90 protein-coding genes and 2 pseudogenes (1 of these 92 only partly in view) are annotated in these 115343 nt (G+C 33.3%); 64 read left to right on the top strand and 28 right to left on the bottom strand.

Annotated features, from left to right (window positions below; translation table 11 throughout):
• The first annotated feature begins 54 nt into the window (after window positions 1-54).
• Both KMW28_RS10140 and KMW28_RS10145 read left to right on the top strand, forming a co-directional pair.
• Window positions 55-813 (top strand): DUF4272 domain-containing protein, encoded by a 759-nt coding sequence (locus tag KMW28_RS10140; RefSeq protein WP_215585831.1) that lies wholly within the window; start codon window positions 55-57, stop codon window positions 811-813.
• A 90-nt stretch (window positions 814-903) separates the two neighbouring features.
• Entirely contained in the window at window positions 904-1545 is a 642-nt protein-coding gene (locus tag KMW28_RS10145; RefSeq protein WP_169667314.1) for a DUF4253 domain-containing protein, read from the top strand.
• 293 nt (window positions 1546-1838) lie between these two features.
• On the opposite strand, the pseudogene KMW28_RS28500 reads toward KMW28_RS10145, so the two are convergent.
• Window positions 1839-2987: pseudogene (locus KMW28_RS28500) on the bottom strand (IS91 family transposase).
• Window positions 2971-3804: a tyrosine-type recombinase/integrase gene (locus tag KMW28_RS10160; RefSeq protein WP_183363882.1), complete on the bottom strand. Its 834-nt coding sequence runs from the start codon at window positions 3802-3804 to the stop codon at window positions 2971-2973. Before KMW28_RS10160 ends, KMW28_RS28500 begins: the two are co-directional and overlap by 17 nt.
• Window positions 3805-4026: 222 nt before the next feature.
• Here KMW28_RS10160 and KMW28_RS10165 point away from each other — a divergent pair, with 222 nt between their 5' ends.
• From KMW28_RS10165 to KMW28_RS10285, 24 genes and pseudogenes are all read left to right on the top strand, one after another.
• Window positions 4027-4278 carry a hypothetical protein gene (locus KMW28_RS10165; RefSeq protein WP_169663508.1) on the top strand — a complete coding sequence of 84 codons (252 nt, stop codon included), beginning with the start codon at window positions 4027-4029 and terminating at the stop codon, window positions 4276-4278.
• Window positions 4279-4359: 81 nt separating this feature from the next.
• Entirely contained in the window at window positions 4360-4968 is a 609-nt protein-coding gene (locus KMW28_RS10170) for a hypothetical protein (protein WP_169663507.1), read from the top strand.
• 79 nt (window positions 4969-5047) lie between these two features.
• Window positions 5048-5830, top strand: coding sequence for a hypothetical protein (locus tag KMW28_RS10175; RefSeq protein ID WP_169663506.1), 783 nt, complete (start codon window positions 5048-5050; stop codon window positions 5828-5830).
• 216 nt (window positions 5831-6046) lie between these two features.
• Window positions 6047-6499 carry a hypothetical protein gene (locus KMW28_RS10180; RefSeq protein ID WP_169663505.1) on the top strand — a complete coding sequence of 151 codons (453 nt, stop codon included), beginning with the start codon at window positions 6047-6049 and terminating at the stop codon, window positions 6497-6499.
• Between the two features lie 28 nt (window positions 6500-6527).
• Entirely contained in the window at window positions 6528-7019 is a 492-nt protein-coding gene (locus tag KMW28_RS10185) for an RNA polymerase sigma factor (RefSeq protein ID WP_169663504.1), read from the top strand.
• Complete coding sequence (locus KMW28_RS10190; RefSeq protein WP_169663503.1) at window positions 7003-7635, top strand: hypothetical protein; 633 nt, start codon at window positions 7003-7005, stop codon at window positions 7633-7635. The genes KMW28_RS10185 and KMW28_RS10190 overlap by 17 nt, the downstream gene beginning before the upstream one ends.
• Before the next feature lie 137 nt (window positions 7636-7772).
• Window positions 7773-8213 carry a hypothetical protein gene (locus KMW28_RS10195; protein WP_169663502.1) on the top strand — a complete coding sequence of 147 codons (441 nt, stop codon included), beginning with the start codon at window positions 7773-7775 and terminating at the stop codon, window positions 8211-8213.
• Between the two features lie 36 nt (window positions 8214-8249).
• Window positions 8250-8705, top strand: coding sequence for a DUF5713 family protein (locus KMW28_RS10200; RefSeq protein ID WP_215585712.1), 456 nt, complete (start codon window positions 8250-8252; stop codon window positions 8703-8705).
• A gap of 72 nt (window positions 8706-8777) precedes the next feature.
• Entirely contained in the window at window positions 8778-9263 is a 486-nt protein-coding gene (locus KMW28_RS10205) for a DinB family protein (protein ID WP_169663501.1), read from the top strand.
• A 168-nt stretch (window positions 9264-9431) separates the two neighbouring features.
• Window positions 9432-9971, top strand: coding sequence for a hypothetical protein (locus KMW28_RS10210; RefSeq protein ID WP_169663500.1), 540 nt, complete (start codon window positions 9432-9434; stop codon window positions 9969-9971).
• 87 nt (window positions 9972-10058) lie between these two features.
• Window positions 10059-10778 (top strand): annotated as a pseudogene (locus tag KMW28_RS28505) (TPM domain-containing protein).
• A 224-nt stretch (window positions 10779-11002) separates the two neighbouring features.
• Window positions 11003-11875 carry a hypothetical protein gene (locus tag KMW28_RS10225; RefSeq protein ID WP_169663497.1) on the top strand — a complete coding sequence of 291 codons (873 nt, stop codon included), beginning with the start codon at window positions 11003-11005 and terminating at the stop codon, window positions 11873-11875.
• A 111-nt stretch (window positions 11876-11986) separates the two neighbouring features.
• On the top strand, window positions 11987-12700 hold the full coding sequence (locus KMW28_RS10230; protein WP_169663496.1) for a hypothetical protein: 714 nt from the start codon (window positions 11987-11989) through the stop codon (window positions 12698-12700).
• Entirely contained in the window at window positions 12700-13563 is an 864-nt protein-coding gene (locus tag KMW28_RS10235) for a hypothetical protein (RefSeq protein WP_169663495.1), read from the top strand. The genes KMW28_RS10230 and KMW28_RS10235 overlap by 1 nt, the downstream gene beginning before the upstream one ends.
• An 18-nt stretch (window positions 13564-13581) precedes the next feature.
• Window positions 13582-14214: a hypothetical protein gene (locus tag KMW28_RS10240; protein WP_169663494.1), complete on the top strand. Its 633-nt coding sequence runs from the start codon at window positions 13582-13584 to the stop codon at window positions 14212-14214.
• A gap of 14 nt (window positions 14215-14228) precedes the next feature.
• Window positions 14229-15443: an NADH:flavin oxidoreductase/NADH oxidase family protein gene (locus KMW28_RS10245; RefSeq protein WP_169663493.1), complete on the top strand. Its 1215-nt coding sequence runs from the start codon at window positions 14229-14231 to the stop codon at window positions 15441-15443.
• Window positions 15444-15485: 42 nt separating this feature from the next.
• Entirely contained in the window at window positions 15486-16391 is a 906-nt protein-coding gene (locus KMW28_RS10250) for an alpha/beta hydrolase family protein (RefSeq protein WP_169663492.1), read from the top strand.
• Window positions 16384-16929, top strand: coding sequence for a hypothetical protein (locus tag KMW28_RS10255; protein WP_169663491.1), 546 nt, complete (start codon window positions 16384-16386; stop codon window positions 16927-16929). Before KMW28_RS10250 ends, KMW28_RS10255 begins: the two co-directional genes overlap by 8 nt.
• On the top strand, window positions 16922-17647 hold the full coding sequence (locus KMW28_RS10260; protein ID WP_169663490.1) for a DUF4262 domain-containing protein: 726 nt from the start codon (window positions 16922-16924) through the stop codon (window positions 17645-17647). Before KMW28_RS10255 ends, KMW28_RS10260 begins: the two co-directional genes overlap by 8 nt.
• Before the next feature lie 113 nt (window positions 17648-17760).
• Entirely contained in the window at window positions 17761-18813 is a 1053-nt protein-coding gene (locus KMW28_RS10265; protein WP_169663489.1) for a flavin monoamine oxidase family protein, read from the top strand.
• Window positions 18814-18888: 75 nt separating this feature from the next.
• A complete protein-coding gene (locus tag KMW28_RS10270; RefSeq protein ID WP_169663488.1) occupies window positions 18889-22230 on the top strand; it encodes an alpha-mannosidase in 3342 nt (1113 codons plus the stop codon).
• 222 nt (window positions 22231-22452) lie between these two features.
• Entirely contained in the window at window positions 22453-23163 is a 711-nt protein-coding gene (locus tag KMW28_RS10275; protein WP_169663487.1) for a hypothetical protein, read from the top strand.
• A gap of 35 nt (window positions 23164-23198) precedes the next feature.
• Complete coding sequence (locus KMW28_RS10280) at window positions 23199-23648, top strand: hypothetical protein (RefSeq protein ID WP_169663486.1); 450 nt, start codon at window positions 23199-23201, stop codon at window positions 23646-23648.
• Between the two features lie 130 nt (window positions 23649-23778).
• Entirely contained in the window at window positions 23779-24729 is a 951-nt protein-coding gene (locus tag KMW28_RS10285) for an SDR family oxidoreductase (RefSeq protein ID WP_169663485.1), read from the top strand.
• A 97-nt stretch (window positions 24730-24826) separates the two neighbouring features.
• Here KMW28_RS10285 and KMW28_RS10290 read toward each other — a convergent pair whose 3' ends face one another.
• The 5 genes from KMW28_RS10290 to KMW28_RS10310 all read right to left on the bottom strand — a co-directional run bounded on the left by KMW28_RS10290 (window position 24827) and on the right by KMW28_RS10310 (window position 47415).
• Complete coding sequence (locus KMW28_RS10290; RefSeq protein WP_215585714.1) at window positions 24827-41470, bottom strand: PKD domain-containing protein; 16644 nt, start codon at window positions 41468-41470, stop codon at window positions 24827-24829.
• A gap of 208 nt (window positions 41471-41678) precedes the next feature.
• Window positions 41679-42743 (bottom strand): PorP/SprF family type IX secretion system membrane protein, encoded by a 1065-nt coding sequence (locus tag KMW28_RS10295; protein ID WP_169663483.1) that lies wholly within the window; start codon window positions 42741-42743, stop codon window positions 41679-41681.
• Between the two features lie 309 nt (window positions 42744-43052).
• A complete protein-coding gene (locus KMW28_RS10300) occupies window positions 43053-43997 on the bottom strand; it encodes a lysophospholipid acyltransferase family protein (protein ID WP_169663482.1) in 945 nt (314 codons plus the stop codon).
• 111 nt (window positions 43998-44108) lie between these two features.
• Entirely contained in the window at window positions 44109-46049 is a 1941-nt protein-coding gene (gene gyrB / locus KMW28_RS10305; protein ID WP_169663481.1) for a DNA topoisomerase (ATP-hydrolyzing) subunit B, read from the bottom strand.
• Window positions 46050-46122: 73 nt separating this feature from the next.
• Complete coding sequence (locus tag KMW28_RS10310; protein ID WP_169663480.1) at window positions 46123-47415, bottom strand: tetratricopeptide repeat protein; 1293 nt, start codon at window positions 47413-47415, stop codon at window positions 46123-46125.
• Window positions 47416-47611: 196 nt separating this feature from the next.
• Between KMW28_RS10310 and KMW28_RS10315 the strand changes: the two genes are divergently transcribed.
• The 8 genes from KMW28_RS10315 (at window position 47612) to KMW28_RS10350 (ending at window position 55716) form a co-directional block, all read left to right on the top strand.
• Window positions 47612-47905 (top strand): hypothetical protein, encoded by a 294-nt coding sequence (locus KMW28_RS10315; protein WP_066207605.1) that lies wholly within the window; start codon window positions 47612-47614, stop codon window positions 47903-47905.
• A 133-nt stretch (window positions 47906-48038) separates the two neighbouring features.
• Complete coding sequence (locus KMW28_RS10320) at window positions 48039-48842, top strand: OmpA family protein (protein WP_066207603.1); 804 nt, start codon at window positions 48039-48041, stop codon at window positions 48840-48842.
• Window positions 48843-48887: 45 nt separating this feature from the next.
• Complete coding sequence (locus KMW28_RS10325; RefSeq protein ID WP_169663479.1) at window positions 48888-49883, top strand: tetratricopeptide repeat protein; 996 nt, start codon at window positions 48888-48890, stop codon at window positions 49881-49883.
• 88 nt (window positions 49884-49971) lie between these two features.
• Window positions 49972-50748: an enoyl-CoA hydratase-related protein gene (locus tag KMW28_RS10330; protein WP_066207599.1), complete on the top strand. Its 777-nt coding sequence runs from the start codon at window positions 49972-49974 to the stop codon at window positions 50746-50748.
• Between the two features lie 69 nt (window positions 50749-50817).
• The gene (locus tag KMW28_RS10335; RefSeq protein ID WP_221220788.1) at window positions 50818-52326 is read left to right on the top strand and encodes a lipopolysaccharide biosynthesis protein; all 1509 of its coding nucleotides are present in this window, start codon (window positions 50818-50820) and stop codon (window positions 52324-52326) included.
• Complete coding sequence (gene dut / locus KMW28_RS10340; protein WP_169663477.1) at window positions 52326-52760, top strand: dUTP diphosphatase; 435 nt, start codon at window positions 52326-52328, stop codon at window positions 52758-52760. Before KMW28_RS10335 ends, dut begins: the two co-directional genes overlap by 1 nt.
• A gap of 17 nt (window positions 52761-52777) precedes the next feature.
• Complete coding sequence (locus KMW28_RS10345) at window positions 52778-53782, top strand: sugar phosphate nucleotidyltransferase (RefSeq protein WP_066207596.1); 1005 nt, start codon at window positions 52778-52780, stop codon at window positions 53780-53782.
• Between the two features lie 164 nt (window positions 53783-53946).
• Window positions 53947-55716 (top strand): tetratricopeptide repeat protein, encoded by a 1770-nt coding sequence (locus tag KMW28_RS10350; RefSeq protein WP_169663476.1) that lies wholly within the window; start codon window positions 53947-53949, stop codon window positions 55714-55716.
• A gap of 59 nt (window positions 55717-55775) precedes the next feature.
• Here KMW28_RS10350 and KMW28_RS10355 read toward each other — a convergent pair whose 3' ends face one another.
• Entirely contained in the window at window positions 55776-56885 is a 1110-nt protein-coding gene (locus KMW28_RS10355) for a tetratricopeptide repeat protein (protein WP_169663475.1), read from the bottom strand.
• Window positions 56886-57166: 281 nt separating this feature from the next.
• Between KMW28_RS10355 and ftsH the strand changes: the two genes are divergently transcribed.
• From ftsH to KMW28_RS10370, 3 genes are all read left to right on the top strand, one after another.
• On the top strand, window positions 57167-59167 hold the full coding sequence (gene ftsH / locus KMW28_RS10360; protein WP_169663474.1) for an ATP-dependent zinc metalloprotease FtsH: 2001 nt from the start codon (window positions 57167-57169) through the stop codon (window positions 59165-59167).
• On the top strand, window positions 59160-59384 hold the full coding sequence (locus KMW28_RS10365) for a hypothetical protein (RefSeq protein WP_169663473.1): 225 nt from the start codon (window positions 59160-59162) through the stop codon (window positions 59382-59384). The genes ftsH and KMW28_RS10365 overlap by 8 nt, the downstream gene beginning before the upstream one ends.
• Before the next feature lie 96 nt (window positions 59385-59480).
• Complete coding sequence (locus tag KMW28_RS10370) at window positions 59481-60230, top strand: phenylalanine 4-monooxygenase (protein ID WP_066207585.1); 750 nt, start codon at window positions 59481-59483, stop codon at window positions 60228-60230.
• Window position 60231: 1 nt separating this feature from the next.
• On the opposite strand, the gene KMW28_RS10375 is transcribed toward KMW28_RS10370, so the two are convergent.
• The 3 genes from KMW28_RS10375 to KMW28_RS10385 all read right to left on the bottom strand — a co-directional run bounded on the left by KMW28_RS10375 (window position 60232) and on the right by KMW28_RS10385 (window position 62308).
• On the bottom strand, window positions 60232-60651 hold the full coding sequence (locus KMW28_RS10375; protein WP_169663472.1) for a redoxin domain-containing protein: 420 nt from the start codon (window positions 60649-60651) through the stop codon (window positions 60232-60234).
• 36 nt (window positions 60652-60687) lie between these two features.
• Entirely contained in the window at window positions 60688-61905 is a 1218-nt protein-coding gene (locus KMW28_RS10380; RefSeq protein WP_169663471.1) for a bifunctional 3,4-dihydroxy-2-butanone-4-phosphate synthase/GTP cyclohydrolase II, read from the bottom strand.
• Window positions 61906-62038: 133 nt separating this feature from the next.
• Window positions 62039-62308 carry a hypothetical protein gene (locus KMW28_RS10385; RefSeq protein ID WP_066207579.1) on the bottom strand — a complete coding sequence of 90 codons (270 nt, stop codon included), beginning with the start codon at window positions 62306-62308 and terminating at the stop codon, window positions 62039-62041.
• A gap of 79 nt (window positions 62309-62387) precedes the next feature.
• Here KMW28_RS10385 and KMW28_RS10390 point away from each other — a divergent pair, with 79 nt between their 5' ends.
• Both KMW28_RS10390 and ffh read left to right on the top strand, forming a co-directional pair.
• Window positions 62388-62903 (top strand): hypothetical protein, encoded by a 516-nt coding sequence (locus tag KMW28_RS10390; protein WP_215585716.1) that lies wholly within the window; start codon window positions 62388-62390, stop codon window positions 62901-62903.
• Between the two features lie 93 nt (window positions 62904-62996).
• A complete protein-coding gene (ffh, locus tag KMW28_RS10395; RefSeq protein WP_066207577.1) occupies window positions 62997-64373 on the top strand; it encodes a signal recognition particle protein in 1377 nt (458 codons plus the stop codon).
• Between the two features lie 56 nt (window positions 64374-64429).
• Here ffh and KMW28_RS10400 read toward each other — a convergent pair whose 3' ends face one another.
• Window positions 64430-64957, bottom strand: coding sequence for a GNAT family N-acetyltransferase (locus tag KMW28_RS10400; RefSeq protein ID WP_205958148.1), 528 nt, complete (start codon window positions 64955-64957; stop codon window positions 64430-64432).
• 1 nt (window position 64958) lies between these two features.
• Entirely contained in the window at window positions 64959-66242 is a 1284-nt protein-coding gene (locus tag KMW28_RS10405; RefSeq protein WP_169663469.1) for a UDP-N-acetylmuramoyl-tripeptide--D-alanyl-D-alanine ligase, read from the bottom strand.
• Window positions 66243-66432: 190 nt separating this feature from the next.
• On the opposite strand from KMW28_RS10405, the gene mdh reads away from it, so the two are divergent.
• The 6 genes from mdh to KMW28_RS10435 all read left to right on the top strand — a co-directional run bounded on the left by mdh (window position 66433) and on the right by KMW28_RS10435 (window position 71082).
• Window positions 66433-67365 (top strand): malate dehydrogenase, encoded by a 933-nt coding sequence (gene mdh, locus KMW28_RS10410; RefSeq protein ID WP_169663468.1) that lies wholly within the window; start codon window positions 66433-66435, stop codon window positions 67363-67365.
• 213 nt (window positions 67366-67578) lie between these two features.
• Complete coding sequence (gene hemG / locus KMW28_RS10415) at window positions 67579-68901, top strand: protoporphyrinogen oxidase (RefSeq protein WP_169663467.1); 1323 nt, start codon at window positions 67579-67581, stop codon at window positions 68899-68901.
• 129 nt (window positions 68902-69030) lie between these two features.
• Window positions 69031-69687: a fructose-6-phosphate aldolase gene (fsa, locus tag KMW28_RS10420; RefSeq protein WP_169663466.1), complete on the top strand. Its 657-nt coding sequence runs from the start codon at window positions 69031-69033 to the stop codon at window positions 69685-69687.
• Window positions 69688-69791: 104 nt separating this feature from the next.
• Window positions 69792-69995: a fructose-6-phosphate aldolase gene (locus tag KMW28_RS10425; RefSeq protein WP_066207565.1), complete on the top strand. Its 204-nt coding sequence runs from the start codon at window positions 69792-69794 to the stop codon at window positions 69993-69995.
• A gap of 5 nt (window positions 69996-70000) precedes the next feature.
• Window positions 70001-70711, top strand: a complete 711-nt coding sequence (locus tag KMW28_RS10430) for a cell division ATP-binding protein FtsE (RefSeq protein WP_169663465.1) — start codon at window positions 70001-70003, stop codon at window positions 70709-70711.
• Entirely contained in the window at window positions 70711-71082 is a 372-nt protein-coding gene (locus tag KMW28_RS10435) for a DUF983 domain-containing protein (RefSeq protein WP_169663464.1), read from the top strand. The genes KMW28_RS10430 and KMW28_RS10435 overlap by 1 nt, the downstream gene beginning before the upstream one ends.
• 26 nt (window positions 71083-71108) lie before the next feature.
• Here KMW28_RS10435 and KMW28_RS10440 read toward each other — a convergent pair whose 3' ends face one another.
• The 3 genes from KMW28_RS10440 to KMW28_RS10450 form a co-directional block, all read right to left on the bottom strand.
• A complete protein-coding gene (locus KMW28_RS10440) occupies window positions 71109-73994 on the bottom strand; it encodes a WD40/YVTN/BNR-like repeat-containing protein (protein WP_169663463.1) in 2886 nt (961 codons plus the stop codon).
• Between the two features lie 11 nt (window positions 73995-74005).
• A complete protein-coding gene (locus tag KMW28_RS10445) occupies window positions 74006-75394 on the bottom strand; it encodes an outer membrane protein transport protein (protein ID WP_169663462.1) in 1389 nt (462 codons plus the stop codon).
• 69 nt (window positions 75395-75463) lie between these two features.
• Window positions 75464-76744: a citrate synthase gene (locus KMW28_RS10450; RefSeq protein ID WP_169663518.1), complete on the bottom strand. Its 1281-nt coding sequence runs from the start codon at window positions 76742-76744 to the stop codon at window positions 75464-75466.
• A 417-nt stretch (window positions 76745-77161) separates the two neighbouring features.
• Between KMW28_RS10450 and topA the strand changes: the two genes are divergently transcribed.
• The 3 genes from topA (at window position 77162) to lpxK (ending at window position 82124) form a co-directional block, all read left to right on the top strand.
• Window positions 77162-79573, top strand: a complete 2412-nt coding sequence (gene topA, locus KMW28_RS10455; protein WP_169663461.1) for a type I DNA topoisomerase — start codon at window positions 77162-77164, stop codon at window positions 79571-79573.
• A 278-nt stretch (window positions 79574-79851) separates the two neighbouring features.
• Entirely contained in the window at window positions 79852-81042 is a 1191-nt protein-coding gene (gene sucC / locus KMW28_RS10460) for an ADP-forming succinate--CoA ligase subunit beta (protein WP_066207550.1), read from the top strand.
• A 74-nt stretch (window positions 81043-81116) separates the two neighbouring features.
• Complete coding sequence (gene lpxK, locus KMW28_RS10465; protein WP_169663460.1) at window positions 81117-82124, top strand: tetraacyldisaccharide 4'-kinase; 1008 nt, start codon at window positions 81117-81119, stop codon at window positions 82122-82124.
• Here lpxK and KMW28_RS10470 read toward each other — a convergent pair.
• Window positions 82121-82783: an arginine-tRNA-protein transferase gene (locus KMW28_RS10470; protein ID WP_169663459.1), complete on the bottom strand. Its 663-nt coding sequence runs from the start codon at window positions 82781-82783 to the stop codon at window positions 82121-82123. The genes lpxK and KMW28_RS10470 overlap by 4 nt on opposite strands.
• Window positions 82784-82952: 169 nt before the next feature.
• Between KMW28_RS10470 and KMW28_RS10475 the strand changes: the two genes are divergently transcribed.
• The 4 genes from KMW28_RS10475 (at window position 82953) to KMW28_RS10490 (ending at window position 86891) form a co-directional block, all read left to right on the top strand.
• Window positions 82953-83624, top strand: coding sequence for a 4Fe-4S dicluster domain-containing protein (locus KMW28_RS10475; protein WP_169663458.1), 672 nt, complete (start codon window positions 82953-82955; stop codon window positions 83622-83624).
• Window positions 83621-84127 (top strand): NADH-quinone oxidoreductase subunit J family protein, encoded by a 507-nt coding sequence (locus KMW28_RS10480; protein ID WP_169663457.1) that lies wholly within the window; start codon window positions 83621-83623, stop codon window positions 84125-84127. The genes KMW28_RS10475 and KMW28_RS10480 overlap by 4 nt, the downstream gene beginning before the upstream one ends.
• 106 nt (window positions 84128-84233) lie before the next feature.
• Window positions 84234-84704, top strand: a complete 471-nt coding sequence (greA, locus tag KMW28_RS10485) for a transcription elongation factor GreA (RefSeq protein ID WP_066207540.1) — start codon at window positions 84234-84236, stop codon at window positions 84702-84704.
• A gap of 300 nt (window positions 84705-85004) precedes the next feature.
• The gene (locus tag KMW28_RS10490) at window positions 85005-86891 is read left to right on the top strand and encodes a biotin/lipoyl-containing protein (RefSeq protein ID WP_169663456.1); all 1887 of its coding nucleotides are present in this window, start codon (window positions 85005-85007) and stop codon (window positions 86889-86891) included.
• 121 nt (window positions 86892-87012) lie between these two features.
• On the opposite strand, the gene purU is transcribed toward KMW28_RS10490, so the two are convergent.
• The 4 genes from purU to KMW28_RS10510 form a co-directional block, all read right to left on the bottom strand.
• Entirely contained in the window at window positions 87013-87879 is an 867-nt protein-coding gene (purU, locus tag KMW28_RS10495; RefSeq protein ID WP_066207537.1) for a formyltetrahydrofolate deformylase, read from the bottom strand.
• Window position 87880: 1 nt separating this feature from the next.
• A complete protein-coding gene (locus tag KMW28_RS10500) occupies window positions 87881-89398 on the bottom strand; it encodes a GH3 auxin-responsive promoter family protein (protein WP_169663455.1) in 1518 nt (505 codons plus the stop codon).
• Window positions 89399-89550: 152 nt separating this feature from the next.
• Window positions 89551-90291 carry an LPS export ABC transporter ATP-binding protein gene (gene lptB, locus KMW28_RS10505; protein ID WP_066207533.1) on the bottom strand — a complete coding sequence of 247 codons (741 nt, stop codon included), beginning with the start codon at window positions 90289-90291 and terminating at the stop codon, window positions 89551-89553.
• A gap of 133 nt (window positions 90292-90424) precedes the next feature.
• Window positions 90425-91054, bottom strand: coding sequence for a hypothetical protein (locus KMW28_RS10510; RefSeq protein ID WP_158297581.1), 630 nt, complete (start codon window positions 91052-91054; stop codon window positions 90425-90427).
• A gap of 425 nt (window positions 91055-91479) precedes the next feature.
• Between KMW28_RS10510 and KMW28_RS10515 the strand changes: the two genes are divergently transcribed.
• Both KMW28_RS10515 and scpB read left to right on the top strand, forming a co-directional pair.
• A complete protein-coding gene (locus KMW28_RS10515) occupies window positions 91480-91857 on the top strand; it encodes a TraR/DksA family transcriptional regulator (RefSeq protein WP_066207527.1) in 378 nt (125 codons plus the stop codon).
• A gap of 163 nt (window positions 91858-92020) precedes the next feature.
• Window positions 92021-92617, top strand: a complete 597-nt coding sequence (gene scpB / locus KMW28_RS10520) for an SMC-Scp complex subunit ScpB (protein ID WP_169663454.1) — start codon at window positions 92021-92023, stop codon at window positions 92615-92617.
• 29 nt (window positions 92618-92646) lie between these two features.
• Here scpB and KMW28_RS10525 read toward each other — a convergent pair whose 3' ends face one another.
• From KMW28_RS10525 to KMW28_RS10535, 3 genes are read right to left on the bottom strand one after another with little or no spacing between them, the layout of a single operon-like run.
• Entirely contained in the window at window positions 92647-93309 is a 663-nt protein-coding gene (locus KMW28_RS10525) for a bifunctional nuclease family protein (RefSeq protein WP_066207524.1), read from the bottom strand.
• 50 nt (window positions 93310-93359) lie between these two features.
• Window positions 93360-94532 carry an NTP transferase domain-containing protein gene (locus KMW28_RS10530; protein WP_084005785.1) on the bottom strand — a complete coding sequence of 391 codons (1173 nt, stop codon included), beginning with the start codon at window positions 94530-94532 and terminating at the stop codon, window positions 93360-93362.
• Window positions 94533-94551: 19 nt separating this feature from the next.
• Window positions 94552-96969 (bottom strand): TonB-dependent receptor, encoded by a 2418-nt coding sequence (locus KMW28_RS10535; protein WP_169663453.1) that lies wholly within the window; start codon window positions 96967-96969, stop codon window positions 94552-94554.
• A gap of 182 nt (window positions 96970-97151) precedes the next feature.
• Here KMW28_RS10535 and KMW28_RS10540 point away from each other — a divergent pair, with 182 nt between their 5' ends.
• The 7 genes from KMW28_RS10540 (at window position 97152) to KMW28_RS10570 (ending at window position 110128) form a co-directional block, all read left to right on the top strand.
• A complete protein-coding gene (locus KMW28_RS10540; RefSeq protein ID WP_066207522.1) occupies window positions 97152-97586 on the top strand; it encodes a DUF7832 domain-containing protein in 435 nt (144 codons plus the stop codon).
• Window positions 97587-97682: 96 nt separating this feature from the next.
• Window positions 97683-102944: a translocation/assembly module TamB domain-containing protein gene (locus KMW28_RS10545; protein WP_169663452.1), complete on the top strand. Its 5262-nt coding sequence runs from the start codon at window positions 97683-97685 to the stop codon at window positions 102942-102944.
• Window positions 102934-105231 (top strand): translocation and assembly module lipoprotein TamL, encoded by a 2298-nt coding sequence (gene tamL, locus KMW28_RS10550; protein WP_169663451.1) that lies wholly within the window; start codon window positions 102934-102936, stop codon window positions 105229-105231. Before KMW28_RS10545 ends, tamL begins: the two co-directional genes overlap by 11 nt.
• 246 nt (window positions 105232-105477) lie before the next feature.
• Entirely contained in the window at window positions 105478-107148 is a 1671-nt protein-coding gene (locus KMW28_RS10555; RefSeq protein WP_183363881.1) for an ABC1 kinase family protein, read from the top strand.
• Window positions 107149-107538 carry an HIT family protein gene (locus KMW28_RS10560; RefSeq protein ID WP_066207513.1) on the top strand — a complete coding sequence of 130 codons (390 nt, stop codon included), beginning with the start codon at window positions 107149-107151 and terminating at the stop codon, window positions 107536-107538. It abuts the gene before it with no gap.
• A 20-nt stretch (window positions 107539-107558) separates the two neighbouring features.
• Window positions 107559-109580, top strand: coding sequence for an NAD-dependent DNA ligase LigA (ligA, locus tag KMW28_RS10565; protein ID WP_169663449.1), 2022 nt, complete (start codon window positions 107559-107561; stop codon window positions 109578-109580).
• A gap of 2 nt (window positions 109581-109582) precedes the next feature.
• Window positions 109583-110128 carry a DUF6913 domain-containing protein gene (locus KMW28_RS10570; RefSeq protein WP_169663448.1) on the top strand — a complete coding sequence of 182 codons (546 nt, stop codon included), beginning with the start codon at window positions 109583-109585 and terminating at the stop codon, window positions 110126-110128.
• 57 nt (window positions 110129-110185) lie between these two features.
• Here the strand turns inward: KMW28_RS10570 and KMW28_RS10575 are convergent, their stop codons facing one another.
• From KMW28_RS10575 to KMW28_RS10585, 3 genes are all read right to left on the bottom strand, one after another.
• Window positions 110186-110362, bottom strand: a complete 177-nt coding sequence (locus tag KMW28_RS10575; RefSeq protein WP_066207506.1) for a histone H1 — start codon at window positions 110360-110362, stop codon at window positions 110186-110188.
• Window positions 110363-110519: 157 nt separating this feature from the next.
• A complete protein-coding gene (locus KMW28_RS10580; protein ID WP_169663447.1) occupies window positions 110520-111764 on the bottom strand; it encodes an aminotransferase class I/II-fold pyridoxal phosphate-dependent enzyme in 1245 nt (414 codons plus the stop codon).
• A gap of 193 nt (window positions 111765-111957) precedes the next feature.
• The gene (locus tag KMW28_RS10585; RefSeq protein ID WP_317171224.1) at window positions 111958-112953 is read right to left on the bottom strand and encodes a DUF6588 family protein; all 996 of its coding nucleotides are present in this window, start codon (window positions 112951-112953) and stop codon (window positions 111958-111960) included.
• Window positions 112954-113044: 91 nt separating this feature from the next.
• On the opposite strand from KMW28_RS10585, the gene KMW28_RS10590 reads away from it, so the two are divergent.
• From KMW28_RS10590 to KMW28_RS10600, 3 genes are all read left to right on the top strand, one after another.
• Window positions 113045-114142: a hypothetical protein gene (locus KMW28_RS10590; protein WP_169663445.1), complete on the top strand. Its 1098-nt coding sequence runs from the start codon at window positions 113045-113047 to the stop codon at window positions 114140-114142.
• Window positions 114143-114272: 130 nt separating this feature from the next.
• Window positions 114273-114686, top strand: a complete 414-nt coding sequence (locus KMW28_RS10595) for a hypothetical protein (RefSeq protein ID WP_169663444.1) — start codon at window positions 114273-114275, stop codon at window positions 114684-114686.
• 122 nt (window positions 114687-114808) lie between these two features.
• A complete protein-coding gene (locus KMW28_RS10600; protein WP_169663443.1) occupies window positions 114809-115126 on the top strand; it encodes a hypothetical protein in 318 nt (105 codons plus the stop codon).
• A gap of 58 nt (window positions 115127-115184) precedes the next feature.
• On the opposite strand, the gene rlmD is transcribed toward KMW28_RS10600, so the two are convergent.
• Window positions 115185-115343, bottom strand: partial view of a 23S rRNA (uracil(1939)-C(5))-methyltransferase RlmD gene (gene rlmD / locus KMW28_RS10605; RefSeq protein ID WP_169663442.1) — the 3' end only. 1251 nt of this gene lie beyond the right edge of the window; the window shows 159 of its 1410 coding nt (coding positions 1252-1410); its start codon lies beyond the right edge, outside the window; the stop codon is at window positions 115185-115187.

Consider the following 115343-nt stretch of genomic DNA (forward strand, 5'->3'; position numbering starts at 1 on the left):
TGCAAGCCGAAAAAACAAAAAAACTAAATGAATTACTTAAGAATCATAATGATTATGGGATTTATATCTAGCTTATTTGGTTGTGGTCAAGAGAATAGGAAATCAGAAAACAAATCCGATTCTATTAATCCGCTTATAACTAAACCGGTAGAGAATATTTCTGCAACTGACGACCAAAAAGAACGAAGAGCAAAATCTGAAAAAGTATGTGAATCAAATGGTGTTCCAATTTATAAGAATCCAAATTCACTTTTTATTGCCCCAGAAAAAGAATTAGAGTTAAGAACAAAGGACGAAATAGTTGATAGAGCAATTGCATTATTGTATTTAGGGTTGAAAAGCGAAGGACTTGAACAAGTACATTTGGACAAAATGGAAGAAGACTATGGGGTTTCCTCTAAACTATCACCATCGGAAAAAGAATACGCTTACTCCACAAATCCAACTAACCAACAAAGGACTGATGCAAATTGGCGATATGAAAGTTTGCACGTTCTACTTTGGTCTTTAGGTTATATTGATGAATTAATATATCCCAACCAAATGTGTAATGTTGCTGATGATGTGAAAATCATATATGAATTGGGACCTGACAAATTTAGGACACAATCAAAATTGAGAAGTAAGGCAGAAATTCTTGACCAAGCTGATTTAATTTTAAGGTTAGATTGGGCTTGTGTAAGTGCAAGGGTCAAAAATGAAGTTGCTCCTGGTGGTTTGAATTCAAGTGTTGTTTATGAAAGGCATTATGCATTAAACTGGCTAATTAAATATTTAAATCAGGATTGGGACAATATTTCTACGGATACTTAAAAATAAAGCCTGCATACAACAATATGTAAAAATGCATTAAAACGCATTTTACATTAAACGTTGTAGCCAATAAGGGAAAAATAGAACAGAATGAAAAAAATATTAATAATTATGGGAATTTTATCTTTCTTTGGATGTGGAGCAAAAAAATTAACATCAAAAGAAATTGAATTAGTTAATAAGTTGGATTTCAATATTGAACTTATGAAAGAACTGAAAAACGAAACAAAAAATGAATTAATTCAGTTACCAGCAATTGACCAAGAAACAGCAGATATTTTAGACGAATACTATAACGGAATTCACTCAATAACTACAGAAAAAAAAGCTAATTCGATTGTAAAAAAATTAAAAGAAAAATTTAGAGCAAGAGGATATTTAATATTTGCATTCACTGGCGAAAGCGATTCTAAAAGTATCGGAGTTATTAAAGGAACTAACGATCTTGATATTTTACGATATAGAAGAACAGACGGAATTAATCACGATTATGAGAATAACGATATTGTTGCGAAAATATCTGAATGGAATGATAAATTTGGATTGACAGTAATTGGTTGTGGACGAGATTGGCTTGAATTGGAATTTAAAAAATTACCGACTGATTTAGACGCTTTTGCTGACGAGGTTTATGAATTCTGTCCTGATACGGTTGACCAAGGAGTTGGAGAAATAGAAAATTTAAAGCAGCTTATAAAAGAAATGAATGGAATTTGGTTGTGGTGGGATTAAAAAAGTTCTGGCTACAATAATTAGGGCTTAGTTTGGTCTGAAAGACCTAAAATTAAGCCCTAGTTGAACAAAGGCGGTGGTTTACACATCGATGTCTGTATGGAACTTAGGGTAGACTTTTCATTGATATGAAAGGTCTTTTTTGTGACTTATTTTTCAATCATTCCCAAAACAGTCTTTTCCTGAGTATTTCTGAGCAAAGATTTTCACTCAAAAGTACTTGATTTTGGAAAGTAAAGGGTGTAGAAACCTAGGCTTACTTTCATAAGTTGAAAATTTGGAGAATGATGGAGTTAATTTATTGAAGCTGCATTTAGATTTTCCTTTTTTGGAGGAGCTCTTTGTGAAGCAAAACGTGGTATGATCACCATACTTCTTTCCTTACAGCAAGGGTAGACTTTTGGATCATACCCAAGTTTTTCTGACGATATTTTAACCCAATCCCATTCCTTAATTTTAGGAGGTTTCTGACCAATGGAAGTTCTAATTTGAGTAACTTTCTTTTTCTTTATAGCTCCATTGTAAAACCCAAAATGACGTATTCTTCTAAAACCTTTTGGTAGAAGATGCCTGACATATCTCTGTATAAACTCTACATCTGAGAGTGTCATTTCTTTTTTCTTACCGCCTTGTCTATAATCTTTGTAAGAGAAAGTGACTTTACCATCGGAATAGTCCAATAATCTGTGGTTTGAGATAGCTGTTTTATGTGTATATCTACCCAGTTATTGTATGATTTGTTTTGCTCCTCCAAAAGGTCTTTTAGCATACACCACCCATTCTTTTTCAAAACAGTTTCTAGCTACCTCTCCTTCAAGAATAGTTCTCAGAAGCTCATTTTTTCTTATCCCTTGAATGAGTTTCGCCCGGAACATTTTGGCTAAACCTTTAGCAGGAAATAAGTATTTACCTGTTTTATCAGAACATTTCCAATGTTTACCGTTACAAAGAGCACCTCCAGGAATAATGCAATGCAGATGAGGATGCAAAGTAAGGTTTTGTCCCCAAGTATGAAGTACAGTAATCATCCCCATTTCTCCTTGTAGAGACACTCTTCCAAAAGTTTTAATGGTTTCCCAAGCAGCAAAGAAAAGTAAATCATACATCTCCTTAGGATATTTTAGAAACAAGAAGTTTAGATGATGCGGAACTGTAAAAACAGTATGAAAATAGGGAACATCAAGAACTTCCTCTTCTCTTTTTAAAATCCATTTTTCTCTGTATGTAGCTTGACATTTAGGGCAGTTTCTATTTCTACAGCTGTTATATGAAATACGAACCTCTTTACATTTTTCACAATGATCGATATGTCGTCCAAGCTTTGCTGTTCTACATAAAGTCATCGCATGTAAATCATACTTTTGCCTTGCTAAAAATTGAGTGGATTCCCTCCAAAATTGCTGTTGATTTAGTATATGAGCGATCTCAATTTTTGGTTGCATAGATCTTATCGAATGGAGAAAATGAATTGGATTTTTTAACTGTGGCGAGATTAAGGTAAAGCATAGTTGTTTGTAGAGCTTCGTGTCCTAACAGCTCTTTTAAAGTGAAAGGGTCCATTCCCATTTCGATACAATGAGTGGCATAAGTATGTCTTAAAGTATGAATTGTAACTCTCTTCTTGATGTTCGTTTTCTTAAGTGTTTCTCTGAATAATGATCCGATGGAATTTGTCGCCATGTGTTTACTGGTATCGTATCCTTCAAATAGCCATAATTTCGGTCTTACATGTTTTAGATACTTTTCCAATCCAACTTTCATAGTTTTAGAGAGCGGAACAATTCTATTTTTACTGTATTTAGTGTCACGTATGTAAATTGTCATACGATCAAAATCAATATCAGATACTTTAAGTCGGGCGACTTCTCTTATTCTGAGTCCAGCAGAATAGGTTAAAGCAAATAACACACGGTGTTTTAGGTGTTTGGGTGTTTTAAAAATGATTTTGCATTCTTCCACAGACAAAATATCTGGGATGGTAGCATTTGTTTTCAATGAAGGTAATTTTATGGCTCGATCGTCTCTATCACTTAATCTGAAGACATACCTCAAGGCATAGACATAATGCTTGAAGATGGTGTAAGAAGTGTTTTGTTTTTCTTTGAGAAGTAGCAGATAATCATTAATTTGATCATCGGAAAGTTCAAGTGGGATCTTTTTAAAGTACAATGAGATACTAGCGATAGTACGGATGTAGTTTTTAAAAGTAGAAGAAGACTTTCCACTTAGCGTCATGTTTTGATACACTTGATCAAACATGTTTTTAAAACCAGGAACAACACGTTTCGCTTTTTCGACTATTGTCTCTTTTTTTTCATCTTAGTAAACTATTAATTACAAAATCAATTAAGATATAAAGGTAAGAGATTGTGGGCTTTAGCTAGCGAAGCTTTTGTTCAACATCAATTAAACTCCAATCATGGTTGACCCAATAAACACATAGTTTAGTCATCACGGTGAAACACTTAAGAAAATCTTAACTTGAAAAGAAAAACAGGAATAATAATATTATTTTTAGGACTTTTAGTCATCATGAAATTCTGGATTGGAATTTACACACATGATGAATTTGGCAGTAAAAGAATTTTTGTAAAGCATAGACCGATTTGGAAAACTCACTTCTATTCACCAAGAGGAATGAGTGATTTAAAATTATCTGAAATGACTATTGAAAAGCAAAACGAACAAATACTTTTCGATGAATTTGTTATAGAAAATCAAATAATTGAATAGAATGAAAATAACTCATCTCTATCTACGGCATGACCGGTGTTGCACCCATTTGTATCAATTTATCATATACGTATAGAAATAATGTCAGTCATATCTTTTAGTGGATTAACTCCGATTATTATGGTTATAATGTTAGGACTTATAATGTCCTTTATTTTAGCTATTGTTTTGAGAAAAAGGAGTAAACTCGTTTTTATACCAATTGTTATATTTATATCAATTAGTATTTACTTTGGATTTTCTATCGCTTCTATAATTCATAGCTTCAATGAGCCATTATCAGAAAAACATTTAAAGCAATTATATGAAAATTCAACATCACCAGAAGAGTTAGTTAAGGTCGGACAAATCTATACTCTGACAGGAAGGCTAACATTTAGAAATTATATGGGAAAAATGAATTTTGCTGAGCTTTCAGAAACATCTAATCGTAGAGATTCAATTTCTATACTATACGATTATATCAATTTTGAAACAGATATCAAGGATAGAAGCAGTAAGGGTAATGTGATTTATTTGAATAGTGATGATTTTAAAAAAGTATCTGATTTTGAATATGATGAACTTATTAAAAATGAACAAGTAGTTGAGATGATATTAAAATCTGAAAAATTATCTGATAATGAATGGTTATGTTTAAAAGTAATTGATTTAGAGATTAAGAAAGGGAGAACATCAATTTCTGATTAACAATTATGATCATATAATATTAAAAGCTTTCCAAAGACGAATTAGTAATATATTCTTAAAATACATTCAAAGAATAAGTATGAATTTAAAACAACTTACATTAATTCTATTATCATTAGTTTCTTCAAATGCTTTTAGTCAAGATAACATTAGAATTAAAATTGAAAGCATCAAGCTTAATGCTGATACTATTATTTCGAAGCAACTAAAAGACTATGTCCTAAATAAGAATATTGATATTTTAGAGTATTCAAAAATCAAATATACTGATGCAGACGTAGTTGATGAACGAATGGTTCTAATCGACTATTCAAGTGAAAATAACTTGAAATTATCACTTTCAAAAACAATAAACAAACTCAATAGCGATTTAGAAAAAGGCAATTATTATCCTCAAATTGATCTTGATAAAGTAGATGGAAATCTGAATATAGATGATTTTCAAGGAGTTTATGTGGAACTCAAAAGATTGAAAAGTAGTGACATTCTCTTCGAATACAATATTTACTATCCCATGGTAATAAGTGAAGGATTGATAGCAGAATCAGACATGGAAGGTTGGAATTTATCTATTATCAAAAAATCCAATAAAATAGAGAATGGTATCAACCTTGAGTTAAATGATAGTAGTGGAGCAAGCGATAGAAAAGTGAAGCTAAGACTAATTTCAAAAGATACTTATCTTCTCTTGGAGACAGGAAGTTTAAACAAAGGTGAAGGTTATGAATACAGAAAGATAGTTGTCCCATTAAAAAAAGCAAAGCAGCTTCCTATACTAAGGATAATAAATACTGGTGAGTTAGACGATATTTATGACGGGTTTGAAGAAGTGGACTTCAAATCCTATTCTTTTGATAAATAAAAATAAAGTTTGACAAAAGTCGAATGCTACTGAAATAAAGAAGTTTTATACTTTGATAAGAAATAGCTTATTACCATTCAAGTTACAAGAAACCAGAAGTTTACCTATAAAATCACCGCCTTTTTTATTATGAAATTTATACTTTAATGAAAATAATATTTCATAAAGGTGTAATAATCTTTGATTTGAGCCACTAACTAAGAAAAGATTAAAATTATGACTTTACAAAAAGCATTAGATTATTTTCAAAGATTAGTATCTGAGACCAGTAATACATCTGAAATCAAGGTTTATCAAGAATTCATTCGAATTATTTCTAGTTTGAAAGAAAGAGATTTATCTGAAACTGAAATTAAATCGATAGAGACAGAGTTAGCTAGGCTTAATCTAATTTCTGCAACACATCACGATAAAAGATTTTACCAAAAAGCTCTTTCCCAATTTGAGAAATATCTAGCAACAACTTTTTCGTTAGCACCTAAAGGTTATTACGTGAAGAATGGTATAGCTTTAGGAATGACAATTGGTTTGCTTGTTGGAACGGTGTTTTTATCGAATCTAGAGAGATCCATGGGAATAGCACTTGGTATATCAATCGGAATGTTCATTGGTTTAATTATAGGACATTCCTTAGATGTTAAGGCCGTATCTTCTGGTAGAGTAGTTTAATATATAATAACTAAGACTTTGAGCGAAAGTGAGCACCGATTTTTATAATATATCCATTGTACCTTTTTCTGCGATAATCGTAAAGATATGCAGGGCATATACGGATACTCAAGAAGATTTTGAAGATCACTACCAAGAAGTATGTTTGCAAATTTGGAAAAGTAGAAACAGCTTTAAGGGACAGTCTGAATGGTCTACTTGGGTGTATAGACTTTCGTTGAATGTAAACATGACTTTGCTAAAGAAAAGGATAAACGATAAAAAAAGCGCTTCTTCAGATCATATAGCCAGTGATATTACAGAAGAGCCTCAAGCATTTGCCGATGAATCTCTTGATCAACTTTACCGTGCCATTCGCCAATTGTCAGAAGTAGACAGAGCAGTAATTCTTCTTTATTTAGAAGAAAAATCATATCAAGAAATTGCAGATATTATTGGTACCAATCCAAATAATATTGGGGTACGTATTAAACGAATTAAAGAACGCTTAAAAAAAATATTAGATGGAAAAATCAATTGAAACAATGTGGAAAGAAGGGTTTCTCAATAAAGATGCTTTAGTAGCACCAAAAGTGAACAATTTATACAATAAAAAGTCATTACATATTTCAGCTAAATTCAAGAGGATGTTCTTGAATAATATTTTGGGAATAATAATTTGTTCGAGCCTCTTATTTATTGGTTCCTACTTTGCAGGAGCTCTAATAGCGGGTAGTATAGTTTTGATAATGATGTTATATGTTGCCTATACAGCATACAACGAATTAAAGAGTTTAGAAAAAATAGATAAGGGACAAAGTAGTTATTTATTTTTAAAATCATATAAAAATTGGATCGACCAATCTATTGAACGATATGGTAAAATGTATAGATTTTTATACCCTTTGCTAATTCTTACAGTCTATCTTGGTATTTGGTTTTCAGGCAGTTTTGAAAACATTCGGGAAAGAGTAAGCGAAAATAGCGATCTTTTTTTCGGACTTCATCTAGGAACGACTTTATTAGTTCTATCTATTGCTATCTTGATGAGTGTCTTCAGTAAAGCCATTCACCGTAAAGATGTACAAATAATTTATGGTGGAATATTAAATAAACTAGAGTCTTCTTTAGAGGAAATGGAACAATTACGAAATTAGTAATTTTATCTACTTACTAGTAGTCTATTAATTTTTGAAAAAATATTAAAGATTAAGAGCATTCAATAGTGAATTTTGTAGAATAAATATCAAATTGTCAATATTCTACACACAATACATCATAAACTTTTTAAAAATTGAACCAATTTGAATTAGAATATAAAGACGCTAAAAAAGTAGTATATCAAAAGTTACCGAAGAGATTATTGATATTACTTATGATCATAGTAATCATCTCAAATATCTTTATTAGAAAGCTTTTAGATTTACAAGTAAATCCTTGGATCATTGTGACTGCTGTTTCAATGTCTATTTTTATTTCTGGGACTCTGATTATTATTGATATTAAAAAGTCAATTAGAAAATTAGCGAATTCATTTTATCAGGTTGAAAGTAATCAGTTAATTCTCAACTTCAAGGAAGGAGATAAGATTATAATTGATTTGAAAAATTTGGACAAAATAATCTTTAAAAAGCATGGATTAATTATTAGAACATTTAATCAAAAGTATTTTTTATCTAATAAGATTTCTAATAGTTCAGAGCTTTTCCAACAGATAAAAAAGGTGCTCGCTTAAAGTAAACTTTAGACACAATTAAAAAACAAACAAATTATGAAAAATGTATTCATTTTAATTCTAATTATCATTATTGGTTATTTATCAACTAAAATATTTTTTGGTAAACGAAAAACAAATCAAAAATTTGAGATGGCTGATGTATCAAAACACATGATCAAAAATGAGAAAATGAAAAATTATAATTTCTTGGTTGATATGCGTTCAGATTCTTATTTTCCACCTTTTTTGGTTGACAAATGTGAGAAAATTTTAATCGAATTGTGTTTAAATATTGAGAAGGAAAATCCCCAAAACCCAAAAGACTTATATAAATTAACTCATCTAGCCACTAATAAAATTAATAGTTTGGAAGATGAGTTTTTTGAAAATGAAAGTGAGATTGAAACTGCAGCACGAGAAAGTTTTGCCTTAGATTTCGGTGAAATTGCAAAAGCATATTCGTTTACTGATGCAGATATTGAAGAGTTAATTGGAACGAGGACTTGGTGAGAAATTCTTCTATAAAAATCTCTTGATATATTTGTTGACATTGTAAAAGGGGAATGAAAGTAACATCAGAAAATGACAGAAATTAAGTTATTAAGCAAATATAATCTCTGGGCTAATCAGAGAATAGCAAACTGGTTGCTCTCTAATGAAGCAAATAGACTAGATAAAAATTGTAAATCAAGTTTTCCAACAATTGGTCTGACGATCAATCACATTTGGGATGCTCAAATATTCTACCTTAGTGTTGTAAAAAAGATCCCATTTAATAAAAGCTGGGATAAGTCTACAGTAACAGCAATTAATGGTTTAGTGGAACAATCTATAGAATTTGACAACTATACTTTAAATCTAGGTGAATGTGAATTATCTGAATTACGAACAGTAAAAACAAAGAATTTGTCTGGTACATTTTCTCAAGAAAATTTATTACAACATTGTATGAATCATAGTACTTTTCATAGAGGCCAGATAATAACAATGGGACATCAGTTAGAATTGACAAAAGCTCCTTCAACAGATCTGTTTAACTTCTTAGCAGAAATAGGAGAAAAATCATAATAAAAACTCTCCCTGTACTGTTAGCATTAATGACTTTAATTGAATTAATAAGCGGAATCTTATTATAATTTTGGGATATAATTTCAAGGTGTTATCCCTATATAGAATATTATGAAAAAATCCCTCTTATATTTATAAAATAATTGTACAGCAAACTAATCATAATTTATGAGGTATAAATTTCTATTAATACTTAGTCTATTAAATTTTAGTATTAATAATGCAAAAAGTAATACTACGATTTCAGGAAATATTAAAGAAATAAACACAACTAAATTTCACTATGAGAGAATATTTTACTTTTCAGCACATAATAACAAACTTACTGATATTGCGGTGAAATTTATTAATGATTATGTTAGTTACAGAAATAGTTGTAATGATTGGAAAGAGATCTTGAATTGGATAGATAACTATCCAAATGTTAGTGTTTCATTTAAAAATGAATTGTATAAAATAATTTTAGAAACTGAAAAAAATGAACCAGAAATGGGTCTTGATTTTGATCCCATTTTTGATGCTCAAGATTTTCCAGATGATAGGTTTAAGCTCTTCAATTACGATAAGTCAACAAATTATTTAACTGTTGAAAGTTTGAGTTGGAAAGGGTTTTATATTACCATAAAAATAAAGAAGATTGATAATAGTTGGTTAGTTGATGGATGTGGTGTTATTAACATTCCAAAATCAAGGCAAGCAAAACGATAAAATCAAACCCAAAAAATTCCGGTTTCTAAAATTCATCAAAGTATCATAAATTAAAGTCGAATTCAAACTCAATCAAGCAAACTACACATGAGAAATATTTTGTTCATTATCCTTTTTATAAATTCTATATGCTTAAATGCAAGTACAATAGATGATTTCGTATCAAATTCTTTTACCTACTCATTTTCTGTAAATGATTATTCCAATACACTAAGCAAGAACGAAATCAATTCATTAATTGGGAAAATAAATGAAATAAATAGAAAATCTGATATTGAATATTCAGTGTGTATCATTTCATCTTTAGAAAATTATGATATTAGAGAGGTTGCTACTTCAGTAGGTAACTATTGGGATATTGGAGCTACAAAAGATGGATAGGGAATTTTGATATTAATTTCAACTCAAGACAGAAAAGCATTTATCGCAACTAGTACAAAAACAGCATTAAAAATACCGAATGATAAGGTTCAAGAAATTGTGAATGCTAAGTTATTACCTTCATTAAAAGAAGAGCAATATTCGGAAGCTATATTGAATTCTATTAAAACATTTGAGGATAAAACTAATACTAATGAGAGTTCAGATGTTTCTTATTATTTAGGTATAATAATTATAGGGCTTCTTATAATCTATATACTTTATGATTTTTACAAATTAGATGGATTTAAAAGGAATAAAGACAGAATTAAGTTTTCAGTGAACGCTAAAAAAGGTTCAGCAGGTACCTGGTCCTCTTCTGGAGGAAGTTCGGGTGGAAGTACGGGAGGAGGTTTTTCAGGAGGAGGAGCTGGAGGAAGCTTTTAAATAATACCTTTGATCATATGATAGAAGATAGAGAATATATATAATCAATAACAAAGAATGTGAAGATTATTACTATGAAGAATTTAAAAAGCAACATCCTGATAGAACACACCAAGAAAATAGAATGAGGGTTGGGTGGGATTTTGAAGAGTATTTAAATGCCAAAGGAAAAAAGGTAATTAATGTCGACTTAAAATATTCAATGAACAAAACCATCTACTATTATGAAACAACTTCTTCAATATATTTTAGTCCTTCTAATTTTAGTTTGTTCCTGTCAAACCAAACCAAAATTTGACAAAGATTCATTAATCAACACAAAATGGATTTCAACAAGTGATAATGAAGTTGATTACCTATCTCACAGCATGCTAATAATTGATTCAATTGGTGAAATTAGTTATCAAAATTCTAATAATCATGTTTGTATATCACATATTACGGAATGTGATTCTAACCAATTTTATTCATTTAAAGGAGAAATAACAAAGCTAACTAGCGATACTCTAGAATTACAACTAACTAGTCCGATAAGGATGGATATACAAAATTTAGGAGGTTTTGTGCTCCATCGCGAAAAGATGAAATTCGTGAATTTAGAGAAAGAAGAGTCATTTAAAACAGACTTTAGACTTATTTCATTATCAAGTAATCGTCATATAAATGGCAATAAAGGTTATAACATTGAGGTGTTAGAAAATGGAGAAGTGTTTTTCTTTGGTTCTTTATCACATGATTCTAAAAATGAATTATTCATCAGCAAATTAAATGCATCTCAATTAACGACATTAAGAAATTTAGTCTATTTATCGACATTAAATCCTCCAAGATCATTTTATCAAAAACCATATATTTTGGGAAACGGTCACAATACCTATATCCAGTTAAAAATCAAGACAGATTATTCCAATAATGAGGCAATTATGAATCAATCAAGTTTAGATTTTAATGTCGAAGAGCTAACAAATTATCTAAATAGCATTATTGAACATAATAAATTTGAGAGGTATTCTGGTGAGTATATTTTTCAGACGAAAAGAATTCTTAAAAATAGTTTTAGATTGAGTGATTATTTTAGTAATTCAAATATAGATTGAATTACTAAACAACAATTTACTTCAAATATTTTCTGAGTAGCTTAATTATATCTGATAATACAAGGTTTTTTAAGAAATAGAAACTAAAAGAACAATTCAATAAAAAACAAAGTGAACATATTCTCATACCATTTAGTCAAACTTCCCTTTTTCTTTGCCATAAAGAAGATATTCTCCAATCCAATTTCTAATAAAACAAAAGGCCTGATACATTCAGAATATATGACAGCCATGACTTTAGGTTCGCCTATTATTTCTACTTCTAGATTTCTAATAGGACAAGTAGCTGTATTTATGCAATGGGAAAATGAGGCTGCACTAGCTAAATATTTAGAACAAGACAGCTTTGGACAAATTTTAGCCAAAGGCTGGCACATACGTTTGTCTTTTATTAGAGAATGGGGAAAGTTTAGTGGTTTTCAAATACCAACTAATAAATCACAATTAGATAGTGCTACCTCACCAGTAGTTGCGATTACAATTGCGAAGATGAAACCTTTAGCAGTTCCAAGATTTATATATTGGGGAAGGCCTGTAGAAAAACTTGTGAGAGATCATCCGGGAGCAACGCTCTCATTGGCATCAGTTAAGTTCCCCAATACAGTATCTACGTTTTCGATTTGGAAAACTGAAAAAGAAATGACTGATATGGTTCGTGGTCATAGTGAAGTTCAAAATCCAAAAAGGCATTCTGATGCAATGAAAGAAAGAGAGAGAAAGAATTTTCATTTTGAGTTTACAACTCTAAGATTTAAACCAATTGGAGAGTTTGGAGAATGGAAAGGAAAAACAAATTTTATTCCTAACCAAAAAATTAATCATTAATGGGAATCGCTAATAAAAACCAACACCTTCAAGATTGGATTACTCAACAATGGGTTATACTTTTTGGTGAAAACATTAGTAAATCGAATCATAGTTGGCTTATTGGTCCTTTTGGTGGAATCGATGGCATTGGGAAAAAGTTTATTCATCAATTAGCTAAAGATGAAGGACTTATAATTAATCAAGATAAAGCTAATAAAGGGTTGATAGATTCAGTTAAACGGCTTAATTTGTCTGAGGATGAATTAGGTAGTTTACATCCCAAAGTCGTTGATTTTTATCAAAATACAGGTGATTATAATCTATTGTTAAAAGCAAAATGGACACCGTTGTTCAAGTTTTTTGGAATTCTAGTTCAAAAGATTTTCAGTAAAAGAATTGAGCAATTAAATGTGCCAATTAAGGACATAAAGAATTCATCTGGGTTAACAAATGAAATCATTAAATTATTGGATGCTAAAACTAATGAAATCAAAAGAACAATATGGTTGAGAACATTTAAAGAATCTGGTCAAGTAGTGTATTCTGGAGTTTATGATACTTGTCGATTACCCAATGGACAAACTTGTATAAAAGCGGTTTTTCCATTACCCAATGGAAATGCAACGGTTATTTTATCTCCAAGTGTTGGTACAAAAGGAGAACTCATTTTGGATTCATCAGGTGAAAAAATAGGAGATAGTGGGTTTTACTTTTTACTTAAGGACTCAAAAGGTCAATTATGGACAAAATTCATTAAGTCGTTCAAGGATCAATTGGTGGTTAGTTGTCTTAATGACAAAATTACAGCTATTCAAACTTTAACTTTGTGGGGTCTTAGGGTTTTGAAATTTGAATATGAGATTATGAAAACAAACAACTAATAAGGTTATCAGACAAACATGAAAAAACTAACTTTAAAAATACTTATTCTCTTTTCTTGCGTGAGTTGTAGCAACTACGAAAGTGATATTTACATTAATACAGAGTACGAAGCTATTAATGATATTTTGATAGAACTGATCAAATTCAAAGAGGTAAAACGAATCAAAACTAGGGGTGATGAAAAGAGTAAACTATATATTATATCAACTCTAGATACCGTTACAGCTCAAATTTTTAAACCTGAAGGTTATTTAATTGGGATGGATGGGTTTGACATAACAAAAGAAGAAATCGACCATCAAAAAAAGGAATATGAAACGAGTTTAGAATATTATTATGAGGAGGAAAAATTATTTAGAAAGTTGAAAAATGGAAGTATCAAAGAACGAGAAATTCATCATGTTTTTGATAATGAATATTTTGATATTCGTTTAATTCCCCTAGATGAATTTAAAGGTTTTGAAACTGATTCTGAGGAACTTGGTTATTTATTCATTTCAAGAATAGTTTTCAATAAAGATTATACAAAAGGCTACCTTCATTATAGTTTTGCTTGCGGTATTGCTTGTTTTTGGGACAACAATATTGAAATTAGTAAAGTAAATGGGAAGTGGATGATTACGAAGTATTTTTCAGGTGGAATCGCATGATATAAAAATATAAGATGACTGAACTAAAAGATAAAATAGTATTACCAAACGGATCAATAATCAATAACCGAATTGCTAAATCAGCAATGAGTGAAAATTTATCAAACAAAAATCATGAGCCAACAAACCTCTTAATTGATGTGTACAAAAAATGGGCTGAAAGCGGAGCCGGTTTATTGATAACGGGTAACATCATGATTGATTCCAATGCTATTGGTGAACCTAGAAATATAGTTGTTGAAAATCGAGATAACTTTGAGCAACTAAAAGCTTGGGCCGATACGGTAAAAGGAACTGAAACAAAATTATGGGCGCAGCTGAATCACCCAGGGCGACAAGCCATGGAACAAATCAATCCAATATTGAAAGCACCATCTGCAGTTCCTTTAAAAATGGGAGGAAGGAAAAATGCATCTTCAAAAATCCCTCAAGAATTAACCGAAAATGAGATCTTAGATATAATCAATCGATTTGCAAACACCTCAGTTATTTTGAAAGACGCAGGTTTTTCAGGTGTACAAATTCATGGTGCTCATGGCTATTTAGTAAGTCAGTTTTTATCTCCTTACACCAATATTAGGAAAGATAAATGGGGAGGATCCCTTGAAAATAGAGCAAGGTTTGTTGTTGAAGTGTATCGTAAAATGAGGGAGAAAGTAGGTAAAGAATTTCCTATAGGTATCAAACTCAACTCTGCAGACTTTCAAAAGGGTGGATTTTCAGAAGAAGAATCCATTGAAGTAGTGAAGATCTTATCGAAGGAAGGAATTGATTTGATTGAAATATCTGGAGGTACTTATGAAGCGCCTGTGATGATGGGAAAAAGAAAAGAGTCTACTGCAAAGAGAGAAGCTTATTTTATGGATTATATAGAAAAAGCAAGAAAGGTAACGAAAACTCCATTAATGTTAACAGGAGGTTTTCGTACTCCAGAAGGTATGAAAGAGGCTATTCTTTCAGATCAATTAGATATTATTGGAATGGCACGACCATTTACTATATATCCTCAAATTGCCCATGAAATATTTGAAGAAACTCGACTTGATTTTACTGTGAATATTAAAAAAACGGGTATAAAAGCGATTGATGCTATGATGAATATTATTTGGTATGAAAAACAAATAAAACGTCTAGGTCAAGGAAAAGCTCCTCATCCAAATTTGAGTCCATGGTCGGTTTTGCTAAACTATGCATGGTTGATTATTGAATATAAATTTTTAAAAAAGTAATTATATTAGATTATTAATCTTCAATTTTTAAAGCAAACAAACATGAAAAACATATTTTTATGTCTATTGACTTTCTGCATCCTAGGATGTAATGCTCAAAAAGAAACTAAAACTAAGGAACAAGATCAAGTAGATTTAATGAATGCGAAGTCTTTCAAAGAACTGAGAACGAACTTTAAAACATCGCTTATTAAAGAAGTAAAAGCACCTCAATATTTTAGTGAATTTGATACTCCACCAGAAAATGTTAAAGTTGAAACGTATGAATCAGAAGGATTAAAATTGAAGGGTCTTCTGAATACAAAAAACATCGATTCGACTAAAAAAACTAAAGCCATTGTTTATTTACATGGCGGATTTGCCCTTAGTTACGGTGACTTAAGAGATTGTCAACCATTTATCGATGCTGGCTATATTGTTTTTGCACCAACTTATAGAGGAGAAAATGGAAACGATGGAAATTTTGAATATTTCTATGGTGAAGTAACCGATGCAGAAAATGCTGTCAAATGGCTCTCTCAACAAGATTATGTAGATGCTGACAATATTTTTGTCTTTGGCCATAGTATTGGAGGAGGTATATCAACATTACTAAGTTTAAATAATAACTGTCCTTCTAAATTAAATGGAAGTTGTTCCGGTTTATACATCAAAGAATGGTTGCCTTATTTGATCAAAAGTGAATCTATTCCTTTTTCGATTTCAGATGAAAATGAATTATTGGTAAGATGCCCGATTTATATGTTGGATTACCTAGAGAGAAGACACCTAATGTACATTGGAACTGATGATCAATACAAAAAAAATGATGCATTCCTATCTAAAATATATAATGATAAAACTCCAGAGAACTTCAATCTAATAGAATTGGAAGGAGATCATTTTTCTAGCCTAAAGCCTTCTATGATGAGGTTTATTGATGAAATTGAAAAAATAAAATATGAGTAATAGGGTTCAATATCAAGTGTCTAGAGAGAGAGGAGATACAATAATAAAAATTGGTCTAGAACAATTTCATTCGTTTAGATATTATCGCTTATTTTTTTCATTTATCTACTTTATTGGAATCATAGCCATGATGATCTTTATTTTTAGAATACTTCTGATCGGATTACTATTCACTATTCCATTCTTTGTAATTGCCATTTTCTTGATTGTAGTAAATATTAATTCATTTTATGAGACTCAAGAAATAACAATATGTGCTCAGCAGATTCGACTAAAAAAGTTAAGACCAATTTTGCCAAAAAGTTATCAAATCCCAATTCATGAGATTAAAGCTATTAAGCTAAAACAAATTGAAATGGGTAATAATAAAGGATTAAGAATCGAAAAAATTTTAACTTGGCTAAAAGGATTTAAAAATTTCAATCAAGTACCTACCATTATAACTAGTAATAATGAATATTATTTTTCCGAATACTCTTATTTCAACGATGAAAAGAATAAGTTTATTCAAATTTTAAAGAATAATATATATGACTAGATCAGAATTTTTAAACTTAATAACAAATAATATCAAGAAATATGGGTTACATCTTACTTCTGTAATTGAAAGTACTGAACCTGCATATATCTATTCTATTGGTTTAAATGAAAAATTTGGCTTTGAAATAATTTTTGCTGGAGGAGCATATTTCGACAAAGAACAAAAGTCTCAAATTATTAATGAAATTGTCAAAGCACTAGATAAAGATTTAACTAATATGAATTCAGTGATAAATACTCATAATTTTGGTAAGTTCAAATTAAGAGAGGCAAAATTCAGTTGGTCTAAAGAATTAACACTTGGTGTATTTGATTATTATAATTCTAATGATATTAAGGTATATCAACTTATACCCGAAGAAAAACATTTTACTATTGATATCCCTGATATGTCAAAAGAACGGGGTGATAATATTCAATTAGCATGGCAATGGTTAACAGAGGAATGGAATCTACCAATTCCCAAAGACAGTAAAGTGACGACAAATTTAGAAGTGCTTAAAGGAGATCCCGTCACTGAAATAATGAAATGGGAAGAAAATTATTGGGAAATGTTTTCAATAGCGGCAGATGATATTAAAGATGAAAATATAAGAATAGTCCCAATAGGAGTAATTTTAGGAAATGATGTTACCATTGAAAATGCCTTTGCTCTTTCCGAAAAGAGTGGTATTTGGAGGGACTCCATTCATTCTAATTGGAATATATGGGATTAAATATTTCTTAAATGGTATTAATTGAACCTAACAATAAACAATTTTGAAACTCATAAATTATTATTCTGAACTGTAAATTGAGGTAGTGAAATCTCAAAGAAGCGATAAATTAAATGAATAAAAAAATTGTTATTGTAGGAGGAGGTATAAGTGGATTGACACTTGCCTATTTATTCTCAAAAAAGAATATAGAGACAAAGGTTTTAGAAGCATCAAATAGATTAGGAGGTCGTATCCATACTATTAAAGGAGCGTTGGATACCCCATTAGAATTAGGTGCTACATGGTTTTCTGATGCACATCAAAATGTATTATCCCTTCTTAATGAATTTCATATTAAGAAGTTTGCACAATTCACAAAAGGAGTATCGATCTACCAAACGGATGTTTCTGTCCCTCCTCAACAATTTATTGTACCAGAATCAGAAATGCCTTCTTATAGAGTTGAAGGGGGTACACAAAATATAATTTATACTTTAGTTAGTTATTTGAATCAAGAAAATATACAGCTTAATACCGATGTGACTTCTATAAAAGAAAAGGGAGATGAGTTAGAAATTGAAACTTCAAATGGGCAAGTAGTACAAGCAGATAAAGTGATAGTTTGTTTGCCCCCTCACTTAGTAGGTACAAAAATAAAGTTTATGCCTCATTTACCCGAATCCTTAAATAAGTTATTTCCAACAGTTCAAACATGGATGGCCGAATCTATAAAATTTGTATTGGAATATGAGCGTCCATTTTGGAGAGAAAAAGAGTTATCAGGATTGTTATATAGTAATAACGGAATCATCTCTGAAATGTACGATCATACGAATTTTGAAGAAAATAAATATGGATTTACAGGTTTCTTAAATGCCGGAGCAGCTTCCTATTCACAAGAGCAAAGAAAAGGTTTTGTTTTAAATCAATTATCCCCTTTGTTAGGTGATGAAGTCCTACAACTTTCGAGTTATCATGACAAGATTTGGAATGATAAATATCTCATCAGTGATAATCATATTATGAATAGCCCTCATCAGAATAATGGACATCCTTTACTTCAGGAAAGTTACATGAATGATAAGTTGTACTTTTCAGGAACAGAAACTTCAAATCAGTTTGGAGGGTATATGGAAGGAGCTATTCTTTCTGCGATAAGAGTAGCTGATCAAATAAAAATCTAATGTTTTTCTCTTCTTTATTTCTGTTGTTTTAGAAAATCAAAGAACAGTCAATTGGTGGCACGGTAAATTGCTTTTATGAAAAGATCAATAATTGCAATATCACTGTGTTTTTTTGCCACAATTCTGGCAGGACAAACTATACCTAACAAATTATCATCAGAAACGCTTAAATACATTGAGGCTGCTGCTGAAGGTGATCACTTAGCGCTTGAAGGTGGGCATATGGCTTTGGATGGTCATGTAATGCCTTATCCTTTTTTCAAATCACATGAAGTCTTGTATTTATACAGGCTTAGTCAGCTTCGACATAATGTGATATGGAAAGCAGACAGTGTCTATTATCAAGAGGATTGGAAAGAAGGAAATGAATTGATCAAGGCAGGGAAAGATGGACTGCAAAAAGTTCCGGCATCTTATATGTCAGGCGACAGACACTCTACACATTCTTATTGGCTTGATATCCCCGAACTCCCTGAGAAAAATGAGAAAGAACGTTTCTTTTGTTTAAAACCAATGGAAATGAGTCTGGTCGGTTGGCCAGAAACAACGATTTATATTAATGGAGAAGCGAAAGCGTCGCTTTTAAGACAACATTTTTATTGGTCATTAGATCAATTGATGACTGGGGATAAAGTAGAGTCGGTATGCTTAAAAAGCTTTGGAGTTTTTGATAAACCTAGAGGCTATAGAGAAATTAGTATCGTAGAAAGAAATAAAGAGATAGATCAATTGTATTGGTACCTAAGAGTATTGGTAGAAGCTGCAAGTATTCTTAATGAAGAGGACAATGGATATACAGAAATACGACAACTTGCCGATGAAGTGATGGCAGAAATAGACCTCGATATTTCGGGAACAGTATTATTCGATCTTCAGTTAAAAAAATATTTACCTCAGCTCGAAGAGAAATTCCAAAAGATTGTTGCCTTAGCAGATAATCAAGTAACACTTTATATGCTGATGCATGGTCACTTGGATAGTGCTTGGCGATGGACTTTAGCACAAACAGATGATAAGATCCAACGATTAGTAATGAACAATCTGTATTTAATGGATCGTTATCCAGAATACAAGTATATGTTCACTATGCCCTATCACTATGAGCGTCTCAAAGAACTTTATCCAGAATTATATGCTCGAGTACTAGATAAAATTGAGGAAGGACAATGGTTGGCTAATGGTGCTACTTATGCAGAACCAGATGTGAATCTTCCAGGTGGTGAAAGTATTATTCGTAACTTCTTATATGGTTTGACCATTTTCCGTGAGGAGTTAGGAATGAAAAATCCAGTTTTATTCCTTCCAGATACCTTTGGTTACCCACCATTTTTACCTCAGGTGGCTCAAGGGTTTGGAATTAATCATTTGATTGCCATGAGAGTAAATACTCCTAAAATAGATCATAGTATTTATCGCTGGAAAGGAATTGATGGATCAGAAATATTGGTCAATGCACTTACCACACCAGCATGGGAATATCCTTTTATTAGCGCTGTCCATGGTAATAGAGTACCAACTCCTGAATTAATCACCACTTACAATGCTCCAGATCCTGGACCTCGACGTCTAGTAGGAACTTGGGAAAGATTTAAAGATGCTGATGCAACCAACAAGCAATTATTATTAATTGGTTGGGGAGATGGCGGAGGTGGAGGCACCGAAGATCAATTAGAGTTGGCACGATTGGTTAAAGATTTACCTTCCATCCCGAAAGTCGAATGGTCGAATATGTATGACTATATCCAAGAACAGGTCAAAATAAAAGACAATTTTGCGGAATACAATGAAAGAATTCTTCCTAGAAGATGGATTCAACGTACCTTCATGATGGCCAATGGCATCAAGATGCAAAATAGAAAAGCAGAGCAACTATTACGCGAAACAGAAGCTTTATCAGCTTGGGCAAGTCAATCGGGTTATACTTATCCAAAAGAAGAACTTACCACGATTTGGAAAGAATTATTGTTGTACCATTTCCATGATATTATTACAGGTATGGCAGTTCCTGAGGTGATGATCAAAACCAATGAAAGTTTAAAAAGAATAAACGAACAGGTATTAAGTTTAAGAACAAAAGCATGGGATCATTTGGAACAACAAATAGCCATGGAACACGATGGATTATTGGTGTTTAATTCATCTGGGATTCCCCAAAGTGGTGTAATGTCTTTAGGATATAATGGAGAAGCAAAATGGAAATTGATCGATGAGAATAACAATGAGGTCAATTACGAAGTATTGACTAAAGGTCAAATATCCCTCAATATGCCTGAAATCCCTGCCATGAGTTATGCTAAATTATATTGGGTGAATGGTGAAAAACCTACAACTATTAAAAAAGAGTTACTAGCTAGCAAGAGAGTATTAGAAAATACCCTTGTAAAAGTGAAATTCAACGAGTTTGGTGAGATCACGAGTTACTATGACAAGGAATTAAAGAAAGAACTTGTTCCAGATGGCAAAGTGCAGAACCAATTGCTAGCACAACCACATGAAGTAGAAAAAGGTCCAAAAGTAATTCTAACGAAAGCCAGTTTTAAAAATTACAAGAAAGGGGCGTTAAGCAGTAGTTTGGAACTTAATAGATCGTATGAAAACTCAGGGATTCAACAAATTATATCCCTTAAGAAAGGAAGCAAATTACTCACTTTTGATACAAAATTAGATTGGAATGAAAGAGATCGACTAGAAGTTGATTTCCCAATGTCAATAAAAAATGATTCGGCAAACCACGGTATTCAATTTGGTTACATGCCTGTGAGTAGAGGAAAACTTTTAGCAACAGATTCATTAGAAATACCAACTTGTGTGCATCAGTGGGCAGATGTTTCTGATGATGAATATGGTTTTGCTATGATTGATAATATACGCTATGGTTATAACTTAAAAGAAGGAGGAATCCGATTAGTGATGAGCTATGGTCAAAGAAAGCATGATTATTCAGAACTCAAGAATGTAGGTTGGGGACAAGATGCCTCAGGTGATTTAGGAGGAGAACATTTTTCATATGCTGTATTACTACATCAAGGTGATTTGACCGAGGGGAAAGTAATTCAGACTGCTAAAGCCTTAAATACAGAATTACTCATTAAACCACTTGAAAAACAAAATGGTAAAGGAATGATCAATAGTTTCTTGACAGGCTTGCCTGATAATATTGTGTTACAAACGATTAAGCAATCGGAAGAAGGAAAAGATATTGTTCTTCGTTTGTATGAAACAAATAAAAAGGAAACTACATGTCAGCTAAAAATTAATGGTCAAAAACTATTAGAGATGTTTGCATCTACTATGGATGAAGGCGAGCGTTCTGCTATTGAAGTAAAAGAGAATAGTTGTTCTTTAACTTTTGCTCCTTTTGAAATCAAGACGATCATCTTATCTCCTCAGGAGAATGAAAGTAAGACAGTAGAATAATAAATATTGTGGGTGTAAGAGGTGAATGTAAGTAGCTTCTTGCACCTACAATATCATATTATTTGATAGTAAAATATGAAGTGAAATACATATATACATGTAAACGGTTTCTGATTTATTCAACAAATTTATTTAATCATAATAAGTTAACTGAAAGTTTACTATAATTGTATTAACCAAAATTCAAGTTAAACTTGAGTGAAGTGAAATATTAAAGTAAGAATGAGCAAACTTTCAATGGAATTTAATCCACCAATAGCAACAAGAGATACAGAAGAACTTATTGAAATCCTAGCAGAAAAAGAAAGCTGGAATACAATTGCAATTGATCAAGCTAAAGAAGAATTGTATATAAGAAATATATCTGATGAAGCTCAGTATAAAAAAATCCAAAACTACTTTCTAAATAAAAAGGCACAATATTTTTTGGAGATGGAAGCTAGAAGTACTGAAAGTCATTCCATCTTAGAAATTATAACAATGATTATAAAATGGCCAAATGAATTATTTCGCCGTTGGTCACTAAAAAATGATGGGTATTTAATTCTTCATCGTCAAAGAAAAAATGCAATAATCACAGGTATGGTAATGTATACTCTAATCTTTATTTGGATGTATAATATTGATACCTCCATAAATGTTGAAACGATGAATGAAATCAGTACTGAAGATATTTATGAATGGGAAAAGAAACATTACTCAGATAAAGAATTTATTGATGATAGAAATGCATCTATTGATAAGATATTTAAAATATTCCAACATAGCACAGGAGATGAAAGACCTATCTTATTAATAGAAAATGATACTCTCTTATATTCTCAATTAAATAAGTTAAGAGATATAGATCCTTTAAATATAAGGAATATTAGTTTTATCAGAAAGGGAGATGACCTGTATGATAAAATCATAATAAAATTAGTTCATCAGTAATTTTCTTAATTATAACTACTAACGAAAGCATTACCATGAAACTAAACATTACACTTCTACTTTTATCATTATTACTATCAAGTAATCCAGAAAATAAATTTTCCGAATCAAAAAACTCTGAGCCTTTTGACAAATCTAAAGAATTCCAAATAGTTACAATTAAAAAATCTAACGAATATCCTTCATCTGATAATGGTAAATCAGTCTGTGAGAAATGGAACTTAGGTCATGCTCAGATTCAAAGAATTATTAAAGATGCTCAATCTATTAGTGGACCAGAGTGGCATCATTCATTTGGACATTATCCATGTGAAATAGAGGGTAAGTTAAGTCAAGGGGAAAATGAATTTACATATTCGATTAATAGTGGATCTTGGTTAACGGTTAGCTCTTCAGATACAACATTAATGTTTGGTAGCTTTAATAAAAACTATAATAAATATTTCTTGGATTCAGCTTGGTTAGAAGAAGATATGGATGAGTAAGATTTTAGATGATTACATCAAATTAGTCATTTACCAAAAAGTGTACACAATCCGAACTTTTGTATAATAAATGAACGATAACTAACTGCAATATTTGTATTATCAATTAATCACATAAAAGTAAAAGAAAATGAGTACAAATCAATTTGGTAGAAAAGGATGGACACCTGAGAGAATCGGTAATTTAAATGGTAAAACATTTGTGCTTACTGGTACAACTAGTGGAACTGGTTTTGAAGCAGCCAAAATCTTATTATCTAAAGGTGCTAAAGTGGTCATGCTTAATAGAAATCCTAAGAAATCTGAGGATACTATGGCGACTTTGAAACAAGAATTAGGTCAGGAAATCAAAGTCTCTGCTATTAAAATGGATTTGTCATCTCAGTCATCTGTAAAGAAAGCAGCTGAGGAAGTTTTAACATCGGTTGATCAAATTGATGCCTTAATATGTAATGCTGCAATTGCTCAAGTACCTAATCAAGTAATGACTGAAGATGGATGGGAAAGCCAAATGGGAACGAATTATTATGGTAATTATACTCTTCAAGCATTATTATTTCCATTAATCGAAAAATCTCATGGCCGTATTGTTACAGTCGGTAGTATGGGTTATGATATGGGTATCAAAACCATCAAATTCGATGATTTAAATTGGGATAATGATTACACTGCTAATAATGCATATAGCCAAAGTAAATTAGCACAGATCATGTCAATTTATGAATTACAGGATCGATTAAAAGCGGCAGGGAATAACAATGTAAAAGCCTATGCTTGTCACCCAGGTTCTTCTAGAACAAATTTAATTAATACGAGTGGTAGCTTCATGATGAGAATGATATTCAATCTAATGAAACTATCACCATTAACACAAACTGCAGAAAAAGGAGCATATCCCCAATTAATGTGTGCTACAGAACCGGATTTAGATCAAACAGGATTTTATGGCCCAACAGGTAGAAGCAATTGGGTGGGACCGGTTGGAGCACATCATATTGAACCTCATGCAAAAGATAAAGAAGTATCCAAAAGACTTTGGGAATTATCTGAGAAAGAAACAGGGGTGAAGTTTGAGATTTAATGTAAATTGAAAACATAGAATTTGATATAAATATTTATGTATCAAAAACCCCGGGTTAAATCCGGGGTTTTCTATATAATTCAATTAGATTATTAAACTATCGAATCAACAAAATACTACCTTGTTTCTCAATCACACTTCCATCAATTTCGGAAACGTATCGGATAGTATAATTGTAGTTACCCGACATCATAATTGCATTTTTATAGGTACCGTCCCATCCATTACCTTTTGTACTTGCTTCAAATGATGTGCTGTATTCTCTGTGGAATATAGATTCACCCCAATTGTTATAGACATTTAATTCAATATCTATTGCATAGGCTGGTTCTAACAAGAACTCGTCGTTATTTCCGTCACCGTTAGGAGTAAAAGCATTTGGAGCAAACATTCTTGGAGGACAGATTTGGTTGACATTAATCGTGTCTACAGTAGAACATCTTGTATCGTGTGTTTCATCAATTACCATTACTGTAAATACACCAGAACGGTCTTTTGTAACTACTCTTGTAGTTTCTCCTGTGTTCCATGAGTAAGAGAAATTATCACCTTCAATAGCTGCAATCTCTAATACGTCTCCAAACTCGAAACAGAAAGTGGTATCCTCAAGCACTCTTCCTGGATTCGGGTGGAAAGTGGCTTGGTAATCGTGTGTATATTCGCATCGTGTACCCGATTCATGCTCCACAATAGTACGTAATGTATAAGTACCTGTTTCTAATACTTCAATGGTTGGAGTAGTTTCTCCAGTACTCCATTCGTACGACTGTACTATTCCTGGGTATTCAGGAATACGGCCATCGAAAGTGATAGGGTCAGTATCACAAGACTCCATGACAAAACCTTCGACTACATCAGGCACAATGTGGATAGTGATATCTTGAGTAGTGGAACATCCAACATCGTTTGTTACCGTTAATGTATACGTGGTTTCTGTAGAAGGTGCAACATCTATTGTAGGAGTTGTAGCCCCTGTCGACCAATTATAAGTAACAGGAACATCTGTAGTAGGTGTTATCGTAGTCGATCCATCCGTACAAATCCAAACATCTGTTGGCATAGTTAATACAGGTGGAGGAGTGACTTTAATACTATCCACAAAGGTATTCGAACAACCTCCCACGTTAGTTACTTTTACCAATACAGCAAACGTACCCGCTTCAGGATATTGATATGTCGCATCTGTCGTTCTCGTATTGTATGCTGAGAAATTAGGCCCAGCATTACCATCATAATCAAAGTCCCATTCCACCGTTTGTATAGCATGGTTTCCTGATGATGCCAATTGAGGAGTGGTATTTAAGAAGGAAGCTACATCACCTAAACAGATATCATTTACCGTAAAGGATGCAGTAGGTACTTCATATACTTCCACATTGTATGATGCTATATTTGATACACATCCCGAAGGAGTAGTAATTCTTAGATTCACTGTATGCGTACCTATCGTATTGAAAGTATAAGTAATATCGCCATTTGATGAGTCATCGTAAGTGCCATCGTTATTGAAATCCCATTCATATAAACTATTCGGATCTGGCGAAATTGATGTGTCTGTATTGAAATTCACCAATAATCCTTGACAACCAAAACCATTATCAGGTGCAAACCCTGCCACAGGCGTTCTGTAGAAAGTAATTAAGGTCGTATCCGATGCCTCGCAAGTAGCATCTAATCGGTTGCTTACATTCAATACCGCTTTTGCGGTTACCTCATATGCGTTGTCATTAAATACTGGATCGGCAAATGTAGCACGATGACCAGTTAAATTGATCTGAGTCGCTACTGATCCGCCGGTAACATCAATTAAACTCCATTGATAATCCATACCACTCCAATATACTTCGGATGGTTGAACGTTAAAGGTTGAGTTATCACAACCGCTTAATCCCGTCTGTGGTAACGTCACCTCAGGAGTTCTTAAGAAAGTAACCAATTGCTGATCTATTGATGTACCACAGCTGCTAAAAGTATTTTGTGTCGCCAAGCTAATATGTGCGGTAACATAAGAAGCATCGACCGGAATAGTATTGATCATTACCGATGGAGCATAATCCCCATTTGTATTAATACTAACAGAGGCTCTACCATCATTTGATGTAATATCCGTATCTAATTGATCCACCGTCCAATTGTAATTGAAGTTATTGATTTGTTCTTCATTTACGGGTTGAATGACAAATTGTGTGGTTCCACAAGATAGAAGAGAATCATTACCTAATACCGCTTCCGGAGTTCTAAAGAACGTAATATCAATAGAATCTGATGTACTCGCACAATAAGGATTAGTCTGATTTCCAATCGTTAATTTATAACGGGCAGTGACTTGAGCCGCACCTTGAGGGAATTCAGGCGCAGATAGTACCATCTCGTAATTCGATGCTGATGGCGTTTCAACTAAGTTGATACCTGTATCATCAGAAACATCACTAATGAATTGAGTTCTCGTCCATGTATAATCAAAGTTCGAAACTTCACCTTCTGTCGGTCTAATAGTAATACTACCGGTCTCACAAGAAGTGATAGGAGAGGCAATTAAACTAACAGTTGGTTGTCTATGGAAACGAACCGTAGTCACTTCTGTATCGGCACAACCGCTTACTCTATGTGTTGTCACTAACGTAGCTTCAACTTCTATATACGATGTCCCATTCGGGAAGGTAGGTAACCTCATGGTCAATTCATGTCCACCAGATCCTAATGATGTGGTATCGATCGTACCTGTATTTAAGCTCAGATCATCTGTAATGTTAAGCGACCATACATAATCAAAATCACGTACTAATTCTTCTCCAGTGGTTATCACAATACTTTGGTCTTCACAAATATCAGATGAACTAGGAGTAAGGGTGTTATTAGGAATTCTGTAGAATTCAATCACATCGTTTTGTGTACTGAAACATGAGGTGGATTGATAAGCATTTCTTGCGGTAACATCAACATTCACTTCGACAGTACCTGATCCATTATCAAAAGTTAGGCGGTTCATTTCTAAACTATCATATCTTGATAAAGTATCCACAGTACCTCCATTCACTGAATTTAAAGTCCATTCAAATATATAATTCGATCGTTGATCTGCAGTGATTGGGAAAGTCAATGCTTTAAACATTGCTTGATCACCACAGCCGATCACATTGGTATTTAAATTCGTAGCAAGTACTGGAGTTTTGAAGAAGCTAATTGTTACTTGTTCTGTAGTAACACAACTCGAAGTCGCAAGCGGATTCATGTTCGTAATTTGTAACTCATAGGTCACATCAATTTGAGTTTCTCCTTGATCAAATACCGGAGCATTTACGACTAAATCTCTAACGGATGTATTCACTTCAGAAACACTACCATTCATTTCATTTAATTTCGACCATGCATATTGATAATCACTTACTGTTTCTGAGAATGGAGAAATGGTGATTTCATTAGCACAAGAATCATTTCCTGCTTTAGTAGCTGTGAAATCTATGTTCGGTACTCTAAAGAAGATCAAGGTATGTGTTTGATTATCGCTACAGGTAGGACCGTTAGGATTATCAACTACTAAATCGAATGTTATTTCAACTTGAGAGCGACCGACCATAAAGTCATCATCATCAATATGTAATGATAAGTTCTGATTATTGGTCTGACCATTGATGATATCGGCAGTTGTTCCATTAAATCCATCGATACTAGAAATACTCCATGTATAATCGAAACCATTAATAGTTTCGTTACCAAAAGGTCTAATCGTTACAGTATCTAATGCACATTCTGCATGATTATCTGTAAAGGCAATCATTGGTCGTCGAGCCAATTCTACGGTATAACTCGTATCTGCACTACAGTTGTTGTTTAACTGATTTTGAGCATCGACATCTATCACCGCCGTTATTAACGTTGCTCCGCTAGGGAAATCAGCAGGATCTGTATCAATCGTCAAAGCACCACCTACTGATGTATCGAAGTTCATCAAATTGCTAATTGCGGCACTGTTGTCGGTATAGATACTATCGATAGTCCATGTGTAATTGTAGTTATCCGGACGTTGTTCTACTGTTTGTAACGTCAAATCAGTATCATCACATACGTTAAAGGTAGAAGACGTAAGACCCAACATTGCTTCACGGTCAAAGACAACCGTTACCTGATCGGAAGTGATACATCCATTATCCATGTTCATCACTTGCAGTTCGTAAACAGCAGTTACTCTCACTCCCGTATTCGGGAAGGCAGGGTTGTGATCTAAGGTAATGGTATGTGTATTCAATCCGCTCTCAATTGGATATACTCCTCCGGACAATAAGTCAATACCATTGTCCGTAAGAATGCTTATACGGTTCCAAGTGTATTGATAACCCGGATTGTTTGCCTCGGTAGGGAATAACACCACTTGAGTTCCTCTACACACAGGGCTTAGGTTTAACATGGAAAGATCGGTTTGTGGTGTTCTGAAGAAAGTAAAATTAAAGGTTTCTGTATCCGTACAACTTCCTGCTAGATTAGTAACATCTACGGTGTAGGATACATCTATTCTATGACTTAATGAGTCGAATGAAGTTACTGTAAACTCTACATCCTGACCATTATTGATATGTGTTGTATCTATGGTACCTCCATTAATGGATACTTGCGACCAATTATAGGCGAAATTTGGAATCACTTCCGTACCAAACGGACGAATGATATTATTTTGCTCACAGGCAGAACTGTCTAACGACTGAGTCGCTGCTATAATTGGCATTCTATAGAAGTTGGCTTCAATGGTATCTCTATCAAAACAAGTAGGTGATAGATTATTAGTCACTATCACTTCGTATTGATACGTCATTTGAGCTGCACCTGTAGGGAAGAAGCCCGTTTGATCCACCGGAGTATTCAAAATATACGTATTGTTTAACTGACTCACCGCAGGAGATGTCAATGCTTCAGTATTTGGATTATTATCGGCCGTCGTATTCAATAAATTCCAAGTATAAGTAAACTGAGGAACATAATTCTCTACTGTATTTAAAGTGATACTTGTATTCGAACATTCAGGGTTGATACTCGCAATAGTAGCATCAGGTGTTCTGTAGAAAGTGAAAGTCACCGTTTCTGTATCGTTGCATGTAGACGATTCAGAATTCTCTACATAGACCGTATAGTTTACGTCAATTTGATTAGAAGCAGGATCAAATACTGGGTTGTTAAAAGTGACATTTTGATCAGTAGTAGAAGATAAGTTGATGGTACCTCCATTCACAGAAACCTCCGTCCAAGTCACATTAAATCCACTAATCGTTTCATTATCAAATAAACTGATATTGTTTTGAGCACCACAATCGCCCGCAGTTAATGATTGTACTACATTGATATAAGGTGTTCTATACATAGTGAAATTCACATTCTCAATATCATTACAAATGCTATTACCCAATGTATCTTGATTACTAACGGTTAATCGATAATCAGCTACTATTTTATGACTTCCAGAATCAAAAGCTGATTTAGCAAATTCAATATTTTGCGTCGAAATACTGTATGGAGCATTGATCATCACATCACCACCGATTACACTTAGGCTATCCCATAGGTAATCAAAACCATTTATAGTTTCAGTACCTAAACTCGAAATCAGGTTGATCGTATCGCAAGCTACCATATTTTGATTCAATACAATACTTGGCTGACGGTAGAAATAGAACCTAAATGCAGTATCTCTTTCACAAAGGGTATTGGCAGCATTTTCGACATTTAGTGTTACATCCACTAAAATAGTATCACTTCCTGCATTAAATACCGGAGCATTTAACGTAAGATCCTGACCAGTCAAACTTGAATTGCTAATTGTACCTCCAACAGCGGCAATAGTCCAATTGAAATTAAAGCTTGCACTCACATTTTCTGTTCCATAAGGAGTGATAATATTTTCCACTCCACAATCCACTAAACTTTGTTGAATATCAATAGTCGCAGGGCGATAGAAAATAAGGCTTGTATCTAAAGAAGCTACGCATGAATTCTGATCTGAATTTTGGATCTCGATCGTCATAGGAACAACAATCGTATTACTTCCATCAGCAAAGGCATCCATTGGCATTTCTAATGAGAAGTTTTGATCATTCACTTGGTTGTTGATGCTATCAAGAACTGCTTGAGGAAGGGTAGATCCATCTGCTCCTGCACCTGTGATATTTAATGCATCCAATGTCCAAGTATAATCAAAACCACTATTATGGGCAATGTTTTCAGTCAATCCTAAAGGATAGAAATCAATGCTCAACCCACAATCACCCGCCGTTCTTTGTTCAACAAAAGCAGTAAAATCTGGCTGACGATAAAGGGTAGTGGAAATCGCTGAAGAATCTTCACAAGCAGGGGAATTGGTATTGAACGATGTAATAGCGTAACGTGTATCAATTCTAGTCGAATTAATAGCGAAGGTATCCACTGTCAACGTTAAATCTTCATTTGTTAAACTTGATGTCGTAATAGCACCACCATTAATCGATAATTGCGACCAATTGTTCGTGAAGCCAGAAATGGATTCCGAGGCATAAGGTCGTAAAGTCAAGTTATTACTACAGCTATCATTACTTGCTCTAGTATACGTCAAATTAATTTCCGGTTCTCTAAATAGCGTAAAGCTAAATGTCGTATCATCATCACACATAGACGCACCAGAATTCAACATAGTAATAGTATAATTTGCATCTATCTGAGAAGCTCCGGCATTAAAACTTCCCACATTAAACGTTACATCTCTATTTCCGTCAGGCATAACCGGGTTTGTTACAATTGTACCACCGGTAATGCTATTTTGATTCCAGTCAAAGTCAACATCATTTAGCATTTCGTTATGAGATGACACATTGATGGAGTTCTGACATGCACCAGATAAATTCGTTAATTGTATCTCAGGCGTTCTATAGAAAACAAAGCTCACTGTATCCTCATCAAAACAATCGTTTGATAACGTATTGATCACTCTCAACTTATAATGCACATACATGATCGATTCTAAGTTATCGAAACTATCGACTTGTACTAAGAGCTCTCTTTGTGCTAAGGCAGAATTATCGGTAATTGCACCATTTCTAATGGAATCGATGGACCAAACATAAGTATAGCCATTCACATCCGTAGGGAAAGGAGAGGCACTTGCATTCCAATCACATTGCGCAGCTTTTTGTGCTAAGAATGGATTTTGAATATCAGGCGTTCTGTAAAAATTAAGTACATAATTTACGGTGTTCGTACAAGATGGATCAGCAGGTCCTAATTGATTTTCTACTGTTAATCTTATAGAAATAGCTATATGAGATTCTGTATTATCAAAATCTGTGTCTGTAACTGTGAAAACTGTATTTTGAGTGGTATAGCTATCACCAACATTATATGTTGAGCCATCATAACCCGTAATATTCGTGATTTCCCAATCGTAATTGTAACCCCCAATCATTTCTGTACCAAAAGGCTGAAGGGTTGTTGAAAGATCACATGAATCGGTTCTAGTTTCAGTAATATCAATATCAGGATAACGAAGATATTGGAAAAGAATCGTAGTATCTGTTACAGAACATGCTGCAAGATTAGGATTAGAGTGCTTGATTTCTAAATCCATTTCAAACTGAATCATATTACTTCCATCAGCATAGGCAGAATCAGGTACTTGTAATTCCATGTCTTGCATATTTTGATAGAAATTGATAGAGTCCATCACAGAACTAATCAATACTCCACCTGCAGCTCCTGTTACTGTTGCCGGGTCTAAAGTCCATTGATAATCAAATCCAGTTCCGTGATTAATTACTTCATTCATTCCTAAAGGCTGAGCTCTAAAAAGTCCACCACAAAGTCCGAATGGATCATTTTGTATGTAGGCAGTAAAATCTGGATTTCTATATAATTTGAATTCTACGGTATCTGTATCAAAACAAGTAGGTGATATCGTATTTTGCGCAATTAACTCATATTGCACTGTGATTTCTGCTGAATGCATGGCGAAAGTATCGACTTCCACTTCTAAAATAGGATCATTAGCAGCAGAGTTTTGGGTTACAGCACCACCAGTGACTGAAAGTTGTCTCCAAGTTCTTGCAAATAATGGCAGGGATTCTCCATTAAAGGCTTCCATGGTTTCTACTTGAGCACAAGAGTCGGTTCGAGTAGACAAGAATTGAATTTCAGGCTGACGATAGAAGGTCAATGAGAAAGTAGTATCATCATCACATGTATGTGCAGAACTGTTGCTAATTGATACGGTATATTGAACATCTATTTGTGCAGAATTGGCATCCCATGTATCGACATCAACAATAAATTCTGAATTGTTATTTGTCGAATCAATAGTACCACCATTGATGTTATCCAAATGCCATATGAATGTTTCACCATTATTCGTAAAGGCTTCATTCATGGTCGATAAGGTGATGCTTGAATTTTCAACAGCACAAGGAATAGTTAAATCAGAGAAAGTAATTTCTGGTGTTCTATAAAACTCAAAATTCACATCTTCCTGATCAAAACATGATGGTACTTCTGCATTAAAAACTCTCAATCGATAGGTTCCATCAATTTGTAAACTATTGGTATCGAACGAATCGACATCTAAAGTAATTTGTCTTGATGCCAATGATGTATTGGTAACTGCACCTCCATTAACTGTAACAGGAGTCCACACATAGACAAACCCGTTGATGTTGGTCGGGAATGGTTCAATGGTACCTGAATGATCACAATTTGCCAATTTATTGAAAGCAAAAGCTGGATCTATAATCGGAGTACGATAGAAGGTAAGGGTATCAAAGGATATATCTTGACATGAAGTGTTCCCAGAGGCTAAACTATTGCTAACATCTAATTGTAATGCAATGGTGATTTTTGATTCTGTATCAATAAAATCATCATCTGTAATCGTTATGCTCAAGTCTTGAGTGGTGGCTAGGTTGCCAATTGTTAAATCATTGGCTGGATTTCCATCGTTCCCATCATACCCTGTGATATCAGTGATTTGCCATTGATAGTTGAAACCTGCAACTGCTTCTGTCCCGAATGGTTGTAGAGTGGATGTATACGCACAACTATCTACTTTTACTTCCTTCATGTCTATTACAGGAGGTCGTTTAAATGATAAGGTGATTGTAGTGTCTTCAGAACAAGTAACATTGGTTTCTGAATGTTCAATATGTAGATCTAGAGTCAATTGAATTTCATGACTTCCACTTGCAAAAGCAGTAATTGGCATGATTAACCCAAAATTTTGATCATTCTGTTTGTTGGTAATGGAATCCATTATCCCAGTAGGTAATGTCATGCCATCAGCACCAGCACCTGTTACACTATCAAACGTCCAAGTATAATCAAATCCACTTCCATGATTGATTATTTCAGTTTGTCCTAATGGATAAGCAAAAGCATACAATCCACAAGAATCCAATGGAACAGTAGTGGTATAATTATCAACATTTGGTGTACGGTAGAATCTAAATTCAACAGTATCGACATCAGTACATCCAAAAGAATCGGTATTTCTAGCGGTCAACTCATAAGCCACAACGATATATGCGGTGTCTTGGTCAAAAGTATTGGCGGTAACCGTTAAATCTTGATCGGTTAATGATGAAGTGGTTACTGTACCACCATTTACATACAATTCTCTCCAAGTATAGTTGTAACCTGCAATCACTTCCGTACCGAAGGGTTGGAGAGTGTTAACTAATGAACAAGAATCTGTTCTAGTTTGAACGAAACTAATGTCCGGCGTTCTAAAGAAACTGATATTGAAAGTGGTATCATCATCACAAGTACTCATAGTACTGTTCATGATTTGCAGATTGTATTGTGCATCCAATCTATGTGATCCCACATCAAAATCATCCACTTCAATTATATATTGATTTCCATTATTTGTAGAATCAATCGTACCTCCAGTTAAAGAATTAACGTTCCAGAAGAAAGTTGCACCGCTTAAAGCTTCACTATTTGCCGTAATCGTATCGGTTAAAATACAATTGATCGAACTTGGTGTATAATCTATTTCTGGAGTTCTGAAGAATTGAATGGTATAGGATTGCACATCCATACAAGTTGGCGAGTTGGTATTGGTCACCGTCAATTCATAAGTGGCAGTAATGATCGTTTGATTTAAATCCCAACTTGCCACTGTCAAGTTAATGTCTTTATTGTTTAATGCATCTTCAGAAAGTGTACCTCCTGTAACTGATGTTTGGTTCCATGAGTAGGTAAACCCAGGAATCACCTCAGTACCCGATGATATTTCAGCAGTAGCTGCACATGGATTTCCTCCTAATTTAGTTTCTGTAAAACTTATGCTAGGCGTTCTATAAAATACTAAATCAATATTTCTATTTAACCCACAATGAGGACTAGCATCCAGTCCTGTGTTTGGATTTTTCTTTCTAACACGGTTATTCATCCTAACCGTAAATTCTGATGCACCGTTGGCAAAATCAGCATCAGTAAATGATAAGCTTCTTGTTTGATTATAGGTTTCGTTAATATTTGCTCCATTATATCCCGATGAAACGCTGACACGTCTCCATCTATAATTAAAATCCAATGTTTCAGTATGATGATTTAATGTAACAGAAAGATTACAAGGATCTACTCTTGGATCTGTCAAAGTGAAGTTTCTAGGAATACGTTCCAAATTGATCGTTACAGTTGTATCTTCTTGACAAGTATTGCTGTAAGTATTTTCAACAAGTAAAGTGATGTCGAAACTTAGATTCAAAGAGTCATCAACAAAATAATCTTCCGTCAGCGTTAAGCTTAAGTTTTGATCAGTGGTATTGGTTGTTACTTGGTTGACTAAATCACCTAAAAATGCTGGATCAACATTATGGTCAGCAGGAGTGTTCGTCATACTCCAAGAGTAGTTGTATCCATTACCATGAGGTAAAGACTCTGTTCCAAATGGGTTAAAGGTGATGGTATATAAGTTTCTATCTGCAGTTGAACAGATAGGGACGTATTGATCCCAAGCTGCATAATCAGGTTCTCTGTAGAAATAGAATTCTATACTATCTCTATCTGCACCTCCAATAGAGTTGGTCACATCGATATAATACTTAGTATAAATTCGTGTGCTACCCGCATCAAATGATGTGGGGGTTATTGTGAAATCTTGTAAGGTAGGGTCGGTAGTAGTCACAGTACCTCCTGTAGTTACTACGTTTGTCCAGGCATAGTTAAATCCTGAGATAATTTCTGTGCCAAATGGTCGTGCAATATAAGAAGCTGTAGTACCACAATCATTTAAAGTAGTATCTAAATCAATTCTCGGAACTCTATGGAATTGAACATCAACAGTATCGTATGTAGTACAAGCTGTCGGGAAATTGTTATCTACTATTTCTAATTGATAACGAATATCGATGACACTTTCTCCGTTATTAAAATCAGTTTCATCCGTATCAACAGTCGCATTGTGAATATTTAATGCAGATTGTGTTACGGTACCGTTTGTTGGACCTGAAAGCACCGACCATTGATAAGCAAAGTTAGTCATACTACTGGCAACCGGACGAAGCTGAACAGTGACATCATCATTGACAATAATACTATCTTGACCAATTTCAGGATCAGGGTTTTCTCTTACGTTTACGGTAATATTATCTACATCATTACAGCCTCTCGCAGTAGTTACTACTAAGGTGACATTGTAGGCACCACTTGCTGCATATAAGTGTTGAGGATCTTGAGCGTTTGATGTATTACCATCTCCAAAATCCCAGAACCAAGCGACTATATCATTCACATTAGCAGGGATATCGCCTGCTGCAATAAATGTCGCTAAATTAGAATTATCAACTGTTGACCGATCTCTAAATTGCATTGTTTGACCTAAACAAACTTCATTAGGTACACCATCTGATAATCTTTCTGCTTCTAACTCTGAATCAGGATTATTAAACATATATACCAAGGTGGTGTTTGAATTGGCAGTAAATGAATGAGTACAACCTTTGTTAGTGGTAACGGTTAGGGTTGTAGTTAAAACTTGATCGTTACCAATTAGTGTTCCATTACCATCTAATTGAGTGCTGAAATCGATGGTTGGAAAACGATGGGCAAGTGTATCTGTACCACCAAAGTCAATAGTACCGTTGGAATTGAAATCCCAATCCCAACGTACTATTTCATCATCAGTAACAGGAGTGATAGTTGAATTGTCAACAAAGGCAACATTGCTGGTCTGACAGACATTTTGATAGGTAAAGTCAGCTGTTGGGTTTGCATTGACCACTACATTGTTTTCAGTAAATGTATCAATACAGCCGTCAGCAGATGTTGTCCTTAAATTGACGATGTAGATCCCTTGTGTGGGGAAAGTATAAGTAGTCACACTATCTGTAGTCGTAATATCGTAAGTACCATCATTATCGATATCCCATTCGAATTGAGCGATGGCTTGGTCATTGTAAATTCCAAAATCAGTTGGACGAGCATCTAAAGTTGTCGCACTTCCTTCACAGACTTCATCGTTAGTGAAATTGGCAACAGGAGTTGGGTTATAAATCACTCGAATATCATCAGACATCGTACATTCTGTCTGATTTAATGAATTATTAGTTGGGTCTATTTTATCGATGTAATTGGAAATAATACGTGCTTCAATTCGATATAATCTACCTGTTGCAATATTTGGATTTACGGTCCATGGTGTAGAGAAACTAGGTCCATGAATAAAAGTAACATCGGGGTCAGTACCTCCATCTGCTGCACTTATCAAAGTGCCATCTACATACCATTGATATTCTAAATCCCAATAGTACATGTATTCAGTAGTTTCAATAGTATCTGATGCATTGTATGAACTATTCCAAGCCATATCCTCCACATTCAGATTATAGCTTCCTATATCTGTACAGAGTGTAATGTCTGAAGATGAGATATCAGGACAACTTAAAACGGTCATATCTCCTGAGTAAGCAGCGGGATAAGAACAACCGTTTTCATCAATGAAAGTCAGGTTGGGAGTGAAGGTAGAAATAGGTGCACCACCTAAAGTAGAGCTATACGTAAATGTGTTAAGACTATCGGTTCCTAATTGGCCATCACCAGAAGACCATTGATAAATCGTATTGGTAATGTCTGTATTAGGATCATCTACGGGGTAGGCAACCATCTGTGTAGTCGCTGGAGCGAAACCAATTTTCTTCAATATTTCGTAGCTACCAGAAGTACCACCTACTACAATTGATATTGGTGTGGCGGTATCCTGACAACCATGATCATCCGTAACTGTTACAGTGGCATCATAAGTACCAGGTGAATCATAATAATGGGTAACACTTCCCGTAGTGGTGGTGGCATCTATACTTCCATCATTATCAAAATCCCATTGCCAAAGGGCAATATCTACATCGTATAAAGTATTAGTAATATCAAGGTCATCTCTACGTTGTGTATTTCCTGCAGTTTCATTAGCCAAATCAGTGAAACTAACAAAACCAGGACAGACGAGATTGGTCACGTTTGGAGTAAATCCGGCTTCCAATTCTCGCATGGTGGGTACCGTAAAAGATAAATCCTCATTATCAGAACACCCGTTTTCATCGGTAACTTCTACGGTTAAAGTATATGCACCAGCAGGCAGAGATAATCGAGCTTGATCATTGGTAATTGAATTAGGAGTGACCTGACCAACACCCACACCACCTGTAAAGAAATTAATTGTGGCAGTATTTAAGTTGTAGACTTCATTGACATCTAAATCTAAATCTAAAACTGTCACTACTTCATCACAGATGTAATCAAAGCTTACAAAGTTGCTATGTGGAAGTGGAAATGAAAACTCCGGTTTCGTTACAGTAATATCGTGAGAATAGCTTGCAGAACATCCGTTTACGGTCAATTCTAATGTAATCGTATGTGCTAAACTTTGAGGTGAATTTGGGGTACTAAATACCACACCCGTCAAATCTGGTACAAGACCAGTTCCCGGAACAGTACCTGAAGCTACTGAGGCACCGTCAACAAACCACTCATATGTAGGACTTGTTGGGCTGAACATCAAATTGGTTCCTTGGAATGTTAGTGATTGATTGACACATGCGGTGGCAGCTCCTGTCACTGTTACTGAGCCACCTGTAATTTGAATTGGTCCGAGATTTTCAGAGAAAGTACATCCACCAGCTGTTGTTACTGTTACTTGTCCATTATAATCGCCAGGAATAGGGAAAGAAGTATTTACAATACTATTATTACTTGCAAAAGTGAATTGAATGGTGGGATCTGCGATTTGTGTAAAAGTCCAAGAATAAAGTGCTCCTAAATTCCCATCTCCAGCATCAAATACTAAGTTTTGATTGATACATGTTCCTGTAGATGTTGATGGAGTTGGAGCTAAAACCGGGAGTGGACCAGGCATTACAATCGTGGTGTCTTCCACATCAGAACATCCATTAACTGGTTCTGTGGCTGTAATTCTCACATCAACGGTAGAACTTTCTGGAATTTCACCTGCTGAATAACCTGTAAAAGTAGGAAATGTACCATCTGAAGTAAAGATATAATTTTCATCTTTAGTCACCGGTGAGGTCCATGTTACTTGATCGGTAGCACCATTACCTGGAGGATCAATTGTTACTGTCCATTGATAATCGGTATCGGTAGTCCCTAAAGAGTTATTGACGATGGTAAGGCCTGTAGGATTACAATCATCCGTAGTGATTTCGTGTTCTGCTTCGGAAGGATTGATAGTTATTGTTCGTGTGGTAGGTTGACCAGTACATCCATTGATAACTGCTCTGATACTTACTTGGAAGGTAGCAGGAAGTGGTACTCTGTTATCATCAACAATATCACCATAATAATAAGCACCATTTCCTCCAGGGCCAACGGTTACCCAAGGCAGATTATTCGCATACTGATATTCATAAATGATAGGGTAGTCACCTGATAATCCTAATCCAGCAGTGTCTGCATTTGTTGTTGTAGAAAAGGCCACTGTGGTACCAATACAAATGGTAGTTGGAGAAGCATTTAATGTCGGAAAGTCAAATACTTCACCTACTTGATAAGTATAGGGAGCAGAGGTATATGAACAACCAGCATTATCGCCAATTGGATCTGTGTTTACGGTGTATTCAATTTCGTAAAGTCCATGAGGAAGGTTAGTGAAAGTCAGTGGGTTTGAGGTATAATTCGTTGTTACACCGGTATTGGTATTTAAAACATCCCAAGATTCAGAATTTACTGTAAATGGGTTCGCCACTGTGGCTCCATTTCGATCTGTCCAAGTAATGGATGGCGTAAAAGTATCACTTGATGGTTCACAAGCGATAATTGGTCCTGCAATGGCAATATCGATTGGTGCTGAATAGACTTCTATGGTATTTAATGCACAATTATCGTTTGGATCACCTGTTTGAGCATCAAACCAAAGCTCAATATTATGCGTGCCAAAACCGACTACATTCAATGTGTCGGTCATTTCATTTGCTCCTTGTGCTACACCTCCATCAACTACCCAATAGAAATTGGTGACATTTTGGAGGTTGACGGCATTGACAATGACTGAAAAATTATTACTACAATAATCTACATCGTTGGCGGCAATAGATATACCGGCTTGTGGTAAAATAGGTATCGTTTGGGTATCTGTAAAAGTACAACTGTTATCCACTACACCTTGTACATTGGCTGAGATATTGACTACTACAGGAGTAGGGTTAGGATTACTGTAAGTGTGGGTGGCTACATCACCAATATTAATGGTTTCTATAGTTCCATCACCCCAATCCCAAGTAAGTTGGCCACCAGAAAATAGGGGATCAACTGGATTTGGATTATAAGTGACAACATAAGTGTTACAGGTTCCTGATATCACAGCATTTTGATATAAAGTACTTACATCTCTAAAGGATATGACCTCTGTATCTGTGGATGTTCCATCACAATTATTTAATGATGAAGCTAATGTAACAGTAAAATCAGAACCTCCTCCTGAATTAAAAGTATGTGAAGCTGTAGCTGTTGAAGTGGTATCCAAGGTGCCATCACCAAAGTCCCAATAATAGGTTGGATTCACAGTATTCCCATCAACATCAGTGGATGTGGCAGTAAAAGTTACTAATTGAGAGGCGGCACAACTTAAGGTTTGAGATGTAGTAAAAGAAGTTGTAAATGGAGCTTGAACCGTTATATAATCCGTTTCTCTGTAAATAAAAGAACAACCATCGGAGCTTGAACCACTTAAAGCAACTTCAAACTGACCTGGATTATTTAAGGTAATGACTGCTGAATCGCCTGTTACGGTATATAATTGGTTATCTACTAAAAATTCTAAGCTGTTAAAGGTACCGGGTGTGGTGTTGTAAAGAGTTATATTATCTCCAACACAGACATTGGTCCGACTGGCATAAAAAGATCCTGAAGGTTGGGTGAAAACAACTATTGAATTTACAGCTGTGTTCAATGTTACGACCCCATCTACATCGTCTGTATAAGTCACTTCAACACTGTATAACCCAGGTGTGTTGAACTGTTCGAATGGATTTGCTAAACTCGAAAAAGGGGTAGAAGTACCACCACTGACAATGGACCAAGAAAAATTAGAGTAGGTATGTCCAGCTTGTGGACTTACACTAAACTCTACGGCTAAACCACCACAACCGTTTATAATTTGGTTGGGATCGGAGTAGACAGTACCATTATATTCTCTCACAATAGTTTGACCTAACAAACAGTTACTTAACAATAGTAATGTACAAGTTATTATGAAGAGCAATGATCGTAATAACGACTTGTTCATAGCAATTAGTAGTATTATAATCTATAAAAAGTCTTCGGGTCGTAGTCACTTTTTATAGTCCTGGGTTAATAATTTGCTTTTTTTGGTGGTTTCATAATATACGTATGAACACTATGAAACGATTGTTATTTAATTTACAAAAAACTACTAATTATGAAGTTTTGATGTAAGAAAAGCAAGCAAAGTAAAAATATAAATTGTACTATTCTTATAGAATAGGGGATGGACAAGGTAAATCCATAGGTTTACGTTTTGGTTTTTTTCTATAGTCCTTGTACAGATTAAATGTATATTGAAGACTTATTTCATGTGAATTAGCATGCTGTTGTGGTAGGTCAGACATGGTGATATCGTAGCTATATCCAAAGTTTAGATTACCAATTTTCACACCTGTTAGCAGTACAATAGCATCGTGATTTACCGCATTGTCTTTTTCTGCTGATTTGATTAAAGGAAGACCACGATACCAAACACCTATAAGTAATGGTTGATAATGGAAATAACCTCCAATACTTAATTGATCGTTTTTGCCTTGTGATTGGTAATGTACCGCAAGGGTCATAGATTTTCTTTTGTAATCAGGAATATGCGTACGATGTCCTTTGTATTCAAGCGGTATCATATACCCACCTTCTATTGTGATTCTTGATGGAAGAAAATTACGTTCACCTATAAATGAAATATTAGGTCTATTCATATGATAATAACCAATACCTACCCAATATTTTTCACCATAAAGCATCACTCCAGAATTTACATCTGCATAAGATCTTTGAGAATGAATAAAGGGTTCATTGGTGGCTCCACCTGTAAAACCAAAGGAATCAAGTTGATCATTGAATACCAAAGCAGCAATATCAAGTTTATTTTGACCATAGCCTACTTGCAAGCCCACATTAAGTCCTGTGTATTTATTGATAGGAATAGTATATGAACCTGATGCAGTAAATGAGGAATGTTTTAATGGAGTTCCTTCGTTTACACCGTAGTTATCATTTTTAATAATTGCTCCAAGTGAAAACCGTTTATATTTGAAATTATGATCGAAAGAAGCGATGAAAGACTGAATCCCTGCCGGTAATCCAACCCATTGATTTCTATAATTGACAATAGCACGGGTTTCTCCGGTACTACCTGTTAGGGCAGGATTTAAATAGAGAGGAGTAGCATAGTATTGAGAAAATTGGGTGTCTTGTGCAAATGTTTTGCCATAGGCTAATACGCTTATAAGTATTATCAGATAGCTGCAATAGTTTTTAAAATCAGGTCTCATTTTTCGTAGTGGTGGTTTATCAAGAAAACGTAATCTGAAAAAAAATCGTTTCTTCGAAATGAATCTAAAAATTACACATAGTATATTTTTTAGAATTTTATTGGATTGAAAAAAAGTTCCCCAATATTTTAATTATTTAAAGTTTTTATCACTTATGATTTACATTAAAGAAATTGTATTATTTCATGATATTGGTATTGTGGTATCAAAAAGGTTATTGATCCCACTAATTTTCTTACATAAAAAAACTGCTGACCATTTTATGATAAAAATTGATCAGCAGTTTATTTTATTATTAAAGCTAACGAATTAGCTATTACTTACATCTTCTTCAGGTTTTGTTTTCCATCTTTCGTGAAACCACACCCATTGATCTGGCGCTTCGCGGATAAATTTCTCTAAAGCCAATGACATATTTTGGGTATTTACTTTAATGTCTTTTTGATTATCACCTGTTCTAACCAAAGGAATTTCTTCTCTGATTTCAAGAATATGTTTACCATTTTCTTGAAGTTTTACAGCTGCAGGAATTACAGCAGCATCTGCCTTTAATGCTAACATTGCTGCACCAATTGGAGTGGCAGCAGGTTTGCCAAAGAAATCAACAAAAGTATTCTGAACTTTATTGGTATCCTGATCAATTAATAGAAAAGCCATTCCTCCATCTTTCAACATTTTGAACATCTTGATGGAACCTCTAGGATCTGTTCTTTCTACAAAATCAGCACGTCCGTTTCGATTGCTTCTTCTATTGTTAACTACCAATTCGTTTAATTTGTCATCATGAAGTTTGGCACCAATCGCAATACAAGGATAATCGTTAAGGTTGATATAATATCCCACCATATCAAATGCACCTCTATGACAAGTTAAGAAGACAACTCCTTTTCCTTTATCCAAAGCATTTTTAAGATGTTCTTCACCACTGATTTCCATAATTTCTTTGATATCCTCAACAGAACTCATAGAAGGGTAGCGGATAATATCCGTAAAATTTTTACCAAGATTTTTAAAAACCCTTTTAGTAATTGATTTAGCTTCTTTTTCTGATAATTCATCACCATAAGCATATTTTAAATGCTTAATGGATAAATTTCTTGTGCCAGGCATTACATGATAGGCAAAGCCACCCAACATAGAAAACTTCCACATCAAAAGTTTTCTTGGAATTAGATTCGCCACTTTTAAAAAGAAGATCACGGCCCAATAGATGAGCTCATATTTTACTTTTTTCCAACCTTTGTGTTGACTCATTTTATTTTTGTTATCACCTCTATTTTAATATGACAAATGAAATAGGGGTTTAGTAAAAAAGGCAACGAATAATAATTATCCGTTGCCCTAAGTATAATATATGTTGTCGAATTAAACGTCTACTTTAGCGTAGCGTGCGTTTCTTTCGATAAAGTCTCTCCTTGGAGCAACCTCATCACCCATCAACATAGAGAATAGGTGATCAGCTTCGGCAGCAGATTCAATATCTACTCTACTCATACTACGGAATTCAGGATCCATAGTTGTGTGCCATAACTGTTCTGGGTTCATTTCACCAAGACCCTTATAACGTTGAACGTTTACTTTACCTTCATCGCCACCGAATTCTTGGATTGCTCTAATTCTATCTTCTTCTGACCAACAGTACTTTTCTTGCTTACCTTTCTTCACTAAGTAGAATGGAGGTTGTGCAATGTAAAGGTAACCTTGCTCGATCAATGGTTTCATGTAACGGAAGAACAAAGTAAGAATCAATGTTCTAATGTGTGAACCATCGACGTCGGCATCGGTCATGATGATAATTTTGTGATAACGAAGTTTTTCAAGATTCAATTCTTTCTCATCGTTCTCAGTACCGAAACGCACACCAAGAGCAGTGATAATGTTTTTGATCTCTTCGTTGTCATAGATCTTATGCTCTTGTGCTTTTTCCACGTTAAGGATTTTACCTTTCAATGGAAGAATCGCTTGGAACATACGATCACGACCTTGCTTAGCAGAACCACCTGCTGAGTCACCCTCCACTAGGTATAGTTCACAAGCTGCGGGATCTTTTTCAGTACAATCAGAGAGTTTACCAGGTAAACCAGTTCCTGTAAGAACGTTTTTACGTTGCACCATTTCTCTTGCTTTTCTTGCAGCATGACGAGCTTGTGCAGCAGTAATAACTTTTTGTACAATATTTTTAGCCTCTTTTGGATGCTCCTCTAAGAAAGTTTTTAGAGTTTCAGTCACTGCAGAATCTACAGCACCAGCAACCTCAGAGTTACCTAATTTTGTTTTTGTTTGACCTTCAAATTGAGGTTCAGGAACTTTAACTGAGATAATTGATGTAAGACCTTCTCTGAAGTCATCACCAGAGATATCTACTTTAACTTTATCTAGTAAGCCAGTTTGATCAGCATAAGACTTTAATGTTCTTGTCAATGATCTTCTGAAACCAGCAACGTGAGTACCACCTTCGTATGTATTAATGTTGTTCACATAAGAGAACACATTTTCAGAATACGAAGTATTGTAAGTCATTGCTACTTGAACTTGGATATTCGCCTTTTCTCCTTCCATGAAAATAGGATCAGGTAGAAGAGAAGTTCTAGTGCTATCTAAGTACATTACATATTCACTCAAGCCACCTTCTGAGAAGAAAGTTTCTTGAATATATTCACCTTCTTCATCTTTTTGACGTAGATCTTTAAAGTGAATTTTAATACCTGCATTTAAGTAAGCCAATTCTCTTAAACGAGTAGCAATTGTATCGTAATTGTAAACCCCATGAGTAAAGATGCTCAAATCAGGCCAGAATTGTACGATTGTACCAGTAATGTCTGTTTCGCCAATTTGTTTTACGTCATATTGAGGAATACCTGTTTTATATTCTTGTTGGAATATCTTCCCTGCACGATGTACTGTAACTTTAAGATCTTTAGATAAGGCGTTCACACATGATACACCCACACCGTGAAGACCACCTGATACTTTGTATGTATCTTTATCGAATTTACCACCAGCGTGAAGTACAGTCATTACAACCTCTAAAGCAGATTTTTTCTCTTTAGGGTGCATATCCGTAGGGATACCACGACCGTTATCTTTTACAGTGATTGAATTGTCTTCGTTTACAGTAACATAAATATCTGTACAATAGCCAGCCATGGCTTCATCAATAGAGTTATCTACAACCTCCCAAATAAGGTGATGTAAACCCTTAATACCAATGTCTCCAATATACATGGCTGGTCTTTTACGAACAGCTTCCAAACCTTCAAGGATCTGGATATTACCGGCTGAATAATTGTCTTTTTTTTCTTCCATATCTTTATTAAAAAATATCTGCGAAACTAACTTTTTTTACACTCAAATACAACAAGAAAAACAGTTCGAGTGCTTACTTGCTTGCATTCAAGGTGTTTAATCTTCTTTTGGATTCCGCATCTATACTGTTTTTGTAAGGATGTTTAGGATAGTTTAAAGCTTTCTGATAATATCTTACAGCATTGTGTTTATCATTTAAGCCTTCATAAAGAATACCTAGATTTAAAGCTGCATTTGCTGGATAATAGACCTTTGGTTTATCTCCTTCAAATTTTAGCACCTCAAGATAACATTTTATTGCTAAAGTTGTATCATTTATTGCCTGATTTGATCGACCTAAACGATAATAATATTCTAATTTGTCTACTTGAGGTAATGTATCTATTGTTACCTGCTGAAGAACCTCTAACGATCGATCATATTTTCCACCGTCAAAGAGTATTCTTGACTTCGTAATCCATTGATTTGGATAGGGGGGATTGCTTACAAAATTCAAAGCATATCTATCCAGATTCATGTAGGTTCCTCCTTCATTTAAGACACTATCTTTTAAATCTTCATTAAATGATTTATTCTCTTTTGAAAACCAATCCATGATGAGCTTTTTGTAATAAATATCCTTTACATAATCAGTTGAATAGTGATGCAAGTAGGTATTGAAATGTATATTAGCTTTTTGATATTCTTCAGCATAATAATAAGCAGTTCCCAACACATAATCATAATACCCAAACCATTTGATATCTTCAGGTAAATCAATTAATTCTTGAATAGATAATTCAGGATAATGAATTTTTATGTAGATCCACCCTAAAGCCACCTTTACATACTTATTATCAGGAAATTTCTTTTTAATTTCTTCAGCGAGTTGAAACGATTGTTCTCTTTCTTTTAAAAGGAAAGATGTTTTTAAAATTTCGGTGAGGTAAGCTTGTAAACTTATATATTCAGAAGGATTGTTTTTGGCTTCACTGATATATTTTTCTTGTAAAGCAAAATCCAAAGGACTAAAACCTAAGAAATTTCTGAGCCAATGATACTCGTTGGGCACTTCACTTATTGCAATAGAAATGATGGCTGCATTTAATTTCGAAATGATATCTGTCGAATCGATCTCAATTTTCTTTATTGAGGATTGATAGCTCTTTTTTAAGTCCCAATAAGCCCTCCAGTAATTTCCTTTTTTGATTTCCACTAACCCTTTAATCAGAAGAAGATTATCTGAATACAACCGATTTTTCGGATAAGAATATGTTTTTTCATTAGGAGAAGGGGATAATAGACTACCTAAATAAGTATCAATCTCTTCTTTAGGAAATGAGGTATCCACCTTTTGGGCAATGACAAAATCAATGTTAGAAATCAAATAAATGATAAAAAATACAGTCTTAATATGTATATTGTTTATACTCAAGTGTCTTAAAAAATGAATACTTTAAAAAATCGATTGATTATGTGATACATCACAAAGTTTTTTAATAACTATCATCGAAGTAAACTAAAAAAAATTGGAATCGTTATTTTTTTTAGATAATCTTGTTACTTATCACTAATAAAAATATATGAAATTTATTGTTGAAATCATTTTACCGGAAGTTTTGGATCAAGAATTAATTGATCTATTACCATCACAATATCAAGAAATCGGTGATATGATGAATGAGGGTATTATTTCATCTTTCATGTTATCTGATAACGCACAACGTGCATGGTTAACCATGGATGCTGCATCAGAAGATGAAGTAGATAACCTATTGGCCGCTTTTAAACTTTACGATTTTGTAGAGATGAAAATAATGGAATTAAGCATTGCTGAAATGGCGTCTCCAGCTGTTCCAACATTTTCCCTAAACTAGAATAATCATTATTAAAAAATACAAGCCATTCAAAATGAATGGCTTTTTTTATAGTTTTTACTCAAATCCTCAAAATTGATTTAAATTGCACGTATTTTGCTAATCAAAAGTAAAAGACTTAAAAGATATTGTAATGCAAAAGAAATTCTTATTGGGATTAAATTTTTTATTGATAACATTAACAGCATTCTCACAAGGTGTATCTTCTAACCCCATGATTTTAAAATTAAGTGGTTATGATATGATTTATAGCGAAGAAAAGCCGGATGAAATTGAATTTCCAATGAGTGATGTAGATATAATTCCATTGGCAGGTAATAAAACTTTTGCAACTTTTAAATATCAGTCTGCAGGGAAACATCCTAACAATCAACAAATTTTACAGACATATTTTGATAAGGTTAGATCTTTAAGAGGTAAGCCATTATACAAAGGAGATAATTACGGTTCTTTTCAAATTAAATCCAATACTAAAAAGTTTTGGTGTGTTATAGAAACACATGAAGGAGGAGAATCATACACAGTGACTATCATCGGTCAAGATAAGATACAAGAAGCTGAAACTGCTCAAGAGATGTTGGAGTTGTTGAAATCCCAAGGTTCTATGGATTTATACTTCCAATTTGCAACTGGTAGTGCTACATTATCAAAAGCTTCTCAGCAAACAGTAGACGAATTAGCTAAATTATTGAAGAAATATGCTCCAAAGCTTAAATTGAGTATAGAAGGACACACCGATAATGTGGGTAGTGTTTCAGCCAATAAAAAGCTATCTTTAGATAGAGCAATTTCAGTAAAGAAACAATTGATACGAAAAGGTATTGATCCATCAAGGTTAGAAACTGTGGGATGGGGATCTGAAAGGCCGTTAGAGTCTAACGATACAGAAAAGGGTCGAACAAAAAACCGACGAGTTTCGATAAAAGCATTAAACTAGATATATTTGCAACCGACAAAAATTATTTTGTCGGTTTTTTTAGCTATGAAGAATATATTTTACGCACTGATTTTATTATCTACATTCTCTTGTATCCAAGAGAACAAAAGAAATACTTCCTTTATAAAAGGGAGAGATGCTTTAAAGCAAAAGGAGTATCAAAAAGCGGTTACACAGTTAGAGATGAGTATCCAACAGGATAGTACATTCTCAGATGCTTGGAACAATTTGGGTGTGGCTTATTTTGCATTGAATAATCACGAAGAGGCTGAAAAAGCGTATCAAAATGCTATTTATCATGACTCGTGTTTCACAGATGCTTATCATAATTTAGCCAATCTTCATTACACAAAAGAAAATACGCAAAATGCCATTGATTTTTTGGATAGAGGATTAGAATGTGAGCCAGATAATCATAAACTATTATTAAATAGAGCAACACTCTATCAAGACTTAGAGTCATTTGATAACGCACTGAAAGATCTTCATACCTTAAGAACATCTACAACAAATAATGATGTGTTATATACTAATTTAGGTTATACCTATTATAAACTAAATCAATTGGACTCGGCATTCCACTATTCTTTAATGGCTGTTGAAATCAACGAGTTGAGACATGAAGCTTATAATAATTTAGGTATGATCTCCATGAAGAAAGATCGTTTGATAGAAGCATCAAAGTATTTTAAAAAGGCAGTATCTATGTCTTCAACTAATTCGATGTACCGATATAACCTTGGAGAATCTTACTTTCTAAATAAACAATTTGATAAAGCGAAAGAGTCTTTCAATATGGCCTTATATTATAATGAACAAGATTATAAACTAAGTCCTACGATAATAGCAAATACACTCATCTTAGATAAAGAGTACTCATCACAAGAACTTTTTAATAACTCAAGTGTTAATGAGATATTAGAGAATGTCTACGAAAACTTGAAATTAGTAGGACATAAATCAACATTTTGTCAATTTTTAAGTAGCATTCAAGAAAAAAAATATAAATTTGAAGATAGTATTTATCAAAAATGTAAATAAGTTTTTTACATTTATTGATGAATAGAGTTTGAGAGGATGTAAATCTTTAATTATAATCAAACGCTAACAAAACTGAAATTATTACCATATGGAATATCAAAATCTTCTTTTAGAGAAAAATGAAGGTTTGCTTGTTGTCACAATCAACAGAGAAAGTAAGCTTAACGCACTAAATGGAAAAACTTTAGAAGAGTTAAAAAGTGCTTTCGAAATGGCTTATGATGAACAAGACATAAGAGCAGTAATTATCACGGGAAAGGGTGAGAAAGCTTTTGTTGCAGGTGCAGATATTTCAGAGTTTAAAGACCTGAATGAACTAAATGCAAGAAAGTTTTCTGAGGAAGGACAAGAAATCTTTAATGGTATAGAAGCATGTCCTAAACCTGTAATTGCAGCTGTAAATGGTTTTGCTTTAGGCGGAGGTTGTGAACTATCCATGGCTTGCCATATTCGTGTGGCCTCAGATAATGCAAAATTCGGTTTACCAGAAGTCTCTTTAGGTATAATTCCAGGTTATGGAGGAACTCAACGTTTACCACAATTAGTTGGAAAGGGTATCGCTAATGAACTAATTTTTACAGGTGATATGATTTCTGCTCAAAGAGCATATGAAATTGGTTTGGTAAACCATGTGGTCCCTCAAGAAGAATTGATGGATAAAGCAAAGTCCTTAGCCAATAAGATCTTAGCAAAAGCACCTTTAGCTATCGCTCATGCAATTGATTGTGTAAATGCATCAACAAAAAATGAAGCAGGTTATCAATCGGAAGCCAATGCGTTTGCTAGTGCAATTAAAACGGAAGATTTTACGGAAGGTACTACTGCCTTTTTAGAAAAAAGAAAACCTAACTTCCAAGGGAAGTAACTTAATAAAATATTGAAATAGACCTCTTTGTATGATTTATTTGTGCAAAGAGGTTTTTCTATTCTAAGAATGTTTAAAAGATTATTATCTGATACAATAATATATGGACTAACAACCATCCTTATGAGGTTGATTAACTACTTGTTAGTCCCCATCCATACTAAGGTTTTCAGTCCTGACGATTTTGGTATTCTATCTTTATTTTATTCTTATGCTGTTCTATTTAATGTGATCTATACTTATGGTATGGAGACTACTTATTTTAGATTTGCTACCAAAGACAAGGAGAATAAAGATAAAGTATTCTCAAAAGTATTATCCTCAGTAATTATTACGTCAGTTCTATTCTCTGGGATATTATGGATATGTACTCCATACATATCTACGTATTTAGACTATGATAACTCCTCCACTTTCGTAAAAGTATTTGCTACTTTATTTGCGGTAGACGCCATATTAGCAATACCTTTTGCAAGCCTTAGAGTAGAGGGTAAAGCCAAACGATTTGCGATTCTAAAAATAATTGAAGTACTGTTAACAGTAGGGCTAAATTATTTATTCTTAGTCATATTTAATGATCTATATGCTGCTGCAGAACCAACAAGTTTATTGGGTCAATATTATGATCCTGAATTTGGATTAGGTTATTCATTTGTAGCCAACTTGATTTCAAAAGTCAGCATTCTAATATTATTATCTGATAAAATCCTAAAGGTTAAACTCCAATGGTCTTGGAAGTCGATGAAACCTTATTATAAATATGGTTTCCCATTACTTTTTTCAGGTTTAGCATTCGCTGTAAATGAAGTTTTCGATAGAATATTGATTCCAATTTTATTACCAAAAGATTTTTATGCTTTTGGTGATGCTGAATATGCTTTGGGTGTTTATTCAGCTTGCTACAAACTCTCAATTTTTGTAACATTTACGGTACAAGCCTACAAATACGCTGCGGAGCCATTCTTTTTTAATCAGGCAAATTCAAAAGATTCTCCAAAAGTTTTTGCCAACATCATGTATTACTTTGTCATAGTATTAATGCTTATGGTAGTAGGTGTAACTGCTAATTTAGAATGGTTGGCTTCTATTTTTATCAGACAAAAAGAATATTTAATCGGATTGCCTGTGGTGCCAATACTTTTAATGGCAAACATCTTTTTAGGAATGTACTATAACTTATCTGTTTGGTTTAAAGTCACAGATAATACAAAATATGGTGCTATCATTAGTTTCATAGGAGCAGGAATTACATTAACGCTAAACTTTATATTAATTCCACTTTTAGGTTTTTATGGAAGTGCAATAGCCACATTTGTCTGTTACTTCAGTATGATGGTAATTGCATATCTTTTAGGAAATAAATATTATCCCATCCCATATAATGTAAAAATGATCTCATTTTATTTGATTTTGGGAGGAGCGTTTTTAGTTTTGTTTTTTAATTTGCCAAAACAAGAATTTTGGCCACAGCTGATTACTCAGAATGTATTGTTTATCGGATTTATAATCATTATCGCAATTTCTGAGAGAAATTTTTTAAAACGAGTATTTGGTAATCGAGAGAATACAACGAAATAATGGAAATAAAAGTAATAAATAAAGGGCACCACGCTTTGCCTGAATATCAAACAATTGCTTCCGCTGGTTTAGATTTAAGAGCAGTGCTTGAGGAATCTATCATTTTAAAACCCCTAGAAAGAAAGTTAATTCCTACTGGTTTATACATTGAGCTACCAGTTGGTTTTGAGGCACAAGTAAGACCAAGAAGTGGTTTGGCATTCAAACATGGTCTAACAGTACTAAATTCCCCTGGTACGATTGATGCTGACTATAGAGGTGAAGTAAAAGTATTATTAGTAAATCTATCTAATGATGACTTTAAAATCAAAGACGGCGAAAGAGTTGCTCAAATGGTCGTTGCTAAACATGAAACTGTAGAATGGGTTCCAGTAGAAGAATTATCTGATACTGAAAGAGGAGCCGGTGGATACGGTAGTACAGGAAAAAAATAAAAGTAAAATACTGATATATGAAAATTATTGTACCAATGGCTGGTCGTGGTTCAAGACTACGTCCACATACACTAACTACTCCAAAACCATTAGTTAAAATTGCAGGTAAACCAATCGTTCACCGTTTGGTGGAAGATTTAGCTGCTATGTCTGACGAAAAATTAGAAGAAATTGCTTTTGTAATTGGTGATTTTGGAGAAATTGTAGAAAAGGAATTAGTTGGTATTGCTGAATCATTAGGTGCAAAAGGTACTATTTATTATCAAGATGAACCTCTTGGTACTGCACACGCTATTTTATGTGCTGCAGATAGTATGGACGGTAATATTATCGTCGCTTTTGCAGATACTTTATTCAAAGCAGACTTCTCTATTGATAAGTTTGAGGATGGTATCATTTACACACAAAAGGTGGCAGACCCATCTGCATTTGGTGTAGTGAAATTAAATAACGATGGATTTATCACAGACTTTGTAGAAAAGCCTCAAGAATTCGTTTCTGATCAAGCAATTATCGGTATTTATTTCTTCAAAGAAGGAGAACGCTTAAGAGCTGAATTGCAATATTTAGTTGATAACAATATCATGAATGATGGTGAGTATCAATTAACGGGTGCATTAGAAAACTTAAAAGCGAAAGGGGCTAAATTAAAGCCTGGTACTGTAGAAGAGTGGTTAGATTGTGGTAATAAAGATGCCATCGTAAATACGAACCAAAGATATTTGACTTACATCGAAGATCAAGAATTAGTACACGATTCTTCAGAGTTGGATAATGTAGTCTTAATATCTCCAGTTTATGTTGGAGAAAATGTACGAATCAAAAATGCAGTAGTTGGTCCATATGTATCTGTTGGGTCAAATACAATCATTGAAAACTCAGTAGTACAAAACTCAATCGTTCAAGAAGATTCTGATATTCGAAAAGTGAATATCGAAAACTCTGTAGTGGGTAACCATGTAGTATACAGAGGTCGTTCAAAAGATTTATCTATCGGTGACTTTACATCGGTAAAAGAATAAGAATTCTCTTATTATATACTAAAACAGCGTATAATTTTATATACGCTGTTTTTTTCGTTTACTAATATTTGTAGATTTAGGTATCTTAATCTAATACCTGTTATATTAGGAAAGTTTATTTGGCAGAAAATGCCGTTACTACATTTTTTGGGATTTCAAGAAATATGAAAAAATACTCTTTTAGCTTAATTACCTTCACGTTGGTATTTCTTCTTGGCTTATTGTCATGTGACGTTGCTTTTGCACAAAAGAAGAAGAAAAAGAAAAAAAAGAAAAAGGCTAAAGATACTATGGTGGTCTCTATAGAAGAACCATCAAAAAAGGATTTAAGAAAAGCAGAAGAGCTATTTGTTTATGCTGTAAACGAATACTTATTAGAAGAATATAATCAGTCTATCGAGTTGTTGATGAAATGTAATACCCTAAATCCAAAAGATGATGGGATTAAATATCAAACGGCTTTAGCTTATCAAAAACTTCAAAATTATCAGAAATCTAACCAGTATGCCAAAAGAGCATTGGAATTAGATCCTAATAATAAATACTACTACAAATTAGTTGCTCAAAACTTCGAAATGCTTTCTTTATACAAAGATGCATTGGGCGTGTTAGAAGAGCAGATTAAAGTAACAGGTGATGACGAGGAAGCTTATTTCCAGATTGCCATGTTATACCTTCAAATGGGAGCACCAAGAAGTGCTATCGAATACTTTGACATTGGAGAAAGCAAATACGGTATTAATGATGTTATCGTAAGGCAAAAGCAAAGAATATACATCCGTTTAGGCGATTTAGATGCTGCTTTAAAAGAAGGAGAGAAATTGATAAAAGCCTATCCTGATGAATTGGAATTTAAATATTCACAGGTAAGACTTCTTTTAGGAAATAATAAAACAGATGAAGCTTTAGCTATTCTTGAACCTATTCTTGAAAATCATCCTAACGAGGGTACTGTACATTTTCTATTAGCGAATATCTACAGAAACAGAGGTGAATCGGATAAGTATTATGAAGAACTAAAAGTAGCATTTAGCTGCAGTGATGCTCTGACAGACGAAAGCTACAATATCTTGAACGGATATTTACAGTTTACTTATAATGAAAAGAAACGTCAAGAAGCAGAAGAATTAATCAATATCGCCTTAAAAGCTCACCCTAAAGACGATAGAATTCTTTCGCTTAATGCAGACTATCTTGTTTCTCAAAAACAATATGATGCTGCTCGTACTTTCTACATGAAATCATTAAACAAGAATCCAAACAATTTTAAGCTTTGGAAGCAGGTGATTTCAATTGATTGGGAATTGCAACAATTCGATTCAGTTGATGTACACTCAGATTTAGCGATTGAGTACTTCCCTAATCAGCCATTACTTTACTTGTATAGTGGCACAGCAAAAATGAGTAAGGAAGATTATGAGGAAGCTGTTGTTATGTTTAACCAAGGTTTAACTGTAGTTGTTGATCCAAGCTTAAGAACAGATTTTAATGCTCAATTAGGAGATGCTTACTATAAGTTGGATGAAGTAGATAAAGCATTCAAAAAATATGATGAAGTTTTAAAAGTAGACCCAGTAAATGTCTATGTTTTAAATAACTATGCTTATTTCTTATCACTTAGAAAAGAAAACTTGGAAAAGGCAGAAGAGATGTCTCATCAGACGATATTAGCGGAACCGGAAAACGATACATTCCTTGATACTTATGGATGGGTTTTATTTGTTAAAGGTGATTACGAAAAATCGGCAATGCATTTAAAGAAAGCAGCAGAAATGTCGCAATCAGGTACTGTTATCGAACATTATGGTGATGTACTTTTCAAATTAGGAAAAGTGGATGAAGCTGTAAGTCAATGGGAAAAGGCTAAAGAAATTGGAGGTGAATTATCTAAACAAATTGATCAAAAGATAAGTCAGAAAAAATACATCGAATAAAAGGTCTTATCTTATATCTTAAAAAAAATATATTTGAAATCATCCATAAGAATAAAATTTTATGGATGATTTTCTTTTTCTTCATTATCTAAAAAGTCAGAATCAAAATTACTAAACTGATTTTGGCCCATAGTAGGATTGCCCTCATTTATATCATTTTGATATTCTTCTGTTTGAGTCATTTCATCTTCAGAATTATACATAGCTTGACTACCAGAAGCTGGAGTTGGAGAAACATCCATCAATTTCTCCTTTTCTGATAAATATTTTAAAATCTTAATCGTAGGAGTGTAGTTCGCACATCCTTCTAATGATTTTTGAAAATAGCGCTTGGCTAAATTTAAATTATTAGCTTGTAAGTAAGTCAACGCAAGGTTGTAATGCAAAGCTGGGAAATAAGGTAAACGCATTTGCATCTTGGTATAAGTGTCCGCTGCTTCCTTTACTTCTCCACATCTACTAGAAAAATTAGCTTCTGCTAACTCAGTAAAATCAGGGTGATGTCCTTCATTAGCTTTGTACCATTCCTTGATAGTTCCCGGTAGCCCAACTAGGAACATCATATTTTTGAAAATATTTTTATGGAAAAACTCTATACCCAAATTATCACCTCCATAGGTAGAAGTGGTGGTCCAATACATTTTTCCTTTCCAATAATAGTATTGGTATTGCTTTCGTTTCCTTAATCGATCGTAGTAACCAGTTTCTGGACAAATATCAAATTGTTCTCCATTTGAGATAAGAAGACCGTGCTTATCGCTTATAGAATGACATTCTTCGCAGTATTGATATTGAGTTTCAAAGTGATTGTCCCAATCTATTGGATTATCACAAAAGCCACACACTCTTTTATTTTTAGCATTTCTGGTTTGAAAAATATCAAAAGCTAATTTGATCTCTTTGATCATATCCGATTTGATGATGATACAATTATTTTTCTTGATTAACCATTCAGAAATGGACTTACCAATGATCGGATAATTAACAAATGTAATTACAAGATAACCCTTGTAATAGTTTATACGTAGAATATCATGATAAACGATTAACTCATTGTTTAACGTAATTCCTTGCTCATTTACATTACCTAGCTTAGGTATTATGAAATTACTTTTTCTTTTTTCATTAAAAGTTTTGAAAGAAAAAGCAAATGCTGTTAATTCATTCATATATCTTAAAATCGCTTTAAAGATGCTTCTTTGCAAAAAAAATATTGGTTTGAGCTAAAGTTTTAATATTTTTGCAATACATAAGATATAAAAATCAAAAAGAAATATACAACGTAGCAATACGTTTTAAAGATAATTAATTTGACACTAGTAGAAAACCTGCCGCTCATAGCGTCAGGCTTTTTTATTTCTAAAAAATTCTATTTATTTTCAAACTATTAATTCAAACGACTACATGATTGCTATGTGCCGATTGTAACTAATCCTAACTTACTAGTTTAATGAAAAACACAACTAAATTCTCCATTTGGTACTTTCTCAGTATTCTCGGTGGAATGCTCTTTTTAGAAACCCTATTTTTTTCAGGTCCCAATATGAAAGAAATGTCTTACAACGATTTCAGAGAGAATCTTGATAAAGGCAAAATAGAACAAATTGTAATTTCTGATGAGAAAATCTATGGTAAAGTAAAAAAAGAGGAGGATTCAACTGAAATTGATCAACAGTTGCAAAAGGTAGAGGCACAAGAAGCCGCTGAGGCAGAAGGAGACACCGCTACGGCAAATACAAGAAGTGGTTTATGGCATCTTAATCCAGAAGGGAAATCAACACCTTGGAGTATGCGTCTAAACTATGAGAAGAGGAAAGAAGAATTAGCCCGTCAATTCTATGTAATCAAATTAGATGATAAAGACCTGGTACATGATTTACAGGTAAAGGGTATTGATTATAAAGGGGTAATAGAAAACGATTGGTTAGGTAATTTTATTTCCAATTGGGTAGTTCCATTCCTAATTCTAATCTTTATTTGGGGCTTCTTTATGAGAAGAATGACCAAAGGTGGAGGCATGGGAGGAGGTGGAAACAACTACCTTAATGTTGGAAAAAGTAAAGCAAAAATCTATGCTTCTGATGCAGAACATCTACATGATTTTAATGATGTTGCGGGTTGCGACGAAGCCAAACAAGAATTAGCAGAGGTAGTTGACTTCCTTAAGAATTCAGAAAAATATACAGACCTTGGTGCCAAAATTCCTAAAGGTATTTTACTTGTAGGCCCTCCGGGTACAGGTAAAACTTTATTGGCTAAAGCAGTAGCAGGAGAAGCGGGTGTACATTTCTATGCATTATCAGGTTCTGATTTTGTTGAAATGTTTGTGGGTGTAGGTGCAGCAAGAGTGAGAGACTTATTTACTCAAGCCAAAGCTAAATCGCCTTGTATCATTTTTATTGATGAATTAGATGCTATCGGTAAAAGCCGTGGTTCTAACGGTATGTCAGGAAATGACGAAAGAGAAAATACATTAAATCAACTATTGGTTGAAATGGATGGATTTGCAGCAGACCAAACAGTCATCGTTTTGGGTGCTACCAACCGACCAGAGATATTGGATAAGGCATTATTGAGACCTGGACGATTTGACCGTCAGGTACAAGTAGATAGACCGGATCTTAATGGTCGTCTAATGATATTGAAAGTACACTCAGGAAAAATTAAATTGGGTGATAATGTAAACTTAGAAGAAATCGCTGCACAAACAGCCGGATTTGTAGGAGCAGATCTTGCCAACCTTTGTAACGAAGCTGCTTTACTGGCAGCAAGAGAGGGTAAAACAGAAGTGCATCATCACCATTTCTTTGATGCATTCGAAAGAGTTGTAGCAGGACTAGAAAAGAAGAATGCTGTAATTAATGAAGCAGAGAAAAGAACGGTTGCCTATCATGAAGCTGGTCATGCTATTGTAGGTCACTTTACAAAAGGAGCAGATCCGGTACGTAAAGTATCTATCGTACCAAGAGGTTCGGGTGCTTTGGGATACGTTCTTCAAGCTCCAACAGAGGACCGTTTCTTAATGAGTAAAGAAGAACTAATTGGTAAAATCAAAGGTCTTCTTGGTGGTAGAGCAGCAGAAGAAATCAAATTTGGTGTTGTGTCTACTGGAGCATCTAATGATTTAGAGAAAGTAGCGAGTATCGTAAGATCAATGCTTACCGTTTATGGTATGAGTGATCATTTTCCGAATTTATCTTTACAAAAAGAAGGACAGAATAACTTCTTAGGTAATGGAGGACAAAGCATTAGAAGATCTGAAGACCTTGAGAAACAAATCGATCAAGAATCTTTAGCAATCATAGCGAAGTGTTACGAAGAAACTAAAGAATTCTTAAAAGAAAGAAACGATGACCTCGAAAAGCTTGCAGGTATTCTTTTAGAGAAAGAAATTTTGGACGAAAGCGATGTAAATCGTATTCTTGGGCCAAGATTAGTGGAACATGATTAGAAAAGAAGAAAAAATCGATCAGCTTATTGATCGTGAAGTCAAAAAATTAAAACATTCTATTAAGTCTGGAATGTTACCTATTGAATTTATTTCATTTGATATTTTCATTGAGAATTTTAGTGATGATTATCAAATAGATAGTGCTCAAATAGAGTATGTGAAAGATAAATCTAGGAGTGTTTTAAAAGATAACAACGTGAAAATAAAAGGGATTTAATTGACAAATCTCGTAAAATTTTCACATATTGAAGGATTGGGATGTTATTCCAATCCTTTTTTACTAACTGTATTTTAACCAATTCAACATATAAACATGTATTTTGTAAATAGTCAAGAGTATGATAAATATACTCAGGATGACCTCTCCGTATGGAAAACACTTTTTGAGAGGCAAATGAAAATGCTACCTAATTTAGCTGAAGATGACTTCTTGCATGGAGTAAGAACAATTCAGTTTACCGCGAACAAAATTCCAGATTTTAAAGAGCTTGATCAGATCCTAGGCAAAGAAACTGGATGGGGGATTACACCCGTTACAGGTCTTATTCCAAACAAAGAATTTTTTGAATTATTGAAAGCGAAACGTTTTCCTTCATCTTCATGGTTCAGAAAATTGAGTGAACTAGATTATCTAGAAGAGCCCGATATGTTTCATGATATCTTTGGACACGTTCCTTTATTGACAAATGCTGATTTTTGTAAGTATCTAGAGAAGATGAGTGTTATCGCTTTGAAATACATCGAAAATGAGCATATCATCGAATTGATTTCTAGATTATACTGGTACACAGTGGAATTTGGTTTAATTCAAACCGAACATGGACTAAGAATTTATGGTGCTGGAATCTTATCATCTAAAGGTGAATCAGAATATAGTTTATTTAGTGATGTTCCAGAAAGAGCGGACTTTAATGTATTAGAAATTCTAAAAACACCTTACATCAAAGATAAATTCCAAACGAAGTATTGGGTAATCAAGAATTATAGTGATCTAACAGATTCGTTAGATGAGTTGGATCAATTACTTTCTCAAATTAATGATGGATCATTAATAGTTAACTAATTTAACTAAAGATAAAGTCTATATGTTTTTGAGGGGTTGACATAAAAACACACCTATCGACCTCTATAAAATCATGATCAAATGCCACAGTTGTTCTTTGTGATAAAGAAAGCTGTGGTATTTCTGTTTTTAGAAATTTAGCGATTCTTCGGGATGGATCAGAAAGAATAGGAAAGGGGTACACTCTTTTTTTAAGCTGTTGTTTGATTTGATTTTCTGATAAAGAACAAATCACATATATTTCATAGTTAGCCGACTCAATATCCATGTAATTAGATTTAAGAAGATCTAAATGTTGCTGATCTCTCAAAGTCTGAACATCATTAATCAGCACCAAAAAGAATTTTTGATGTTGAAGTGTATTGAATTTATATAATTTTTCAGACTCGTTTCGGAGTTCTAAATTTTCAAAAAAGTGCATAAAAAAAAGGGGAACTAAACTGTTCCCCCAAATTAATTATTTTAAAATATTGTGACCAAGTTTGTCTCTTTTCGTTTCCAAATACTTTTGATTGTATTTGTTTGGAGCAATCTCGATTGGAATATTTTCGACAATCTCTAATCCGTAACCGATTAGACCGGCTCTTTTCTTAGGATTGTTAGAAATCAATTTCATTTTAGTGATACCCAATTTTCTTAAAATTTGAGCACCAACACCATAATCTCTTTGATCAGATTTGAAACCCAAAGCTTTATTTGCTTCAACAGTGTCCATACCTTCTTCTTGAAGCTTATAGGCTTTTAGTTTGTTGATTAGACCAATTCCTCTTCCTTCTTGATTCATGTAAAGAATAACTCCACGTCCTTCTTTTTCAATCATTTCCATTGCAGCGTGTAATTGAGGGCCACAATCGCAACGACAAGAACCAAAAATATCTCCCGTCACACAAGAAGAGTGTACTCTTAACCAAACTGGATCGCCTGTGCTAATATCACCTTTAATTAGGGCAAGGTGTAGTTCTCCAGTGTTTGTTTGTCTAAAAGCCTTTAAGTTGAAATGTCCGAATTCAGTAGGCATATCTACTCCAATTTCTTCTTCAACTAAAGTGTCTTCTAAATCTAATCTATATTGAATAAGATCTTCGATACTGATTAATTTCAGATCAAATTTCTTAGCTACTTCTACCAAATCTGGAAGACGAGCCATTGTTCCATCATCATTGATGATCTCTACTAAAACACCTGCAGGTTGTAAACCAGCTAAACGTGCTAAGTCAATTGCCGCTTCTGTATGACCAGCTCTTCTAAGCACACCACCACGTTTTGCCTTTAGAGGGAAAATATGACCTGGTTTACCTAATTCGCTAGGATCAATGTTAGGATCAACAAGAGCTTGAATTGTTTTAGAACGGTCGCTTGCAGAAATACCAGTAGTACAACCATGACCAATAAGGTCGATGGATACAGTAAATGGAGTTTCGAAAGCAGCTGTGTTTTTACCTACCATCAGTTCTAGGCCAAGGTCTTCGCACATGTCCTCGATAAGAGGTGCACAAATTAAACCACGACCTTCTTTAGACATGAAGTTGATAATTTCAGGTGTCACTTTTTCTGCAGCACAAACAAAATCACCTTCATTTTCTCTATCTTCGTCGTCAACAACGATAATAATTTCACCATTTTTGATGGCTTCAATACCTTCCTCGATAGAGTTTAATTTAAATTTTTCTGACATTGTTATAAGTGAGTATGGACTCGGATTCCAATTAAGTATATATGTGTTTCAACAAAGTTATCAAAAATTGATGAAACTACTTGTATAAACTATGTAATGTTCAACTATGTTTATAAGAAATATCCAATTTCTTCTAAATTAATGAAGTAATAAAAATACTTCCAATAATTATCAATCCTCCTAACATGTATAAAATGATCATGTTTGCTTGTAACCATTTTTCGTCTTTGTTTTTACTAAACTCATAAAGACGTGTTCCAAGAAAAATACAAATCATACAAGTAATAAATATTGTTGTTTTATGGTTTAGGGGATCTCTAGGAATACCATCATAGTTTTTATAAATGATATCACCTATACCCATTCCCATTAATGCACCAATACCAATAAATCTCTTTAACATGATATTTCTTCTAATTTCTGCAAAGGTAAAAAGGTTAATGATAGTTCATAACATAATTACTTAATATTTTAATAATAGTATGTTTGCATTATTAATACGAAAATTAAAAAAGATGCGTCTTACAAAAGGAATAACTGGTTTTTCAGAAACCCAAAATGAATATATAGATAATGATATTTGGAAGCAGACCGTACAAAGTTTTTTTTCGGTAAAAGCGGAAGTGAATTTCTCAGATCGATATAATTTCAATTATCATTTTATAGAATACGATCATCAATTGATGTTACTTTTTAAGAATAAGTTTTCGAACCTTTTTGCAGTGGCAGAGGTCATAGATGACTCAGATGAGTACCATAAATTGCCTGAACATAGATTTATTAACCATTCTGACATTTCAGATTTTTTTGAAGGAATAGGGTTCGAATGCTTGGATGAAAAATTTGTCAATTCAAAAATATCTACATCTAACAGTCTTAAAACGAATTTACTAGAAGATCTATCTAAAGAAGAACAGGAGCAAATTCTTAAAAAAGAACCTGAGACAATTGGAAATATAATTTTTAATGATTGGAAAAAATCAAGAAGGAAAGTGTAGTTTAGACAAAATTAAATTGTAAAAACCACATAGAAACTTTATTTTTGCCTGCTAAAATAGAATTGTAAGCAAATACAATATTTATAAAAATATATGTTTGATAATCTTAGTAACCGAATTGACCGTGCAATAAAGAATCTGAAAGGTGAGGGGTCAATTAGTGAAATCAACGTTGCATCTACGGTAAAAGAAATCCGTCGTGCACTACTTGAAGCCGATGTAAACTTTAAGGTAGCCAAAGAAATTACTAATGAAATTCGTGAGCAAGCCTTAGGTCAGAATATTCTTATTGACGTTAAACCAGGTCAATTATTTACTAAAATTGTTAGTGATAAATTAACTGAGTTGATGGGTGGAGAAATGATTCCATTCTCGCCTCAGGGATCTCCAGCAACTGTACTTATCTCTGGTTTACAGGGTTCTGGTAAAACTACATTTACTGGTAAGTTAGGTGCTCGTTTAAAGAAACAAGGTCAACAAGTACTTCTAGTAGCAGCCGACGTTTATCGTCCTGCCGCGATTGATCAGCTAGAAACACTTGGTGAGCAAATTGGTGTTGATGTTTATACCGAAAGAGAAAACAAAAACCCAGTAGAAATTGCTCAAAATGCCATTAAACATGCGAAGACAAACGGTAAATCTATCGTAGTTGTCGATACAGCAGGTCGTTTGGCAGTAGACGAGGAGATGATGAAAGAGATTGAAGCTGTTAAGAATGCAGTCAATCCTTCAGAAACTCTATTTGTTGTAGATTCAATGACTGGTCAGGATGCCGTTAATACAGCAAAAGCATTCAACGATCGTCTTGATTTTGATGGTGTTGTTCTTACAAAGTTAGATGGTGATACACGTGGTGGTGCTGCCCTTTCAATTAGAAGAGTAGTAGAGAAGCCTATTAAGTTCATCTCAACTGGTGAGAAATTAGAAAATACTTTAGATGAGTTCCACCCTGATCGTATGGCCCAAAGAATCTTGGGTATGGGTGACGTTATCTCCCTAGTTGAAAGAGCACAACAAGCTTTCGACGAGGATGAAGCAAAACGTTTGAACAAAAAGCTTCGTAAAAACCAATTCGATTTCAACGACTTATTGTCTCAAATCCAACACATCAAAAAGATGGGTGATTTGAAAGATTTGATCGGAATGGTTCCTGGTTTAAATAAAATGGTGAAAGATCAAGAAATTGATTCTAACGCATTTAAACCTGTTGAAGCAATCATCAACTCTATGACTCCTTACGAAAGATTAAATCCAGATGTATTGGATCAATCACGTAAGAAACGTTTGGCAAATGGTTCAGGGACTTCAGTTCAGCAAGTGAACAACCTAATCAAACAATTCGAGGAGATGCGTAAGATGATGAAGAAAGTGAACAAAATGTCTGGTATACCTGGTATGGGTAAAAAAGCCAAAGGACAAAAGAAAGGTTCACTTCGTTCTCGTTTAGGAGGAGGAAAGAAAAGAAGATAATTTCTTTTGAAAATATATTAAGGGTCAATATCAAGTTATTTGATGTTGACCCTTTTTTATTTTTTCCATTCTCTTTTCAATAAAGCATAAATAACATCATCTACCCACTTATCATTGTGAAAATAGCTGTCAATATGATGTGCTTCTTTTCTAAAACCTAGTCTTTCTAATAATTTAATAGAAGCAGAATTGTTTGGATCTAATGACGCTGAAATTCTATGTTTCTTTAGCTTATGGAAAAGAACATCAATAATACTCTTAACCGCTTCTGTAGCATACCCTTTTCCTTGATAATCACAACTTAAAGTATATCCGATTTCTATTTGATTATTATCTATAAAATGAATACCTAAATCCCCAATAACTATTTCTGAATTTTGTTCTATTATCGCTAGTTGAAACCAAGTATTAGGTAAGTTAAAAGTAGGTGTTAACTTTCTGATAAAGTGGTGTGTATCTTCAATAGTATCAGGTATCCAGCTTTGATACTGATTAGCAATTTTATTTGAACGATAATCAAATAGTTGCTCTGCATCTTTAATTGATAATGGTCGAATGAATAATCTTTGTGTTGATATTTCCATTTTATTCGAAACTATCTTTTAAAATTTCTAATCCCATAGATCTAGAACCCTTAATCAGAATGATGCCTTCAGTAACTTTTTGCTCACCTAGATATTGAATTGCTTTCTCTTTATCATCAAAGAATAATGCTTTGTCAGAAGAATGTTCACCGAAACGTTCTCCAATAAAAATGCAAGCTGCAAAACCTAAGTTTAATGCTTTGTCAATAATATTCTTATGCTCTTGAGATGATATGTCACCCAATTCGAACATATCACCTAGAATGATATATTTCTTCTTATCTGATTCGATTAATTTAAGATTTTCTAAAGCCACTTCTACTGATGAAGGATTGGCATTATAAGCATCTAAAATTAAAGTGTTTGATGTTGTTTTGACAATTTCAGATCGGTTATTCGAAGGAATATAGGAAGCAATCGCTTGATGCATTTTTTCAGCTGATATACCTAAAAACTTACCTACACAAAATGCTGTCTGAATATTCTCAAAGTTGTATGCACCAAATAAATTGGTTTCAACTCTTTTTTCTTGTCGGTCTTTATAAACAATAAAAGGATTGACCTCTACAAATTCTAAATTTGAGAAATCATATTCACCACCATAAAAAACAGGTTTTTGCATTCTCTTTGACATATTCATCAAAAGATCGTCTTGAGAATTGATATATATAATTCCTTCGTTTTTGATGAGGTAATCGAAAATTTCACTTTTGGCTCTAACATTCTGCTCAAAACTACCAAAGCCTTCAATGTGGTCTTTTCCGATATTTGTAACAAAACCTTGATTTGGTAAGGCTATTTTTACCAATTCAGCTACTTCTCCTACATGGTTGTCACCCATTTCAATTAAGGCTACTTCAGTACCAAGTGGCATGTCTAATAGAGTAAGAGGAACACCAATATGATTGTTGAAATTTCCTTTTGTAGCATGTGTTTTAAAAGTAGTTTCACACACTTTTAATAAGATTTCTTTGGTCGTTGTTTTACCATTAGAACCCGTAATAGCAATGACCGGAATATCAAATTGTTGTCTATGATATTTAGCTAATTCTTGGAGTGTAGAAAGTACGTCATCTACAAGAATAAATTGATCTGAACAAACTACATTTTCATCATCAACTACAGCATAGGAAGCCCCTTTTTCTAAGGCACCTTTGGCGTATTTATTACCATCAAAATTTCCTCCCTTTAAGGCAAAAAATAGGGCGTTATCTTTTATTTGTCTAGAGTCTGTTGTGACTCCGTTAGCTGTTAAAAAAAGTTTATATAAATCTTGAATCTTCATCCGGTAATCAGTGTTTTTTACAAAGAAATATGGTTTTATCAAGTAATGCAATTTTGATAAAAATTAAAAACTGACAAAAATCATTTTAAACAAATTCTCTTATCATTCATTTATATTAAATAATTAATGCATTTTTGTATTGTAAATTTTTTATAACACAAGTTTTACAAACTAGCAAAAAATAAATCACATGAAAGTAACAGTAGTAGGTGCGGGTGCAGTAGGTGCAAGCTGCGCAGAGTATATCGCTATCAAAGATTTCGCAGACGAAATCGTATTAGTTGATATCAAAGAAGGTTTCGCTGAAGGAAAAGCAATGGACTTGATGCAAACGGCTTCTTTAAACGGTTTTGATTCAACTATCACTGGTGTTACAAACGACTATGCTGCAACTGCAGGTTCAGACGTAGCAGTAATCACTTCTGGTATTCCTCGTAAGCCAGGCATGACTCGTGAAGAGTTGATTACAACTAACGCAAACATCGTAAAAACTGTAGCTGAGAATTTAATCAAGCATTCTCCAGAAGTAATCATCATTGTGGTATCTAACCCAATGGATACAATGACTTACTTAGCTGCAAAAGCAACAGGTCTTCCTAAGAACAGAATCATCGGTATGGGTGGTGCTTTAGATAGTGCTCGTTTCAAGTACCGTTTGGCTGAAGCTTTAGATTGTCCTCAATCTGACGTATCAGGTATGGTAATCGGTGGTCACTCTGACGTAGGAATGGTTCCATTGATCGAAAAAGCAACTCGTAATTCTGTTCCTGTATCTGAGTTCTTATCTGAAGAGCAAAAAGCAGGTATCGTAGAAGCGACTAAAGTAGGTGGTGCTACGTTGACTAAATTATTAGGTACTTCAGCTTGGTATGCTCCAGGTGCTGCAGTTTCTGAATTAGTTAAAGCAATCGCTTTGGATTCTAAGAAAATGTTCCCTTGTTCAGCACTTCTTGAAGGTGAATATGGTTTGAACGATCTTTGTATTGGTGTACCAGTATTGATTGGTAAAAACGGTATCGAGAAAATCGTTGAAATCGAGCTTTCAGAAGACGAAAAAGCAAAATTAGTAACATCTGCTGAGGGTGTTTCTAAAACAAATGGTCTGCTTGAAGTTGAAGCATAGGAAATAATATACATTTCAATATTGGAAGCCACTCAGTTTTGAGTGGCTTCTTTTTTTTGCTCTCCAATTAAAAATTTATAATAATCAGTTACTTTTTAATTGAAATAAGTAAATTTGATGTCTTTAAAAGGAATAATAGTTCATTCTCTATGATGGATATTTTTATCTTTTAATTGAGAAGTATTTGAATCAGTGATCTTTACATAATTATATATGAAAATTGGAATTGTTGGTGGAGGCATATCTGGCTTAACAGCTGCTTTTTATTTACAGAAAAAAGGGTACGACTGTACCGTTTTGGAAAAAAATAATGTAGCAGGAGGATGTATTTCCACTGAACAAAAAGATGGGAGAATTTATGAAAATGGACCCAACTCTCTACTCTTTACATCTAAACATTTAAAGTTTATAGAAGAAGTCGGTTTTTTAGATGAATTAATCGAAGCTGAAGCTGTAAATAAAGATAGATTCATACTTAAAAATGGTAAGTATCATGTACTTCCATCAGGACCTCAAAATTTCTTCTCTAACAAGTTTTTTTCTGGTAAAACCAAATGGAAGATAATCACAGAATATTTCAGAAAAAATCAAGCAGCATCGGATAAAGAGACAGTATATGATTTCTTTCTAAGAAGGTTCAACAAAGAAATATGTGACTATGCCTTGGATCCATTTGTTTCCGGTATTTATGCCGGAGATCCTAAGAAATTAGCCATTAAAGCCTCTTTTCCATCACTCTATGAAGCAGAACATAAACATGGTTCGATTATCAAAGGGATGATAAAGAAAAGAAAAGAGAACAAAGAAAATGGTGTACCAACTGAAAGAAGAACCGCTTACAGTTTTAAGGAAGGTAATTTCTCTTTTATCAAAAAGTTGGCTGATCAGGTGAATATTAAATCCTCATTTACTGTAAAAAATATACTGAAAGAGGAGCAGTATTTTACTATAGAAGGTGAATCAGAAACTTTACAATTCGATCATGTAGTCATTGCATCAGATATTTATTCAAGTAGTTCTTTCTTGAAAGGATTGTTACCAACTGTGGCGAATAAGATCGAAAATATTGTAGCTCCACCAATGTGTGTCGTTCACAGTGTTTATAGTAAAGATGCAGTGAAAAATGCTCCAATTGGTTTTGGAGGATTAAATCCACGATTAGAAAAAACATTTACTGCTGGTTCGATTTGGACTTCATGTATATTTCCAAATAGAACACCACAAGGAGAAGCTATGATCACTTCTTTTGTTGGAGGGATGCAAAATCCTGAAAAAACAAACTTGTCAGAAGATGAGTTAAAAGAAGGAGTAGCACATGAGCTGAATTCAACACTCAATATTGAAGGTCAACCTATTTATCAGAAAGTATTTAAATGGGAAAAGGCAATTCCTCAGTATTCTTATGATATAGTAGAATTATGGGAAGAAATGAACAAAAACGAAATAGATGGACTTCATTTCACAACCAATTGGAAAGGAGGTATTGCAGTGCCAGAATGTATTGATCAGGCAATAGCTTTATCAGAAAACATCTAGTTGATATATTTTTTCATTCAAAAATGATGAATTTTATCTTTGAATGATATACATAATATTTTTAATTCTATTTTTGCGATGAGTAATACTTATCAGATATTTAACTTATAGAATCTAAACATAAACGATATGAAATTTTTTATTGACACAGCTAATTTAGACGAAATCAAGGAAGCATACGCTATGGGCGTATTGGACGGTGTAACAACTAATCCGTCTTTGATGGCTAAAGTTGGAGTGAAGGGAAAGGAAGCTGTTCATGCTCACTATAAAGCAATTTGTGACATTGTTGATGCTAACGTAAGTGCAGAGGTATTGTCAACAACCTATGAGGAGATGATCAAAGAAGGTGAGGAGTTGGCAGCAATTGATCATAAGATTGTTGTAAAAGTACCTATGATCGAGGATGGAGTAAAAGCTATTAAATATTTTTCTAGCAAAGGTATTGATACAAACTGTACGCTTATTTTCTCAGCAGGTCAGGCCTTGTTAGCTGCGAAAGCTGGAGCAACTTATGTATCTCCATTTATTGGTAGATTAGATGATGTTTCTACAGACGGTATGCAATTAGTAGAAGATATCGTAACAATTTATGAAAACTACGGTTTCGGTACTCAAGTACTAGCTGCTTCTGTACGTCACCCAATGCATATTATGCAGTGTGCTGCTATTGGTGCAGACGTTGCCACTTGTCCTTTGACAGCAATCAAAGCACTATTGAATCACCCTTTAACTGATAAAGGTTTGGCTCAATTTGTAGCTGATGCTAAAAAAATGGAAGAATAAAAATTAATAGAGGTTGTTTTGTACACAGATGAGACAACCTCTTTCTTATATGCTCTTTTATTTTCAGTATTTCAGAAAAAAATTAAGGGTAATCATCAATTACTATGTATATTATCAAAGTAAAGGGTAAAGCAAAAATCCCTAATTATATCCAACTAAGAGACGAAAACTTTGTGTTGATCGCTTATTTTAGAGCGGATAGGCCTCTTTCAAAATTAGAAAAATATGGTCTTGAAGGTAAAGAGGAAGCACTTAAAAAAGTAATTGATCATCTTGAGTTTGGTAAAATTCAGAAATTAGAAATTTAATCTTAATGAATTCAGTAGTTAGTTTAAGAGATGTAAAGCTCAGTTTTGATGGAGCCGTAGTATTAAAAGATATCAGTATTGATATCGCTTCTGGAGAGTTCGTATACTTATTAGGACCTACAGGAAGTGGTAAATCATCTTTATTAAGACTATTGTATGCAGATCAAAAACCTACTGATGGAGTAATTAAGGTAAATGGATTTCAAGTGGATGAAATCAAAGATAAAGAGGTTCCTTTCTTAAGAAGATCATTAGGGGTAATCTTTCAAGATTTTGAATTACTTACGGACAGATCTGTAGAAGATAACCTTGAGTTTGTGATGAAAGCGACAGGCTGGAAATCAGCAGCTCAGATAAATCAGAAAATTGATGAAGTACTTGAGAAAGTACATTTGTCAAAAATATCCAGACAAAAGATGCCCCACCAATTATCAGGTGGTGAGCAACAAAGAGTAGCCATTGCTAGAGCTTTGATCAACAATCCAAAAGTACTTATTGCAGATGAACCTACAGGAAACTTAGATCCGAAAGTATCCAGGTCAATTCTTCAATTATTTAAAGAAATCAATTCAGACGGTACTTGTGTGATCATGGCAACACATCAACATTCATTTTTAAGATTAAATCCTGAACGTTCAATCGTTTTTGAAAAAGGATCGATCAAAGATATTTCAAAAAAACAGGTACAACAGAAATTAGACCTAAATCAAGCCTAATGAATTTTACTTCTATACTAGCCGTTTTAAATAATCGTTGTCCTTCTTGTCGAGAAAAAAGTATCTTTACTAATGCCGCTTACTCGACATCATTCCATAAAGTACATAAGAGATGTCCCAACTGTAATGCTAATCTCGTTCCTGAAACGGGATTTTATTATGGAGCAATGTATGTAAGTTACGCTATTAATACAGCCATCATTTTAGGTGTAATGTTTGTATTTACCGTATTACTTGATATTGATGATGTAAGTATTTTATTAGCAGCAGCAATTGGACCTATGATTGTTTTTATGCCTTTGATATTTAGACTGTCAAGATCCATTTATTTACATCTCGTAGGAGGGATAAAATATCAAGGAAAAAAATAAAGGTTGCCGAAGCAACCTTATTTTCTTTATGGGATTTTCTTTTTCTTTACTCTTCCTCCATTATTTTCTGGAGCTTTTATTTTTAGTTTCTCAGATTTTGAAGCACCATTTATTGTAAATCGAATTGTATATTCACCTTCATCGAGGTAGTAATTGCCATTTTGCTTTTCAGCTAATTGATATTTCTTTTTGTACTGTTTCTGATAAATCTCTTTATATTCTTTTCCTACTTCGAAATTATATTTGATATAGTTAATTCCCTTATCAACAGTGGATGTCTGAGTGAATATCACTTTATCTTTAATTAGAACTTCCATCTTCATTTCCCCATTTGATGAAACAAAAACAGGAATGTCAATAGTCGATTCAATAGGAACACCCCATTCAAAATAACCTTCAATCTGACCCCATTTTTTATTTAAAGTTTCTTCTTTTAGAGGATAGGTAATAATCGCCTTCTCAAAATCTTTTGATGAGAGATTTTGGATGTTGTCTAATTTTCCAACATAAATACTTCGACCATGAGTACCAACAATGATTTCATTATCTCTAGGGTGAATAGCTAGATCGTGAATGGCCACTCTAGGTAAATCACCAAGTACCATAAAACTTTTTCCAGTATCAAATGATATGTAAAGGCCATGATCAGTTCCAACATAAAGTACTTCTTTATTGTTAGGATCCTCTTTGATGACATTTATTGATTCGGCAGGTAAATCACCAAGTTTACTCCATGAATCACCTTTATTTGTAGAAACATATAAATAGCTATTGAAATCATCATTTCTGTAGCCATTTAATGATACATAAACGGTATTCACATCATACTTTGAAGCTATGACTCTACTTACCCATAGATTTTTAGGTAAACCTTTAGAAATAGCTTTCCAAGAAGCACCAACATTTTCAGAGATGCTTACTATCCCGTCATCAGAACCTGTATAAATAAGACCGAATTGAATAGGGGATTCAGAAATTGTAGTCAATGTACCAAAAGGAACATTTCCTTGAATTCCACCATTCGTTAAATCATTAGAAACAGCTTCAAAACTTTCTCCTTGGTTTAAAGAACGGTGTAGGCGATTAGACCCAAAGTAAATTACGTCGTAATTGTGCTTAGAAACGACGATAGGAGACTGCCAATTCCATCGTAAGGGTTTCTCACTTAAAGTATGTTTGGGGGTGATGTAGGACATTTTACCAGATTTCTGATTGATCTTGTAATAATTCCCAAATTGATAACCTGTGTAGATAATATTATTATCTCTTTCGTCTACACCAATTTGCATACCGTCACCACCCATTACTGATTGGAATGGATATTTACCATTGTATTGCCAACCTCTACTAATTTCAGTTTTAGAAGAACCAACCCAGACACCATTATCTTGTAGACCTCCATAAATATTATATGGTTCAGCCATATCGTAATTTATTGAGTAAAACTGTCCAACAGGGAAACTATTACATTTAAAGTAATTCTGACCTCCATCAAATGATATGTTGACACCACCGTCGTTACCAAGAATAATATGATCCGTATTGTTGGGGTTAATCCAAAGTGCATGATGATCCACATGTACATTATCATCACCTAAATCTTTCCAAGTTTTTCCTCCATCAGTAGAACCTAAGAAAGGAACACCCAAAATATAAATTCTATTATCGTCTTTTGGATCTATTCTAATATTTCCAAAATAATAGCCAAAGGTATACACCACACGGTCCAAATAATTATCGTGTGTTTTCTTCCATGATAGACCGCCATCTTCAGAAACATATACTTCAGCACCTTTTACTTCTGTATTGAATAAATCTTCCTCAGCATCACCTAAATAATCTACTAAAGCTTTAGGAGAATATTTTTCATTCTTGATATCAGATTTTATGGATTCAGCATTGTACTGTTTAGGGAAATTATAATGATCAAGATATTCATTGATATCATCATCAGATAATTTTGAAAAAGCATCATTACTCATTTCATTTAACTGATTGAAATGAAGAGCAATTTCTTTTTTTTCAACATCCTCCTTAGCATCTTGATTATCTAAAAAAGCATATAGTTTATCAGAATTTTGTGATGATATTCCTAAGCCAATACGTCCAACACCATCACTATCAGGAAAACCTGTATTACCGACTGTTAATCTCTTCCAGGTTTCACCACCATCAACAGATTTATAAATTCCAGATTCTTTACCTGAGGCTTTGAAATTCCATGCATTTCTATGTCTTTCCCAAGCTGATGCATATAAAATATCAGGGTTTTTAGGGTCAATGATAAGATCAATTACACCAGTACTATCAGAGACAAATAAGGTTTTACTCCAAGTAGCACCTCCATCAGTTGATTTATAGACTCCACGATGATCATCTTTAGAATATAAATTACCAATTGATGCGACCCAAAGTGTATTGTCATTTTTAGGATGAAGAACGATTCGTCCAATATGTTGTGTATTTTCTAAACCTATATGATTCCAAGTTTGCCCTTTGTCATTCGACTTGTATAAACCATTACCTGCATAACTCGATCTTGATGAGTTGTTTTCACCAGTTCCAATGTAAATCGAGTTGTTTTCCCAATTAACCGCAATATCACCAATAGTCATGGATGCTTCGTCTTGAAACAATGGTGTGAATTTCACTCCATTCGAATTTGTATACCATAGACCACCTGAGGCAAAGGCACTATAAAATTCATTTGGATTGTTAGGGTTTGCATCAATATCAGTAACACGGCCACTCATTATTGTTGGGCCTACATTCCTAAATGGTACGTTCTTGAAAAAGGATTTGTCTTTATTGTTTTGATACTGAGCAAAAGCTTCATTTCTATCAACCTTCTTTTGGGAAAATGAATAGAATGGAAGTAAAGTAATAATTGAAATTAGAAAGAAATTTTTCATTAATATGTTTATTATAGTTGTGTTCTATCTTTGAAGTGGTAGGTTATACCAAATACTAAATTGAATTGGAGATAGGTTGCTTTTGTATTATAATTAATGTCTCCGATTTCTTGATATGGACGAGCAGTTAAATTGACCAATTGAGGGTCTCCTTTTGAAAAACCCATATCAGCTACAATTCCGGCAATCACATTAAACCTTGGGCCAAACCACTCAATGCCGGAAGATATATGATAAAGATCCCAATAATCGTAAGATAACAGATTTTCGGAAGTTGGGTTGATCTTATTTTGGTCTAGGTTATTGAAATCTGTTCTAAAACCTGATAACAAATTTATCTTTTCAAAAAGTTTGTTTTTAAATCCGAAGGCAAGATTCACTAACTGTTTATTGGCTGCATAATATTGACCAAAGCTTTCATCTTGAGGTCTAAACATGGATTGTTCAGCTTTCATTTCGAAAATTCCATATTTATTGATAGGTCCAAAATAACCAACTCTCAACGAGATTTCAGAATTTCTTGTGTGATAACCAATATTAATATCAGCTGTAAAAGGATGTTTGTACTTACTAAAAATCTTTTCTTGTGAAGAAATTGTTTTGTGAACTTCGCCTTGGTCATTTTTAGTTTCTAATGTTCTTATCAAACTAGACTTTGATAAAAATGGTAATCTAATATCTTGTGTTTCAAAATTAAAACCAAGGTTGAGATTTTCATTAACTAACCATGCAACACCTAATTTCCATAAAATAGAAACTTGATTAAATCGCACATTTTTATAATCAACATGATAGTTAGTTACCTCGTTGTTTACACCCCAAGTTTGATTGATATTGTTAGTGATCTGTGCATTCTTTATATCAACAAAACTTGTGATACCAACGCCTAACTTTTCATTTAATCGAAATGTAGTTCCTATGGCAAAACGATCATTCCGAAGTACAGTTTTATAGTTAAAGTAACCCTCGTATATTTCTCCAGTTTCAGGTATAAATGCTGTATTTGAAGAAGTATACTCAGCACGATTATTCAATAGATTAATAATGGCATAAGTGACTTTGAAATTTTTCTTGTCATATTTAAAAGCTGTACCGGCAACCATTTGAGGTTTGGTGTCCATTGTATTCATTTTAATATGCACACCTTCGCCCGCACCGTTTGCTATATCTACAACAGTATAACCAATCAAGTCTGAAGTAAAAGATACATTCGGAGTTTCTGTAAAAGCTAAGGCACCAGGATTGTAGAAAATTGCACTGTTATCATTCACACCTGAAGCTAAAGATCCTCCTAAAAGGTTGCCATTAGCTCCTTGTTGCTGTTGCCAATAAAAATTTCCTTGAGAGTAACTAAGAAATGGAGTAATAAATAGGAGTAGAGTAAATAATTGCTGTCTCATAAAGACAATGTAGTTTTTTAGTTAAAAAAAGCCATCATTTCTGATGGCTTTTTCTTTATTTCTAAAACCTTATTTAGTTGGATAAGGTCTTGCAACTTCACCTGTATAGATTTGGCGAGGTCTAGAAATTGGTTGATTAAGATTTCTAGATTCTTTCCATTGTGCAATCCAACCTGGAAGACGACCAAGAGCAAACAATACTGTAAACATTTCAGTAGGGAAGCCCATCGCTTTATAAATAATTCCAGAGTAGAAATCAACGTTAGGGTAAAGTTTTCTAGCTTTGAAGTACTCGTCGTTCAATGCTTTTTCTTCTAAACCTTTTGCGATTTCTAATAGAGGATCGTTGATACCTAATTTTTCAAGAACTGCATCAGCATGCTTTTTGATGATCTTTGCTCTTGGATCAAAGTTTTTGTAAACTCTGTGACCAAAGCCCATTAAACGGAATGGATCATTAGGATCTTTTGCTTTGTCGATAAATTTATCAACATCACCACCGCTAGCGTGAATGTCTTCTAACATTTCGATTACTGCTTGGTTAGCACCACCGTGAAGTGGTCCCCAAAGTGCGTTAATACCTGCTGCGATAGCTACATATAAAGAAGCTTGAGAAGAACCAACTACTCTTACAGTTGCAGCTGAACAGTTTTGCTCGTGGTCTGCATGAAGAATTAATAGTTTATCCAAAGCGTCTACTAAGATAGGGTCAATCTCATAATCTTCAACAGGAAGACCAAACATCATTTTCATGAAGTTTTCGATATAACCTAATTTATTTTCTGGATACATTAGAGGGTGACCAATACTCTTCTTGTACACCCATGATGCTAGTGTAGGTAATTTTGCAATCAAACGGTGGATTGTTAAATCAACCATTTTAGGATCTCTGTTTGGATCCAACGATTCCGGGTGGAATGCAGTCAATGAAGTAACCAAAGAAGATAAAACACCCATTGGATGTGCATCTGCTGGGAAACCATCAAAGATCTTTCTTACATTCTCATGAACTAATGTGTGACGAGAAATGTCGTGTTTAAACTGCTCAAATTCTTGGGCTGTTGGTAATTCGCCATTGATAAGTAAGTAAGCTACTTCTGAGAAAGTAGAATGCTCACATAAATCTTCAATCGAATAGCCTCTGTATCTTAAGATACCTTTTTCTCCGTCTAAGAAAGTGACATCACTTGTAGTCGAACCAGTGTTCTTAAATCCTACGTCTAAAGTGATCAATCCACTTGTCGCTCTTAGTTTACTAATATCTACTCCTAGCTCATCCTCTGAGCCCTTAACTACTGGTAAATCGTAAGTATTACCCTGGTAAGTTAATTGCGCTGTGTTTTCACTCATGTTTTTTTCTGACTTTGTTTGAGGTTTGTTGTGGTCAAGTTCTACTTCTTGCATTTTGGTGTTAATTAATTTGTTCGCACGTGTAAAATAATCGCCTCATGGGTCGCTCCATTGATTTGAGTGCCTAAATATATCTTAATAATAGTTTTTAAACAAAAAAATGGGGTGTTTTTGACATTGTTAGATTAAGAAATGATTAATTATCAAGGAAAAATAATTTTGTTGATAGAAATGACATTTGTCATAATCATACTTGATAAAAATTAGCATTTCTAAATTTTTGTTATTGATTTTACTTTTTTATTACTTTTTTTTTTGAACTTTAATAATGTTTGTGATAAGTTGTTTCGCGCGGGAGGAAAACCTCTTTATTTCGCAAATGAAAAATAGAAGACTAATAGTGTAATATAAATATATATGTCAAGAAACCTTTTAATTGTCGAGTCACCTGCAAAGGCAAAGACAATAGAAAAATACTTAGGCGAAGGATATACAGTAAGATCAAGCTACGGACACGTTCGAGATTTAAAGAAAGGTAACGATGCCATTGATGTTGAAAAAGACTTTTTGCCCATTTATGAAGTACAGTCTGATAAAAAAGATGTAATTCGTGAGCTTAAAAAATTAACTAAGGAAGCAGAAACTGTATGGTTAGCGACCGATGATGACCGCGAGGGGGAGGCTATTTCTTGGCATTTACAAGAGGCACTCAATTTAAAAAATAAAGACACTAAAAGAATTGTCTTTAGGGAAATTACTAAAACTGCGATTCAATCTGCGATACAAAAGCCTCGTACTATTGATATTGATTTAGTTAATGCTCAACAAGCTAGAAGAATTCTTGACCGTTTAGTAGGTTTTGAATTATCTCCAGTACTTTGGAAAAAAATTCAAAGAGGCCTTTCAGCAGGTAGAGTTCAAAGTGTAGCCGCTCGTCTCGTTGTTGAAAGAGAAAGAGAAATAGAAGGCTTTAAACCAAAAGACTATTATAGAGTAGTTGCTAATTTTGATTTAGGTAATAATAAATCATTAGAAGCTGAGCTGAATACAAAGTTTAATACTAAGGAAGAAGCAGAGAAATTTTTAAATGATTGCTTGGGTGATGATTTCAAAATTTCTGATATCAAAACACGTCCAGGTAAAAAATCTCCGGCACCTCCATTTACTACTTCCACTTTACAACAGGAAGCGAGTAGAAAACTAGGTTACTCAGTGGCTTCTACTATGTCTATTGCTCAACGATTATATGAAGCTGGACATATTACTTATATGCGTACCGATTCATTAAATCTATCTCAAGAAGCTATTCAATCAGCTACAGAAGAGATTGCAAATGTTTATGGTGATGCATATGTTCAAGAAAGACATTTCAAAACTTCTAATAAAGGAGCACAAGAAGCTCACGAAGCCATTAGACCTACTAATTTTAAAAACCACAAATTAAAATTAGAAGATAATAGAGAGGCTAGATTATATGATTTGATCTGGAAACGTGCAGTTGCTTCTCAAATGTCTGATGCTCAATTAGAAAGGACTACTGCAGAAATTACTACTCCAAAAAGAACTGAGAAGTTTACCGCTAAAGGGGAAGTAATTAAGTTTGAAGGTTTCTTAAAGGCATATATCGAATCGAATGACGATGATGATATTGAAGAGGATGAAACTACAAAAGGTATGTTACCTCCTTTGAATGTTGGTCAAGATTTGCCTATCAATGTAATTAATGCTACTCAAAGATTTACTAGACCAGCTGCTAGATATACTGAAGCAAGCTTAGTAAAAACTTTGGAAGAAAAAGGGATTGGTCGTCCATCAACTTATGCTCCTACAATTTCAACTATTCAAAAAAGAGAATATGTGATTAAGGAAGCTAGAGATGGAAAAGAAAGAGCTTATAATCAATTAACTCTTTCAGCTGGCGAAATCGTAAGCAAGGACCTTAACGAAACTTATGGTGCTGAAAAAGGAAAGTTATTCCCTACAAATATGGGAATGGTGGTAAATGATTTCCTTGTAAAGCATTTCCCTAAAGTTGTGGATTATTCTTTTACAGCAAATGTAGAGGAACAATTTGATGAAATTGCTCATGGAAATATGGAGTGGCAAAATATGCTGAAAAACTTCTATACTCCATTCCATGAAAATGTAGTTGATACAGAGGAAAATGCTGATAGAGCAGAGGCACATGCTGAAAGAGAATTAGGTATTGATCCTCAATCAGGAAAAAGAGTCATTACTCGTTTGGGTAGATTTGGTCCTATTGTTCAAATTGGTGAGCAAGACGATGAGGAAAAGAAGTTTGCATCATTAAGAAAAGGTCAATACTTAGAGTCTATTACTCTAGAAGATGCCCTTGAGCTATTTAAATTACCTAGAACTCTTGGTAAATTTGAAGATAAAGTAGTAGTTGCAGCCATTGGTCGTTTTGGACCTTATATTCGACACGATGGTAAATTTGTTTCTTTAGGTAAAGAATATGCTCCAGAAACAGTTGAATTAGATACTGCAATTGAGCTGATTTTAGCTAAAAGAGAAGCAGATGCTAAGAAGCTGATCAAAACATTTGAAGAAGAAGAAAACCTTCAATTATTAAATGGTCGTTGGGGTGCTTATATTTCTTACAATAAGGCAAATATTAAAATCCCTAAAGAGTTAAAGGAAAAGGCTGCTGAATTAACTTATGAAGAAGTTAAGAAAATCATAGAAGAGGCACCTACTCCTAAAACTAGAGGTAAAGCTGCTGCTAAGAAAGAGACAGCAGCAAAGAAAACCACCGCCACAAAAAAGAAAGCTCCCGCTAAAAAGAAGACAGCGGCGAAGAAAAAATAATCGACAAACACGCTTAATTTTCATTAAGCGTGTTTTTTTTATTTCAAAAAAACTTAAAATTCTTTTTGCCTAAATAAATATTAATGCCTTAATAATTGAAATTTAACCGATTATTAGGTTAAAAGGGTAATTATTATTTTGAATATTCGCATAAGCAAATTTGACTTTTGTTTTATTTTATTTAGAATTGTATTACCAAACTGTAATGATGAAGGTCATTGCGTTTAAAATATAGCAATACACTAAACAAACTTGTGCACCCAAAAGGGGAAAATGTCATGAATATTCACGAATACCAAGCAAAAAGTATTCTTCAAGAATACGGTGTTAAAGTTCCAGTAGGATACGTAGCTGAAACTGCAGATGAAGCTGTAGAAGCTGCTAAAAAACTTAACGAAGAAACAGGTACTAACTTTTGGGTGGTAAAAGCTCAAATCCACGCAGGTGGTCGCGGTAAAGGTGGCGGAGTTAAGGTTGCCAAAAGCTTAGAAGAAGTTAAAACACTTTCTGAGCAAATTATCGGAATGCAATTAGTTACTCCTCAAACTGGACCTGAAGGCAAGAAGGTAAATAAAGTGATGATTCAACAAGATGTATACTATCCTGGTGAGTCTGAAATCAAAGAATATTACATTTCTGTTCTTTTAAACAGAGCTACTGGTAAAAACATGATCATGTACTCTCCAGAAGGAGGTATGGACATCGAAGAAGTAGCTGAAAAAACTCCTGAGAAAATCTTCCATGAAGAAGTTGATCCAGGTTTAGGTATCCAAGGTTTCCAAGCAAGAAGAATTGCTTTCAACCTAGGTACTTCAGGTAAATCATTCAAAGAGATGGTAAAATTCGTTACAGCATTGTACAATGCTTACGTAGGTACTGACTCTGAAATGTTTGAAATCAACCCTGTATTTAAAACTTCTGATGACCAAGTAATGGCAGTTGATGCAAAAGTAGGTATCGACGATAACGCTTTATACCGTCATAAAGATATCGCTTCAATGCGTGATATCTCAGAAGAAGATCCTACTGAAGTAGAAGCAGGTGAATCTGGTCTTAACTATGTAAAACTTGACGGTAACGTTGGTTGTATGGTAAACGGAGCAGGTCTTGCAATGGCTACTATGGATATGATTAAGCTTTCTGGTGGCGATCCAGCAAACTTCCTTGATGTTGGGGGTGGAGCTAACGCTAAAACAGTAGAAGCAGGATTTAGAATCATTCTTAAAGATCCTAACGTTAAAGCTATCCTTATCAATGTATTCGGTGGTATCGTAAGATGTGATCGTGTAGCAAATGGAGTTGTTGAAGCTTACAAAAACATTGGTGACATTCAAGTACCAATTATTGTTCGTCTTCAAGGAACAAATGCTGAAGAGGGAGCTAAGATTATCGACGAATCAGGTCTTAAAGTAGTATCAGCGATTACTTTATCTGAGGCGGCTGAAAAAGTAAAAAATGCTTTAGCATAAATAATATTATAAGACAATAGTCTTTGAAGCAGTTGAAAGCGTATGTTTTCAACTGCTTTTTTTATCTTTGAATTATGGAATTCTTATTAAAACCACTTTCAAAAATTTATGATGCAATTACGCATCAAAGAAATAAGTCATACGATTCAAAGCCATTTAAAACCTTTAAGTTCGATATCCCGATGATCAATGTTGGGAATTTATCTGTTGGAGGTACTGGCAAAACACCTTTTGTTGAATTTTTAATACAAAAATATCAGGAAGAATATAATGTAGGTGTTCTTAGCAGAGGTTATGGTAGAAAAACTAAAGGACCAATTAAAGCAGACCAAGAAGCGACATCAAAATCTATTGGAGATGAACCGATGCAATATCATTCTAAATATGATAAAGTAGAAGTAGTTGTAGCTGAAGAAAGAGTTTTTGGAGTTCCACTTTTTGAAAATACAGATTTAGTTCTTTTGGATGATGCTTTTCAGCATAGAGGAATTCACCGAGATGTAAACATCATGCTCTCTGATTATAATGCTCCATTTTTTGATGATCATGTTTTACCATACGGGCGCCTAAGAGAAAGAAGAGAAGGAGCTAACAGAGCGGATATTATTATTTTCACGAAATGTCCTGAAACTCTAGATGTTGAAACAAAAAAGAATTATACAGAAAAAGCTAAAAATTATAGTAATGCAGAAGTATTTTTTACATCCATAAAATATGATAAAGCGTATTTTTTAAAAGACAATACTGAAGTTAAAATACCTTCGAAAATTAATCTGCTCACTTCTATTGCAAATCCAAAGCCACTAATAGAACATCTTGAAAAGATAAATATCAGTGTAGATCATCATTTCAAATTTAGAGATCATTATTCTTTTACCGAGAAAACGATTGCTAGGGTAGAATCAGAAAGTAAAATAAATAATATATTAATTACTGAAAAGGATGCCGCAAAACTGAAATCCTTAACCAAAGAATCAAATTTTAATTATTTTGTTCTTCCTATCACTCCTCATGTTCTATTTGATGATGAGGATAGTATGATGAATAAAATTAACTCTATATTGAAAAAGGCAAATGATTAACCACTATAAGGTTGCCATTTGTTTTCATTCCAATTCAAAACCTCTAGTGGTTTAAACTTCTTTTTGTAATCGTAAAAAGAGGGGATATCATAGGAGTAGCCATGATAGTAATAGATAAAATCATTAGCCAAACCAAATTGTATTTCTAAGAGCATAGTTAGTAGTCCCAAGCTATATTTAGAATAGTTTGGGTCGTACATACCATATATTGATGACAATGATTGTTCTCCCATCCCTATATAGCTAATAGCAATAGTTTTTGTGTTATCAAAAACTCTTAACTCGTATATTTTTGTCGGTGTATTTTGAGTATTTGTTTTTGATAAGAAGTCATAAATTGAATTAGGGATATTATCTACAAATTTCTGCTTATGGATATCAAATAATTCATTAGTAGTCTCATCAATAGTAACTTTATCAATCGAACAAGTAAATGATTTTGCTTTATTTAAAATTTTCTTTTGAGATTTACTCAAAGAAAAATTAATTAAAGGAATACGAAGAGGAAGGACATTGCAAACTTTATCTTGATGAAAATTAATATTGTAACGAAAGAAATTTTCTCCAAAATGTCGGTATCCAGCAGCCAATAAATAATCGTATTGAGATGGGGTAACGTAGCTTTTAATAAAATCGTCTACAATATATTGAATCTTCATATTACAAATCTGGCTAATTAATCAGGTTAAATCAAAAACAATTTATTTAATTTTACGCTTATTAAAAAAAATAGGCAGATACATTAAAGTTGTTTAAAACAATTCAACAATTAATAGATCTCCATCGATTTTATTAATAACTTTGTAAGAAATAAAATAATTTTTTTGAATGATAAAAAAGATAGGAGCAAATAGTTCGTATTTTGGAAATATAACAGAAGCAATACAAACGTCAATTCATGGATTAAAACTATCTATTATCCACTTAAAAAATGCATTATCTAAACGTAGAATTGGTAATGATTCATTTAAGAAGGATGGATATTTTGATCCTGAAAGTTCTATGGTAACGCTAAAGTACCCTGAAGAAACTTTACCAGTACCTGATAATGGTCGCTATAAACTCGATCTCGAAATAGATGATTGTATTGTTTGTGATAAATGTGCTAAGGTTTGTCCAGTTGACTGTATTGAGATTGATCCAATTTTATCTCAAGATGTCATTGGAGAGACATCAGATGGAACAGCTAAAAGAATATATGCTGCAAAATTTGATATTGATATGGCTAAATGTTGTTTCTGTGGGCTTTGTACATATGTATGTCCAACAGAGTGTTTGACAATGACTAAATCATATGATTTTAGTGAGTTAGACATGAGGGAACTTACTTATAGTTTTGCAGAAATGTCAGAAGAAGAAGTCACTGCAAAAAAAGTTCTTTTTGAAGAAGCACAGGAGAAGAAGAAAGCTGAGAAATTAAAAAAAGATGCTGAACAATCTTCTAAACCTTCTACATCAGCTAGGCCAAAATTTTCACCAAAAGTTATTAAGAAAAAATGATAGAAATAATCTTCTATTTTTTGATTACTGTGATTTTTGTATCATCAGTAGCTTTATTCTTTACAAAAAAAGTAATTTATAATGCTGCATATTTATTATTCTCACTTTTAAGTGTCGCAGGACTCTTTGTAATTACAGCATCAGATTTTCTTGCTATCACTCAAGTGATGATATACATAGGTGGAGTTCTCGTTTTATTGTTATTTGGTATCATGTATACTAAAAATAAAAATGAGGAAGGAGTAGTCAGTGGATCAAAACGAATGCTTTTAGGAATTGTGTTAGGCATTGCCATTTTTTCAATACTCACTATGGGAATCTTGGAAGAAAAGGTAATAACGATTACAGATGTTCCTGATCAAAGTATTGTTTCAGTATTAGGTGATCAGTTCATGACTAATCATATTTTTTCATTTGAACTTACAGCCGTATTGTTATTAGTAGTTTTGATAGGAGCAGTATTTATTACAACGAAAGCAGAGAAAACAATAGATCACAAATAAAAAATTTTATATATTAATATACTAGAAGTATATTTGTATTCTAAGAAATAAATAAACAACGGTCTAATTTCATATTGGATCGTTTTTCATTATAAACGTATTGAACATGTCAAAGACAACTTTTTATACACAAGAAGGTCTTCAGAATTTAACTGACGAGCTTAACGAATTAAAAACTAAAGGCCGTGCAGATATTGCAAAACAAATTGCAGAAGCAACAGATAAAGGAGATTTGAGTGAAAATGCAGAATATGATGCAGCCAAAGACGCTCAAGGTCATTTAGAAGCTAAAATTGCTGAATTAACTAATTTGGTCGCTAATGCAAGAGTAATTGATGAATCAAAATTAGATACATCTAAAGTAGGTATTTTATCTAATGTAAAAATCAAAGCACCAACTGGAGCAGAGATGACTTATACATTAGTATCTGCAAAAGAAGCTAATGTTAGAGAAAATAAAATATCAGTAGATTCTCCAATTGCTCAAGGTTTAATGGGTAAAAAAGTAGGGGAGATAGCTGAAGTAAAAACTCCAAGAGGAATTATGAAGTTTGAAATCTTAGATATTTCACTTTAAAAATAGATTAGCGGAAACGCTAGTTATACCATGTAGAAAAGCGAATGTGAAGGCATTCGCTTTTTTTTGTTTTTACAGTGTTATTGATTCAATTATAATAATATTTTCACTCATTAATCATTATTAACAAACCAATAAGGATTAAACGATCATTAAAACCCTGATTTTAAGTACGTAAAGTAACAGTTTATCAAAATCATCCTTTTAACAATATTTTAGTCACCATTCTAACTCTAATATATACGTAAAATCGCAATGTGTTTTAGATAAAAATTCAAACTTATAAATTGTGTTAGTCCTATGGTACAAGAACTTAAAATAAGAGACCTCACTATGAGAGATGGTCAACAATCTCTCTTTGCTACTAGAATGAGACAGGAACAAGTTGAAAGACTTTTACCTGACTATAAAAACGCAAATTTCTATGCAATGGAAGTTTGGGGTGGTGCAGTTCCTGATTCTGTAATGAGATATTTAGGTGAAAATCCATGGCACCGTTTGAAGAGTATTCATGATCAAATTGGAGATATTAGTAAATTAACAGCTTTATCAAGAGGTAGAAATTTATTTGGTTATACTCCATATACTGAAGAAATCATTGAAGGATTCTGTAAAACGTCAATCAACAATGGTTTAGGCATTATGAGAATCTTTGATGCTCTTAATGATACAAATAATATTCAATCAACAATAAAGTATGTAAAAAAATATGGTGGAATAGCTGATTGTGCAGTTTGCTACACAATCGATCCACAGTTCTCTACTATGGACCGTATCAAAGGGTTCTTTAGTGGAAAACAAATCCCTAAGAAAGTATTTACAGATCAATACTTCTTAGATAAAGCATTAGAAATGCAAAGATTAGGAGCAGATATGATCACTATTAAAGATATGAGTGGTCTTATTCCTCCAATGAGAGTAGCTAAATTAATCAAGTTATTCAAATCTAAATTAACTATCCCTGTTGATTTCCATACACACTGTACTCCAGGTTATGGTTTAGCTGCTGTATTAGCTGCTGTAATGAGTGGTGCTGATATCGTAGATACTTGTATTTGGAACTTTGCAGGTGGTTCTGCTGGTGTTGCCATTGAGTTGATGTATGTATTTACTCAAAAGTTAGGTATCAAATTAGACGTTGATATGGAAGCAGTTGCTGAAATCAACCAAAAACTAATTGATATCAGAAAAGAGTTGAAAGATTTTGATGCTTATGATAGCTTCCCTAATCCATTCAACCCGCTTACAGATACTCTTCCAGCTCATATCGATCAAATCTTTGATCAAGCTATCGCGGCTGTGAAAAAAGGTAATGAAGATGCTTTATTGGATGCTTGTCATCAAATCGAAGATTACTTCAACTTCCCTAAACCTAATACTAAAGTAAAAGAAGCGGAAGTACCAGGTGGTATGTATTCTAACATGGTTGCTCAATTGAAAGCACTTCAATCAGAAGAAATTCTTGATGAAGCAATGAAATTGATACCTCAAGTGCGTATGGATGCTGGTCTACCTCCACTAGTAACACCAACTTCTCAAATCGTAGGTGCTCAAGCTGTAAACGCTGCACTTAGCTTAAAAGCTGGTAAAGAAATGTATGCAAATACATCTAACCAATTCATCAGCTTAGTGAAAGGTGATTACGGTAAAACACCAATTCCAGTAAAACCTGAATTCAGAGAAAAAATCTGTGGTTTTAAAGAGGAGAGACCATTTGATACTAGCTCATATAAATCACAAGACAACCCTACATTACCAGAATACGGTAACGTAAAACTTGCTGAAACTTATGAAGAGGAATTATTATTAGAATTGTTCCCACTAGTAGCTAAAGGTTACTTGAAAAACCTTAAGAAAGAACAATGGGAAGCAAATAAACCTGTTGAAGTTGTTGAGGAGAAAGTAGAAAAAGTAGAAGCTAAAGCTGAATTAAAACTAGGTAGAAAGATCAACGTTCCTATGCCAGGTAAAGTTTTAGATGTTTTAGTAAAAACTGGTGATAAAGTAGAGAAAAATCAAACAGTATTGGTATTGGAATCTATGAAAATGGAAAACAATATCTTATCTGACTTCTCTGGTTATGTAAACCACGTTTTTGTTGAAGCAGGTGAAACATTGGCTTCAGATCAAGTGATGTTCGACCTTGTGAATTCTGAAGAAGAGATTACAGCAGTGCAAAATGCTTAATTGATATGATATTCTTAAGTCCTAAGTAATTTATTTACTTAGGACTTAGTATAAAAAAAGAGATCATTTTAAACGATTTATCGTTTAAAATGATCTCTTTTTATTTTATTGATTATTTTGACTAATCAAAAATGATTGTCTTGTTTTTATAAGTAAGTAACTTTCTATTTACGTGTTTATAAATAGCTCTTGATAAGACAATCTTTTCTAAATCCTTACCTTTTCGAATCAATTCTTTCACGGTGTCTTTGTGACTTACTTTACTCACATCTTGTTCGATAATTGGGCCGGCATCTAGATCTGTTGTAACATAATGTGAAGTCGCACCAATAATCTTAACGCCTCTTTCGTGTGCAGCATGATAAGGTTTAGCACCAACAAATGCAGGAAGGAAAGAGTGATGTATATTGATGATTTTATCTGGAAATGTTTCAATGAAGTTCTCAGATAATATCTGCATATATCTAGCAAGAACAATAAAATCAATATTCTTTTCTTTCATTAATTTTATTTGTTCAGCCTCAATTTCAGCCTTATTTTCTTTATTCACTTTAAAGTGATAAAAAGGAATATCAAATTTATCAGCCACTTTTTTAAGTGTTTCATGATTACTTACAATCATCGGAATATTCACCTTTAACTCTCCAGAATCAGCTCTTGATAAAATATCATACAAGCAGTGAGACATCTTAGTAACAAATAATGCCATGTTTGGAACTTTATCACTAAAATGTAAATGAAAAGTCATATTATACTTCTGTGCCAATAAGGTGTTAAAGTAGTCCTTGATTTTCTCTTTTGGGATAAGAAAAGAGTCTAGTTCAAATTCTACTCTCATGTAAAAACGATCTTCATCACGATCTACATATTGATCTAAATAGACAATATTTCCCTGATTTTCATGAATGAATTGTGTGGTATATGATATAATCCCTTTTTGGTCGGGACAGTGCATTAATAATATAGCTGTATTTGAAGTATTATTCATATTAAGTAGTTTCTACGGATGCTAATAACGAATCGAGGTATTTTCTGTGGTTTGCTAGCCTAGGTACTTTATTTTGTCCACCTAGTTTACCTCGACTTTTCATCCAATTATAAAAAGATTTGTTCTCTAAAAAGTGAACTTTCGGAGCGACTAATGCAATATCTTTGTGTCTTTTTGCATCGTAATCAGAATTAACTTCTCTCAACTTTTCGTCTAAAGTTTTGACGAATAATTCTTGATTATTTGGCGGATATTTAAACTCTATTGCCCATTCATGACCGCCTTTTTGACCACAAGATAAATATACAGGAGCGGCAGTGAAGTTTCTTACTTCAGCTTTCGTGATATGAGAGGCAGCTTTAATTGCTTCTTCTGCGTTTTCAATCACCACTTCTTCACCAAAAGCATTAATAAAATGTTTTGTTCTGCCTGATATTTTTATTCTATACGGAAATTTTGATGTGAAACGAACAGTGTCACCAATCATATATCTCCATAACCCCGCATTGGTGGTAATCAGTAAAGCATAATTTTTACCAATTTCAACATCAACTAGTTGTACGACTTTAGGATGATCTTTACCTAGCTCTTCTACAGGTATAAATTCATAGAACACTCCATAATCTAATAATAAAAGTAACTCATCATTATTAGTAGTGTCTTGTATACCAAAGAACCCTTCAGAAGCGTTATAGACATCCATAAAGTTCATGTCATCCTTACCAATCAATTTCTTGAATGTTTCTCGGTAAGGGCCAAAAGCAACGGCACCATGGAAGAAAACTTCAAGATTTGGCCATACCTCAATAAGTGAGTTCTTGCCCGTTTTCTCTAATATTCTCTCGAATAGAACCAATGTCCAAGTCGGAACTCCGGCTATATTTGTGATATTTTTATCTATCGTTGTTTCCGCAATTTTTTCAATTTTACTTTCCCATTCGTCCATTAGAGCTACCTCTAGTTCCGGAGCCCTCATAAATTCTGCCCAAAAAGGAAGGTTTTTCATGATAATGGCAGAAACATCACCACTTATAGTCCCTGAATTGAAATTATTTTTTTGATAAGTGCCACCAATTCCTAAGCTTTTACCGAACATCACCATAGTTGATGGGTGATTATTCATATATATAGACAATAGGTCCTTTCCCGCTTTATAATGACAATCTTCAAGGGCTTCTTTAGAAACAGGAATAAACTTACTTCTAGCGTTAGTGGTACCAGATGATTTTGAAAATTCTGTGATTTTAGTTGGCCATAGAATATTCTGTTCACCTTTCATCATTCGATCTATATAAGGAAATAAATCTTCATAGGTAGAAATGGGAACATTCTGATGGTATTGCTCCAAAGTACTTATGTCAGAAAAACCATATTTTTTTCCAAATTCAGTGTCCTTTGAAGTTGATAATAAATCATTAAAAAGTTGCTGTTGTACATCTATGGGGTATTGCTTGAAATGATCAATCTGATGCATTCTCCGCTTAGTAAACCATTGTATAGCTGAAGATAAAAGTTCCATACAATTATTGGGTTAGAGCACTGTTATAACCTGAAATCAACTATTTTATTAAAAAAATCAATAGTTGATTTTGGTTTTCAATTTGAGTTGAAAAATAAAAAAAAAGGATACCCTTTTTAGACAAAGAGTATCCTTAAAATAATATATTTATTTTATTCAGAAAAATCTTTTTTCTTATATTCAGCATACTCACCAAAATAAGCTTTTCTAACTTCAGGATCATTAATTAATTGATCTGGAGTTCCATCTCTAAATACAACACCACTCTGTAAAATATATACTCTATCAGTAATTGATAAAGTTTCAGTAACATTGTGATCAGTAATTAGGATACCAATATTTTTCTTCTTCAAGTTGTAAACAATACGCTGAATCTCTTCTACAGCGATAGGGTCAACACCTGCAAATGGCTCATCTAGTAATACAAAAGAAGGATTAGTAGCCAATGTTCTAGCAATCTCCGTTCTTCTTCTTTCACCACCAGATAAAGACATACCTAGGTTGTCTCTAACATGTGTAAGAGAAAATTCTTCAAGTAGGTTATCTACTCTTTGTTTTTTCTCAGCTTTAGAAATTTTTTCCATTTCCAAAGGAAGCATAATATTTTCCTCAACGGTTAATCCTCTAAATACAGATGGCTCTTGTGCTAAATATCCAACACCTTTTTGAGCACGTCTATACATAGGAAGCTTAGTAATATTTTCTGCTTCAAGGTGTATCTGACCATTGTTTGGTTTAATAAGCCCAACAATCATATAGAAACACGTTGTTTTACCAGCACCATTTGGTCCAAGTAAACCAACAATTTCACCTTGTTCTACTTTAATAGAAACATCATTCACTACCGTACGCTTACCGTAATGTTTAATAAGGTTATCCGCTTTTAGTATCATATAATTTATAATATTTATATCATTGCTATGAAGCAATAAAGATAAGTCTTCTCAATGAATAATAACTTCAAAATTAATAGATTTTTTTTGCCATTGAAGTTACTTACAATTAGCTAACTTTTTTTAACACTCATTACCGAGGTAGAATATCAGTAAAGTAGGCATCATTGACTATTTCTCCATTGTAAGCTTCAAATTCTTTAGAGTTAATTTGATAAATACTCAAGAATTTATCTCTTGTTTCGTTAAGGTAAAACCATTTTTTCAATGGCCCAATTACCTTTTTATCTTTCAATGAATAAGTCAGTCCACTCTTATAATATTCAAGGAAATAATTGGTGTTGTAGAACTGATAGGTATTTTCAGCTTTTCCTCTTAAACGAATCTCAGTATCAAGGTCATTTTTAATGCTATAAACATTTACCTTAACCCCTACATAAATCTCAGGTGTACTTTTAATATTATCCTTAAAAATAATCAGTTCATTAAACTGATTATTATGATCAGTAGCAGCTTCAATAATTGAGAACTTCTCTTCAAAGTGGTCGTCTAATGACTGTTCATAATGTTCAAACACTTGATATGTTCTAGTTTTATAATCAACCAAAAATCCAATTTGCAAATCGTGAATGGATAGAGTAGTTGGGTCATATTTTAAAGAACGCTGTTGATTATATTTATATAAATTCCCAAATAAAGCTTTCACCTTTGGACTATGTCTCTTTAGATAACTAGGTAAAGATTTAAGATTTTGGGACTTCATAAATATATAACCTAGTGATAAACAAAGGGTATAAGGAAATAAGCTACTATATGAAAAATAAAGAATAACGTTAGATATGAGCAGAAAATTCCTTTTTCTTTTAAAACCTCTTCGAAAAGAATCTATTTCTTTTTGTAGTATAACTTTTTTATCTTGAGGTAATAAAGCCCTTTCTTCATTAAATAAAGGATAAACATTCTCTCTATTTAACTTGGGCCAAAAGTTTTCACGTACAATATTTATAAGATTGAAATTCATACATTAGATTTAATTTGACTTCTTAAAATTATTCAATATTTATTAGAATTCAATCAAATGATTTTAATAATCGATTAAAAATGATGAATATCTTCTGTTGGTACGATTTTTTCTAATTCTATTTTATTAAATTTGTACATCACTAACCTTAACCGCTTTCAAAATATATGGCAGTTGAAAAATTACGATATTCGGCTGAGGAGTTAGTAGAGTTTGAGACCCTATTAAACCAAAAGCTAGAAGAAACAAACAAAGAATTGGACCACTTAAAAGCTTCAATTTCAAAAGTATCAAGTGGACAAGATTCTAACCACACTGGAGGGAAGACATTGGAAGATGGTGCAGATGCCTTCGAAAAAGAACAGTTAAACCATTATGCTGCTCGAGCCATGAAATACAAACAACAGCTAGAAAAAGCGTTGATTCGTATTAAAAATGGAACTTACGGGGTTTGTGTTGACACTGGGAATTTAATTTCAAAAGAACGATTGAGAGCCGTACCTCACACTCAACAATCCATTGAAGCTAAATTAAAAAGAAATTAATTTTAACAGGCTGTCTCGTAAAACATGAGATAGCCTTTTTCTTGTTACCAATAGCAAGGTTAATAGATAGACTTATTTTTCTATATTAATCATATATAGAAAATCTACGAACTTAGTGATAATTCTTTTAAAGAATATTTATAAGATTTTTTCATCTTATCCTATGAAACAAACAGATTTATTAAATACTATTGAGGCGATGGTTTTTATTTCCGAAGAACCACTTCAGGTTGATGAGATAATTGCTTTAGTAGAAGAAATAACAGAAGAAGAAACTTCAATTACAGAAGAGGAAGCATTAGATCTAATAAAATTATTGCAAAATAAATATATGGATGATGCTTTTGCTTTTGAATTGGTTCAAAGTGGTGAAGGGTACTGTTTCATGACTAAACAAAAATTTAGTAATGTAGTGAATGCTTTACTTAAAAATAGGTCTAAAAAAAGATTGTCACGTTCAGCACTAGAAACCTTATCTATTATTGCTTATAGACAACCTATTACCAAAGGGGAAATTGAAAAAATAAGGGGAGTCGGCTGTGATTATGCCATGAAAAAGCTATTAGGGAAAGAACTAATAAAAATGAAAGGTAAATCCGATGCTATAGGTAGGCCTATGCTATATGGAACTACAGATAAATTCCTAGAGTATTTTGGCATTTCAAACTTAAAAGATTTACCATCTCCTAAAGAATTTAAAGAAGAAGATTTAGAAGATTCTTCTGGAACAACCAATGAAGAAGCAACTAGTACATTATAAAAAAATCCCACATTTGTGGGATTTAATATTTAGCTTCTTTTAGTGATTTCATCACGTATATTAGCTGCTTTCATGTAATCTTCGTTATCAATTGCTTTTTGTAGTAAAGAGTTCAGTTGATCTATACTTAAATGTGCGTATCCGCTATCATTATCCTCGTCATCAGCCTCTAAACTAACTTCCTCTTCCTCATCATCTAGCCCTTCAAAGTCTTCAATATCCAAATCATCGTCATCATCTTCGATGTCATCAGCATGTTCTACTTCATCTTGTTCAAGTTCTTCAACTTGAATTCCTGCTTCGCCCATAATATTCTCATATGCATAAATAGGAGCGTTAAAACGTATTCCTATGGCCACAGCATCTGAAGGCCTTGCATCTAATATTATTTCTTCGCCTTCTGCAGTAATTACATGAATATCAGCATAAAATACACCTTCCTTTAAATTCGAAATTTGTATATGATTAATGCTTGCTCCAAGTTTTAATGCAAAGCTTTTAAATAAATCATGGGTCATAGGTCTGTTTGAAGAAATTTTTTCTATTTCTAATGCAATAGCTTGTGCTTCAAACATACCAATAATTATAGGTAATCTTCTATTTCCGTGTTTTTCGCCTAATACTAGTGCGAAAGAACCGTGGGAAGTATGGCTAGCTGATAGCCCTAGTATTTCTAATCTTACTTTGTTCAAGACTTCTTTTTTAATTTACTAGTACAAAACTAAAAATTATCAGCAAAAAATTAAATTGAATTTTGTTGACTTAGTTGTTTTATCGCAATATCTAACTCATCCATGGTATCTACTTCACTTAGAGTATGGTCTGATAATGGTTCGATTAATTTGATATTGGCATCTTCTAAAATCTCCCTCAAAGAGTTTTTTCCGAAGGCCAGTGATTGAAGGAGTCTAAGATAACTCCTTGGTTCCCAAATACCTAATAATGGCTGAGGAGCTCCAGTATCCTTAGACTTGTAAAGTGTAGCTAACTTAGAAGGATCCCTTTGTTCAATCAAATGCATAATAGTTTTATCATCTACAAAAGGTAAGTCAATGGCTACAGTCATCCATGCGCAATTTGGATTTTGTCTAAATGCAGATAATAATGCTCCGAAAGGACCTAAATTAATAAAAGAATCGGGTAGGAGATTCTCTTGATCCGAAAAATCCTTCAATTGTTGTGGTCGACAAGACATAAATGCTTTTGAGGTATACTTAGAAAGAATTTCCTTCATATGGAAACGCTGCTCTTTACCATGATAATTTATCTTTGCTTTGTCCTTACCACCCATTCTTTTAGAACGGCCTCCAGCAAGCAATAAGCCATTTAAATTTCCAGTATCTTGTCTTAATACTATCTCAATAAATTGACTAATACCAACTGTGTTTCCTATTTCAAATATTGGCTTATGCTCAATATTATGTATTCTCTCATATAATATCGGAGGGATATCCTCTTTTGATGCTCCTTCTGCTAATACAACACATAAAACATTACTTAATCGGTTAATTTTACGATGTAGAGTAGGTGTTTTATCTTTATCTATTATAAGAATTTGTTTAGAAGCTTTAAAGTGGTTGCCATTGATAAATGCAGCATCAATATCATTTAATAACACATGTCTCTCAGGTACACTGAAAGCTTTTCTAAAATCAGCTCTTGAAAAAGTAATTTTATCAATTATTTCAACACGTGCTTTATGCGATAGTGCCTTAGAGGAATCAATACCTAATTCCTTCTCCATTTCGGAACTTTGATGGTCACAATCAATATAACCTAAATTCCAATTGTCAGAAAGATTCTCAATTAGTCTAAAAACTAATTCTTTAACAATCCCTGGAGACGTACCAAGAAATGCAATCTCTGTTCTACAAAATCTACCCACTTTAGGTCTAACTAAATCACTCTCCTGCATAATCTTTATATTTCTTTCTCTAAAGTTGCAAAATCATTTTTACATTGAAAAATCTTTGGGACAAAGTATTTGGAACTGCATACTGTTTTCCATCATATGTTTTTACCCAAGTGTGAGAAATTACATTATTATTTCCCAAAACATTTAGTATTTCTAATCCAATCTGAAGGTTTTTCATAAACTCTTCACTTGGGTTATTCGATTTTTTATTCAATGCTATAATCTTATTGAAACCCAAATCTAATCTCATGTATTCATTACCTCCACTAAATGCATTTCTAAATTCAGGTTGATCTGGAGGTCCAAACGGCAAACCAGAACCAAATAAGAAACGTAGATTCATTCTCATAGTTGGATTATTCGGTAAATGGTCTTGGAAAAACATAGCAAGAGTAACTCTTTGATCCGTTGGTCTCCTTATAAACCCACGAGGGTCACCCTCAATTTTCTCTTTCGTTTGCATTATACTCAGTGCTACCCAAGATTGGGTGCCAGGAATAAACTCTCCACTAATTCTGGTGTCAATACCTGCAGCATAGGCTACACCCTCATTTTCACCTGAATATCGAATTCTTATATTATCGACATTGTATGGTACAACATTCCATAAATGCTTGTAATAGACTTCAGATATCAATTTAAATGGACGTCCCCATTGTTCGAAATTATAATTTATTCCTCCTATAAAATGTAAGGATCCTTGTGCCTTTAGATCTAGATTTAAAGTACCATCAGGTCTTCTCATTTCTCTGTAGAAAGGAGGTTGATAATACACACCCGAAGCAAAATTGAAAACGACATCTTTTTCCCATTCTGGTTTAAAGGAATATTGGAAACGTGGTGAAAAATTAAATTCATTATTAATCGTCCAATACGTTCCACGAACACCCAAAGTCATTTTGTGTTTATCATTAGGGGAAAAATAGGTAGTTTGATAATACCCTGAATATCTCTGAGAGGTAATGTTATTATTTGCACTAAGTACATTATTTACATCAATAACATATCCTGCAGAATCTTGAAATTGATACTCAGACAATTGGTCATCTATGTCCTCCACTTTCATTTGAACTCCAAATTCAGAATGAAGTTGGTTAGAATGATCCCACTCATTTCTATTCTCAACAATAAAAACATTTGCCTTTAACGAATTTCGAGAATATTGATAACCTCCACCAATGCCTTGTTCAGTAGAACAATCATTAATACTATTAAAATCTTGAGTATCACAAATACGGTAGGCGTTTTCTAAATTACTTCTTTCTCTTTCTTGAGTAACTAGGGCAGAAGTGATAATATTTGAAGTGAAATTTTCATTGAAGTTATGAATCAATTTTAAGCCACCTTGGAAAGTATCATAATCTAATTGTTCTTTCCCTTCAAAAGCAATAGTTAAGTTACTTACACCTTCTCCTGTTTGAAAATTTGATGATCGAGTAGTTGGAAAAACACTATATCTATTTGATGCATACGATAAAATTGCATCTAGATAAGTTTTTCCTTTTTTTTCTTTTCCAGATAAATCAAAACTGAAATACGATTGGACATCACCAAATCGGGGACGATACTCACCTTCTGTTTGTAATGTATTTAATAGGTATTCTGTCGATTTATATCTTGCACTAACAATACCTGTATGTTTCTTATTTTTTGACGCTCCGCCAACAGTTAAACTTCCGCCTAGTAAGGATGCTTCCAATACTCCTTCAAAGCTCATCGGCTTTTTGTATTGAATATTTAATGAACTTGATAACTTATCTCCATATTTACTTTCCCAACCACCTGAAGAAAATTCAATGTTATCTACCATTCTAGAATTGACAAAGCTGAGTCCTTCTTGTTGACCTGCACGAGCAATAAAAGGTCTGTATATTTCTATGTTATTTACATAAACAAGGTTTTCATCAAAACTACCTCCTCTAACAGAATAATCAGAAGAAAGCTCATTATTAGAAGCAATACCTAATGCACCACTAGCTACTAATTGTTGAGTGAATTCACCAAAGCCTACAGGTATTTCTTGAAGATCTTCACCTTTAACATAAACAGCTCCAGCCTTTGTTCTAATATCACTTTCTCTTGAATCGACAATTTTCACCTCATCCAATTCAAAGATTTGTTTGTATAACTTAATGTCTAAAGTTTTTATCTCATCCTTTAATAATTTTATCTGAAATGCTCGAGGGGAATAATTAGGATGATTAAAAAATATAGTTGTTAAAGAATCAGGTGATAACTCTAAAATATAGGCCCCTTCATTATTCGTAATGTAAAAATTATTCTTATTTGTCCCTTCTTGTACCATTGCCGCTGAAATTGGATTCCCTATAGAATCCAAAACAACACCTCTTAGTGTCGCATTCTGAGCTGTAGCACTTTGAAAAGTTAAACAGATGATAGTCAGAAAAATAAAAGAAAGATATGTAAGTGTTCTCAAATTTTTTAAGATTATGCCTTAATAATTACATCTCAAGTTACTTTATAATACACTTGAAATCCTATTCAAATTAAATAATTTTGAAATCTTTTTGCATCTTACGAAAAAAAAATGGTAATATTAACCATACACTTTAGTGATATAACTAGCTCATATTATTCATTATACTTTTCCAGCTTACTATGAATTCAACGAATACTACTGTAATTGATAACGTTAGAAATTATTTTGGGAACGATTACCCAGAAGATTTATCTTTAGACCAGGCCTACCTTCACATTGGACATTTTTTTGGTTGGGTGATTGCCAATGACCTTTATAGTGAAGAATATGAAGATGATTTTGGATCACAAATTCTGTATTTCTCAAGAAAAGAGATTACTCCAATTATCCTTGCAGAGACATTAGATGGTATATTAGATATAGATCTATTTGATGATGACATAAAACCATTTGTGTTGGAATATTACTGCAGTGGACAATACTTAAATGACTATAAGGATGCACTTTTAAAAGAATTAGAAAGTATGTTCCATATTCAAGACACATGGGATAACTTCTCAATAATGAGTAAGTTATTAAATCAGCGTTACGATATGTGGAAAAATAAAAGTTAAACGATTTGATATTTTCGCCCTTTATTCTCGTAAAAAAATATAAAAATCTTTAATTTTAGTTTTGGTAACACCATAATTAAACTCGAATAACTGAGAATGAAAGGATCTCTCAAACGCCTTTTCTTTGGAATCCTAATTTTATTTATCCTACTATTAGGTCTTGTGTACGGTATCTTACGAGTGCCGTTTGTACAAAACTATATCGTTGATAAGGCAACATCATATCTTTCAGACAAAACTAATAGCGAAGTAAGTATAGGCTATATAGCATTAAACTTCCCTAAATCTTTAGTCATAGACGACGTACTTCTAAAAAATCCCAATGGGGAAGATTTTATTTCTATAAAAGAAATTGAATTAGACGTCGACGCCGAAACCATATCTTTAGAAAGAGTGGTTATCGATAAGTTTGCTGTTCATAGTCTCCAAACAAATATTAAAGTCAATAAGAATGGTGAATTCAATTTTGATTATTTAATCAATGCATTCGCTTCTAATGAGGAGGAAGTTGTAGAAGAAGATACCACTACTTCAGTAATTCCTCCAATCATTCTTCACGATATAGATTTAATAGATGTAGATATTACCTACTTAGATAGTGTGATGAATATGGATGCACATTTAAATATTGGTAGACTAAATACAAGCATTCCCGAAATCAACTTAAATACATCATCATACAACGTGAGTAATATTTTACTAGAAAACAGTAAAATTTCATACACCCAATTTGATGAAATGCCTACATCTGATGTTGATACCACTCAAACATCTACAGATGAAGAAACTCCCTTTCATTTAATATTAAGCAAACTACAAATCCATAATGTTGATCTTGATTATGATGATCAAGTAAGTCCACAGAAAGCGACTATTCACATAGGTGATCTTAATTTATTACAACATGAATTTGATTTAGTCAAACAAGATATTAACATTGAAAAATTTGATTTAAATCAATCTTCTATTGAATATCAATTAACCTCGGATACTACAATAAAAGCACCTCCGGCTAAAGTTTTACCTTTAGCACCTCTTAAAGATCTAGGTATAGGTTGGAATGTAGCCATCAACGAAATAGGCATCAAAGACCTAAGTTTAAAATATGATGATCACCTTTATAAGAATGTTGAAGGTTTTGATGCAAAACATATTTTCATTTCTAAGACCAACCTTTCAACTACTGATATTAAGGTCAACGATCAACAGATTTATATCGACCTAGAGCATTTTGATATGGTCGAAAAATCTGGTTTAAGTATCAATAGTTTGTCCTCATATATAGATGTTCAACCACAAAGTCTTGAGTTAAGGGAATTGTTGGTTGAAGTGAATAATAGCTTTTTACTAAATGATTTGAAATTGCGATTCACCAATTTATATCAAATAGGAGACTATATAGACGATCTTCAATTTGATAATCACTTAAAACGATCTCATTTGACATTTTCTGATGCATTAATCTTTGATCCAACACTTAAAAAAGATTCTGTAATTGCTCCTTACTTGACATCTTATGTGGATGGTAGTTTAATAGCCAAAGGGAATACAAAAGAAATGTCCATCAAAGAGGGTAAAATAAATTCAAATTTAGGTTTAGAAACAGATTTTGATATAGAATTGAAAGATGTAATGAGCGAAGATTCTCTATACTTCGCCGTAAAAATCGATTCTCTAAACTTTTATACAACCCCTCTTATAAATATCAATCTCGATGATACGTTAAAAGAGTCATTTGATTTACCAAAACATATAGTGGGTAATTTAAAGGTAAAAGGACACCCAACGGATTTATCTGGGGACATGAAATTGGCACTAGATGAGTATGGAGCTTTTGATTTAGAATATTACTTATTAAATGAAGATGAGTATAAAATCAAAACTAACACCTATAATTTAGAAGTTGGAAAAATTTTAAAGGACAGCACAATCGGTGAAGTAAGTACTTATTTGACAGCTGTAGGTAAAGGTTTTGATCCTGAAAAGGATCTAAAGGCTTTAATTACTTTCCATCTCAAAGAAGCTATCTATAATAATTACGATTATGGTGGATTAAAAGCCAACTTAGATGTAGACCGAATGGCTGTTAAATGGGATGCGAAAACCAAAGGAGATGGTGCTCAATTCGACCTTAATGGTTTTATTGACATGAATCAAGAAGTCCCTATTGCAGATATTCATGGTAAAATTGAACACTTAGACTTTTTGAAACTCAATTTTTACGAAGACACACTAACTATAGGAATGATAATAGATTCTGATACTCGAGGTTTCGATATCAAGGATTTGAATTCTACCTTAAAAGTTGAGGATTTATATTTTTACGATGGTAAAGACACTTACACTTTTGATGAAATCAAATTGCATGCAGAATTAGATTCAACACATATTGCAGGTAATCTAGTCGCTCCTCATATTGAAGGTGCCATAAATTCTGATTTACCTTTGGATTCATTATCTGTAGTTTTGGAAAGGTATTTTTCACAATACATTTCATCAAGAGATATGATTGGTCAATTGCCACCATCAAATGGCAAAATGTCAGGCTATTTAAAATTGACAGATTCCGAACTACTGACCAATGGTTTTATAGAAGGATTGGACTCATTGGTTTTAAGCAAATGTGATTTCCTTTTCGATGCCTCTACTAATAAATTCGATTTTGATGTTCTTCTACCAAGAATAACTTATTCTGATATTGATCTTGATTCTACATATTTATCATTACATGCTAATGGTATTTCCTTAAAATATGATGTCGGATTTAGATTACTTCAAATGTTGGGGTACGAGGAATATGCATTACATCATTGGAGTCTTAATGGAGAAGCTAAAGACAATGATCTGACTTTTATAACACAAGGTAAGACAGAAGATTTATCAAAAGAATGGCTATGGGCCGGAGGAGAATTAATTCTAGATTCTACCACATATCGATTTAATTTAGAAGATAAATTCATAGTGAATGGAATGAAGTGGGATGTGAATAAGGAAAACTATATTTTATCAGATGGTGGACTTCCTTATGTAAGCAATGTTCGCTTAAAACAGGATCAACAAGAAATAAATTTATATACTTCTCAGTACGATGAAAAAGATACCGTATACAAATTCGAGATAAAAGATTATTCTTTAGATAAACTGACTTACAATAGCCAGAATGATACATCCCTCATCAATGGTGATATTAATATGGATGTAGAAATAGGAGACATATCTTCTGGAGGTAAACTTAATTCAAATCTAATTATCGATGGTTTCGGTTTCTTCAATAACATCATTGCTACTATTAAAAATACTGCTAAGAATACAACAGACATCAATATTTATGAAAACCATACAGTAATTAATGGTCCTATAGGTAATATGAGATCAGACGCCACATTTAATATGGCAGATACGATTGCTCCCTTGGATTTAACAATGACTATTGATTCCCTTTTAATAAAACCTTTCGAAAAACTTTCGTTTGGTTATTTATCAGATTTATCTGGTGGATTTAAAGGAGACATGAAGGTAAAAGGTGGTGGTTCTGCTCCATTATATGTCAGAGGTAGCATCAATATGTATCATCCAACTTTTACTGTTGATATGCTAAACCTAACTTTATATGGTTTAGATGGTGATGCAACATTTGATGATAAAGGTATTCACTTCAACAAATTTGGATTTAGAGACATACATGATCACTTAGCTTTACTTGGAGGTAGTATAGTTACAACAGATTATCAGAGCATGGATTTTGATTTAAAATTCTCTGCTGATGATATCGTCTTAATTAATTCAACAGTGAAAGATAATCCCGAATACTTCGGTCAATTGATCATTGGTAATTTAACTTCAATCAAAGGTCCAATAGATCATTTGATTATCGATTCTGATATTCGTATTTCAAGAGGTACCAACCTAACTTATGTCTACATAGATGGAGGTTTAGGTGATGTAGAAACAGGAGATGATATTATTGAATTTATAGCTGAAGAAGATACAACTAATATCAAAAAGAAGTCTGACAATTATGAATTGAATGCTAAAATTAATATTGATAATCAATCTTCTTTTAGAATAGTAATCGACCCAAGAGCTGGGGATGCATTAACCTTAGTAGGAGGCGGAACTTTGAATTTAAGAATGGATGCTGGAGGGGATTTAGTGATGTCAGGCCAATATCAAGTAACAGAAGGAGATTACAGCATGACTTTTTATCAGTTGATGAATAAAAAGTTATTATTAGAAAAAGGAAGTTCTGTACTTTGGACAGGTGATCCCTACAATCCACAAGCAAATATGACTGCTATCTATGAGATTAGTACTTCACCATATCCATTAGTTGCCAACCTGATCAGTCAGAGTGAAACCAATAAGTACAAATCCAAAAGGCCTTTCAAGGTATATATGAATATGAGAGGTGATGTGATCACTCCTGAATTATCATTTAAATTAGAATATCCAGAGGGTAGTCAAGGTGGTGATAAAATTGAGACTGCAGTCGAAAATTTAAATCAGGATGAATCTCAATTAAATAAACAGGTATTTGCACTATTGATTTTAGGTACATTTTTAAATGATGCTGGTGGAGATGGAGCTTCAACTACTGATATGGTAGCAGGATCTGTAAGTTCGATCATCAGTCAGCAATTGAATAATGTAACTAATAATTTAACCAACGGCTTTGTTGATGTGAATTTTGATGTTGATTCTTATTCTCAGAATAATGACAAAGGTGGTTCATCAAATAGAACTGACGTTGGAGTAACTTTAAAGAAAAACCTTTTCAATGATCGTTTAAGTGTATCTGTTGGAGGTAAAGTAGCGGTAAATGGTAATGAAGCATCAAATTCATCGAATACCTTTAACACCGATTTCCTCTTAGAATACAATCTCCTTACAGATGGGACGCTTAAAAATAGGTTATTTAGATCTATTGACGCTCAATATTTCACACCGGATGTATTTAAGACAGGAGTTTCAATAGTATTCACGAAGGATTATAATCAGGGGAAAGAATTATTCATCAGAAATCTTGATAAAAGAAAAGATGTTAGAAAAAGGTTGGGTATGATCAAGAGGTCAAATACTGGAGGAGGTATGATGGCTTCACCAAAAGATTCAACCTCATCAGGTGGCGGAATGAAACCAGCGAAACCTGATTCTACTTCTTCTGGAGGTATGAAGCCTGCTGTTGAAATAGACAGCACTTCAATAAATACACTTCCGGATTCAACCATAAATGAAATTCCTGTAGAAAGTGATTCATCTAGTAATTCAGAGAAATCATCTTCATATATGGATACTTTTATTCCATTTTTTCATAGAGAAGAATCATTAAATAGCTTATTAGCAGACAATGACAACTAATAGATATTTTATAATAATATGCTTCACTTTTTTACTTTTTGGATGTAGTATCACAAAATACATCGAAGAGGATAAAAGTTTTTATACAGGCGCTCAGATAAAATACGATACCCCTGATAGTATTAAGATTGATGAAGATCTCAAGTATATACTATCAGAAAATTTATCTATTGCACCTAATAAGAAAAATGCTGCATGGTATCATTTTAAAGCTGAAAATGCGAAAAGACCAAAAGGCTTAAAGAAAGGATTGAACAAAGCGTTTGGGGAAAAGCCTGTGTATTACGACGAAAACCTCACGAAAAAAACAGTGGAGCTAATCCAAGCATCACTAAACAACAATGGGTACTTTGGATCAAGGGTTAAATACAAAAACATTCAAGATTCAGCGTCAAAATCTACATCAGTTGATTACTATGTTGTGGTAAGAGATAAACCTTATGTCTTAGATAGTGTGAATTGGAATTTAGAGGATAAAAACCCTTTTAATAGAAAGATTAAAAATTTAAGTAGCAAATCAATTCTAAAAAAAGGAAATCGCTATTCCCTTCAAGCGTTTAGGGATGAAAGAACAAGAATAAATACGGCACTGAAAGATAGTGGTTATTACTACTTCAGTTCCAACTATTTGATGTTTGATCTAGATTCTGCAAATGAAGACAGAACCATTAATGTCTATGCCTATTTCAAGGAAATGCCTGATAAGGTAAAACGCCAATATGAAATTGATACCGTTATTCTACAACCTGATTTTGACTTAGATGGTTTGAATGTTTCTAAGAGAAATCATCAAAAAGTAGATGTGGATAGTGGGATAGTTTATTATGGTGATCCTGTAAACTTAAAGCCAAAAATTCTGAATGAAACACTTCAATTAAGAGCAGGAGAAACCTATTCTAGACATGATCATCAGGCATCATTAAAGCAATTCTCTGGTTTAGGGGTTTTCAAATATGTCAATATGGAATTTGAGCCAAAGGAAACTCTAGATCCTTATAAAGGGAAAATGAAAGTGAATGCAAAGATGTCTCAGGTAACCTTGCATTCTGTTTCTACAGAATTATCGATGTCTACTTGGTCAACAGGTTACACCGGACCAGAGTTAGACTTTACATGGAAAAATAGAAATACTTTTGGAGGTGCTGAAAGATTCTCTGTGACACTCTTTACTGGTATACAAAAACAGTTCGGAGGGAATACAAATGGTGTAGATGTGATCTTTTGGTATGGTTTCGATACAAAATTATCTATTCCAAGAGTAATAGCACCTTTCGATGTTCGACCTGGTGGTGATTTTTATATTCCATATACCAATTTTGGGTTAGGATTTAAAAGATATCACTTTTTCCCGTCTTATTCACTAAACTATTTCAATACAAGTTATGGTTTTGATTGGAGAACAAACGAAAAAATTAGACATACATTAAACCCTGTTGCTATCAGTTATCAAGCTACATCTTCAACCGATGGGACTGATATTGCTGATGCCTTTCCTTCCCTTGCAGAGACATTTAGAAATCAGTTTATATTAGGTTCAAATTATACGTTTGAATATGCACCATCATGGGATAAAAAGGTAAGAAACAGTAGTTTTTACTATAAAGGGAACATAGATATTTCAGGTAATATGTGGTATGGTATTATGCAAGCCACAGGTATTGAAAAAAATCAGGAAACTGGGCAATATCAAATCTTGGGTAATCCTTTCTCTCAATATGTAAAACTGACAAATGATTTAAGATTTTATTTTAAAACTACGGAAAAAGGATCCATCGCTACTAGACTTGTTGCAGGTTATTCAGTGCCGTGGGGTAACTCCACATTCCTTCCTTTTGTAAAGCAATATTTTGTTGGAGGACCTAACTCCCTTAGAGCATTTAGATCAAGAACTCTAGGACCAGGTAGCTATAAACCTTCTGATGATAAAGATGCAAATTCTTTTAGCCAACATGCTGGTGATATTAAATTAGAAGGTAGTGTAGAGTATCGTTATGATTTACACCAATATTTAAAGTTAGCAGCTTTTGTTGATTATGGTAACGTTTGGTTAGCATCCGAAGATCCTGAACGTGAAGGAGGGGAATTTGAAGTAGGAAAAGTCTTAGATGAATTAGCTGTTGGTGGAGGAGTAGGCTTAAGAGTCGATGTTCAATTCTTTGTTTTACGACTAGATTTTGCCATGCCTTTTAGAGTTCCTTATACTCCAGATGATGGAGATCAATGGGTCATAAAAAAGCCGTCTTGGAATCAACTTGTATTTAACTTAGCCATTGGATACCCATTCTAAATCAATTTTAAAGGTTATATTTTACTATTAAGCGTATACTTTTTTAGCAAATAATATTTTAAACCTAATTTTATTTAAATTAGGTTGAAGAATTATCTGTTTATAATATTATTTCAAAATAGGATCATTAAATTGTAGTGAAGAATAAATAATTGTCTTATCAAATTGATATTACTGCTTATAATTAATTTTTTCTATTTTTATAAACAGAAGACAAAAATTGTTTTGACTCTTTTATTTTTTTAGATGCTTTTTTCCACCAAAGTAAAAAATATACAACGACTTCAGCAAATCATTAAAATCTTGTTGAAATACGGATTTGAAGATGTAGTTTCAACTACTTCTTTAAAACGTTTTGTACCTATTGATGATTGGAAAAGAGATAATAAACCTGTACTTAAGTTTAGTCGTGCTGAAAGGTTTAGACTTGTAGTAGAAGAATTAGGTCCAACCTTTATTAAGTTTGCTCAAACTCTAAGTAATCGTCCTGATATTTTACCTCAAGATTTAATTGAGGAATTCCAAAAATTACAGGACAATGTCCCTCCATTTTCAGAAGAAGAAGCGATAGCCATTGTCGAAAAAGAAACAGGAATGAATCTTAACGATTTTGTATCCTTTTTTGATAATAAACCACTTGGTGCTGCCAGTATCGGTCAAGTTCACCGTGCTCGCTTAAAAGATGGGAAAGATGTTGTATTAAAAATTCAACGTCCGGGTGCTTACGAGCAAATCCTTACTGACTTGAGGCTATTAAAAGAATTCGTAAAACATACGCATGCTTTTTTCCTTAGACACGGACTTTTAAATCCAGATGAAGTAGTTGAAACTTTTGAGGAGAGTATAGTTAGTGAATTGGATTATACAATAGAAGCTAAAAATCTAGTTCAGTTTAGGAGAGCAAATAAAGATAAAGATCATGTTCATATTCCCTATGCTCATTTAGAGTATACCACGAAAAAATTATTAGTGATGGAATATGTAAGTGGTTGCAAAATCACTGATGTTAGAACTATTAAATCCTGGGGGCTTTCATTAAAAGATGTTGCTACTTCGGGAATGAATATATATTTAGATCAAATTTTTGAGCAGGGATTTTTCCATGCAGATCCGCATCCAGGTAATGTCCTGGTACGACCTGATGGAAAAATTATTCTTATTGATTTCGGTATGATTGGCCGATTATCTAAATATCAACGATTTGGTCTTGCTAATTTCTTGGCTTCAATGTCTCGAAATGATGCTAGAGGAATGGCACTTCACTTGAGGCGCATTGCAAAAGAAACTGATCATGAAGACAGTAAAGCACTAGAACAAGATTTAAACAACATGGTTGATCGTTACTATACTCATGGTAACGAAGACGCTACAATGGCTGAGGTAACCACTGCTTTACAAGAAATTATTTACAAGCATAGCCTTGCTGTACCCGGTTCAATATTTCTCATTTTACGTGCCTTAGCTATTTTAGAAGGTATTATAAATGTTATTTCACCAGATTTAGAGGTTTTACCTGAAATTGAACCGTACGCAAAAAAATTGGCTCAAGAACAATTCTCATTTAAGAATTTAAGCTCAGACTTTTATTATACTTTTTACCAATTATCTTCTTTATTCTACAATCTTCCTATGGAAGTGAGGTATATTTTAAAGAAAACGAGAACAGGTAAATTGTCTATAAACATTGATCACAAAGGATTGGAACCACTCATTCAACAAAGAAAAGAAGCTGCTTCTAACTTAAATATTGTGATCTTAATATCTGCTTTATTGGTTACCTCAGCATTAATCATGAATGCTCCAATTCCATATTCAAGTAGAAATTTTCTTGGAATGCCTTTTCTTAGTACAATTGGCTTTCTAAGTGCATTTTTCATGATTATTTATTTAGTTATTAAACCAAAAAATAAAATATAAATGGCATCTATTTTTACAAAAATCATAGCAGGAGACATCCCTTCACATAAAGTTTATGAAGATGAAAACTATTATGCTTTTTTAGATATATTTCCGGTACAAAAGGGGCATACACTCATCGTTCCTAAAAAAGAAGTGGACGATATGTTTGATTTAGATGATGAAACATTAGCAGGCTTATATGTAGCAGCTAAGAAAGTTTCAAAAGCAATAAAAGCAGTATTCCCATGTAATAGAGTAGGACATGCTGTTATTGGATTAGAAGTACCTCATGCACATATGCACTTAATTCCTATTAATGGAATGTCTGATATGAATTTTGAGCATAAATTAAAATTAGACAATGAGGAGTTAGCAGAGATTGCATCAAAAATTAGAGAACAATTATAATTAAGGAAATCTCATAGATTATGACTTTCAAAGAGGCGGAGCAAAGAGTTGAAGAATTATCTAATCAAATACATGATTTAGATAAAAAATATAGAGAAGGTGCACCTGATATATCAGATCAGGAATTTGATATAATGATGAATGAATTGATTCAATTAGAATCAGATTATCCAGAATTATTAAAAGTTACCTCACCTTCTCAAAGAGTGGGTGGTGAAGTATCCCAAAACTTTGAAAATGTAGCACACGCAATTCCAATGTTATCTTTATCAAATACTTATGATAAAGAAGATCTAACTGATTTTGATGATAGAATAAAAAAAGATATTAATCTTGATCAAGTGGAATATGTCTGTGAACTTAAATATGATGGTGTTGCACTAAGTCTAACATATGAAAATGGTATTTTAGTTAGAGCAGTTACCAGAGGTGATGGTATTAAAGGTGATGACATTACTAAAAATGCTAGAACAATTAAGAGTATTCCTCTACAGTTGACAGGTGAATTTCCTGATATTCTTGAAGTGAGAGGAGAGGTGTTTATGAGTAAAAATTCCTTTGAAGAGAATAATTTAAAAATCTCTGTAGAGAATGAGATTCGTAGACAAAAAGGAAATAAAGAACAGCCATTACTTGCTAATCCAAGAAATGCCGCTGCAGGTGCACTTAAGCAGTTAGATCCCAAGAAAGTCGCTGAGAAAAAATTAGATATGTATGCTTATCAAATTGCTTCTGATTATGAGAAAATTACATCTCACTACGATGGACTTTTAAGGCTAAAAGCTTGGGGGTTTAATATTCCAGATACTTTTGAAATCAACAGTGATATCGATAAAGTTTGGGATTATATCACTTCTTGGGATCAAAAAAGAAAAGATTTGCCTCTTGAAACAGATGGAGTAGTTATTAAGGTAAATCAAATGGATTTACATAAAAAATTAGGTAACACTGCCAAAAGTCCAAGATGGGCAATAGCTTATAAATATAAAGCTGAGGCGGCAAAAACACCTTTATTATCCATTACCTATCAAGTAGGTAGAACTGGGGCAATTACACCAGTTGCAAATTTAGAACCTGTTCAATTGGCAGGAACGACGGTTAGAAGAGCATCACTACATAATGCAAACGAAATCGAAAGACTAGATTTGCATTACAACGATGTTGTTTACGTTGAAAAAGGAGGTGAGATTATACCTAAAATTACTGGTGTAGATAAAACATCTAGGAGGGAAGGAGCTACAAAAGTCAATTATATTGAAAATTGTCCTGCATGTAATTCTACTTTAGAAAGAAAAGAAGGAGAAGCTCAACATTATTGTAAAAATTATGAGTGTCCACCACAAATAAAAGGGAGAATCCAACATTTTGTAAGTAGAAAAGCAATGAATATTGACTCTTTAGGTGGTGAGACAATTGAACAGCTTATTAGTATTGGATTAATAAAAGATGCCGGTGATTTATATAGCTTAACAGAAGAAAAACTATCACAATTAGATCGTTTTAAAGAAAAGTCTATAAATAAACTGTTGTCAGGTATTGAAGAATCTAAAAACATACCATATGAACAAGTCATATTTGCACTAGGAATTCGTAGTGTAGGTAGTACAATATCAGAAAAATTAGCAGAAGTATTTACAGATATAGATAAGTTAGCTGAAGCTACTGAAGAAGAAATTGCTGAACTTTATGATGTTGGATCTACAGTTGCAGTTGAGGTTAAAAAGTTTTTTAATTCTGATGTGCAACTAGAGTTTTTGGATAAACTTAAATCAGCTGGTCTAAAATTTAAATTAGAAAAACAAGAAGTAAAAGATACATTAGAAAGTAAGTCTTTTGTCTGCACAGGAAAGTTTAGCATCTATTCTAGAAATGAAATGCATGCTTTAATTAAACAAAATGGAGGAAGTGTAAAAACTTCAATTTCCAAAAATGTTGATTATCTTGTTGCAGGAGAGAAGGCTGGTTCTAAATTGAAAAAAGCTACCGAATTAGGTATTACTGTTTTAACGGAAGAAGAATTTTCTGAAATGATAAACAACTAAGAATGATTGAACTTTTTAAAAATAAATTAATTGGTAATCAATTAATAAACAAACGATTAGATAAAGATAGAAAGCATCATAATAAATTTCCCCTGAATGATGCCAAATCTATTGGGCTTATATTTTATATAAAAGACAGTGAACAATTAAGGTCTACTTTGAATGAAAGTAAAATAGTAGATAAAATTTTCCCAAAAGGGGTAAAAAATATTGAGTTTATTTTTATTACAGAAGAGAAAAAAATAGAATTTGATGTTCCTTTCGGTTATAAAATAATTCCACTTTCAAAAGTAAATTGGAATAAGAAAAATCCTGAATCGAATATTGAGAATTTTATTAAAAAAGAATTCGATTATTTGTTTTCTTTTACTTATGGTGTTTCTAAAATTCTTGATCAATTAGTTTCACAATCTTATGCCATTTGTAGAGTGGCTTTGGGTGAGCATCAAGATGTGGATTCACACGAAATGAAATTAACTTATGATCAAGTTTCATTTACAGAAAGGATAAGAGAAGCAGTAGATATTTTACATCGAATGCATAAATAAAAAAAGGGGATGTTGTTAGAAACATCCCCTTTTTTTGTCGTGTGATCCAAACAGGAATTAACCGTTGTTTTTGATCTCTTGGATTTCAAGACGGATATCTTGAGCAAGTTTTTTGATGTCTTGCATGTTTTTTCTTACGCGAGTTCCAGCCGCTGCAACTTTGTTGTTGTAGAATTTTTGAGCGTCCTCTTCAGTTTGTTGGATAAGCTCTTTTAGTTCTGTGAATTTGTCCATTTTACTAAAAAATTTCTATCGATGAATTAAAATATATATACCCCAATTTATACAATTTCTTTTAAATAGCACAATTTTAGGGCACAAAAAAAAGGATAAAACCTCGTTTTTTATACGAAAATCCTATCCTTTTAATATCAAATTGAATCTTAATTAACTAAGAGAAAATTTGTGGTTCTGCTTTCGCATACTCACCAGATTCAAGTTTATGTTTAACTGCTTTAAAAGCTGTAATTGTCTCTTCAACATCAGCAAGAGAGTGAGATGCTGTAGGAATTAAGCGTAACATGATTACGTCTTTTGGAACTACAGGGTAAACTACAACTGAACAGAAAATATTATAGTTTTCTCTCAAGTCCATAATCATGTTTACCGCCTCGTTTTGACCACCTTGTAAGAATACTGGAGTAACAGGAGTATCTGTTTCACCGATATTAAAACCGTTCTTAGTCAAACCGTCTTGTAACGCAGTAGAAATTTCCCAAAGTTTGTCTTTCAACTCTGGCATTGTACGTAACATCTCTAAACGCTTCAAGTTACCTTTTACCAATGGCATAGGTAAAGTTTTGGCGAAAATTTGAGAACGAGTGTTGTATCTTAAATACTCAATCACTTGCTCGTCAGAAGAAATGAATGCACCTACTGAAGCCATTGACTTAGCGAAAGTAGAGAAGTAAATATCAATTTTATCTTGACATCCTTGCTCTTCACCAGCACCAGCACCAGTTTTTCCTAAAGTACCAAATCCGTGAGCGTCGTCTACCAACATACGGAATTGATATTTATCTTTTAAATCTGCGATTTCTTTCAATTTACCTTGATCACCAAGCATACCGAATACACCTTCAGTAATCAAAAGAATTGCACCACCAGTTTGTTCAACTAGTTTAGTTGCTCTTTGTAGTTGTTTTTCACAGTTCTCGATATCATTGTGAGGGAATACAAATCTTTTACCAACATGCATTCTCAAACCATCAATAATACAAGCGTGACATTCTGAATCGTATACTACAACGTCTTTTCTGTCAATTAATGCATCGATAACTGACATGATACCTTGGTAACCGAAGTTTAAAACCATTGTATCCTCTTTACCAACGAAAGAACTTAATTCTGATTCAAATTCTTCGATAAGGTTAGAGTTACCAGACATCATACGTGCACCCATTGGGTATGCCAAACCATATTCAGCAGCCGCGTCAGCATCAACTTTTCTAATTTCAGGGTGGTTTGCTAAACCAAGATAGTTGTTCAAACTCCACGTCAATACTTCTTTTCCTCTGAAGGTCATGCGAGGAGCAATTTCTCCTTCAAGTTTAGGGAAAGCATAATAACCATGAGCCATTTTGGAATGTGACCCTAGCGGTCCTCTATCCTGAAGAAGTTTTTCAAATAAATCCACGATATAGTCTTATTTTAATGTTTGAAACATTATTATAATTACAATCTTAATGTTAGAAAAATTTATAATATCGATCAATGGATAGATAATTAAGCGTGTTTTTCTAAACGCAAATACAAAAATCGTTTATTTAACCTTTATACGGGTAATAATCTGCTTTCATTTAAGAATTCTTAACAAAAATTAGAGGCATTTATTTTAATGTAAGGCCTAAACCCACATTTATTTGATGTGACCACCCATAAGTGTAATCACCATTAAGATAAACTAAACCAATTTTAAACATCAAACCTGCACTAAATTTCCAAGATTGTAACCTATATATATCAAGTACTCCGTCTGTAGGTATGTTTAATGATTCTTCGGTTAATTGTAATAAGGTATAATTGCCGTTTAATAAAGTTTCATTTTTAGTGTAAACATAACCTGCGCTTGTATATATAGTGAGTAGGGGGAATGTTTTAGAAAGCATACATTCAAAATTACCGCCTTTGGTTTCAAACTGAAGGAATCCAGGATCAACAACCGGAGCAACTTGTGAATTTTGAAGAGGATATTGTCCTTCTAACTGTGTATAGCCAGCAAATAAACTTAGATCAAATGGCGACTTTTCTTTAAAAAACCATTGGGCAATATTGTGTTTAATACCTGTTCCCCACATTTTAACGACAATCCCATTGTATTCCACTTTTGGAAAAAGCCTACCAATTAATTCAGTATTCTTTCCTACACCAAGTCCAAACTTTATAGAAGGTAGTAATGCATAGTTTATATTAATACCCCGTGTTGCCGGAATCACGGCCTCTGAACCATCATCATTCATAATTCCAATTACAGATTCTTGAGTATTACTACCAAAAAAGGTAGGTAAACTATTATCTCCTGAAATAACTCTTACTCCTTGAATATCATCTACTCGATAATATAAAGCATTATCAGGTAAAATAACTCCTGCATTAGATATTGATATATCAAAGCCAATCGGTCTGTGAGGGCGTGCAGTATACATCCAACCCAAACTTGTAGACCATGCATAACTTTGGGAGAGGGGAGTGGCATATCTTCTAAATACTTCTAGACTCCTTTGCTGAGCCATAGGACCTTTAGTCGCAAATAGAGATAATACATCCTGAGAAAAAATAGGATGTGAACAAGAGATGACGACTATTAAGAGTAGTAATTTTTTCAAAATGATTATTGTATAACCGAAAATACAAAAAAGGTTAGAAAATGATAATAAAAAGGTTGATTTTATTGATATATAGTTGCAACTTGCAACTATGAATTTATATCAATTAGAACAAATAGAGTTAGAATTTGAAATTCTTATACAAAAGGATAGACGTAATTGGTTAAGAGTAGCTAAGTTATTGGATAAGATTGAAGTTAACCAGCTTTATAAATTGCGTTCTAGATCTTTTACTGAATATGTTAAAGAATTAGCACGAAAAAATGGAATTAATATATCCACTTTGTGGCGTGCTCGTTCTGGTGCGAAATTATATGCAGAGCTTTTGGGGGTTCATGATGTGGATAAAATGGATGAAGCAAAAGTAAAAACAACTCCTGAACAATTAGAAACATTTAGTAAAGTAAGAACTATCGCTCCACAACGTATAGTTGATGAAGTAAAAGACAAGATGATTTCAGGTGAAAATATGCGTCATGAATTAAGAGAATTGTGGAACATATATAGACCATTGAAAGGGGGGAAGACTGAAAGAGGTAGGAAACGTTCCGAAGAAACTCCAATTGCAGCTGATAAATCAAAGTCTCAATTCGTTGTTCCTTATGATTTAAAGGATAGTAGTAAAAATGAACACGTTAAGGCTAATTCTTTAGATAAATATTGGGAAGATCTGAAGAAAATGGAAAAATATCAAGTGTCTTCAGAAAATGTTGCTAGAGCCAATATTATTAATGCTTTACGTTCAGAACAATGGTTAGCGCGAACATTTAAAGAAGATTTCACTTTTAAGCATGAACATCTTATTAGTTTCCGTTTAGGTGCATATACTGAAATTGATATTCTTTCTGTATGCAAGCCCAATAAAATGACTAAGGAAAGACCTCAATTTATTGGAGTTGAAGTAGTTACTAACTTAGAAGATTTTGCTAAATCTAAATCAAAAATTATAACAAAGGCACAGTATTGCGATTATTTTTACTTTGCTGTACCTTTAAATCAGCAGTATATTGACCATATGAAGGAATTTTGTGAAGGAAAACCTTACGGTATAATATGTGTTTCTGATGAATTAAATGATGAAAATAAACACGATTGGAAAATTTTAAAGAGTACTGAAAACCTTCAAATCAGCCCTCAAAATGAATATATTATTATGCAGAAATGTATTGAAAGAATATTGGGCTGGTAGTAAATAAAGTTAGTTTAAAATGAAATTGCCTATGACATAACACATATAATATACATTATGTTAAATAGATCTTTTATATTCAATATTTATAATTAAATTTACCCTACTTATTTCATGCTATATCTTTACAATGAAAAACTTAAGCAAATCTTCTTTACACACAATATTATACGACCCTGAACATCATCTTTTAATGAACTCATGGGATATTGTGAACGAACAAAATTTTTCCATAGAAGAGTATAAGAACGAAGTTAGACTCTGGGTGGATGTTTGTTTAAAGTATAAACCAAAATATTGTATCACAGATACACGTAATTTCCATTATGTAGTTTCTAAAGAAATTCAAAAATGGTCATCCGATTTGGCTCTTAAAGAAATCAATTATGTGATTAATAAATTTGCGATTATTCTTTCAGAAAAATTCCTTTCACAGATTTCATTAGAAAATACAATTGAACGAAGCATCTATAATGTTTCGATAGATCATAAATATTTTTCAGATATTGAGGTAGCTAAAAAATGGCTCCTTCCCTCCTATTAAATCATAAAACATTGTTATTCAATTAATTAAAATTAAATAAATTTATTTTTTTCTTGCATATGTAACAATGTTACATTAGATTTGAAGTGTTGATTAATTATTCATAACAAATTCTTCAAACTATGAAAAAGTCTATTTTAAAAATTTTCGCTACTACCCTATTAATGTTGACTGTTTTATCTTTTGATATCCAAGCAAAGGATGACAACAGAATTGTTAAAACACATAATATTGATGTCGCTCAAATAGTTATGACTATTCAGTATGGCGATGGCTTTTTCACCCTAACAAGAAGATTGTTTAAAGTTTTAGAGAAAGATCCAAGAAATGTAACTTGGGATGATGTGCTTCTTTTAAAAACTATTTATGAAGAACAGAAAGGAAGTGATAAACTAGAAGTCGGAGAAAAATTCATCATTATAAAAAATGAGTTTATATAAAAAGGACGGGTGATACAAAAAAGTATCACCCGTTCTTCTTTTATATGAGTTATTGAAATTATTTTAATTCCAATGCTACTACATTTTCAACATGATAAGTTTGTGGGAACATATCTACTGGAGTTACCTCTACAACCTTATATTTAGAATCGAGTAAGGCCAAGTCTCTTGCTTGTGTAGCAGGATTACAGCTTACATATACAATTCTTGTTGGCTC

The sequence above is a fragment of the Flammeovirga yaeyamensis genome (assembly GCF_018736045.1).
GTDB lineage: Bacteria > Bacteroidota > Bacteroidia > Cytophagales > Flammeovirgaceae > Flammeovirga > Flammeovirga yaeyamensis.

Excerpts from the sequence above, each read along its gene's own strand:
- KMW28_RS10140 (WP_215585831.1), top strand. The coding sequence starts at position 55 with ATGGGATTTATATCTAGCTTATTTGGTTGTGGTCAAGAGAATAGGAAA.
- KMW28_RS10145 (WP_169667314.1), top strand. The coding sequence starts at position 904 with ATGAAAAAAATATTAATAATTATGGGAATTTTATCTTTCTTTGGATGT.
- KMW28_RS10160 (WP_183363882.1), bottom strand. The coding sequence starts at position 3,804 with ATGTTTGATCAAGTGTATCAAAACATGACGCTAAGTGGAAAGTCTTCT.
- KMW28_RS10170 (WP_169663507.1), top strand. The coding sequence starts at position 4,360 with ATGTCAGTCATATCTTTTAGTGGATTAACTCCGATTATTATGGTTATA.
- KMW28_RS10175 (WP_169663506.1), top strand. The coding sequence starts at position 5,048 with ATGAATTTAAAACAACTTACATTAATTCTATTATCATTAGTTTCTTCA.
- KMW28_RS10180 (WP_169663505.1), top strand. The coding sequence starts at position 6,047 with ATGACTTTACAAAAAGCATTAGATTATTTTCAAAGATTAGTATCTGAG.
- KMW28_RS10190 (WP_169663503.1), top strand. The coding sequence starts at position 7,003 with ATGGAAAAATCAATTGAAACAATGTGGAAAGAAGGGTTTCTCAATAAA.
- KMW28_RS10200 (WP_215585712.1), top strand. The coding sequence starts at position 8,250 with ATGAAAAATGTATTCATTTTAATTCTAATTATCATTATTGGTTATTTA.
- KMW28_RS10205 (WP_169663501.1), top strand. The coding sequence starts at position 8,778 with ATGACAGAAATTAAGTTATTAAGCAAATATAATCTCTGGGCTAATCAG.
- KMW28_RS10210 (WP_169663500.1), top strand. The coding sequence starts at position 9,432 with ATGAGGTATAAATTTCTATTAATACTTAGTCTATTAAATTTTAGTATT.
- KMW28_RS10225 (WP_169663497.1), top strand. The coding sequence starts at position 11,003 with ATGAAACAACTTCTTCAATATATTTTAGTCCTTCTAATTTTAGTTTGT.
- KMW28_RS10235 (WP_169663495.1), top strand. The coding sequence starts at position 12,700 with ATGGGAATCGCTAATAAAAACCAACACCTTCAAGATTGGATTACTCAA.
- KMW28_RS10240 (WP_169663494.1), top strand. The coding sequence starts at position 13,582 with ATGAAAAAACTAACTTTAAAAATACTTATTCTCTTTTCTTGCGTGAGT.
- KMW28_RS10245 (WP_169663493.1), top strand. The coding sequence starts at position 14,229 with ATGACTGAACTAAAAGATAAAATAGTATTACCAAACGGATCAATAATC.
- KMW28_RS10250 (WP_169663492.1), top strand. The coding sequence starts at position 15,486 with ATGAAAAACATATTTTTATGTCTATTGACTTTCTGCATCCTAGGATGT.
- KMW28_RS10255 (WP_169663491.1), top strand. The coding sequence starts at position 16,384 with ATGAGTAATAGGGTTCAATATCAAGTGTCTAGAGAGAGAGGAGATACA.
- KMW28_RS10260 (WP_169663490.1), top strand. The coding sequence starts at position 16,922 with ATGACTAGATCAGAATTTTTAAACTTAATAACAAATAATATCAAGAAA.
- KMW28_RS10265 (WP_169663489.1), top strand. The coding sequence starts at position 17,761 with ATGAATAAAAAAATTGTTATTGTAGGAGGAGGTATAAGTGGATTGACA.
- KMW28_RS10270 (WP_169663488.1), top strand. The coding sequence starts at position 18,889 with ATGAAAAGATCAATAATTGCAATATCACTGTGTTTTTTTGCCACAATT.
- KMW28_RS10275 (WP_169663487.1), top strand. The coding sequence starts at position 22,453 with ATGAGCAAACTTTCAATGGAATTTAATCCACCAATAGCAACAAGAGAT.
- KMW28_RS10280 (WP_169663486.1), top strand. The coding sequence starts at position 23,199 with ATGAAACTAAACATTACACTTCTACTTTTATCATTATTACTATCAAGT.
- KMW28_RS10285 (WP_169663485.1), top strand. The coding sequence starts at position 23,779 with ATGAGTACAAATCAATTTGGTAGAAAAGGATGGACACCTGAGAGAATC.
- KMW28_RS10290 (WP_215585714.1), bottom strand. The coding sequence starts at position 41,470 with ATGAACAAGTCGTTATTACGATCATTGCTCTTCATAATAACTTGTACA.
- KMW28_RS10295 (WP_169663483.1), bottom strand. The coding sequence starts at position 42,743 with ATGAGACCTGATTTTAAAAACTATTGCAGCTATCTGATAATACTTATA.
- KMW28_RS10300 (WP_169663482.1), bottom strand. The coding sequence starts at position 43,997 with ATGAGTCAACACAAAGGTTGGAAAAAAGTAAAATATGAGCTCATCTAT.
- gyrB (WP_169663481.1), bottom strand. The coding sequence starts at position 46,049 with ATGGAAGAAAAAAAAGACAATTATTCAGCCGGTAATATCCAGATCCTT.
- KMW28_RS10315 (WP_066207605.1), top strand. The coding sequence starts at position 47,612 with ATGAAATTTATTGTTGAAATCATTTTACCGGAAGTTTTGGATCAAGAA.
- KMW28_RS10320 (WP_066207603.1), top strand. The coding sequence starts at position 48,039 with ATGCAAAAGAAATTCTTATTGGGATTAAATTTTTTATTGATAACATTA.
- KMW28_RS10325 (WP_169663479.1), top strand. The coding sequence starts at position 48,888 with ATGAAGAATATATTTTACGCACTGATTTTATTATCTACATTCTCTTGT.
- KMW28_RS10330 (WP_066207599.1), top strand. The coding sequence starts at position 49,972 with ATGGAATATCAAAATCTTCTTTTAGAGAAAAATGAAGGTTTGCTTGTT.
- KMW28_RS10335 (WP_221220788.1), top strand. The coding sequence starts at position 50,818 with ATGTTTAAAAGATTATTATCTGATACAATAATATATGGACTAACAACC.
- dut (WP_169663477.1), top strand. The coding sequence starts at position 52,326 with ATGGAAATAAAAGTAATAAATAAAGGGCACCACGCTTTGCCTGAATAT.
- KMW28_RS10345 (WP_066207596.1), top strand. The coding sequence starts at position 52,778 with ATGAAAATTATTGTACCAATGGCTGGTCGTGGTTCAAGACTACGTCCA.
- KMW28_RS10350 (WP_169663476.1), top strand. The coding sequence starts at position 53,947 with ATGAAAAAATACTCTTTTAGCTTAATTACCTTCACGTTGGTATTTCTT.
- KMW28_RS10355 (WP_169663475.1), bottom strand. The coding sequence starts at position 56,885 with ATGAATGAATTAACAGCATTTGCTTTTTCTTTCAAAACTTTTAATGAA.
- ftsH (WP_169663474.1), top strand. The coding sequence starts at position 57,167 with ATGAAAAACACAACTAAATTCTCCATTTGGTACTTTCTCAGTATTCTC.
- KMW28_RS10365 (WP_169663473.1), top strand. The coding sequence starts at position 59,160 with ATGATTAGAAAAGAAGAAAAAATCGATCAGCTTATTGATCGTGAAGTC.
- KMW28_RS10370 (WP_066207585.1), top strand. The coding sequence starts at position 59,481 with ATGTATTTTGTAAATAGTCAAGAGTATGATAAATATACTCAGGATGAC.
- KMW28_RS10375 (WP_169663472.1), bottom strand. The coding sequence starts at position 60,651 with ATGCACTTTTTTGAAAATTTAGAACTCCGAAACGAGTCTGAAAAATTA.
- KMW28_RS10380 (WP_169663471.1), bottom strand. The coding sequence starts at position 61,905 with ATGTCAGAAAAATTTAAATTAAACTCTATCGAGGAAGGTATTGAAGCC.
- KMW28_RS10385 (WP_066207579.1), bottom strand. The coding sequence starts at position 62,308 with ATGTTAAAGAGATTTATTGGTATTGGTGCATTAATGGGAATGGGTATA.
- KMW28_RS10390 (WP_215585716.1), top strand. The coding sequence starts at position 62,388 with ATGTTTGCATTATTAATACGAAAATTAAAAAAGATGCGTCTTACAAAA.
- ffh (WP_066207577.1), top strand. The coding sequence starts at position 62,997 with ATGTTTGATAATCTTAGTAACCGAATTGACCGTGCAATAAAGAATCTG.
- KMW28_RS10400 (WP_205958148.1), bottom strand. The coding sequence starts at position 64,957 with ATGGAAATATCAACACAAAGATTATTCATTCGACCATTATCAATTAAA.
- KMW28_RS10405 (WP_169663469.1), bottom strand. The coding sequence starts at position 66,242 with ATGAAGATTCAAGATTTATATAAACTTTTTTTAACAGCTAACGGAGTC.
- mdh (WP_169663468.1), top strand. The coding sequence starts at position 66,433 with ATGAAAGTAACAGTAGTAGGTGCGGGTGCAGTAGGTGCAAGCTGCGCA.
- hemG (WP_169663467.1), top strand. The coding sequence starts at position 67,579 with ATGAAAATTGGAATTGTTGGTGGAGGCATATCTGGCTTAACAGCTGCT.
- fsa (WP_169663466.1), top strand. The coding sequence starts at position 69,031 with ATGAAATTTTTTATTGACACAGCTAATTTAGACGAAATCAAGGAAGCA.
- KMW28_RS10425 (WP_066207565.1), top strand. The coding sequence starts at position 69,792 with ATGTATATTATCAAAGTAAAGGGTAAAGCAAAAATCCCTAATTATATC.
- KMW28_RS10430 (WP_169663465.1), top strand. The coding sequence starts at position 70,001 with ATGAATTCAGTAGTTAGTTTAAGAGATGTAAAGCTCAGTTTTGATGGA.
- KMW28_RS10435 (WP_169663464.1), top strand. The coding sequence starts at position 70,711 with ATGAATTTTACTTCTATACTAGCCGTTTTAAATAATCGTTGTCCTTCT.
- KMW28_RS10440 (WP_169663463.1), bottom strand. The coding sequence starts at position 73,994 with ATGAAAAATTTCTTTCTAATTTCAATTATTACTTTACTTCCATTCTAT.
- KMW28_RS10445 (WP_169663462.1), bottom strand. The coding sequence starts at position 75,394 with ATGAGACAGCAATTATTTACTCTACTCCTATTTATTACTCCATTTCTT.
- KMW28_RS10450 (WP_169663518.1), bottom strand. The coding sequence starts at position 76,744 with ATGAGTGAAAACACAGCGCAATTAACTTACCAGGGTAATACTTACGAT.
- topA (WP_169663461.1), top strand. The coding sequence starts at position 77,162 with ATGTCAAGAAACCTTTTAATTGTCGAGTCACCTGCAAAGGCAAAGACA.
- sucC (WP_066207550.1), top strand. The coding sequence starts at position 79,852 with ATGAATATTCACGAATACCAAGCAAAAAGTATTCTTCAAGAATACGGT.
- lpxK (WP_169663460.1), top strand. The coding sequence starts at position 81,117 with ATGGAATTCTTATTAAAACCACTTTCAAAAATTTATGATGCAATTACG.
- KMW28_RS10470 (WP_169663459.1), bottom strand. The coding sequence starts at position 82,783 with ATGAAGATTCAATATATTGTAGACGATTTTATTAAAAGCTACGTTACC.
- KMW28_RS10475 (WP_169663458.1), top strand. The coding sequence starts at position 82,953 with ATGATAAAAAAGATAGGAGCAAATAGTTCGTATTTTGGAAATATAACA.
- KMW28_RS10480 (WP_169663457.1), top strand. The coding sequence starts at position 83,621 with ATGATAGAAATAATCTTCTATTTTTTGATTACTGTGATTTTTGTATCA.
- greA (WP_066207540.1), top strand. The coding sequence starts at position 84,234 with ATGTCAAAGACAACTTTTTATACACAAGAAGGTCTTCAGAATTTAACT.
- KMW28_RS10490 (WP_169663456.1), top strand. The coding sequence starts at position 85,005 with ATGGTACAAGAACTTAAAATAAGAGACCTCACTATGAGAGATGGTCAA.
- purU (WP_066207537.1), bottom strand. The coding sequence starts at position 87,879 with ATGAATAATACTTCAAATACAGCTATATTATTAATGCACTGTCCCGAC.
- KMW28_RS10500 (WP_169663455.1), bottom strand. The coding sequence starts at position 89,398 with ATGGAACTTTTATCTTCAGCTATACAATGGTTTACTAAGCGGAGAATG.
- lptB (WP_066207533.1), bottom strand. The coding sequence starts at position 90,291 with ATGATACTAAAAGCGGATAACCTTATTAAACATTACGGTAAGCGTACG.
- KMW28_RS10510 (WP_158297581.1), bottom strand. The coding sequence starts at position 91,054 with ATGAAGTCCCAAAATCTTAAATCTTTACCTAGTTATCTAAAGAGACAT.
- KMW28_RS10515 (WP_066207527.1), top strand. The coding sequence starts at position 91,480 with ATGGCAGTTGAAAAATTACGATATTCGGCTGAGGAGTTAGTAGAGTTT.
- scpB (WP_169663454.1), top strand. The coding sequence starts at position 92,021 with ATGAAACAAACAGATTTATTAAATACTATTGAGGCGATGGTTTTTATT.
- KMW28_RS10530 (WP_084005785.1), bottom strand. The coding sequence starts at position 94,532 with ATGCAGGAGAGTGATTTAGTTAGACCTAAAGTGGGTAGATTTTGTAGA.
- KMW28_RS10540 (WP_066207522.1), top strand. The coding sequence starts at position 97,152 with ATGAATTCAACGAATACTACTGTAATTGATAACGTTAGAAATTATTTT.
- KMW28_RS10545 (WP_169663452.1), top strand. The coding sequence starts at position 97,683 with ATGAAAGGATCTCTCAAACGCCTTTTCTTTGGAATCCTAATTTTATTT.
- tamL (WP_169663451.1), top strand. The coding sequence starts at position 102,934 with ATGACAACTAATAGATATTTTATAATAATATGCTTCACTTTTTTACTT.
- KMW28_RS10555 (WP_183363881.1), top strand. The coding sequence starts at position 105,478 with ATGCTTTTTTCCACCAAAGTAAAAAATATACAACGACTTCAGCAAATC.
- KMW28_RS10560 (WP_066207513.1), top strand. The coding sequence starts at position 107,149 with ATGGCATCTATTTTTACAAAAATCATAGCAGGAGACATCCCTTCACAT.
- ligA (WP_169663449.1), top strand. The coding sequence starts at position 107,559 with ATGACTTTCAAAGAGGCGGAGCAAAGAGTTGAAGAATTATCTAATCAA.
- KMW28_RS10570 (WP_169663448.1), top strand. The coding sequence starts at position 109,583 with ATGATTGAACTTTTTAAAAATAAATTAATTGGTAATCAATTAATAAAC.
- KMW28_RS10575 (WP_066207506.1), bottom strand. The coding sequence starts at position 110,362 with ATGGACAAATTCACAGAACTAAAAGAGCTTATCCAACAAACTGAAGAG.
- KMW28_RS10590 (WP_169663445.1), top strand. The coding sequence starts at position 113,045 with ATGAATTTATATCAATTAGAACAAATAGAGTTAGAATTTGAAATTCTT.
- KMW28_RS10595 (WP_169663444.1), top strand. The coding sequence starts at position 114,273 with ATGAAAAACTTAAGCAAATCTTCTTTACACACAATATTATACGACCCT.
- KMW28_RS10600 (WP_169663443.1), top strand. The coding sequence starts at position 114,809 with ATGAAAAAGTCTATTTTAAAAATTTTCGCTACTACCCTATTAATGTTG.